The 115,343-nt window shown below is 61.7% G+C and carries 93 protein-coding genes and 3 pseudogenes (1 of these 96 running past the window's edge); 51 read left to right on the forward strand and 45 right to left on the reverse strand.

Annotation, left to right across the window (positions count from 1 at the left end):
* Positions 1–308: pseudogene (locus ACVWVP_RS26695) on the reverse strand (ribonucleotide-diphosphate reductase subunit beta); the annotation flags it as partial.
* A gap of 323 nt (positions 309–631) precedes the next feature.
* Between ACVWVP_RS26695 and fae the strand changes: the two are divergent.
* From fae to ACVWVP_RS26715, 4 genes are all read left to right on the forward strand, one after another.
* Entirely contained in the window at positions 632–1,144 is a 513-nt protein-coding gene (fae, locus tag ACVWVP_RS26700; protein ID WP_016974617.1) for a formaldehyde-activating enzyme, read from the forward strand.
* 10 nt (positions 1,145–1,154) lie between these two features.
* Positions 1,155–2,189 carry an aldo/keto reductase gene (locus tag ACVWVP_RS26705; protein WP_259171221.1) on the forward strand — a complete coding sequence of 345 codons (1,035 nt, stop codon included), beginning with the start codon at positions 1,155–1,157 and terminating at the stop codon, positions 2,187–2,189.
* Positions 2,186–3,619 (forward strand): NAD-dependent succinate-semialdehyde dehydrogenase, encoded by a 1,434-nt coding sequence (locus ACVWVP_RS26710; RefSeq protein WP_178923413.1) that lies wholly within the window; start codon positions 2,186–2,188, stop codon positions 3,617–3,619. Before ACVWVP_RS26705 ends, ACVWVP_RS26710 begins: the two co-directional genes overlap by 4 nt.
* 180 nt (positions 3,620–3,799) lie before the next feature.
* A complete protein-coding gene (locus ACVWVP_RS26715; protein WP_178923415.1) occupies positions 3,800–5,176 on the forward strand; it encodes an MFS transporter in 1,377 nt (458 codons plus the stop codon).
* Here ACVWVP_RS26715 and ACVWVP_RS26720 read toward each other — a convergent pair.
* The 8 genes from ACVWVP_RS26720 to ACVWVP_RS26755 all read right to left on the reverse strand — a co-directional run bounded on the left by ACVWVP_RS26720 (position 5,123) and on the right by ACVWVP_RS26755 (position 14,964).
* The gene (locus tag ACVWVP_RS26720; protein ID WP_178923417.1) at positions 5,123–5,998 is read right to left on the reverse strand and encodes a LysR substrate-binding domain-containing protein; all 876 of its coding nucleotides are present in this window, start codon (positions 5,996–5,998) and stop codon (positions 5,123–5,125) included. The two genes, ACVWVP_RS26715 and ACVWVP_RS26720, sit on opposite strands and share 54 nt — an antisense overlap.
* 133 nt (positions 5,999–6,131) lie before the next feature.
* The gene (locus ACVWVP_RS26725; protein ID WP_178923419.1) at positions 6,132–7,301 is read right to left on the reverse strand and encodes a hypothetical protein; all 1,170 of its coding nucleotides are present in this window, start codon (positions 7,299–7,301) and stop codon (positions 6,132–6,134) included.
* Positions 7,302–7,385: 84 nt separating this feature from the next.
* Complete coding sequence (locus ACVWVP_RS26730; protein ID WP_178923421.1) at positions 7,386–9,026, reverse strand: dipeptide ABC transporter ATP-binding protein; 1,641 nt, start codon at positions 9,024–9,026, stop codon at positions 7,386–7,388.
* A 2-nt stretch (positions 9,027–9,028) separates the two neighbouring features.
* Positions 9,029–9,865, reverse strand: coding sequence for an ABC transporter permease (locus ACVWVP_RS26735; RefSeq protein ID WP_176997501.1), 837 nt, complete (start codon positions 9,863–9,865; stop codon positions 9,029–9,031).
* Complete coding sequence (locus tag ACVWVP_RS26740) at positions 9,862–10,815, reverse strand: ABC transporter permease (RefSeq protein ID WP_177005457.1); 954 nt, start codon at positions 10,813–10,815, stop codon at positions 9,862–9,864. Before ACVWVP_RS26740 ends, ACVWVP_RS26735 begins: the two co-directional genes overlap by 4 nt.
* A gap of 58 nt (positions 10,816–10,873) precedes the next feature.
* The gene (locus ACVWVP_RS26745; protein ID WP_457408958.1) at positions 10,874–12,508 is read right to left on the reverse strand and encodes an ABC transporter substrate-binding protein; all 1,635 of its coding nucleotides are present in this window, start codon (positions 12,506–12,508) and stop codon (positions 10,874–10,876) included.
* A gap of 293 nt (positions 12,509–12,801) precedes the next feature.
* Positions 12,802–14,028 carry a M24 family metallopeptidase gene (locus ACVWVP_RS26750; RefSeq protein ID WP_178923425.1) on the reverse strand — a complete coding sequence of 409 codons (1,227 nt, stop codon included), beginning with the start codon at positions 14,026–14,028 and terminating at the stop codon, positions 12,802–12,804.
* 54 nt (positions 14,029–14,082) lie between these two features.
* Complete coding sequence (locus ACVWVP_RS26755; protein WP_176997497.1) at positions 14,083–14,964, reverse strand: HalD/BesD family halogenase; 882 nt, start codon at positions 14,962–14,964, stop codon at positions 14,083–14,085.
* A 105-nt stretch (positions 14,965–15,069) separates the two neighbouring features.
* Here ACVWVP_RS26755 and ACVWVP_RS26760 point away from each other — a divergent pair, with 105 nt between their 5' ends.
* Positions 15,070–15,984 carry a LysR family transcriptional regulator gene (locus tag ACVWVP_RS26760; protein ID WP_178923427.1) on the forward strand — a complete coding sequence of 305 codons (915 nt, stop codon included), beginning with the start codon at positions 15,070–15,072 and terminating at the stop codon, positions 15,982–15,984.
* Here ACVWVP_RS26760 and ACVWVP_RS26765 read toward each other — a convergent pair.
* The gene (locus tag ACVWVP_RS26765) at positions 15,922–17,154 is read right to left on the reverse strand and encodes an MFS transporter (RefSeq protein WP_457408961.1); all 1,233 of its coding nucleotides are present in this window, start codon (positions 17,152–17,154) and stop codon (positions 15,922–15,924) included. The two genes, ACVWVP_RS26760 and ACVWVP_RS26765, sit on opposite strands and share 63 nt — an antisense overlap.
* Positions 17,155–17,452: 298 nt before the next feature.
* Between ACVWVP_RS26765 and ACVWVP_RS26770 the strand changes: the two genes are divergently transcribed.
* Positions 17,453–18,385, forward strand: a complete 933-nt coding sequence (locus ACVWVP_RS26770; protein WP_457408963.1) for a LysR substrate-binding domain-containing protein — start codon at positions 17,453–17,455, stop codon at positions 18,383–18,385.
* A 227-nt stretch (positions 18,386–18,612) separates the two neighbouring features.
* On the opposite strand, the gene ACVWVP_RS26775 is transcribed toward ACVWVP_RS26770, so the two are convergent.
* Both ACVWVP_RS26775 and ACVWVP_RS26780 read right to left on the reverse strand, forming a co-directional pair.
* On the reverse strand, positions 18,613–19,917 hold the full coding sequence (locus ACVWVP_RS26775; protein WP_457408965.1) for an ATP-binding protein: 1,305 nt from the start codon (positions 19,915–19,917) through the stop codon (positions 18,613–18,615).
* Positions 19,914–20,654 (reverse strand): response regulator, encoded by a 741-nt coding sequence (locus ACVWVP_RS26780; protein WP_176997492.1) that lies wholly within the window; start codon positions 20,652–20,654, stop codon positions 19,914–19,916. Before ACVWVP_RS26780 ends, ACVWVP_RS26775 begins: the two co-directional genes overlap by 4 nt.
* 263 nt (positions 20,655–20,917) lie before the next feature.
* Between ACVWVP_RS26780 and ACVWVP_RS26785 the strand changes: the two are divergent.
* Together ACVWVP_RS26785 and ACVWVP_RS26790 are read left to right on the forward strand one after the other, a co-directional pair.
* Positions 20,918–21,418 (forward strand): annotated as a pseudogene (locus ACVWVP_RS26785) (thioredoxin family protein); the annotation flags it as partial.
* Positions 21,419–21,611: 193 nt separating this feature from the next.
* The gene (locus tag ACVWVP_RS26790; protein ID WP_178923515.1) at positions 21,612–22,691 is read left to right on the forward strand and encodes a sigma-54 interaction domain-containing protein; all 1,080 of its coding nucleotides are present in this window, start codon (positions 21,612–21,614) and stop codon (positions 22,689–22,691) included.
* On the opposite strand, the gene ACVWVP_RS26795 is transcribed toward ACVWVP_RS26790, so the two are convergent.
* Positions 22,669–24,081, reverse strand: a complete 1,413-nt coding sequence (locus ACVWVP_RS26795; RefSeq protein WP_457408967.1) for an aminotransferase-like domain-containing protein — start codon at positions 24,079–24,081, stop codon at positions 22,669–22,671. The genes ACVWVP_RS26790 and ACVWVP_RS26795 overlap by 23 nt on opposite strands.
* Before the next feature lie 123 nt (positions 24,082–24,204).
* On the opposite strand from ACVWVP_RS26795, the gene ACVWVP_RS26800 reads away from it, so the two are divergent.
* The 3 genes from ACVWVP_RS26800 (at position 24,205) to ACVWVP_RS26810 (ending at position 27,251) form a co-directional block, all read left to right on the forward strand.
* Entirely contained in the window at positions 24,205–24,837 is a 633-nt protein-coding gene (locus ACVWVP_RS26800) for a LysE family translocator (RefSeq protein WP_457408969.1), read from the forward strand.
* Positions 24,838–24,915: 78 nt separating this feature from the next.
* Entirely contained in the window at positions 24,916–25,974 is a 1,059-nt protein-coding gene (locus ACVWVP_RS26805) for a diguanylate cyclase (protein ID WP_457408971.1), read from the forward strand.
* A gap of 47 nt (positions 25,975–26,021) precedes the next feature.
* Positions 26,022–27,251, forward strand: coding sequence for a M20/M25/M40 family metallo-hydrolase (locus tag ACVWVP_RS26810; RefSeq protein WP_457408974.1), 1,230 nt, complete (start codon positions 26,022–26,024; stop codon positions 27,249–27,251).
* A 167-nt stretch (positions 27,252–27,418) separates the two neighbouring features.
* On the opposite strand, the gene ACVWVP_RS26815 is transcribed toward ACVWVP_RS26810, so the two are convergent.
* Together ACVWVP_RS26815 and ACVWVP_RS26820 are read right to left on the reverse strand one after the other, a co-directional pair.
* Positions 27,419–27,628, reverse strand: coding sequence for a hypothetical protein (locus ACVWVP_RS26815; protein WP_457408976.1), 210 nt, complete (start codon positions 27,626–27,628; stop codon positions 27,419–27,421).
* 250 nt (positions 27,629–27,878) lie between these two features.
* Positions 27,879–28,280 (reverse strand): hypothetical protein, encoded by a 402-nt coding sequence (locus ACVWVP_RS26820; protein ID WP_457408978.1) that lies wholly within the window; start codon positions 28,278–28,280, stop codon positions 27,879–27,881.
* A gap of 6 nt (positions 28,281–28,286) precedes the next feature.
* Here ACVWVP_RS26820 and ACVWVP_RS26825 point away from each other — a divergent pair.
* Positions 28,287–28,781, forward strand: a pseudogene (locus ACVWVP_RS26825) (M20/M25/M40 family metallo-hydrolase); the annotation flags it as partial.
* A 93-nt stretch (positions 28,782–28,874) separates the two neighbouring features.
* On the opposite strand, the gene ACVWVP_RS26830 reads toward ACVWVP_RS26825, so the two are convergent.
* From ACVWVP_RS26830 to ACVWVP_RS26845, 4 genes are all read right to left on the reverse strand, one after another.
* Entirely contained in the window at positions 28,875–29,525 is a 651-nt protein-coding gene (locus ACVWVP_RS26830; RefSeq protein WP_457408980.1) for a hypothetical protein, read from the reverse strand.
* Positions 29,526–29,527: 2 nt separating this feature from the next.
* Positions 29,528–34,171 (reverse strand): RHS repeat-associated core domain-containing protein, encoded by a 4,644-nt coding sequence (locus ACVWVP_RS26835; protein ID WP_457409078.1) that lies wholly within the window; start codon positions 34,169–34,171, stop codon positions 29,528–29,530.
* A gap of 134 nt (positions 34,172–34,305) precedes the next feature.
* On the reverse strand, positions 34,306–37,389 hold the full coding sequence (locus ACVWVP_RS26840; protein WP_457408983.1) for an efflux RND transporter permease subunit: 3,084 nt from the start codon (positions 37,387–37,389) through the stop codon (positions 34,306–34,308).
* 2 nt (positions 37,390–37,391) lie between these two features.
* Positions 37,392–38,498 carry an efflux RND transporter periplasmic adaptor subunit gene (locus ACVWVP_RS26845; protein ID WP_259171235.1) on the reverse strand — a complete coding sequence of 369 codons (1,107 nt, stop codon included), beginning with the start codon at positions 38,496–38,498 and terminating at the stop codon, positions 37,392–37,394.
* Between the two features lie 101 nt (positions 38,499–38,599).
* Here ACVWVP_RS26845 and ACVWVP_RS26850 point away from each other — a divergent pair, with 101 nt between their 5' ends.
* The 7 genes from ACVWVP_RS26850 to ACVWVP_RS26880 all read left to right on the forward strand — a co-directional run bounded on the left by ACVWVP_RS26850 (position 38,600) and on the right by ACVWVP_RS26880 (position 48,153).
* Entirely contained in the window at positions 38,600–39,805 is a 1,206-nt protein-coding gene (locus ACVWVP_RS26850; RefSeq protein ID WP_457408985.1) for a multidrug effflux MFS transporter, read from the forward strand.
* A gap of 76 nt (positions 39,806–39,881) precedes the next feature.
* Positions 39,882–40,748 carry a pirin family protein gene (locus ACVWVP_RS26855; protein ID WP_457408987.1) on the forward strand — a complete coding sequence of 289 codons (867 nt, stop codon included), beginning with the start codon at positions 39,882–39,884 and terminating at the stop codon, positions 40,746–40,748.
* 166 nt (positions 40,749–40,914) lie between these two features.
* Positions 40,915–42,360, forward strand: coding sequence for a mechanosensitive ion channel domain-containing protein (locus ACVWVP_RS26860; protein ID WP_457408990.1), 1,446 nt, complete (start codon positions 40,915–40,917; stop codon positions 42,358–42,360).
* Positions 42,361–42,482: 122 nt separating this feature from the next.
* Positions 42,483–43,907 carry an aldehyde dehydrogenase gene (gene aldA, locus ACVWVP_RS26865; protein ID WP_178922987.1) on the forward strand — a complete coding sequence of 475 codons (1,425 nt, stop codon included), beginning with the start codon at positions 42,483–42,485 and terminating at the stop codon, positions 43,905–43,907.
* 76 nt (positions 43,908–43,983) lie between these two features.
* Positions 43,984–45,294 (forward strand): MFS transporter, encoded by a 1,311-nt coding sequence (locus ACVWVP_RS26870; RefSeq protein ID WP_178922989.1) that lies wholly within the window; start codon positions 43,984–43,986, stop codon positions 45,292–45,294.
* Position 45,295: 1 nt separating this feature from the next.
* Positions 45,296–46,513 (forward strand): mandelate racemase/muconate lactonizing enzyme family protein, encoded by a 1,218-nt coding sequence (locus ACVWVP_RS26875; protein ID WP_017135452.1) that lies wholly within the window; start codon positions 45,296–45,298, stop codon positions 46,511–46,513.
* 26 nt (positions 46,514–46,539) lie between these two features.
* Entirely contained in the window at positions 46,540–48,153 is a 1,614-nt protein-coding gene (locus ACVWVP_RS26880; protein WP_176999091.1) for a GMC family oxidoreductase, read from the forward strand.
* A gap of 135 nt (positions 48,154–48,288) precedes the next feature.
* Here the strand turns inward: ACVWVP_RS26880 and ACVWVP_RS26885 are convergent, their stop codons facing one another.
* Positions 48,289–49,683 carry a sodium:solute symporter family protein gene (locus ACVWVP_RS26885; protein ID WP_259171240.1) on the reverse strand — a complete coding sequence of 465 codons (1,395 nt, stop codon included), beginning with the start codon at positions 49,681–49,683 and terminating at the stop codon, positions 48,289–48,291.
* Positions 49,684–49,938: 255 nt separating this feature from the next.
* Complete coding sequence (locus ACVWVP_RS26890) at positions 49,939–51,042, reverse strand: DSD1 family PLP-dependent enzyme (protein WP_457408992.1); 1,104 nt, start codon at positions 51,040–51,042, stop codon at positions 49,939–49,941.
* A 70-nt stretch (positions 51,043–51,112) separates the two neighbouring features.
* Here ACVWVP_RS26890 and ACVWVP_RS26895 point away from each other — a divergent pair, with 70 nt between their 5' ends.
* Positions 51,113–51,739 (forward strand): helix-turn-helix transcriptional regulator, encoded by a 627-nt coding sequence (locus ACVWVP_RS26895; RefSeq protein ID WP_178922998.1) that lies wholly within the window; start codon positions 51,113–51,115, stop codon positions 51,737–51,739.
* Here the strand turns inward: ACVWVP_RS26895 and ACVWVP_RS26900 are convergent.
* From ACVWVP_RS26900 to ACVWVP_RS26960, 13 genes are all read right to left on the reverse strand, one after another.
* A complete protein-coding gene (locus ACVWVP_RS26900) occupies positions 51,727–52,107 on the reverse strand; it encodes a RidA family protein (RefSeq protein ID WP_176999095.1) in 381 nt (126 codons plus the stop codon). The two genes, ACVWVP_RS26895 and ACVWVP_RS26900, sit on opposite strands and share 13 nt — an antisense overlap.
* A gap of 7 nt (positions 52,108–52,114) precedes the next feature.
* Positions 52,115–53,368: a dicarboxylate/amino acid:cation symporter gene (locus ACVWVP_RS26905; RefSeq protein ID WP_457408995.1), complete on the reverse strand. Its 1,254-nt coding sequence runs from the start codon at positions 53,366–53,368 to the stop codon at positions 52,115–52,117.
* Between the two features lie 136 nt (positions 53,369–53,504).
* Positions 53,505–54,464 carry a threo-3-hydroxy-L-aspartate ammonia-lyase gene (locus tag ACVWVP_RS26910; RefSeq protein ID WP_457408998.1) on the reverse strand — a complete coding sequence of 320 codons (960 nt, stop codon included), beginning with the start codon at positions 54,462–54,464 and terminating at the stop codon, positions 53,505–53,507.
* Between the two features lie 113 nt (positions 54,465–54,577).
* A complete protein-coding gene (locus ACVWVP_RS26915) occupies positions 54,578–55,366 on the reverse strand; it encodes an ABC transporter ATP-binding protein (protein WP_457408999.1) in 789 nt (262 codons plus the stop codon).
* An 11-nt stretch (positions 55,367–55,377) separates the two neighbouring features.
* Entirely contained in the window at positions 55,378–56,139 is a 762-nt protein-coding gene (locus ACVWVP_RS26920; RefSeq protein WP_457409002.1) for an ABC transporter permease, read from the reverse strand.
* A 9-nt stretch (positions 56,140–56,148) separates the two neighbouring features.
* Positions 56,149–56,901 carry an ABC transporter permease gene (locus ACVWVP_RS26925; RefSeq protein WP_176999100.1) on the reverse strand — a complete coding sequence of 251 codons (753 nt, stop codon included), beginning with the start codon at positions 56,899–56,901 and terminating at the stop codon, positions 56,149–56,151.
* 259 nt (positions 56,902–57,160) lie between these two features.
* Entirely contained in the window at positions 57,161–59,626 is a 2,466-nt protein-coding gene (locus tag ACVWVP_RS26930; RefSeq protein WP_457409004.1) for a TonB-dependent receptor plug domain-containing protein, read from the reverse strand.
* Between the two features lie 212 nt (positions 59,627–59,838).
* Positions 59,839–62,079, reverse strand: coding sequence for a TonB-dependent receptor (locus tag ACVWVP_RS26935; RefSeq protein WP_178923008.1), 2,241 nt, complete (start codon positions 62,077–62,079; stop codon positions 59,839–59,841).
* Between the two features lie 371 nt (positions 62,080–62,450).
* Positions 62,451–63,509 carry an ABC transporter substrate-binding protein gene (locus tag ACVWVP_RS26940; RefSeq protein ID WP_176999103.1) on the reverse strand — a complete coding sequence of 353 codons (1,059 nt, stop codon included), beginning with the start codon at positions 63,507–63,509 and terminating at the stop codon, positions 62,451–62,453.
* A 108-nt stretch (positions 63,510–63,617) separates the two neighbouring features.
* Complete coding sequence (locus tag ACVWVP_RS26945; RefSeq protein WP_178923010.1) at positions 63,618–64,667, reverse strand: ABC transporter substrate-binding protein; 1,050 nt, start codon at positions 64,665–64,667, stop codon at positions 63,618–63,620.
* Between the two features lie 20 nt (positions 64,668–64,687).
* Entirely contained in the window at positions 64,688–65,839 is a 1,152-nt protein-coding gene (locus tag ACVWVP_RS26950; protein WP_457409007.1) for an LLM class flavin-dependent oxidoreductase, read from the reverse strand.
* A gap of 1,177 nt (positions 65,840–67,016) precedes the next feature.
* Positions 67,017–67,802 carry a sulfite exporter TauE/SafE family protein gene (locus ACVWVP_RS26955; protein WP_178926001.1) on the reverse strand — a complete coding sequence of 262 codons (786 nt, stop codon included), beginning with the start codon at positions 67,800–67,802 and terminating at the stop codon, positions 67,017–67,019.
* 82 nt (positions 67,803–67,884) lie between these two features.
* Positions 67,885–68,664 carry a methyltransferase domain-containing protein gene (locus tag ACVWVP_RS26960; protein ID WP_457409009.1) on the reverse strand — a complete coding sequence of 260 codons (780 nt, stop codon included), beginning with the start codon at positions 68,662–68,664 and terminating at the stop codon, positions 67,885–67,887.
* Between the two features lie 137 nt (positions 68,665–68,801).
* Between ACVWVP_RS26960 and ACVWVP_RS26965 the strand changes: the two genes are divergently transcribed.
* The 3 genes from ACVWVP_RS26965 (at position 68,802) to ACVWVP_RS26975 (ending at position 70,618) form a co-directional block, all read left to right on the forward strand.
* Positions 68,802–69,323 (forward strand): DUF3455 domain-containing protein, encoded by a 522-nt coding sequence (locus tag ACVWVP_RS26965; RefSeq protein ID WP_178925999.1) that lies wholly within the window; start codon positions 68,802–68,804, stop codon positions 69,321–69,323.
* A gap of 108 nt (positions 69,324–69,431) precedes the next feature.
* Complete coding sequence (locus tag ACVWVP_RS26970; RefSeq protein ID WP_457409011.1) at positions 69,432–69,953, forward strand: sigma-70 family RNA polymerase sigma factor; 522 nt, start codon at positions 69,432–69,434, stop codon at positions 69,951–69,953.
* Complete coding sequence (locus ACVWVP_RS26975; RefSeq protein WP_178925997.1) at positions 69,950–70,618, forward strand: anti-sigma factor; 669 nt, start codon at positions 69,950–69,952, stop codon at positions 70,616–70,618. Before ACVWVP_RS26970 ends, ACVWVP_RS26975 begins: the two co-directional genes overlap by 4 nt.
* On the opposite strand, the gene ACVWVP_RS26980 is transcribed toward ACVWVP_RS26975, so the two are convergent.
* Positions 70,619–71,920, reverse strand: coding sequence for an ATP-binding protein (locus ACVWVP_RS26980; protein WP_178925996.1), 1,302 nt, complete (start codon positions 71,918–71,920; stop codon positions 70,619–70,621).
* A 3-nt stretch (positions 71,921–71,923) separates the two neighbouring features.
* Positions 71,924–72,625 (reverse strand): response regulator transcription factor, encoded by a 702-nt coding sequence (locus tag ACVWVP_RS26985; RefSeq protein ID WP_176997738.1) that lies wholly within the window; start codon positions 72,623–72,625, stop codon positions 71,924–71,926.
* Positions 72,626–72,944: 319 nt separating this feature from the next.
* Between ACVWVP_RS26985 and ACVWVP_RS26990 the strand changes: the two genes are divergently transcribed.
* The 10 genes from ACVWVP_RS26990 to ACVWVP_RS27035 all read left to right on the forward strand — a co-directional run bounded on the left by ACVWVP_RS26990 (position 72,945) and on the right by ACVWVP_RS27035 (position 84,769).
* Positions 72,945–74,099, forward strand: a complete 1,155-nt coding sequence (locus tag ACVWVP_RS26990; RefSeq protein WP_457409013.1) for an efflux RND transporter periplasmic adaptor subunit — start codon at positions 72,945–72,947, stop codon at positions 74,097–74,099.
* A gap of 6 nt (positions 74,100–74,105) precedes the next feature.
* Positions 74,106–77,198 carry a multidrug efflux RND transporter permease subunit gene (locus ACVWVP_RS26995; RefSeq protein ID WP_457409015.1) on the forward strand — a complete coding sequence of 1,031 codons (3,093 nt, stop codon included), beginning with the start codon at positions 74,106–74,108 and terminating at the stop codon, positions 77,196–77,198.
* 85 nt (positions 77,199–77,283) lie between these two features.
* Positions 77,284–77,925, forward strand: coding sequence for a DUF1345 domain-containing protein (locus tag ACVWVP_RS27000; RefSeq protein ID WP_178919631.1), 642 nt, complete (start codon positions 77,284–77,286; stop codon positions 77,923–77,925).
* A gap of 72 nt (positions 77,926–77,997) precedes the next feature.
* Entirely contained in the window at positions 77,998–78,837 is an 840-nt protein-coding gene (locus ACVWVP_RS27005; protein ID WP_178919630.1) for an AraC family transcriptional regulator, read from the forward strand.
* Between the two features lie 54 nt (positions 78,838–78,891).
* On the forward strand, positions 78,892–79,491 hold the full coding sequence (locus tag ACVWVP_RS27010) for a LysE family translocator (protein WP_178919629.1): 600 nt from the start codon (positions 78,892–78,894) through the stop codon (positions 79,489–79,491).
* A 108-nt stretch (positions 79,492–79,599) separates the two neighbouring features.
* Positions 79,600–80,613: a LacI family DNA-binding transcriptional regulator gene (locus ACVWVP_RS27015; RefSeq protein WP_310522037.1), complete on the forward strand. Its 1,014-nt coding sequence runs from the start codon at positions 79,600–79,602 to the stop codon at positions 80,611–80,613.
* Positions 80,614–80,740: 127 nt separating this feature from the next.
* Complete coding sequence (locus ACVWVP_RS27020) at positions 80,741–81,523, forward strand: sugar phosphate isomerase/epimerase family protein (protein WP_178919627.1); 783 nt, start codon at positions 80,741–80,743, stop codon at positions 81,521–81,523.
* Positions 81,516–82,457 carry a sugar kinase gene (locus ACVWVP_RS27025; RefSeq protein WP_457409019.1) on the forward strand — a complete coding sequence of 314 codons (942 nt, stop codon included), beginning with the start codon at positions 81,516–81,518 and terminating at the stop codon, positions 82,455–82,457. Before ACVWVP_RS27020 ends, ACVWVP_RS27025 begins: the two co-directional genes overlap by 8 nt.
* Before the next feature lie 45 nt (positions 82,458–82,502).
* Positions 82,503–83,795 (forward strand): MFS transporter, encoded by a 1,293-nt coding sequence (locus ACVWVP_RS27030; protein ID WP_457409021.1) that lies wholly within the window; start codon positions 82,503–82,505, stop codon positions 83,793–83,795.
* On the forward strand, positions 83,792–84,769 hold the full coding sequence (locus ACVWVP_RS27035; RefSeq protein WP_457409023.1) for a 2-hydroxyacid dehydrogenase: 978 nt from the start codon (positions 83,792–83,794) through the stop codon (positions 84,767–84,769). Before ACVWVP_RS27030 ends, ACVWVP_RS27035 begins: the two co-directional genes overlap by 4 nt.
* Positions 84,770–84,893: 124 nt before the next feature.
* Here ACVWVP_RS27035 and ACVWVP_RS27040 read toward each other — a convergent pair whose 3' ends face one another.
* On the reverse strand, positions 84,894–86,519 hold the full coding sequence (locus tag ACVWVP_RS27040) for a methyl-accepting chemotaxis protein (RefSeq protein WP_178919623.1): 1,626 nt from the start codon (positions 86,517–86,519) through the stop codon (positions 84,894–84,896).
* Positions 86,520–86,754: 235 nt separating this feature from the next.
* On the opposite strand from ACVWVP_RS27040, the gene ACVWVP_RS27045 reads away from it, so the two are divergent.
* From ACVWVP_RS27045 to ACVWVP_RS27055, 3 genes are read left to right on the forward strand one after another with little or no spacing between them, the layout of a single operon-like run.
* On the forward strand, positions 86,755–88,182 hold the full coding sequence (locus ACVWVP_RS27045) for a nucleobase:cation symporter-2 family protein (protein ID WP_457409025.1): 1,428 nt from the start codon (positions 86,755–86,757) through the stop codon (positions 88,180–88,182).
* A 12-nt stretch (positions 88,183–88,194) separates the two neighbouring features.
* Entirely contained in the window at positions 88,195–88,656 is a 462-nt protein-coding gene (locus ACVWVP_RS27050; RefSeq protein ID WP_178919621.1) for an LEA type 2 family protein, read from the forward strand.
* A 5-nt stretch (positions 88,657–88,661) separates the two neighbouring features.
* Positions 88,662–89,213, forward strand: coding sequence for a GNAT family N-acetyltransferase (locus ACVWVP_RS27055; RefSeq protein WP_457409027.1), 552 nt, complete (start codon positions 88,662–88,664; stop codon positions 89,211–89,213).
* 114 nt (positions 89,214–89,327) lie between these two features.
* Here ACVWVP_RS27055 and ACVWVP_RS27060 read toward each other — a convergent pair whose 3' ends face one another.
* Complete coding sequence (locus ACVWVP_RS27060) at positions 89,328–90,254, reverse strand: carbon-nitrogen hydrolase family protein (protein ID WP_457409029.1); 927 nt, start codon at positions 90,252–90,254, stop codon at positions 89,328–89,330.
* A gap of 83 nt (positions 90,255–90,337) precedes the next feature.
* Between ACVWVP_RS27060 and ACVWVP_RS27065 the strand changes: the two genes are divergently transcribed.
* Positions 90,338–91,231 (forward strand): LysR family transcriptional regulator, encoded by an 894-nt coding sequence (locus ACVWVP_RS27065; RefSeq protein WP_259175794.1) that lies wholly within the window; start codon positions 90,338–90,340, stop codon positions 91,229–91,231.
* On the opposite strand, the gene ACVWVP_RS27070 is transcribed toward ACVWVP_RS27065, so the two are convergent.
* Positions 91,224–91,478, reverse strand: a complete 255-nt coding sequence (locus tag ACVWVP_RS27070; RefSeq protein ID WP_060757089.1) for a hypothetical protein — start codon at positions 91,476–91,478, stop codon at positions 91,224–91,226. The two genes, ACVWVP_RS27065 and ACVWVP_RS27070, sit on opposite strands and share 8 nt — an antisense overlap.
* 164 nt (positions 91,479–91,642) lie before the next feature.
* Between ACVWVP_RS27070 and ACVWVP_RS27075 the strand changes: the two genes are divergently transcribed.
* Complete coding sequence (locus ACVWVP_RS27075; protein WP_016979401.1) at positions 91,643–91,963, forward strand: DUF883 family protein; 321 nt, start codon at positions 91,643–91,645, stop codon at positions 91,961–91,963.
* Positions 91,964–91,999: 36 nt separating this feature from the next.
* On the opposite strand, the gene ACVWVP_RS27080 is transcribed toward ACVWVP_RS27075, so the two are convergent.
* Positions 92,000–93,037 (reverse strand): Ldh family oxidoreductase, encoded by a 1,038-nt coding sequence (locus ACVWVP_RS27080; RefSeq protein ID WP_178919617.1) that lies wholly within the window; start codon positions 93,035–93,037, stop codon positions 92,000–92,002.
* Between the two features lie 175 nt (positions 93,038–93,212).
* Between ACVWVP_RS27080 and ACVWVP_RS27085 the strand changes: the two genes are divergently transcribed.
* On the forward strand, positions 93,213–98,348 hold the full coding sequence (locus ACVWVP_RS27085) for a dermonecrotic toxin domain-containing protein (protein WP_457409032.1): 5,136 nt from the start codon (positions 93,213–93,215) through the stop codon (positions 98,346–98,348).
* 19 nt (positions 98,349–98,367) lie between these two features.
* Here the strand turns inward: ACVWVP_RS27085 and ACVWVP_RS27090 are convergent, their stop codons facing one another.
* Complete coding sequence (locus ACVWVP_RS27090; RefSeq protein WP_178919615.1) at positions 98,368–98,637, reverse strand: PepSY domain-containing protein; 270 nt, start codon at positions 98,635–98,637, stop codon at positions 98,368–98,370.
* A 142-nt stretch (positions 98,638–98,779) separates the two neighbouring features.
* On the opposite strand from ACVWVP_RS27090, the gene ACVWVP_RS27095 reads away from it, so the two are divergent.
* The 7 genes from ACVWVP_RS27095 (at position 98,780) to ACVWVP_RS27125 (ending at position 104,811) form a co-directional block, all read left to right on the forward strand.
* Positions 98,780–99,775 (forward strand): FecR family protein, encoded by a 996-nt coding sequence (locus ACVWVP_RS27095; RefSeq protein WP_178919614.1) that lies wholly within the window; start codon positions 98,780–98,782, stop codon positions 99,773–99,775.
* Between the two features lie 328 nt (positions 99,776–100,103).
* The gene (locus ACVWVP_RS27100) at positions 100,104–100,559 is read left to right on the forward strand and encodes a hypothetical protein (RefSeq protein ID WP_457409034.1); all 456 of its coding nucleotides are present in this window, start codon (positions 100,104–100,106) and stop codon (positions 100,557–100,559) included.
* Positions 100,559–101,119, forward strand: a complete 561-nt coding sequence (locus ACVWVP_RS27105; protein WP_178919612.1) for an adhesin — start codon at positions 100,559–100,561, stop codon at positions 101,117–101,119. The genes ACVWVP_RS27100 and ACVWVP_RS27105 overlap by 1 nt, the downstream gene beginning before the upstream one ends.
* Positions 101,120–101,186: 67 nt before the next feature.
* Positions 101,187–101,930, forward strand: coding sequence for a hypothetical protein (locus ACVWVP_RS27110; RefSeq protein WP_178919611.1), 744 nt, complete (start codon positions 101,187–101,189; stop codon positions 101,928–101,930).
* Between the two features lie 61 nt (positions 101,931–101,991).
* Entirely contained in the window at positions 101,992–102,672 is a 681-nt protein-coding gene (locus ACVWVP_RS27115; RefSeq protein ID WP_178919610.1) for a C39 family peptidase, read from the forward strand.
* Positions 102,673–102,713: 41 nt separating this feature from the next.
* Positions 102,714–103,457: a hypothetical protein gene (locus ACVWVP_RS27120; RefSeq protein WP_178919609.1), complete on the forward strand. Its 744-nt coding sequence runs from the start codon at positions 102,714–102,716 to the stop codon at positions 103,455–103,457.
* Positions 103,458–103,506: 49 nt separating this feature from the next.
* Positions 103,507–104,811 carry a hypothetical protein gene (locus ACVWVP_RS27125; protein ID WP_457409037.1) on the forward strand — a complete coding sequence of 435 codons (1,305 nt, stop codon included), beginning with the start codon at positions 103,507–103,509 and terminating at the stop codon, positions 104,809–104,811.
* 129 nt (positions 104,812–104,940) lie between these two features.
* On the opposite strand, the gene ACVWVP_RS27130 is transcribed toward ACVWVP_RS27125, so the two are convergent.
* Positions 104,941–106,266 carry a sigma-54 dependent transcriptional regulator gene (locus ACVWVP_RS27130; RefSeq protein WP_178919607.1) on the reverse strand — a complete coding sequence of 442 codons (1,326 nt, stop codon included), beginning with the start codon at positions 106,264–106,266 and terminating at the stop codon, positions 104,941–104,943.
* A 344-nt stretch (positions 106,267–106,610) separates the two neighbouring features.
* Between ACVWVP_RS27130 and ACVWVP_RS27135 the strand changes: the two genes are divergently transcribed.
* Positions 106,611–106,871, forward strand: coding sequence for a hypothetical protein (locus ACVWVP_RS27135; protein ID WP_178919606.1), 261 nt, complete (start codon positions 106,611–106,613; stop codon positions 106,869–106,871).
* Between the two features lie 65 nt (positions 106,872–106,936).
* Here the strand turns inward: ACVWVP_RS27135 and ACVWVP_RS27140 are convergent, their stop codons facing one another.
* Genes ACVWVP_RS27140 through gnd form a run of 3 tightly spaced genes read right to left on the reverse strand, consistent with a single transcriptional unit; the run spans position 106,937 to position 110,261 of the window.
* A complete protein-coding gene (locus ACVWVP_RS27140) occupies positions 106,937–107,761 on the reverse strand; it encodes an HAD family hydrolase (protein WP_457409040.1) in 825 nt (274 codons plus the stop codon).
* A complete protein-coding gene (gene zwf / locus ACVWVP_RS27145) occupies positions 107,758–109,281 on the reverse strand; it encodes a glucose-6-phosphate dehydrogenase (protein ID WP_457409043.1) in 1,524 nt (507 codons plus the stop codon). The genes ACVWVP_RS27140 and zwf overlap by 4 nt, the downstream gene beginning before the upstream one ends.
* Complete coding sequence (gene gnd / locus ACVWVP_RS27150) at positions 109,278–110,261, reverse strand: phosphogluconate dehydrogenase (NAD(+)-dependent, decarboxylating) (RefSeq protein ID WP_176997769.1); 984 nt, start codon at positions 110,259–110,261, stop codon at positions 109,278–109,280. Before gnd ends, zwf begins: the two co-directional genes overlap by 4 nt.
* Before the next feature lie 271 nt (positions 110,262–110,532).
* Here gnd and ACVWVP_RS27155 point away from each other — a divergent pair, with 271 nt between their 5' ends.
* The 4 genes from ACVWVP_RS27155 to ACVWVP_RS27170 form a co-directional block, all read left to right on the forward strand.
* Positions 110,533–110,709 carry a DUF6026 family protein gene (locus ACVWVP_RS27155; protein ID WP_457409046.1) on the forward strand — a complete coding sequence of 59 codons (177 nt, stop codon included), beginning with the start codon at positions 110,533–110,535 and terminating at the stop codon, positions 110,707–110,709.
* Positions 110,710–110,871: 162 nt separating this feature from the next.
* Complete coding sequence (locus tag ACVWVP_RS27160) at positions 110,872–112,614, forward strand: phosphoethanolamine transferase CptA (protein WP_457409049.1); 1,743 nt, start codon at positions 110,872–110,874, stop codon at positions 112,612–112,614.
* Positions 112,615–112,742: 128 nt separating this feature from the next.
* Positions 112,743–114,980 (forward strand): TonB-dependent siderophore receptor, encoded by a 2,238-nt coding sequence (locus ACVWVP_RS27165; RefSeq protein WP_457409051.1) that lies wholly within the window; start codon positions 112,743–112,745, stop codon positions 114,978–114,980.
* Between the two features lie 151 nt (positions 114,981–115,131).
* On the forward strand, positions 115,132–115,343 hold the 5' portion of the coding sequence (locus ACVWVP_RS27170) for a hypothetical protein (protein WP_178919601.1). The gene runs 10 nt beyond the window's last position; the window shows 212 of its 222 coding nt (coding positions 1–212); the start codon lies at positions 115,132–115,134; its stop codon lies off the right edge, out of view.

Below are 115,343 nucleotides of genomic sequence, written 5' to 3' on the forward strand. Positions count from 1 at the left end.
TACTTGAAGGGTACGAGTTGGTTGAGGTCGGCGCGGCAGTTGATCATGCGCTTTTCGTCAACGGCGACGCGGGCGGAGGCGCCTTCGAGTTCGGCGAGGCCTTCGGCGACGTCGAGGCTGTCGAGGGCGGCCTTGGCGCGCTTGATGGCGGCGGAGTCGCTGGCGGTGACGGCGCGGGCTTCGATGGCGGCGGCGGCGCCGGCACCGTCGAGGCGGTCCATGTTGGCTTCGGTGGCGTGGCCGGCGTTGGCGCCCTTGATCACCGCTGCACCGGTGTCTTCGTTGTCGACTTCATCCCAACTCAGCATCGAAATACTCCTTCCTGGTCTGTTCTGACGGTGTGTGAACCCGTCCATAAATGTGCGATTTGCAGGCTTCAAGGCATTGAAATACTGCCAATAGTGTGGTCGGTAAATACCGATGCTGCACACTATGTAGTGGTCTGTTTTGTTTGTGGGCACACTATATGGGGTGTAACAACGATGGTCAACGCACAAGACGGCATCGATCGTCGCAGGGGGCATGAGTAAAAGTCACAGCCCCATGACTTTTAATGGTTACGGCCGTTTTGACCCCCGGTGCTAAAAATTCGCCAACAAGCTCCCCATAACAACAACGAGCGTTTGCGAAAATGAAAGCACTTGATCTGTACATCGGCGAAGGCTTCGAAGGCCCAGGCGTCAATGCTGCCCATATCAACATCCTCATCGGCCCGCGCAACGGCCCGGCCGGCCAGGCGTTTGCCAACAGCCTCGCGTCGCCCAGCCAAGGCCACTGCCCGTTCATGGTGATCGCCCAGCCAAACATCCCGGTCAAGCCCATGACCCTCTACGTCAACAAGGCCGAAATCAGCAGCGACTTGCACGGCAACGCCACCTGGGGCGCGTCCCAGGCCGGTATCGCCAAGGCCGTGCTGGAAGCCTTGCTCGACGGCACCTTGCCGCCCGAAGCCGAAGACGAGTGGGCCATTGTCACGGCCAACTGGGTCAACCCGGGCTGCGACGACCTGGACGCCGTCTACCTGAACAACTACAACGCCTGCCGCACCGCGATCCGCGCCGCCCTGACCGGCACGCCGTACACCGCGCAACTGGCGGACGTGGTCAATCACATCAGCAACCCGTTCTACACGCCTAAGGCCTGAGGAGAATCCCATGCAATACACTCGACTGGGCAACTCCGGCCTGCAAGTCTCGCGCCTGTGCCTGGGCACCATGAACATGGGCACCCCAGACTGGAAACCGTGGATCTTCGACGAAAAGCAAAGTGAGCCCATCGTCGCCCACGCCCTGGCCAACGGCGTCAACTTCATCGACCTGGCCGACTTCTACTCCGCCGGTGTCGGCGAAGAAGTCGTCGGGCGCATCCTCAAGCGCGTGGCGCGCCGCGACGACATCGTGGTCACCACCAAAGTCGGCTACGGCACCCGCAGCGGCATCAACGCCAGCGGCCATTCGCGCAAGCACATCATGGACAGCATCGACCTGTCCCTGAGCCGCCTGGGCATGGATTATGTCGACGTGTTCATGCTGCATTACTTCGACGTGAACACCCCCGTCGAAGAAACCCTGTGTGCCCTCAACGACATCGTGCGTTCCGGCAAGGCCCGCTACATCGGCGTGTCGACCATGCTCACCGGCCAATTGGCCAAGATCCTCATGGCCTGCGAGCGCAACGGTTGGGTCAAGCCGATCAACATGCAGCTGCAACTGAACTGCGCCTACCGCGAAGAAGAGCGCGAGATGATCCCGTTCTGCCGCGACCAGGGCCTGGGCGTCTCGGTGTTCAGCCCGCTGGCCCGGGGCTTGCTCACCGGTGAAGTGCAGTCCACCCGCAACCAGACCGACTTCTTCACCCAGCAGATGTACGCCGACCAGGCGTCGTTCGACATCGCTCACTCGGTGCAACGCGTGGCCCGTGCCCGCGGCGTGTCCAACGCCCAGATCGCCCAGGCCTGGGTTGCCAACCACCCGGGTGTCGACGTGATGCTGGTGGGCGCCGACACCACCGAGCAATTCGACAGCGCGCTGGCGGCCCTGGACACCCAACTGGACGCCGAAGAACTCCACGAGCTGGAACGCAACTACACCCCGTGCGATGTGATCAACGACTACACCGCCGGCAAGCGCATCCTGCGTGAGGCCCGTCCGGGCCTGGACCGTTTCAACTTGATCGAGGCCGTGGCATGAATCCGCTGATCCGTACGGGTAACTACATCGATGGCCAATGGTCCAGCGGTGGCCCGACTTACCCGGTGCTCAACCCGGCCAATGGCGCGCTGATCGTTGATGTGCAGCGCGCCGCCGCCGAGGAAACCGACTTGGCCATCGACGCTGCCAACCGCGCGTTGCCGGCCTGGCGCACGCTCACCGCCAAGGAGCGCAGCCAGCGCCTCAAGCGTTGGAGCGAGCTGATGCTGGCCAACCAGAAAGACCTGGCGCAGCTGCTCAGCCTGGAACAGGGCAAACCCTTGGCCGAAGCCATGGGCGAAGTGGTCTACGCCGCCAGCTTCCTGGAGTGGTTTGGCGAAGAAGCCAAGCGTGCCTACGGTGACGTGATCCCGAGCCACAAGGCCGACGCGCGTATCATCGTGGTCAAGGAAGCCATCGGCGTGGTCGCGGCAATCACCCCGTGGAACTTCCCCCTGGCCATGGTCACCCGCAAGGTCGGGCCGGCGCTCGCTGCCGGTTGCACCATGATCCTCAAACCGTCGGAAGAAACCCCGCTGTCGGCATTTGCCTTGGCGGTACTGGCCGAACAGGCGGGCATTCCGGCCGGTGTGTTCAACATCGTCTCCGGTGATGCCGTGGCCATCGGCGGCGCGCTGCAGGCGTCCAGCGTGGTGCGCAAGCTGTCGTTCACCGGCTCCACCCGCACTGGCAAGCTGCTGATGCGCCAGGCGGCGGATACCCTGAAAAAAGTCTCACTGGAACTGGGCGGCAATGCCCCGTTCATCGTGTTCGACGACGCCGATCTGGAGGCCGCCGTCAAAGGCGCCATGGCCTCCAAGTTCCGCAACACCGGGCAGACCTGTGTGTGCGTGAACCGCTTCTTTATCCAGGACGGCGTGTACGACGCGTTCACCCGCAAACTGGCCGAAGCGGTCAGCGCCATGCGTGTCGGCAGCGCCCTGGACGGTGAAACCGAGCAAGGCCCGCTGATCAACGCCGCGGCGTTGGCCAAGGTCGAAGCCCATGTCGGCGACGCATTGGAGAAGGGCGCCACGCTGCTGTGCGGTGGCCGTCGCCATGCGCTCGGCGGTACGTTCTTCGAACCGACCATCCTCACTGAAGCCAGCGGCGACATGCTGATCGCCCAGGAAGAAACCTTTGGCCCGGTGGCGGCGTGCTTCCGCTTCAAGGATGAAGCCGAGGTGCTGGCCCGTGCCAACGACACGCCGTTTGGCTTGTCCGCCTACTTCTACAGCCGCGACATCGGCCGTGTGTGGCGCATGGCCGAAGGCCTGGAAGCCGGCATGGTCGGCATCAACGAAGGGATCATCTCCACCGAAGTCGCACCGTTTGGCGGCATCAAGGAGTCGGGCCTGGGCCGTGAGGGTTCCAAGTACGGCCTGGAGGATTACCTGGAGATCAAATACCTGCTGATGGGCGGCCTCTAAGCCTCCCGCGTCCAAACAACACTAAACCCCTGTGGGAGCTGGCTTGCCTGCGATAGCGGTCAGTCAGCCACCACCTCCATAACTGATGTACCGCTATCGCGGGCAAGCCCGCTCCCACATTTGGAGTGGGGGCTTGTCTGTTGTTACTCCGTCAAGAAAAACAATATGGAGAACACCCCCATGACTGCTCAACCCGTCAAAATCGACGACCTGCCCATCGGCCGTTTTCACCTGAAAATCGCCGGCCTCACGTTTGGCGCGCATTTCACCGACGGCTATATCCTCGGCCTGATCGGCATCGCCTTCACCCTGCTCAGCCCACAGATGCAACTGGACGCGTTCTGGCAAGGCTTGATCGGCGCTTCGGCCCTGATCGGCCTGTTCCTGGGCAGCCTGTTTTTCGGCTGGATCTCGGACACCCTCGGCCGGCAGAAAATCTTCCTGGTCAGCTTTGTGCTGATTACCGTGGCCTCGGTGATGCAGTTCTACGTCGAAACCGCCATGGGCCTGTTGCTGTGCCGCATCCTGATCGGCATTGGCCTGGGCGGTGACTTCAGTGTCGGCCACGCGATGCTCGCCGAGTTCTCGCCGAAGAAACATCGCGGCGTATTGCTCGGTTCGTTCAGTGTGATCTGGACCTTCGGCTACGTGGCGGCCACCTTTGTCGGCACTGCAATGCTCAGCCTGGGCGACGATGCCTGGCGATGGATGTTGGCGTCTTCGGCGATCCCGGCCGGCTTGATCCTGATTGCGCGAATCGGCACCCCGGAATCCCCGCGCTGGCTGGTCAACCGTGGGCGCATTGCCGAAGCCCGTGCCATCGTCAAGAAACACTTGGGCGAACACGTGGTGCTGGATGAAGAGCCCGCCGCCCAAACCCGCTCCGGCTACGGCGTGCTGTTCAGCCGTGAATACCGCAAGCGCACGGCGTTCAACTGCCTGTTCTTTGTGTGCATCGTGATGCCGTACTTCGCGATCTACACGTTCCTGCCGTCGATCCTGCAGAAGATGGGCTTGTCCCAGGGCTTTGGCACCGAGTTGCTGCTCAACCTGCTGCTGATTGTCGGCGCGTTGATCGGTATCTGGTGCACGGTGAAATTCTCGCGCCGGGGCTTTTTGATCAACTCGTTCATCATCCTCGCGGCGGCGTTGTTCCTGCTGGCGGTATTGCCGGGGAGTCTGGCGTGGCTGATGGTGCTGACCTTCGGCGTGTTCACGTTGGTGCTGTCTGCGGTGAGCAACCTGGTGGGCGTGTTCCCGGCCGAAAGTTTCCCCACTGAAGTGCGCGCCAGCGGCATCGGCCTGGCCACGGCGGTCAGCCGCTTGGGTTCGGCAATCAGCACGTTCCTGTTGCCCGTCAGCGTGGCCGGAATCGGCTTGAGCCCGACCATGGGCATTCTCGCGGCGATCCTGGTGTTTGGCGCGATCATCTCCTGGGCCTGGGCGCCGGAGACCAAGTCCCTGACCCTGAACCAGGCGTGCAAGGCCGAGGCACCGCCGTTGTCAGGGGTTGCTGACCTGGCCCAGCCACTGCGTAAACAGGCGAACCTTGGATAAACCCTGTTTGTCCGTCGCCACATCCAGCCAATAGCCATACGGGCCGATCACTTCTACGGGGGTGATCGGCACCAGGCTGCCGTTGGCCAACTCGCGTTCGATCATCTGCCGGTCGATCACCGCCAGCCCACCGCCTGCCAGGGCGGTGTGGATCACTTGGTCCAGGGTGCTGAATTCCAGGCCTTGCTCTGCATCGATGTCGTCTCGGCCCATGGCCGCCAGCCAGTTCTCCCACACCTTCAAACGCTTGCCGTCGTGCAGGATATGCAGCAGCGCAAAGCGCCGCAGGTCGGGTGGTTGGTCGCCGGTGAACAGTTCCGGGCTGGCCACGGCGATGTGGCGTTCCATCACCAGCAACTCACTGCTGCACTGGGCGTTCGCTTCCAGGCCAAAGCGGATCTGGCAGTCGATCTCGGCCAGGCTGGCGTGGCTGTTCTGGTGGGTGACGCTGAGGTTGATGTCGGGGTAACGCTCACAAAACCTGCGCAAGTGCGCCGACAGCCAGCGTGTGGCCCAGGTTGGCGGTGCCACGATGCGCAGGCGCTGGCGCAGGTTGGGCACACGCACGGCTTGCAGGGCGCGTTCGATATGGTCGAAGGCGTCGCTCAGGTGCGGGGAAAGGGCGAAGCCGGCTTCGGTCAGGGACAGGCCCTGGGGCGTGCGGATGAAGAGGGCGACGCCAAGGTAGTCTTCCAGTTGCTTGATCTGGCGGCTGACCGCGCCCTGGGTGACATTGAGGCCCACGGCCGCCTGGCTGAAGCTGCGGTGGCGGGCGACTTCTTCGAAGACGCGGAGCATGTTGAGGGAGGGCAGGTGGCGCATGGTTCGGGTTCCACACAGTGTTTTTATTGTGTTTGTGCGAACGCCATCGCCGGCAAGCCGGCTCCTACAGTTGAAATGCGGTTCCCTGTAGGAGCCGGCTTGCCGGCGATAGCGATCTCAGCAATGCCGCTTATTAGAAGTAATACCCGATGTTCATGTACAGCTGATTCTCCCACTGGTTGCTACCCCCAGCCCCCAGGCTTTGGGTATAGCTGCTGCCACCAATGTACGGATCGTTCTTGCCGATCAACCACTCCGTGGCAATCCACAATTTGCTGAACGAAAACGACGTACCCAGGATCACCCGCTGCGAGGTCTTGAACTCATTGTCGGATTTGTCGAAGGCACTGTAGTTGGCGTACAGCTTCACGCCGCTGATCTGATCGAACAGGTACTTGCCGCCCACGTCGTAGCTCAAGTCCGCCACGTACAGGTTGCCACGGCTGGCGACGTTGAAGGTGCCGTCATACCCGCCCAGCGTCACCACTGCGTCGGTGCCTTCGTTGCGCGGCGACATCTGCTGGCGCGCCGCCTGCAATTGCAGGCCCCACGGGCCGTTCTTGCCCAGGTAGTGGATGGCCACGGCGTTGCGGCGGCCGTCGTTGCCGGTGTCCTTGTTCTCCAGGGTCGAGGTCAGGCCAGACACACCGACTTCGGATTTCCAGTTACCCAGGTCCATGGCCTTGGCCACCCGCACCACCACGGTGTTGCGCTCCTGGTTGTTGCTGCCGTCGGCCACGTAGCTATCAGCCTCGGAGATCACGCTGGAGTAGGTCACGCCCTTGCTGGTGCCCTTGCCTTGCCACGCCGGGCGCAGGTAGTAACCGGCCTGGATGTTCCAGTCGCCACTTTGCTGGATGTACTTGGTACCGATCTGCTGCACGTCTTCCAGGCCGATCACGTTGCCCAGGGTTTCGTAGAAGGTGCTGCCAAAATACGGCTGCAGGCCGAACGGCACGGTGTTGAGGCCCACTTGCACCTGCTGGTCGGGGTTGAACTTGTAGCCGACCCAGGCGAACTTGGCGAACTGGATGTCGCCGTAGTTCTTGGTGTACTGGTACGGGTAGGAGCGCCCGTAGAAGCGGTATTGCGCCTCGCCGATCCAGGTGTCGGAGTTGTACTTGGCGCTGAGAAACGCGGTGTCCAGGCCGAACTTCTGGATGTCGCGGTCCGGGTCGTAGTCCCAGCGTGCGCGGATGGCGCCGCCGATGTCGAGGTTGTCGGTGACCTGGATCGCCATGGCCGGTGCCGCGAGGGCGCCGAGCACGGGGATCAGGGCGAAGTAGCCTAAGGTTGGTCGCATGGTTTGGCTCTCGTTATTGGTTTTTTTGGGCAACAGCAGCCCGTTGCCGCAGCGAACGCTGCGACGCAGGGAAAGGGATGGAACTCAGTGCGCGGCGGGGCGGATCAGCCTCAGCGGCGGCCCGGCAGCCGGTAGTTGCGACGCCCCGGGCGCGGCCGCCAGCAGCGCCTGGGTGTAGCTGTTCTGGGGCCTGAGCAGCACTTGCTCGGCAGTGCCGTATTCAACGACTTCGCCCTGGCGCATCACCGCGATGTGGTCGCTGATCTGCGCCGCCACGCGTAGGTCGTGGGTGATGAACAGGATGCTCAGGTTCAACTGCTTCTGCAGGTCGGCCAGCAGCTCCAGCACCTGCTTTTGCACCGACACGTCCAGCGCCGACACGCTTTCATCGGCGATCAGCACTTCCGGGCGCATCGCCAGGGCGCGGGCAATGCCGATGCGCTGGCGCTGGCCACCGGAGAACTGGCGAGGCTTGCGTTGCAGGGCGTCACGCTTGAGGCCGACCTGTTCCAGCAGGTCGCCGGCCTCGGCCCACGCATCCTTGGCCGACAAGCCGCGCAACTGGGCGGCACGGGCGATGATGTCGCCGACGCGATGGCGCGGGTTCAACGAACCGTAGGGGTCCTGGAAGATCATCTGGATGCGCCGACGGTTGGCCGCCAACGCCGAGCCGTGCAGCGCCAGGAAGTCGGTGTCACCCACCCACACATGGCCGCTGTCGCTGTCCACCAGGCGGATCGCGGCCTTGACCAGGGTGCTCTTGCCCGAGCCCGACTCGCCGACAATCGCCAGCGTCTTGCCCCGTGGCAGGTTCAGCGACACATTGCGCAGCGCCGCCACCGAGCTGCCGCCGACGTTGTAGGTCTTGGTCAGGTGTTCGATGCGCAAGGCCATTTCGCCGTCATCACCCGGCACATGCAGTTCCGGGTGCAGCGCCGGCACTGCCGCGATCAGTTTGCGCGTGTAGGCATGGGCCGGGGCATTCAGCACTTGGTCACGCTCGCCGATTTCCACCAGACGGCCGCCTTCCATCACCGCAATGCGGTCGGCAATCTGCGCCACCACGCCGAAGTCGTGGGTGATGAACAAGATGCCGTGCTGCCCGCGCCCGCGCAGGTCACGCACCAGCTTCAAGACTTGGGCTTGCGTGGTCACGTCGAGGGCCGTGGTGGGTTCATCGGCGATCAGCAGGTCCGGGTTCATCGCCAGCGCCATGGCAATCACCACGCGCTGGCATTGGCCACCGGACAGCTGGTGCGGGAAGCTGTTGGCGATGCGTGGCGGGTCCGGCAGTTGGGTCGATTCGAGCAGCGCAAGCATTCGCTCACGGCGCTCGGCCGCTGGCATCTGCGGCGCATGGATGTCGAAGATCTCCTCGACTTGCTTGCCAATGCGAATCGCCGGGTTCAATGCCGCCATCGGCTCCTGGAAAATCATCGCAATGCGGTTGCCGCGCAGGGCGCGCAGGCGCGGTTCGTCGAGGGTGCAGATGTCGTCACCGAGAAAATCGATCACGCCGCCGGCATGCTTCAGGCCCTTGGCGTAATCGCCCATGATCGCCGCCGACAGCACGGATTTTCCCGAGCCCGACTCGCCGATCACACACAGGATTTCACCCTTGCGCACGTCCAGGCTGATGCCGTGCACGGCGTGGCTGCGGTCGGCGCCCTTGGGCAGCTCGACGCTGAGGTTATCGACCCGCAAAACGGTGTGCTGGTTACTCATGCTCAACTCCTTGCGCCTTGCTGCGCGTGTTCATCCAGCCCGTCGGCGAGCAAGCTCAGGCCGAGCATCAGGGTGGAGATGGCGATGCAGGGGAAGATCACCAGGTGCGGGAAGGTAATGGCCATGGCGCGGCCGTCGTTGATCATGCCGCCCCAGTCCGGGGTGGGCGGCGGCAGGCCGAGGCCGAGGAAACCCAGGGCGCCGATCATGATCGCGGTGTAGCCGATGCGCAGGCAGAAATCGACGATCAACGGGCCGCCACAATTGGGCAGAATCTCCACCAGCATGATGCGCAACGAGCCTTCGCCCTGGGTGATGGCGCTGAGCACGTAGTCGCGTGAGCGAATGTCGATGGTCAGCGCGCGCATGATGCGAAAGATCGCCGGCGCACTGGTGAACGTCACCGCAATCAGGATGTTCAGCGCCGAGGCGCCGAGGGCAATGATGATCACGATGTACAGCACCAGCACCGGGAACGACAGCACGGTGTCGGCCACGTAGGACAGCGCCGCATCCACCCAGCCATTGAAGTAGCCGGCGCACAGGCCCATGGCAATGCCCACGGCAAACGCAGTAAGCGTGGCCAGGATCGACCAGAACAGCACGGTGCGCGTGCCCCAGATCAGGCGCGAAAGAATGTCGCGGCCGATCATGTCGGTGCCCAGCAAAAAGCTCGCACCGTCGTCACCAGCGGTCATCGGAGTGAGCAGCGGCGTGAAGCTTTCCAGCGGGTCATGGGGCGCCAGCCACGGCGCGCAGAGCGCCACCAGCACCCAGCCGCCCACCAGCAACAGGCCAAGCAGGGCCAGGGGGTGTTTGAAGGATTTGAGCAGGTTCATTGGCTGCCTCCGCCGAGACTGCGCAGGGTGATGCGCGGGTTGAGCCAGGTGTAGGCCAGGTCCGAGAAGATCTTGCTGATGCCCACCACCACGCCGCTGATCATCGCGCAGGCTTCGATCAGGTAGACGTCATGGTTGAGGGACGCGGTGTAGAGCATCGAGCCGAAGCCCTTGTAGGCGAAAAACACCTCCACCACGATCACGTTCGACAGCAGCCACGGGATGTACAGCATGATCACCGTGACCGGCGCGATCAGCACATTGCGCAGGGCATGGCGCAGCACGATGCGGGTGGTCGAGGCGCCCTTGAGGCGTGCCGTACGGATGTACGGCGCCTGCATCACCTCGACCATCGACGCCCGGGTGATGCGCGCCAGGTAACCGATGCCGAACAGGCACAGCACCATCAGCGGCAGCACCAGTTCCACGGCGCTGAAACCGTCGCTCATGCTGCTCACACCCGGCAGCCAGTTGAGCCAGAACACAAAGATCGCCGAGACGAACACCGCACTGGCAAAGTCCGGAATCGAGGTGGTGACGATCGACAGGAACGACACCAGCCGGTCGACAGGCGAGCCTTGGCGCACGCCGGCCAGGATGCCCAGGGTCAACGCCACGGGCACCATCACCAGCAAGGCCAGCCCGGCCAGGGTCAGGGTTTGCCACAGGTTGGGCAGCAGCAGCTTGAGCACCGGTTCGCGAAAGTACACCGAGGTGCCCCAGTCGCCGGTGACGAAGTCCTTGAGCCACACCAGGTAGCGCCACACGAACGGCTGGTTGTAGCCGTGTTCCAGCAGCCAGGCGGCACGCTGGTCGGCGGCGGAGTAGGGGCCGAGGACATTGATTGCGACGTCCTCGATATTGAGTTCCAGGGCCAGGAACACAATCAGCGATACCGACAGCAGGGTCGCCAGCAGCATCAGCAATTTGCGCAGTAGAAAATGAGCCATCAGGTACATGCTCCGACGGATGATGGGAAACCTGCCCGCAGGTGCGGGCAGCGCCGACTCAAACGCTCAGCCAGACATTACCCATGGGGTAGAAGTCGGAAGGGTGTACCTGGAAGCCCTGCACCTTCTTGCTCACGGCGGTGAATTTGTCACCCCAGAACGGCTGCACGATCACGCAGGCGTCTTGCAGGATCTGCTCCACGCTTTGCATGGCCACGGCCCGCTGCTTGGGGTCGATGATGCCCATGGCCTTGTCCAGGGCGGCGTCGAAGGCCGGGTCGCTGTAGTGGCTTTCGTTCCACGCGCCGCCACCGCGATAGGCCAGTTCCAGGGACATCACCCCCAGCGGGCGATGGGCCCAGTAGGTCAGGCTGAACGCGGCCTTGTCCCAGATCGGCCAGTACTGCGCCGCCGGCACCACCTTGAGGTTGATGCGGATGCCGGCTTCCAGGCAGTTCTGTTGCAGGATCTGCGCGCAGTCCTGCTCATAGCGACCCTGGGTGTTGCCGACGATCAGGTCGATGTCCAGGCCATTGGGGAAGCCGGCTTCGGCCAGCAGTTTTTTCGCCGCAGCCACGTCGCGCTCGCGCTTGGGCAGGGGGAAATATTCGGGGTGGGACGGTGCCACGTGGTGGTCTTCACCCAGGGTGCCCATGCCGCGATACGCCACCTTGAGCATCTGTGCGTTATCAGCGCACAGCACCACGGCCTTGCGGATACGCAGGTCGGTGAAGGGCTTCTGGTCGCAGGCCATGCGCATGACCACGGTCTGCGCCGATTTGCAGCTGAGCAGTTGCGCGCCGGGCAACCGCTTGGCCAGGTCCAGCTCGGCCACGGTGACGCGGTACAGCACGTCGACTTGGCCGGCTTGCAGGGCGGCCAGGTGGGTGGACACGTCGGTGCCCATGTCGATGTAGCGCAGCTCGTCGAGGTTGGCGGGCTTGCCCCAGTAGTCGGTGCGCTTGGCGAAGGTCGCCTGCTTGTTCACCGCGAACGACACCAGCTTGAACGGCCCGGTGGCCAGCGGGTTTTTCGCCCAGTCGTCACCGGCTTTGAAGCTGCGGTGCACCAGGGCGCAGGTGAACGCATTGAGCATTTCCGGGATGGCCAGGATCGGCCGCTTGAGTTGCAGGCGGAACTGGTAGTCGCTGACTTTTTCGAAGGCCTTGATGTCCTGGAACGCCGTGCGGTTGACCGACTTGGAGTCGGCCGCGATCCAGCGCTCGATGTTGTGCTGCACGTCGTCGACGTTGAAGCTGTCGCCGTTGCTCCACTTCACGTCCTGGCGCAGGTTGAAGGTCCAGGTGGTGAGGTCGTCGGACGGGCTCCAGCTTTCGGCCAGGTACGGGTGGGTGATGTTGTCGGCGTCGACCCAGGTCAGGTATTCGAGGGAGTTGCGCAACAGGTTCGAGGCTTCGATCCAGGTGATCAGCATCGGGTCCTGGATTTCCTGGATGGCACAGGCAAAGCGCAGGCTGCCGCCTTGGCGGGCCGGCGTGCCGTCGGCGGCGCGGGCATCGTTGCCCAACAGGGCCGAGCCGATAAAGGTGGACGCACTGGCCACGGTAACGCCCAGCAGGGCGGCGGTGCGCAGGAACTGGCGGCGATTGATCTCGCCGCTTTGCACTTGGGCACACAGGTCATTTACGGCTGGATGCGGCAGGCTGCCGTCCAGGGTCGTCAAGTCTTTCATAAGCCTCTCCGGTACTTGCGAATATGCGTTTTTGTTGAACCGCAAGGGTCAGTGGCAGGCGCCGATCAGGCGCAGCACGGACCGCTGTGAAGCCGGCAGGAGAACAAGGCGCAACGTAGTCAGGAGGCGGGCAATGAGGTAGGACATAGGGCAGCTCTCATGTTGTTTTTATTAGAGATGCCCGCAGTTTTGTCATTTGCGCAAAGATCGACAAACGACAAATTCTGCGCAGTAACCTTCTATAAATGCATGTTACTGGTCCTTCCCAGGGCCGCCTGTGGGGCTAGACGGGTTCAGCGCGGCAACAGGCGCGGATCGAACGGGTAATCGGAGAGCAACTCGATGCCGTGTTCATGGATGTAGATCTGCTCTTCGAGCTTTACGCCTTCGCCGCCGTCGTCATGGCCGATGTAGCTTTCCACGCAGATGGTCATGCCGGCTTCAAACACGCCGTCGTAGCCCAGCGCGTCGATGTCCTCACGGTGCACCACGTAGGGGTATTCACCGGTCATGCCAACGCCGTGTACCAGGGCGAAATAGCGGTTGTTCTTGTAATGATCGGGGATCTTCCAGGCCATCTCGGCGTATTCCTTGAAACTGCGCCCGGCCTTGAGCATTTCGACGTTGGTCTGCACCTGCTCGTAGGCGAGCTTGTACAGCTCCTGCTGCTTGGCCGTGGCGGCCTGGTCGCCACACAGGAAGGTGCGCGAGAAGTCCGCGTAGTAGCCAAAACGCCCGACCACGTCGGTGTCGAGGGCCACCAGGTCACCGGCTTCGATGGGGCGCGTGCTGCACTCCTGGAACCACGGGTTGGTGCGCGGGCCGGAGGAGAGCAGGCGGGTTTCCACGTAGTCGCCATCGGTGGCGATCACGTGCTGGTGCAGGTGTGACCACAACTGGTTCTCGGTGATGCCGGGGGTCAGCTTGCTTTCCATCAGGCGCACCCCGGCCTCGGTGGCGCGCAGGCTGGCGCGGATCATCTTCAGTTCGTTGGGCACCTTGATGCAGCGGGCGCGCTCCAGCGGTTCCTGGGCATCGAACACTTGGTAGCCGAGGCGTTGCAGTTCAAAGGCGGCGGCCGAGGTGGCGCTTTCGATGGCGATGCGTTTACCGCCACCGCACTTGCGCACCAGTTCGTCGATTTCGGCGGCCCAATCGGCGGTAACGTTGCCCAGGAAGCTTTCGCAGAAGTAATAGGAAATCGCCTTGGCTGGGCGCACTTCGTCCACGGTGTTGAGGGTTTCGGCCAGGTGCAGGCAGCCGCCGAATTCGAAGATCACCACCGGGCCTTCTGCCGGGATAAAGGCGTAGCGGGCGGGGTTGCGCGCCGAGTACACCTGCATGTTGCGCGAGCCGGTGGCGTAGCGCATGTGGGTGGGGTCGAACAGCACGCAGGCGGCGTAGTCGCGTTTTTTCAATTCGTTGCGCACCCGTTGCAGGCGGTCCAGCTGGATCTGCTGGATCTCGTCATAGGTGGGTTCACAGTCGGCGGGGTTGCGGTTCGGGCCGGACAGACTCATGGGGTGTTCCTCGCAGGGCAGATTACGGTTTTTAGTTTTTTGGGGATAGGCGAATCAGTCGAGCAACTGGTCGCTGCGCACCAGGTTGCGTTCGGCTTGCAGGTGGGCTTCGGACAGGCGTCCGTAAAGCTGCTTGGTGCGCTGGGCGCGGCCGATGATCCCGGGCTTTTCCGAGTAGGCGAAGATCGCCGTGTTGCGCTCGGTGGCGCCTTGCACGCGGGTAACGCGGTGCACCGAGAAGCGCCCCTTGAAGATCTGCAGGTCGCCGGGGTTCAGCTCCAGCTCCTGCACCCGCGAGCGGTCTTCACCGCGTACCACCTGGCCGACGGCGCCGAGGTTTTCCTGGCTGCGCGAGCGGATCATCGGCGCGTATTCGAACAGGCCGCCGGCCTCGGGCTTCTGGGTCATCATGCTGACGATGAATTCGTTGGTGTCGAAGTGCCAAGGCTGTTCGGTGCCTTCGGGCATCACGTTGATCACCAGCCCGGCGAAAGGGTCGGCGTATTCGAAAATCTCCGGTTCGTCGAGGCAGGCGCCGATAAAGCGCTTCATCATCGGCGACACGTACAGGCGGTGGATGATCGCGTCGGGGGCGATCATGTCGCGGGTCACAAAGCCGCTGGTGCGCTCCATGAATGTGCGGCGCGGGTCATCCTGGGGCAGGGAAGTGTCGTCTTCGGTGAAGTAGGCGTTGACTTTGCGCACCGAGAAGAAGGTTTTGTCCGACAGCGCCAGGCCTTCCAGACGCGCCTGTTCCAGCGCTTCGGGGCGCAGGAAGTTCTTCAGCAGGCAGCAGCCGTCTTCGGCCAATTCGGCGCGGGCATGTTCGATCAATGCCTGTAATTGAACATGGCCCGAATCATGTATGGGATACAGCTCGGTATTAATGATGTCGCTGATATCACCGGTTTCGGCATCGGCAAGTTTAAGACTCATACACGGCTCCTGAATGAGGTGGTTGTGTTGAGTTGATAGTTGCGTAAATGAGTTTTAAGGGGAAATTACAAGTTGTGATCGAATCCATCGGCAGGGGCGATAGTTATGTCAGGCGAATTGGATGGCAGTTTACTTAAAGTGTTTGTGGCAATTATCGAATGCCAGGGTTTTTCGGCCGCGGCCGAGCGTTTGCACAAGACCCAGTCGACGGTCAGCCAGAGCCTGCAGCGCCTGGAAGAGATCGTCGGCACGCCGCTGATCCGCCGCACCAGCCGCTCCATCGGGCTGACCCCGGGCGGGGAAACCTTCCTGATCTACGCGCGGCAGATCCTCAAGCTGCACGGCGAGGCGGTCAGCGCGGCGCAATTGCCCAATGAACAGGTGTGCATCCACCTGGGCATGCCGGAGGACTACGCCGACTATTGCCTGGGCGGCATGCTCAAGGACTTCCAGGCACAGTTCGCCCAAGTGCGCCCGGACATCTGCTGTGAAATGTCCACGGCGCTGGTCAGCCGCCTGAATCGCGGTGAGCTGGACCTGGTGCTGGGGGTGGAGCACGCCGGCCTGCAACCCGGTGAATACCTGTGCGATGAGCCGTTGGTGTGGGTGGCGGCGCCGAGCTGGAGCTGCGTGGGGCGCCAGTCGGTGCCGCTGGCGGTGTACGCCGAGGGCTGTGCGTTTCGGGCGAATGCCGTGCAGGCGCTGGCCAGGGCCGGGCGCTCATGGCAGGTGGTTTACACCAGCCAGAGCCCGCGCGGCATTGCGATTGCCATCGAGCAAGGCTTGTCGGTCGGGGTGATGGCGCGGCGGCTGGTGCCGACGGGCTGGCAGATCCTGGATGAGCGCCAGGGCTTCCCGCCGATTGCGCCGGCGCGCCTGATGTACTGGCGCCCGGCCGGATGCCAGGTGCCGGAGGTCGAGGCGTTGGTGGAGATCCTGCAGCGCCAGTTGGGGCGCTCAGGGTATGGGGGCCGGCAGCGTCACGGCGAACTGTCGATGGGCCATGCGCTTGAGCATTAGCAGGCAGGCCAGCACCCAGCCGGCGATCCAGGCGTGCACCACGGCAAACTCGCCGCTGGCTTGCAGCAGCCAGCCGCACAAACCATTGGCCGTGGCGCTGGCCAGGCCATAGCTGACCATGCTCAGGCTCACCACTTGCAGGCTTTGCACCGGGTTGAGGCGAGCGCTGAGGTAGGCCGCCATCAAGCCCCAGGACGGGAAGTAGAACAGCGCGAACAGCCCGGCCGCGAGCCAGCTCAGCAGCAGGCTGGGGTGCCATAACAGGCCCAGCATGGCCAGGCCGAAGGCGCCGATGCTCAGCGCCAACACGCGCAGTGCGCCCCAGCGATCGGCCAACGCGCCGAGCAACAAGCCGCCTGCGGCGCCGCCGAGGCCGATCAGCGTCCACATCGAACCCGTCACCGCCGTGCTGGCGTGCAGGCGGTCGCTGACAAACGCCGACAGGAAATTCAGAAACGGCCCACTGATGGCGCCGATAAACCCGCTGAGCAATACGATCTGCATGGCCACGGGGTATTCCAGGCATAGGCGCAGCCACTGTTTCAGCACCTGGTTGAAGGCCGGCGCTTCAACGGTGCGGGGTGCCTGCTCGGTATGCGGGGCCAATGCCCACAGAGTCAGCAGCGTGACCAACAGCGTCAGGCCGGCACAGATCAACCAGAACTGGCGCAACGACAGGCCCTGCAACAGCGCGATCAACACGCCGTTCAAGCAGATCGCGAAGGCGGCCCCCGAAGAGGCCAGCCCCAGCACACGGCTGCGGTGCGTGGCCGGGATGACCTCGCGCGCCAGTGCCGCAATAGCGTTCCAGTTCGACACCGCGCACGCCGACACCAGTGCCAGGCACGCCGCGAACGGCACCACCCAGGGCGTGGCGACGGCCAACGCCAGCAGCGCGGGGCTTATCAGCATAGTCAGGCGCACCATGTTGCGCGGGCTGACCCAGGCCGCCGCAATGCCGCTGGCGATGGAGGCGCCCATGTAGAACAGCTGCAACAACGCGGCTATCAACGCGGCCTGGCTGTAGCTGAGTTCAAATACCTGGCGGATCTGCGGCAATAACGCCGAATAAAGAAAAATACTGAAACCGTGGGTGGTGGCGTTGCAGGCGGTAAATATCAGTGCCAGCAGACCAATACTTCGCCGCGGTGAAACAAGTGTGTTCGACATGGCGAGGGCCCGATTTAATAAACGGCGAATAATGCTGAGTTAGTTGTAAGGCAGACTAACTTTTGTGGCGCGTCGGCGACCAATGCTTAATTGTCTTAGTGTGCATGCGTAATACGCGTGCTATTTATGCGTGAGCGACGAAATACGCTGGAAAACGACATAGAGGGCGTTCGCCGGTTTTTTCATCGTCGGCAGAGGGTGCTACCGCTGGCCCAATACAAAAAGGTATGTTGTGTGCGAATTTTCCCGCGTTGTCGTGGGATTTTGTTTCCTTGTCAGCCGCTGTCGAGTGCCCTCCATGAAACGCAAAATGCCCGGTCTCAATGCTCTCAAAGCCTTCGAAGTGGCCGGCAGTACCGGCAGCTTCACCCGGGCTGCCGAGCTGTTGAACGTGACCCAGAGCGCGGTCAGTCGCCAGGTACGGCAGTTGGAAGAACAGTTGGGCGAGCACCTGCTGGAGCGCCGTCATCACCACTTGGAGCTGACCAGCGCCGGGCGCGTATTGTTGCGGGCGCTGCACCAGTCGTTCGACAAGATCGAGCTGACGGTGCGCAGCATCCAGCAGAAAACCCACTCCAACCGCCTGCATGTGAATGCACCGCCGACCTTCACCAGCCGCTGGCTGATGCCGCGTCTGGGGCGGTTGTGCGAGGCCCATCCTGAGCTGGAGCTGAGCATCACCACCTGTTTGCAGGACAGCCTGGCGCAGACCAGCACCCTGGATTGCGCCATTCGTTTCGGCAATGGCGAATGGGATGGCCTGGACAGTTCGCTGCTGGTGCAAGAGCGGCATATCGCGGTGTGCGCGCCGTCGTTGTACGCCCGTGAATGCAGCGATGGGGTGGACTTGAATCGCATGACCTTGCTGCACGTGTTGGCCAGCGAGGATCAGCGATACCTCACCTGGAAACACTGGCTCGACGCGGCGCGCATTCATGGCGTGGACACCCAGGGTGGCTATGAGTTCGACCTGCTGGACCTGGCCATTCGGGCGGCTACCGATGGGTTGGGTATCACCATTGCCGACTGGCACATGGTGGCGGCGGAGTTGGCGTCGGGGCAGTTGACCCAGGTGATGAACGTGCACGTGGAAGGGCATCAGTCTTACTGGCTGGTGACGCGGCCCGAGCAAACGGACCTGCCGCAACTGCAGGTGTTCAGCCAGTGGTTGCAGGAAGAAATCTGGTTGGCGCAGCGCCAGTTGCAACCGTCCACCGCCGCAAGCGCCTGACCGCCCACAGAACCCTGTAGGACCCGGCTTGCCGGCGATCCAGGCGCCTTGGTTTTTCAGGTACACCGCGTTGATGCCATCGCAGGCAAGCCAGCTCCCACATTCGGCCGCATTTCAACAGATGGACCCGGTCATCTGTGGGAGCTGCCGAGCCTTGGCGAGGCTGCGAAGGCGGTGGTTCAGGCGACATCACTATTAGCTGTGCCGCCGTTTTCGCAGGCAGCCGCCTACAGATTGATCTTGATCTGCGCACACAGCCCGCCGCCCGGGCGGTTGCTCAAGGTCAGCGAGCCGCCAATCGCCACGGCCAGTTGCTGGGCAATCGCCAGCCCCAGCCCGGTACCGCCGGTGCCGCGGTTGCGTGAGCTCTCTACCCGGTAGAACGGCTGCATCACTTGCTGCAGCTCGTCCTCGGCAATGCCGGGGCCGTTGTCGAGCACCTTGATCGACAACTCGCCACTTGCCGTCGAACCCACTTCCAGTTGTGCAGAACCGGCGAACTTCAAGGCGTTGTCCACCAGGTTCACCAGCACTCGGCGCAGGGCGTGGGGGCGAGTGTCGAGCACCACTGCGCTCTTGCCGGTGAGACTGACCTGCTTGTTCATGTCCTGGTAGTCGAACACCAGGCTGTCGAGGAAGGCGTCAAGGTTGATGCGGTGACTGGCTTCGGTGGCACCGTGCACGCTGCGTGCATAGGCCACGCCTTCGCGCACCAGGTGCTCCATTTCCCCCAGGTCGCTCCACAGTTTGTCGCGGTCGACCGAGTCTTCCATGAACTCGGCGCGCAGCTTCATGCGGGTGATCGGGGTTTGCAGGTCATGGGAAATCGCCGCAAGGATCTGCATGCGCTCCTTGAGGTATTCGGCAATGCGCTTTTGCATTTCGTTGAACGCCGCCGCTGCGTGGGCCACTTCGGTGGGGCCTTTTTCGTCCAGGGGCGTGGGGTGGGCGTTGGGGTCGAGGGTTTCCACGGCACGCGCCAGGCGCGTCAGGGGGCGGATCGCCAGGCGCACGGCAATCCAGGTGCAGCCCAGCAACAACGCCAGTTGCAGGATGAGCACCACCGGCAACCAGTAGGCCACGGGCTGGGCGGCGGGGCGCACGTCGAGGGTGATCGGGTTGCCATCGGCCAGGGTCAGGTGCGCCTGGAAGTGCTTCTGGTTGCCGGGGATGTCACGAAAGGTCAGGGCATAGTGCTCGCCCAGCGCATCGCTGATCGAGGTGGCCGCCATGGGGACATCATCGCTGCGCATCGGCTCGCCGGGTTCACCGGCGTTGAGCAGGTAACGGTAGTTCTGACGGTCCAGGCGCGGTAGCCAGCTGGCGCGTTCATTGGCGGGCAGGCGGTCGAGGATCGCCACCGAGGTGGCCACGTCATTTTCCAGGTTGCCCAACATCACCGTGCGCGCGCTGATGTAGCGTTCGTAGAACTGCGCGCTGAACGACAACCCGTGGGCGCACAGCAGGCTGATCAGGAAGATCAGCGACAACTGCGACGCCAGGGTACGTGGCCAGCCCCACTTGAACTTCATTGGTCGGCCCCGAGGATTTCCACGGGCAGGGAGAACACATAACCTTCGCTGCGCACGGTCTTGATGTAGGCCGGTTCCCGCGCATCATCCAACAGGCGCTGGCGCAGGCGGCTCACCAGCAGGTCGATTGAGCGGTCGAACAGGTCGGCGTCGCGGCCCTGGGTGAGGTTGAGCAACTGGTCGCGGTTGAGCACGCGTTGCGGGTGGTCGAGGAACACACGCAGCAGGCGGTATTCGGCACCGCTCAGGGCCACCAGGGTGTCGTCTTCGTCGAGGAGGTGGCGGGCGGTGGTGTCCAGGCGCCAACGGCCAAAACGGATCAGCCGCCCGGTTTCGCTGACCACCAGGTTGGGCGGCAGCATCCGCGTGCGGCGCAACACGGCGTTGATGCGTGCCAGCAATTCGCGCGCGGCAAAGGGCTTGACCAGGTAATCGTCGGCGCCCATTTCCAGGCCGATGATGCGGTCGGTTTCGTCGTTGCGTGCAGTCAGCATCAGCACCGGCGTGGCCTTGTGCTTGCCCACCCGCAGCTCGCGACACAGCTGCAAGCCATCATCGCCGGGCATCATGATGTCGAGCACGATCAGGTCCACGGGGGTGGTGTCGAGGAAACTGCGCATCTGCCGGCCATCGGCGACCACGGTGGTGCGCATACCGTTTTTCTTCAGGTAATTACCCACCAGTTCGCGGATCTCCCGGTCGTCATCGACGATCAGGATGTGATCGACATGATCCATGCTGCCTTCCTCAATAAGTAGTCAATGGTGCGCAGTCTAGCCACTGCCTGTGGCCTTGCCTTGTGCCCTTTGTATTGCAGTGTATCTGGCGTCGGGGAGATACACGACGAGGCAAAAAAGCCGATACAGAGCAGGGTGTTCGACACATCCCCGATACCTCGGGCCGTTCAAATGGACGCCATCGAAGACCTGCCGAGGATGTTGTGATGTGCCAAACCCTGTATCGGCTGCTGGCCAGTTTCGCCCTGGCGGCAACCCTGTTCTACCTGTTGCCCAAGCCTGTGGATGCCGACCCCTTCAACCGGTCCGGCGAGCAGATGCCGTCCCTGGACGGCGCCGTGGCCTGGTTCAACTCGCCGCCGCTGACAGCCGAAGGCCTCAAGGGCAAGGTGGTGCTGGTGGACTTCTGGACCTATGACTGCATCAACTGCCAGCGCAGCCTGCCCTATGTGAACCAATGGGCTAGAAAATACGCCAAGGACGGGCTGGTGGTGATTGGCGTGCACACACCGGAACTGGCCCAGGAAAAAATCCTGGCCAACGTGCGCCGGCAGGTCAAGGCATTGGGCATCGAGTACCCGGTGGCCGTGGACACGCATTTCAGGATCTGGCACGCGTTCGACAATCAGGCGTGGCCGGCCCATTACTTCTTCGACGCGACCGGCAAAGTGCGCTACAGCCATTGGGGGGAAGGGCGGTACGAGGCGCAGGAGCAGGTGATCCAGGCCCTGCTCAAGGAAGCCAACGCCACCGCGCCGTTATAGGCGCTGGCTTGCCAGCGATGGCGCCCTAGAGAACACCCTTGCCCTCAAGGCTGATCGCCGGCAAGCCGGCTCCTACAAAGAGCGGCGGCAACCGTGTCGGTTATGTGCTAATGAATTTTAAGTATTTCTGGTTATATCTGGGGATGAGTACAGTTGCGCTTCATTCTCCATCCTCGCCGCCGGGAAATTGTTCATGAACCGTCCCCACGGGCAGCCCACGCCGATCCTGACTTTGCCCCAGGGCGAAAAAGACCCGTTGTCGATCCGCGCCAAGGCCCTGGTCTTTTCCGACCCACGCTCGTTGCAATTGCTCGACTACCTCAAGCGCGTCGGCCCGAGCGAAGCGCCGGTATTGATCAATGGCGAGACCGGCACCGGCAAGGAGCTGGTGGCGCGCTACATCCACAGCGCCAGCGGGCGCACCGGGGCGTTTGTGCCGGTGAACTGCGGCGCCATCAGCGAAACCCTCGCCGAGAGCGAATTCTTCGGGCATGAGGCCGGGGCGTTTTCCGGTGCGGTCGGCCGGCGCGGTGGCTGGTTCGAAGAGGCGGATGGCGGCACGCTGTTCCTCGATGAGATCGGCGACCTGCCGTTGCCCTTGCAGGTGAAGTTGCTGCGGGTGCTGCAGGAGCAGGAAGTGGTGCGGGTGGGCTCGCGCAAGCCGATCAAGATCGATATCCGCCTGGTGACCGCCACCAACATCGACCTGGAACAGGCCGTGGAAGCGGGTAATTTCCGCCTGGACCTGTTCTACCGCATCAATGTGGCCCAGGTGCAGGTGTTGCCCTTGCGTGAGCGGCCGCTGGATATCCTGCCGCTGGTGGAACACTTCCGTCGGCTGTACAGCGCCAAGCTGAAGATTGCCGAACCGATGTTGTCCGAATCCGCCACCCAGGCCCTGCTGGATTACCCGTGGCCGGGCAATATTCGTGAGCTGGAAAACGTGGTGCACCTGGCGCTGTTGGTGGCCGGCGACAAGCCGATCATGCCCAATCATCTCAAGTTTTCCGCCGGGCTCAGCGCGATGCACGCCAGCGTCAACAACGGCGCGCCGCGCATTCCCCAGGAGGTGATTCGCGAGCAACTGCTGCGCTTGTTCGAAGTACCAGGGGACACGCTGCTGCACGACATCGAAGACCTGATCGTGCGCGAGGCGTTTGGGTTCTGTGGCTTCAACCAACTGCGCACGGCAGACTTGCTGGGGATTACCCGCAATGCCATGCGCACCTTGCTGGTCAACCACGGCATGCTCAAAGGGCGCGCGAAGCCTTGAGCAACAGGGCTTCAAACACCTTTTGCATCGACGGCTCATCGCTGTGGGCCACGTTGAAGCGCATCGAATCGCGATGGGCCGGGTCGTAACCGAACAACACCCCCGGCGCCAGCACCAGGCCTTGCTTCAAGGCGTCCTGGGCCAATTGCTCGCCGTTCACCCCTTGGGGCAGGCGCGCCCAGATGAACATCCCGCCTTCATACGCCATCGGCAGCTCGCACCCACAGCGCTTGAGCCATTGCTCGACGCGTCCACCGGCCTCCAGTAACCGCTGGACCATGCGCTTGCGGTGCTTGGCGTAGCTGCCTTCGCTGAGCATGCGGTACACGATCTGCTCGAACAGCTCCGACGTAATGCCGCCGCTCATCAGCTTCATGTTGGTCAGGTTGGCCGCCAGTTGCGGTGCGGCCACCACGTAGCTCACCCGCGCGTTGGCGCTGAGGACCTTGGAGAAACCTGACAGGTAGGTGACCTGGTCCAGACCGGCGAGGGCGGCCAGACGCGGGGGAGGGTTGGGGTGCAGGTCGCCGTAGAGGTCATCCTCGACGATATGGCACTGATACTGCCGGGTCAGCTGCAGCAGGCGAAACGCCTGGCTGGGGCTGAAGGAGTGGCCGGTGGGGTTGTGCAGCACGCCGGTGGTCAGGTACAGCCTGGGGCGATGTTCGGCCAATAGTTGTTCGAGGGCAGCGAAGTCGAAGCCGTCGGGGCGACGCTCGATGGTCACCACCTTGACCCCATGCAGGGCCAGGTTGGCGTGGAAGTTGAAATAGCACGGCGCGTCCAGCAGCACCGTGTCGCTGGGGCGGGCGAGCAGGCGCATCAGCATGTCCAGCCCCTGCACGGTGTTGGGGGTGGTGATGATCTGTTCCACCGGCACCGACAAGCCTTCAGCGTGCAGCTTCTGTTGCAAGGCCTGGCGCAACGGCAGCAGCCCGGCCGGCGTGCCCAGCCCGGCAACGCGCAACGACGGCGCGCGCACCACGCTGCGCATGGCCTGGCGGATGGCCTCGCTGTCGAGCCAGTCTTCCGGCAGGTGGCCGCCCCCGGGTCGCCGTTCGGCGCCGACGGTGGCCAGGGGGCGACGCAACACGCTGAGCAAATCCTGGGGCAGCAGGTCGACCCAGTTCGCGCTGCTCGGGCGCACGGTGTCCATCGCCACAAAGTAGCCACGGCCCTGGCTGGACGTGAGCAGGGTGCGCCCGCGCAACCGGTCCAGCGCCTCGTTGAGGGTGAACTTGCTCACGCCCAGAACCTGAGTCAGTTCACGCACCGACGGCAACTTGCTGCCCGGGGCCCATTCGCCGCTTTCGATGGCCTGGCTGAACGCCTCGACGATCTGCTGCACTTTCGGTGTGCCCGGCGCAAAGGTGATGGCGGATACCAACATAAACCTTCCTTGTGTTTGCCGGTGATTTTACCGGTAAAGTTCGGCTGGATTAGGCCTGACTTTACCTGCCTTGTGCAATGCCGATTGCCTAGACTGCGCGCTCTCTCCCTCAGGTCCATGGTCATGACAAGCGCGTTAACCCTGTCCTCGTTTCTCTACTTCCTACTGTTCTGCGCGACCATGACCTTCAGCCCCGGTCCCATGACCCTGATGTTGTTGAGCCTGGGCCTGCGCGACGGCTTGCGCAGTTCGATCCCGGCGCAGATCGGGGCAAGTGTGTCGTACCTCATCTCGATCCTGATCTTTGCCGTGGGCTTTTCCGAGCTGATCCGGGGTTACCCGGTGATTACCCAGGTCATCCAGGTGGTGGGCGTGGCGTACATCCTGCACCTGGCGTACAAACAGTGGACCAGCGGCGGCATCGCGATCGACCGGATTGGCCATGTGGAGGCCGCGCGCAGCCGGTTCGGCAAAGGGCTGCTGACCGGTTTTTCCAACCCCAAGACCCTCATCATGTTCAGCGCAGTGTTCCCTCAGTTCGCGGGGAGTGGCGGGCACAGCTCCATGCTCGACATTGCGATCCTCGGGCTGACGTTCCTGGTGCTGCAGTTCATCAGTGGCTGCCTGTATTGCTATTTCGGCCAGCGCATCCAGCACGTGCTGGAAAACCCTCAACGGCAGAAAATGCTGCAATGGGCGACGGCCGTGCTGCTGGTGGGGGTGGCGCTGATGCTGGCCCGTGGTTTCACCCATTGATCGGGCTTATGAGCGGTAGTGGCGATTTGACGCTCCGCTGATAGACTCCAGGCATTCATCAAGGATCACACCCTCACCATGACGGCTGCCGGAGGAAATGGACTTCCGCTCGCTTCACGGTTGTACAAGTCGCGCACACTGGGGCTGACGCTCGGTTTTGTGTGCGTGGCGTTTGGCATGTACCCGTTGCATCCGCCGGCCTGGGTCTGGGTGTGGATGGTGATCAACGCCTTTGTCTGGCCACACTTGGCGTTCCGCATGTCGCTGCGGGCTGCCCATGCGTTGCGCAGCGAGCGACGCAATTTATTGTTCGATTCGTTTTGCGGCGGGTTCTGGGTGGGGGCGATGCACTTCAACCCGCTGCCAAGCGTGACGACCCTGTCGATGATGACCATGAACAACGTCGCCATCGGCGGCCCGCGCTTCATGCTCGCCGGTTGGGTGGCGCAGGCGTTGGGGGTGGGCACGTCGCTGCTGCTCTTCACCCCGGCATTCATTGCCGTCACCACCTCCGCGCAGCTGTATGCCTGCTTGCCGATCCTGATGCTGTATCCCCTGGCGCTGGGCTGGATCTGCTACCGCCAGGCCGTGACCCTGGCGCGGCACAAACGCGAACTGCTGGCCCTGAGCCGCACCGACAGCCTGTCGGGCCTGCTCAACCATGGCGCGTGGAAAGACCACCTGGAAATCGAATTCCAACGCTGCCGTCGCGGCCCGGCGGGCGCTGCGATTGCCTTGATCGACATCGACCACTTCAAGGTCATCAATGACACCTACGGCCACGTGACCGGCGACATCGTGCTGCGCCAGCTCAGTAAGGTACTGCGCCAGAACTTGCGCGCCACCGACCTGGCCGGGCGGTACGGCGGTGACGAATTTTGTGTGATCCTGCCGGATATGCCGCTCAACCGCGCCACCGAAGTGATGGACGCCCTGCGTGATCGCTTCAACGCGTTGGCCTACGCCCAAGACCCGACGTTGCGCGTGAGTTTGAGCATCGGCCTGGCGCCCTACCAAGCGACTCACGCCGACTCCACCAGTTGGCTCAACGATGCCGACCAGGCGTTGTACGAAGCCAAGAGCAGCGGGCGCAACCGGGTCAGTTCGGTACAGGGGAGTTGGTTACGCTCGGTTTAGTGGGGTAGGGTGTTGCGGCACCTCATCACAAAAACAAGGATCGGTTCATGCTTTTCACCTTCTCCCGTACCCTGCTGGCCGCCACCCTGGCGTTGTCCTTTGCCGTGCCAGCCTACAGCGCCGAACCCCACAAACAGATCCAGGCACAGGCCGAGCAATACAAGCCCGACGCCCTGAAACTGCTGGAGCGTTTGGTGAATATCGATTCCGGTTCTGGCTACGAGCCAGGTCTGACCCAAGTGCGTGATATTGCCGTCGACGAGTTGAAACAACTGGGGTTCTCCATTGAGCTGGTGCCGGACAAAGCCGCCAACAACAGCCATGTGATCGCCACCCTCAAAGGCACCGGCAAAGCCAAGATCCTGCTCATGGCCCACATGGACACTGTGTTCAAGGAAGGCTCGGCCGCCGAGCGCTCCTTCCACATCAAGGACGGTCGCGCCTACGGCCCCGGCGTGATGGATGACAAGGGCGGCATCGTCGCCGGCATCTACGCGCTCAAAGTGCTCAAGGACCAGGGCTTCAAGGACTACGCCCAAATCACCTTCCTGCTCGACGCCAGCGAAGAAACCGGCTCTGACACCGCCTCCGACCTCATCCGCAAAACCGCCAAGGGCCACGACGTGACCCTCAACCTCGAACCCGGCCGCCCCGCCGATGGTTTGGTGGTGTGGCGCAAAGGCAGTGCGACGGCGGTGGTCGAAGTCAAAGGCAAGGCCGCTCACGCCGGCGTCGCGCCAGAGCTGGGCCGTAACGCCGCGATGGAAGCTGCCCACCAGATCTTGCAGCTGGGCAAGCTGGGGGATGAAGAGAAGAAAACCACCATCAACTTTACCGTGCTCAAGGCGGGCGACCGCGTCAACGTGATCCCAGACCAGGCCATCGCCAAGGCCGACGTGCGCGCGGCGCTGCCGGAAGAATTTGACCGTATCGAGAAAGACTTGGCGCGGGTATCGGCCAACAAGTTGATCCCCGAGACCGAAGTGAAGACCTCGTTGCAGCGCGGCCTGCCGCCGATGCCACAGACGCCGGAGTCGGACAAGCTCGTTGCGATCGCCCAGGGGATCTATGGCGAGTTGGGCAAGAAACTCACGGTTGAAGGCAGCGGCGGTGCGGCGGACGCGAGCCTGTCGGCCGGGGTCGGGACGCCGACGTTGGACGGGTTCGGGATTGTGGGCGGCAACATCCATACGCCGGAGGAATACGCAGAAGTGGAAAGCGTAGCGCCACGTATCTACCTGCTGAGCCGGATGATCATGGAGCTGAGCAAACGCTAGTCCTTGTAGTGAGCAGGCTTGCCCTGCGCTGGGCTGCGAAGCAGCCCTAATCTATCCAGGCGAATCTGCCTGAAGAAATGCGGCGTCTGGGTTGGGGCCGCTTCGCAGCCCGGCGCGAGCAAGCTCGCTCACTACAGGGGTGTGAATTACGTTTGCCGGTGTAGGTGTTACCACGTTGATGAGTCTTCGAGACTGGCTTTTTGGAGGTCATCTTTCCAGACCTCATTGGCGAGTCGATAAATGTCGCTGAAGAAGCCTCGCGGGTCGATGATTTCTGTTTCATTCCAAGCCATAATTTTATATTCGTCGTGATCGTTTTTAAATTCTTTCGAAAAGTCAAAGTTCAGATTGTCGAGTGCGTTTTTCAGAGCAGACATCAACACGAAGCGATGTCTGTATGACAGGTACATAAGGTCTTTTAAAACAAAATAAATGATAATTTTGTCTCTGTCTTTTTGGGTGTTAGGGTCGTATTTCCATAGTTTTTTCCAACTGTTTCCTCAAGGTCGTATATCGATAGTGCCCCTAGTATGTGCGAAATGCTGGGAGTATATGGAGCTTTCATGAAGGGGCATTTCAGCATTGGATACTCATATGAGAGGGTAGCAAGTGATCGAGTCAGGACGCTTATGTAAGACTTGAAAGTTTTAATTTTTTATTTGATTGCCCTTGATTGATTTTTATTGCCTTGCTGCTGTAGCGCTTGAGGCTTTCAAGCAGTACTTTCATGAATTGTCTTTTGTCCGTTATTTCATCTTCAAAGTATGTGTCGAACAGATAAAAGACAGTCTCAAAGTCATCGCCTTTTGAAAGGTATAGTTCAATGGTATCTATAAACCATATCTGTTCATCCTCTCTGTATGAGAGGAATTCAGGCTTTGTCAATATATTAAAAAGCTCTGCAAGCTCAGTTTCACTGTTGACGTTTTTTGAAGCTATGATCTCTTCTCGTTCTAAATTTTTGGTGTTTTCCGTGCAATATGTGAACAAAAGGCCTTGGAGTATTTCGAGATTCGGTTTGTTTTTCATCTATCGATCCTGCAGTTGGGCAAGCTGGGGGATGAAGAGACGAAAACCACCATCAACTTCACCGTGCTCAAGGCGGGTGACCGGGTTAACGTGATCCCTGATCAAACCACTGCCAAGACTGACGTGCGTGCGGCGTTGCCGGAAGAATTTGACCGTATCGAGAAAGACCTGGTGCGGGTATCGGCCAACAAGTTGATCCCGGAAACCGAAGTGAAGACCTCGTTGCAGCGCGGCCTGCCGCCGATGCCACAGACGCCGGAGTCGGACAAGCTCGTTGCGATTGCCCAGGGGATCTATGGCGAGTTGGGCAAGAAACTCACGGTTTAAGGCAGCGACGGTGCGGCGGACGCGAGCCTGTCGGCCGGGGTCGGGACGCCGACGTTGGACCGGTTCGGGATTGTGGGCGGCAACATCCATACGCCTGAGGAATACGCGGAAGTGGAAAGCGTAGCGCCACGTATCTACCTGCTGAGCCGGATGATTATGGAGTTGAGTAAGTAATGATTTGAATTGGGGCTCATCCATTTAATTTTGATGAGCCTATTCAGTATTCTATTTGCATGCAGGATGGACTTTGGCCTTAGATTGGCGTGATTATGATTTTTGCGTGTTATTTATGTAGTGATGGATATCTGAAGTGTTTATTTCATTAAAGTAGTTTTTTGCTTGCTCTAGGATTATTTTGTTTTCAGACGTGGTCTGGTAGATAAGCTGAGCTGCGGCGTGCGTTTCTGTATCGTAAAACCTGCATAATAATATGCTGGCTTGAGATTCTAAGAATATACTGATATTTTGGGGCGTAATGCGGCTTTCAAGTACGGCCATGTTTGACCAGAGTTCTTCTATTGAGGTCTCTGTTTTTTGAATAACTAGAATAGTGTCATGTGAACCTTCCAATGCTAAATTCTCTATTTCCGATGGATTGCTTGGCATGACCTTGATTGTGGAATAAATATTATTGTTTTCATTTTTTTTACATAGGTCTCCGTTTTTTAGTGTTTTGGCTATGTCTTTTTTAAATATGTACTCTTCTGTTAATGAGTTGAATTCGGAGTTTGTTGATGAGTACCACTGTCTTTTAATGGGCCAGTCTTTTGATAGCGTACCCATCAAAGTGCACCACGCCCCCCAGACGCTGGTAAAGTCGTGATCTACTAGGGTTGTAGTAGTGAATTTTGCGTCGGACATTGGATGTGGGCTTTCCCATGGCCTTATTCCAAATTCATTTATATATACTGTTCTCATTTTTATCTCTCGAAATAAGTGTGGGAGTCATCGCCGATTTTCAAGGGGGTTTTTATTTGGTTCACTGTGTTTTTTGTGTTGAAGTGGGGGCCGTGATTTCCTTGCTTATGTCCCAGTGAATGTTCATAAATTGTAGTGAGGTGATTTTTTTTCAAGCTGAACACATACACTCGGCCCAAAATATAATGATCTTGATCATAAATGGACGTCCGATAAGCCTTTATCGGCTGAGTGCTATGCGGTATGCCTCCAATTTCTTTTTCTCTTCTAAAAGCTTCTTTTCTTGATAACTTGGAATCAGAGCCTTTGGGTGGCTCTACGTCTCCTTCATTTATTTTAGTGCTTTTCGACGGGTCTTCGAAACGATGCTTCGGCTTACAGCCATCTCCTCCAGGACATGTGCTTAAACCTAGCGGATCCACCCACCCCGTAGGATTGGGCACGTACCGGTACGCATTGATCCCACCCGCCAGCTTCACCGGGTCCGGCGTCAGGTAACGACCAATATCCGGATTGTAGTAGCGATGCCGGTTGTAGTGCAGCCCGCTTTCCTGATCGAAGTACTGGCCCTGGAAGCGCAGTGGGTTATCGATTTTTCCGACGTCAAGGCGGCTGATTTCTCCGTAGGCGCGGTAGTGGGCGGACCAGACGATTTCGCCGTTGGGGGCGGTCAGTTCCTGCGGTGTGCCGAGGTGATCGAGTTGGTAGTGGAAGGGCTTGGTTTGTTTGGGGCCGAAGCCTTCCAGCAAAGCCAGCGGCCTGAAGCTACCGGGTTCGTAGAGGTAGCTGCGGTGCCGATCCTTGTGATGCTCGGCAATCAGCTTGTCGCCTTGCCAGAAAAACTCCGTGGTTATGTCATCAACGGTTTTGCTGATCCGCCGCCCAAACGGATCGTATCGGTAACTGGCGGTCTGCCCATTGGGTTGGGTGATACCGATCAGCCGATGCTGACAGTCATAACGGTACTCGGTGACCAGTGCGTGCCCACGCCCACGCCGCTCACGGATCAGGTTGCCGAACGCGTCATAGTCGTAATGCCGATCCCCCTGAATCATCAGCCGATTACCAGCCACGATGTCCGGGCCGGGGCGGTTTTGCATGAGCAGGTTGCCGGCCGGGTCGTGGGCGAAGCGTTCTTGCAGGTCTTGGGAATGGTCGGCGCGGGTGAGGCGGTTCAGCGGGTCGTAGGTGTAGTCGTGCTGGCCTTTGCGGGTATCGAGCAGGCGGGTGAGGTTGCCGGATTTGTCGTAGGTGTAGTGGCGTGCGTAGAGGTGGTGTTCCTGCTGGGTGACGGTGTGGGCGTGCAGGCGTTGTTGGTCGTCGTAGTGGTAGTGGCTGAGCAGTTGGCCTTGTTGGCGTTGGTGTTCCTGGCCGGCTTTGAACAGGTGGGAGGTGAGGACTTCACCATTGAGTTCGACCGTGGCGAGGTGACCGCCCTTGGCATGATTAAAAACAAGACGGTTGTTGTCGGGCAGGCGCAGGTTTTGCAACTGGCCACAGGCGTCGTAGCCATAGCGCAAAGTGCCCCAGCCTTGGTGTTCGGCGGTGAGGCGGTTTTGGCTGTCGTACTCGTAGGCCAGCGCCCAGTGACCGTCTTCGACGCCGAGGAGGTTGCCTTGGCGGTCGTAGGTGTAGTCGACGGTTTTGCCGTCGGGGAGGGTTTTTCTTACGAGGCGGCCAGCAGGATCGCGCTGGTATTTAGTAACCAGCTGACTGCCGTCGTCACCGTGTTCGGTCTTTTCCTGCAGGTTGCCATTGAGGTCGTAGACGTAGGCCGTGCGCTGACCGTCAAACCCTATCTCCTGCTGGATCAGGCCGTTTAGGTAGTAATCGAGTTTGTAGGTCTCGCCAACCTCGTTTTCGATTTCAGTCAGCAACAACCGCGCATTGTCGTAGCGATACTTGACCTGGGTGCCGTCGGAATTGATACGACGGCTGATCAGATGCAGCCCATCGGCATACTCGTAACGAGTAACGCGGCCTAACTCATCCCGCTCAGACGTGATTTTTCCATAAGGGTTGTAGCTGTATTCCCTACAAGCGCCCCCCGGCAACACCACCCGAACCAGTCGCCCCACGCTGTCCCACTGATACTGGGTCAGCGCGCCATGTTCGTCCTCCCGCGCCACCTGACGCCCGAGATCGTCATAGCGATACCGCTTAATCCCGCCATTCGGCAACTGCTCCTCAAGCAACTGCCCACGCTCATTCCACACCAGCCGCTGACAACTGTTATCCGGAAACCAAACCCCCGTCAGCTGCCCATATTTGTTGTAGCTGTAGTCCGTACTGTGGCCGTTGGGATCAATCCTGCGGGTGATATCGCCCCTGTCATTACGTTCATATTTCCAGACTGCCTGACCGCGCCTTACAACCCGAACGAATCCGTTGTCATGCTCGTAGGACGTCGGCTCATCGTCCCCCGGAAACAACGCCACCAAACGCCCAGCGTCGTCGTACTGATAGGCCGTGATCGCGCCCAGTGGGTCCTGCTCAACCGTCAGCCGGCCTTTTTCGTCGTAGGATTTGAAGTGTTCAGCGCCGTCCGGATCAACACGCTGCACCAGCCGCGCACGCCCGTCATGCACATACACTTCCTGGCTGCCATCGGCGTTAAACACCGTGACTTGCCCGTTGTCATCCCAGGCATAGCGCGTGTCCATCTGCGAAAAGCTCGCCCAGTGCCGGACACAGCGCGCCGCCTTGCCAGATCGTTCCCACTCCCAGAAGAAACTCGCCCCACCGGCCAACTGGCGTTCAAGAATGACGTGCTGATCGTCGTAGCGATAAACCTCGCTTTCACCTGCGGCGTTGGTCGCACTGATAAGCCGGCCAAGGTCGTCATAGGCGTAGGAAACAACGGTGTACTCGGTAACCCAGACAAACTCACCCGGCCCTTCGGCCCGATGAATCTGATAGTCCACACCAACAATGCGGCCCGACGAATAGCGCAAGAACAACGACCGCCCGACGCCGTTATCCAACCGCTCAATGCGCCCCCTGAAATCCCGGGAGATACGCAGCCAGTTGTCATACGCATCGCTGATCGCTGTCAGAAAACCATTAACGAAATGGTAGAAGCGCGAGCCTTGCGCCAGCACTAATTCATCCGGCAACACCCCCAGATAAATCGCTGCTTCGGCCAAGCTGTTGGTGATCGCAGGGCGGGCGGAGGAGGGCAGCGGAAACTCAGTCGAGCGGTTCTCATGATCGGTCCACACCACCGAATCACCGGAAACCTCCAGCCGGTGCGCCAGCGCATGACTCCAACCAAACCCCAACCCGCAATCCACTTCCACGGCGCTGGTGCGATAAAGCCGCGTCCACTCGAACGGCAATATCCCATCGAGCGTGCCATCGGTTAGGGTGAGCAATTCCTCACCGGTGACCATCGACACCGGACAACCGTTAGTGCACGTAGTCGCTGAACAGGTCGCCGCATCACCGTTCTGGTTTTTCCCGGACACCGGCACGTCATCGACCTGTTCCTGCCTGACCAGCACCGTACGCTGTGCAGCCTTTTCCCGAACTACCGGCACCGGGTTTGAAACCAGGTGATTCCCAGCCTTCAACGGCACAGCCGGGATCATCTTGATCGGCGTTGCAGGCCCCCCAAGCAATAAGGGTCTAACCACCTCGACATGTGCGTCCAAACGGGGCCCTACAAGCTGCTCCGCCAACATCTCCAGCCATTTACGCACTCGGCCGGACTTGATATGCCCCAGCACCTGAACCCCGAGGCGCACCGTTACACCCATGCCTGCCATTGCCCGAATCAGCAACAGGCTGATCAGGATCTCGCCGGTGATTTCGCCCATCACCTCGTTCATTTCCTGCGGTGGCAACATCCGAATCCAGCTGGATATCGCCGACACATAAATGAACAACAGCGGCTCGTCATTGAGCACCAGCAAACCCTTGGCAATGGATTCGCTGCCCAGCTTCAGCAGTTCATCTAGTTCGGCTTGCGACAGGTAGTGCAGCAGCTTTTCACTGTTGGGCTTTATATCGGCCAGCAAGTCGAACAGCTGGGTGAGGTTGTCCCAAAGGCTGTACAACGCCTTGCCCATGCCACTCAGAAACGCTGTCTCCAGCATCCGGCGTCGGTCAAGCGGGGTGGCGTCGGTATAGTCTTTCCACTGGGTTTCGAAGGTGCTTTTCCAGGCTTCACGCAAACGCGTTTCCAACCCTTCGATCACAGTCTGGTAAGACGCATACAGCGCCTTGACGTGGTCCTTGGAAACGTTGGGATAAAAGGTGACCTGGTAACGTTGATCGCGGGTGCAATCCTTGACTTCAAGAATGCCGCTGGGGCCGATGGTGCGATGAAGGGGAGGGCCGATTGGGCTGCCATCCGGGGCGATGGCTTGGAGCATCACGGGTGTGTTGCCGATTGGCACGAACTGGGTGCTTTCAAACAGGTGCACCAGCGTCAGCGAACCCTGTGCGTCGCACATGCCGACGGTGGGACTTGGTGCTTTAGAGGAGATCGGCGCGACCAGCGCTACTTCATCGCCGACCTTGAAGACCTGTTCGACTTCCAGCGCTGAAAAGCTCCAAAAGCTTTCCGCCCAGTCATCAAACGTGTTCAGGCATTCCCGGAAATCGCGAAAGACGGCTTCGACATCGACCGTCTTCACGTCCATTGGGGTCAGGGCGAGCCTGCCAATGGCCGGGTTCAAGAAACAGCTCCAACAACAAGAAAATCCATCTGCAATCCTTCGCACTGTGTGATCAGGCGAAGGACTTTGCAGTGGTTTTCAGGCGTTTTCTGTAGAGCTTATCCGGCGGTCACGTGCGAGGTTTCAACAGCATTCGTACGCTTTCGGCCCAGCACCAAACTGCACAGCGCCGGCAGGAACAACAGCGTCAACACCGTGCCCACCAGCACCCCGCCGATCAGCACATACGCCAGCGACGACCAGAACACCGACAGCGTCAGCGGAATGAACGCCAGCGCCGCCGCCAGCGCGGTCAATATCACTGGCCTTGCACGGCGCACCGTGGCTTCGATGATCGCCTCGCGAATGGCCATGCCGTGTTCCTCGTTCTGGCGGATCTGGTCGGTGAAGATCAGCGTGTTGCGCATCAAAATACCGCCAATGCCGATCAACCCCAGGATGGCGTTGAAGCCGAACGGCTGGTTGAACAGCAACAAGGTCGGCACCGCACCGATCAGCCCCAGCGGGGCGGTGGCGAAGACCATGAACATCACGCCGAACGAGCGCACCTGGAACATGATCACCGTGAGGGTCAGCAGGATCATGATCGGGAACAGCGCCGCCAGGGCGACGTTGGCCTTGGCGCTTTCTTCCACGGGGCCGCCGATGTCGATCTGGTAACCAGCCGGCAGCTTGGCGATCAGCGGTTGCAGGTCTTTGTAGGCGGCCATTTCCACGTCGGGCGGTTGCACGCCATCGATGATGTCGGCGCGTACTTCCACCGTGGTCGCTCGGTTGCGACGCTTGAGGATGGGCTCCTCCATCACCGCCTGGAAGTGCCCGACCTGGGCCAGCGGTACCGAGGTGCCGGCGCTGTTGGTGAGGGTCATGTTGTTGAGGTTGCCCAGGTTCTCCCGCTGGCTGCCCTGAGCACGGGCCACCACCGAGACGGTGCGGTTACCCTCGCGCACTTCGGTGATCGGGTTGCCACTGAGCAATGCATTGAGCTGCGACTTGACCTCGTTGGGCGTGAAACCCAACAGGCGCAGGCGGTCCTGATCCAGCACCAGGCGATAACCGCTGGTGCGCTCGCCCCAATCGAGGAAGACGTCCTTGGTCAGCTTGTTGGCCGCAACGACTTTGCGCACCTCTTCAGACAGGCCGCGCAGTACATCCACGTTCGGCCCGGAGACGCGGAACACCACCGGGAACGGCACTGGCGGGCCGAACAGCAGTTGGGTCACGCGCACCCGTGCCGATGGAAATTCACCCGCCGCGATGCGTTCACGCATGCGCAGCTTCAAGGCGTCGCGGGCATGGGAGTCCGGGGTCTGCACAATCAGCTTGGCAAAGGCCGGGTCGGGCAACTCGGGGTTCAGCGACAGGAAAAAGCGTGGCGCGCCGCCGCCCACATAAGTGTCCACCAAGCTGGTTTGCGGTTCTTCCAGCAGGGCTTTTTCCAGTTGCGCCGCCACCGCCTCGGTGCTTTTGAACGCACTGCCAGGCGGCATGTACACCTCCAGGATCAGCTCGGAGCGGTCGGAGTTGGGGAAAAACTGCTTCTTCACCACGCCCATGCCCAGCCCGCACAGCACAAACGCGGCCACCACCAATCCAGTGACCAGCCAACGGCCGCGCACGCAGGCCTCCACCAGGCGGCGCAGCTTCTGGTAGTAGCGACCGGCATAGATCGCGTCGTGGCCACCGGGCACGGGTTTGATCTGTGGCAGCAATTTCACGCCGAGGTAGGGCGTGAACACCACCGCCACCAGCCAGGACGAAATCAACGCAAAGCCGACGATCCAGAAGATATTGCCGGCATATTCCCCGGCGCCCGAGCGGGCAAAGCCCACGGGCAGGAAACCGATGATCGTGACCAGCGTGCCGGTGAGCATCGGCGCCGCGGTGGAACTCCAGGCAAAGGTCGCGGCATGAATCCGGTCGAAGCCTTCTTCGAGTTTCACCACCATCATTTCGATGGCGATGATCGCGTCGTCCACCAGCAAACCCAGGGAAATGATCAGCGCGCCCAGGGTAATACGGTCGAACTCGCGCCCGGTGAGCAGCATGATCACGAACACCACCGACAAGGTCAGCGGCACCGCTGCGGCCACCACCAAGCCCACACGAAACCCCAAAGCCAGCAGGCTGATAACCATTACCACGGCCAGGGCGACGAAGAACTTGAGCATGAATTCATTCACCGCCAGGCTGATGTTCTTCGCCTGGTCGGACACCTTGGCGAAGTTCACGCCCAGGGGCAGGTCGGCCTGGATTTTGGCTTCCTGGGCCTTGAGGCTCTTGTCCAGTTCGAGGCCGTTCCAGTGCTTCTCCATGATCACCCCGAGCATCAGCGCCGGGTCGCCCTGATGGCGAATCCGATAGCTGGGTGGATCCTCATAACCTCGGCTCACGCTGGCCACATCGGCGATGCGTAGCAGCCGGCCGTTGACTTCCAGCGGCACGTTTTCAATCAGCGCCAGGCTGTCAAAGGCGCCGTCGATGCGGATGTAGGCGCGGGCGCCGGCGGTTTCCACGAAGCCTGAAGGGGCCACGGCATTCTGGGCGGCGAGGGCGGCGAAGATCTGGTCGGGCTTGATGCCCAGGGTTGCCAAACGCTCATAAGAGAACTCGACAAAGATGCGCTGCGCCTGCTCGCCGAGGATATTGACCTTCTTCACCCCCGGCAGGTTGAGGAACCCCTGGCGCAGGTCCTCGGCCATCTGCACCTGTTGCCGATGGGGCAGGTGCTCGGCTTCCAGGGCGTACAGGGCAAAGTACACATCGGAATATTCATCGTTGAAGAACGGCCCGATCACGCCCTTGGGCAGTTTCGAGGCTTCATCGCTGAGCTTCTTGCGGGTCTGATAGAACAGGTCTTGGATTTCGCTGGGCCGCGTGGACTCCTTGTAGGTCATGCGCATCGAGACAAAGCCCGGTTGGGCGATGGTCTCGACGCGGTCGTAGTAGTCCAGTTCCTGCAGGCGTTTTTCCAGGCGATCGGCCACTTGCTCCTGCATCTCCTGGGCGGTTGCCCCGGGCCAGGCGGCGGTGATGGTCATCACCTTGACGGTAAACGAGGGGTCTTCGGCGCGCCCCAGTTTGCCGAACGAGAAGATCCCGGCCGCGAGGATCGCGATGATCAGGAACAGCGTGACCGCGCGGTGCTTGACCGCCAGTTCCGAGAGGTTGATGCCGCGCATGCTCAGTGGTCCTGTTTACGGTTGAGGGCCAATTGCTGGGCCGGCAGCAGGCGCACGCTGTCGCCGTTGTGCAGCAGGTGCGCGCCGAGGGCGACGATGGTCTGGCCGGGGGCCACGCCGCTGTCGAGCAGGGCGTCTTCCTGGCCGAGGCTGGCGACTTTCACCGGGGCAAACGTGACCTTGTCGTCCACGCCGATCAGCCACACGCCGGTGCCTTGTCCCGCATCCTGCAATGCGCCGATGGGCACGCGGGTTTGCTGGGCCTGACCGTTGCCTTGCAGGCGTACGGTGATGGTGGAACCGAGGGCGAAGCGGTCGACGGCGCCGTGCAGTACGTAACGGGCGCGGTAGGTGCGGGTGGTGGGGTCGGCACTCGCAGACAGCTCGCGCAAGGTGGCGGTCACGGCCTGGTCCGGGGCGCCGAAGGGGAAGGCCAGGGCTTTCTGCGAAGCCTGGTCGCGGCTGTTTTCCGGCAGGTTGACGATGGCTTCACGGGCGCCGTCATGGGCCAGGCGCGCGACGATCTGCCCCTCGGCGACCACTTGGCCACGGTCGACCCGCACGTCGGTGATGATGCCGTCGCCGTCGGCCTTGAGGACGGAATAGGTGCGGCGGTTTTCGATTTGGCTGGCGTCGGATTGCGCGGCGGCCAGTTCGGCTTCGGCCACCCGCAGGTTGGTCGCCGACTGGTCGAAGATCTGCCGCGACACGGCGCCGGTGCTGGCCAGGCGCTGGTAGCGGTTTTCATCGTCGCGGCGTTGGCGCAACTGCGCCTGGGCGGCGCTGACGCGGTTCTTGGCCGAACGCAGGGCCAGTTCGAAGTCGCCGATATCGAGCACCAGCAGGGTGTCGCCACGGGACACGTGCTGGCCCGGGTCTACCTTGCGTTCGATGACCTTGCCGCTGACCCGGAAGCCCAAATCGCTTTCCGTGCGCGCCGCCACCACGCCGGTGTAGGCGCTTTGCTGGGTGCCGGCGGCTTCGACATTGGCCGCCAATACCGGGCGGGGCAGGGGCACTTCGGCGGCGGTGTCGGCCTTGCTGTTGCAGCCGCTGAGGGTGATCAACAGGGCCAGGGGCGTGAGAAGACGCAGGGGGAGAAGGTTCATGACGGGCTCCGGGGGTAACCATTGGGCAAAAAATTATGGACATAATTTTTTACGCATATTATGGTCGAAATATAAATTAATCCAGCCCCCGGATATTCCCCATGGCAAACGCCCCGGCACCGTCACGCCGCTTGTTGTTTCTACTGGTTGCCCTTACCGCCTTGGGTGAGGTTTCCACCCAATTGATCATTCCCGGCCTTGGCGCCATCGAGCACGCACTGGCGGCGCCAGCGGGTTCGGCGCTGTTGGCGTTGTCGGCCTTCGTCGCGGCATTCGGCCTTGGCCAATTACTGTTCGGGCCGCTGTCGGACCGTATCGGCCGCCGCCCGGTATTGATCGGTGGCCTGGTGCTGTATGTGTTGGCGACGCTGTCGATGCTGTTGGTCAACGATATTGGTCAGTTCATCGCCGCCCGTGTGCTGCAGGGCTTGGGCGCCTGCGCCGCATTGGTACTGGCGCGCACCGTGGTGCGGGATGTGTGGAAAGCCGAGGCGGGGCCTGTACTGGCCCTGACCATGATCGGCATGCTCTATGCCATTGTGGTCGCGCCGATGGTCGGTGGCCTGTTGATCAAGCTGTTCGGTTGGCACGCGCCGATCATCCTCGCACTGGTGATTGGCAGCGTGGTGTTACTGCTGGCCCTGCTGTTCTTTCGCGAGAGCAACCACTTCCTCGATCCCAAAGCCGGCCACTGGCGCACGCTGGGCGGGCAATACCTGGACCTGCTCAAGGGCCGCCAATACCGCGCATTCGCCGTGGCCCTGGCGTGCACCTATGGCGCCATGTTTGCGGTGATTGCCGGTTCTTCAGCCGTGTTCATCAATCTGCTGGGCTTCAGCAGTCTGGAGTACGGCATCAATTTCGGCCTGATCGTGTCGATGCTCATCGTTGGCTCCACCTATACCCGGCGCAACATCATGCGCCTGGGCCCGCAGCGGATTGTGGCGATCGGTGTGACGATGGTGGCTGTCGGCGGCGTGTCCGCCGTGGCCATTTATAAGCTGTTCGGCTTGTCGGTACTGGGCCTGGATGTGCCGATCGCGCTGGTCACCCTTGGCGGTGGCCTGGTGTTACCGGGCTCGGTCACCGGTGCCGTCATGCCCAACGCGCACCGCGCGGGTCTGGCCGCAGGCTTGATGGGGTTTGCACAGATGTTCGGTGCTACCTGCAGCGGCGTATTGCTAAGCCAACTGCGCGATGGCAGTGCCGCGCCGATGATCATCATCCAGGCCTGTTTTGCGGTGACGGCCTTTATCGCGTTTCACTTGCTGCGTCAGCGCCAAGCCAAGGGATTGTCCTATACATAGAACGATCAAGGCCGCTTTTGCGGGCTAGTGCTCACCGGCCAACCGACTTAAGGTGTACTCACTTTGGAGGTACACCATGAAAAAATTGATCGGCATCTATACCAGCCCTCGCGCCCATTGGGTCGGTGACGGCTTCCCGGTGCGCACGCTGTTTTCCTACGACTCGATGGGCAAGCACATCAGCCCATTCCTGCTCCTGGATCACGCCGGCCCGGCCGATTTCACACCCACCGAACAGCGTCGCGGCGTGGGCCAACACCCGCATCGCGGTTTTGAGACCGTGACCATCGTGTATGACGGCGAGGTCGAACACCGCGATTCCACCGGCGCAGGCGGCAAAATCGGCCCTGGCGACGTGCAATGGATGACGGCGGCCAAGGGCATCCTCCACGAAGAGTTCCATTCCGAGGACTTCGCCCGTCGCGGCGGCGCACTGGAGATGGTGCAACTGTGGGTCAACCTGCCCGCCAAGGACAAAATGGCCGACGCCGGTTACCAGACGATTGTCGACGGCGACATTCCCGTGTTGCCCCTGGCCGATGACGCCGGGCACCTGCGCCTGATTGCCGGTGAATTTGCCGGTGCCCAGGGCCCGGCGCGCACCTTTACGCCTATCGACGTGTGGGACTTGCGCCTCAACGCCGGCAAACCGGTCACTCTGGACCTGCACGCCGGCCGCAACACCGCGCTGGTGATCCTGCGCGGCACGGTGCTGGTCAACGGTGAAGAAGTCGCACGCCAAGGCCAATTGGCGCTGTTCGAGCGTGATGGCCGCCAGCTCACCCTGGAAGCCAACGATGACGCCAAGGTGCTGCTGCTCAGCGGCGAGCCGATCGACGAGCCCATTGTCGGCCACGGCCCGTTCGTGATGAACACCGAGCAGGAGATCCACCAGGCGTTCGAGGACTTCCACTCGGGCAAATTCGGCCAGATGCACGCCTGACCGCTCACCGCAAAACCCTGTAGGAGCCGGCTTGCCGGCGATAGCATCAGCGCGGTGTAACTCATATACCGAGGCGTCTGCATCGCAGGCAAGCCAGCTCCCACATTTTGTTTCCAGCGTTTTCATTTCATGCGATCTTCTCGGCATGTCCCCTGGAGCCGCCTGGATGCCCTCATTTATCGCTGAACACCCGATGCTGTGCGCCCTGGCGCTGATCTTTATCGACATCGCCGTGTGGCGCCTCATCTCCGTCAACCTCGCCAGCTGGAAACTCGCCGCACGCCTGGCGATCTTCGCCGTGTACAGCGCCGTACTGTTCAACGACGGCATGAACCCCATGCAAATGGCGCCCTATGCCGACAACACCGCCTTGCACCTGGCCGCCACGGCCTTGCAGATCGGCTGGTGGCTGTTCGCGGCGCGTACCCTTACGGTGTTGCTCGGCACGCTGATGATGCAGCGGGTCGGCCACACCGGGCGGCTGTTGCAGGACCTGGTGGGCGCGGTGATCTTCCTGATCGCGATCATCGCCGCCATGGCCTACGTGCTCGACCTGCCGGTCAAGGGCGTGCTCGCCACCTCCGGTGCGGTGGCGATCATCGTCGGCCTGGCCTTGCAAAGCACTCTCAGCGACGTGTTTTCCGGGATCGTCCTCAACACCACAAAGCCCTATCAGATCGATGACTGGATCTCCATCGACGGCACCGAAGGCCGGGTCACCGACATCGACTGGCGCGCCACGCGCCTGCAAACCTCCCAGGGCAGCCTGGCGGTGATCCCCAACTCCCTGGCGGCCAAGGCCAAAATCATCAACTTCTCGCGCCCGGCCGATATGTTCGGCCTGGCGGTCAGCCTGCAAGTCAGCCCCCACGCGCGCCCGCAAACCGTGATCGAGGCGCTGGAGCGCGCGATGCAGGGTTGCCGGCCGTTGCTGGCCAAACCGGCACCCAGCGTGGCGTTCAAGACCTCTGCCAGTGGCGGCGTCGAGTACGAAATCAGTGGTTTTGTGCCGACCATGACCCTCAAGCGCGAAGTGCGCAATCAGCTGTACGATCTGGCGTTCCGACACTTGCAAGCGGCGGGGATGGGGCTGTTGTCGGCCACCGAAAGCAGCGCCCCACCGGCCATGTCCGCCGCGCGAGCGCTGCTGGAACGTTCGTCGATCTTCTCCACCTTGCGCCAGGAAGAAAAAGACACCTTCAGCCAGAACATGACCCTGCACACCTACCGCGCGGGCGAGATGATCCTGCCGGCCGGGGAGGTCAGCGATCACTTGTTCATCGTCGAGTCCGGCGTGGTCTCGGTGATGCTGATCAAGGGCGGCCATAAGTTTGAGGCCGGGCGCATGGGGCCGGGGGAGGTGATTGGCGAGGCGGGGATCTTGTCGGACCAGGCTGCGCTGGCGGATTTTTCGGCGAAGACCTTTTGCACCCTGTACCGCATCGAGAAGGAATACTTGAAGCCGTGCCTGGATGCGCGCCACGACATCAGCGAGGCGATGAAGGCGTTGCTCGATTTCCGCGTGCACGCCGCGCAGGCCCTGACCCAGGAGGCGCCGGTGGTGCCGGTGAAGAAGGGCTTCCTGCAGTGGCTGCGCCAACGCGGCTTGTGAGGGCCCAAACCGACTAACCTGCATTTTTCGCACGTTACCCTACGCAATAAATCGTTTGTCCAACGGCTGGCCGATGACAAAACTGCATGTCACTCGGATAACAACAACGTTGGGCGAACCACATGCAACTCGAGCGCAATTTTTTCAACGGTCAATTTGTCGAACCTGCCAGCGACGCGCTGATCGCCGTCTACAACCCGGCCACCGAAACCCTGGTGGGCCACGTCAGCGCGGCCACCGCCGATGAGGCGATTGCCGCCGTCGACGCCGCCGCGATCGCCCAGAAAACCTGGGGCAAGCTCACCAGTATCGAACGCGCCGAACACCTGCGGGCCTTTGCCGATGCCCTCGACGCCTGCGCCGAAGCCATTGGCACGGCCTTGGCCAGCGAGTCGGGCAAGAGCGTCAGCGACGCCAGCAACGAAGCGCGCTACGCCGCCCAGATCACCCGTTACCACGCCGAATGGGCGCGCCGTATCGAAGGCGAGATCATTCCCAGCGATACCCCGGACGAAAACCTGTTCCTGCAACGCGAGCCGATTGGCGTCGTGGCCTGCCTGATCCCGTTCAACTACCCGGTCTACACCCTGCTGCGCAAGATCGCCCCGGCGCTGATCGCGGGCAACACCGTGGTGGTGCGTCCGAGCAACAACACGCCGCTGTCGGCGTTCGAGATCGCCCGTGCGGTGGTCAAGGCCGGCATTCCGGCGGGTGTGATCAACATTCTGACCATGGACCACGGCACCGCTGCCAGCGTCTGCACGCACAAGGCCGTCGGCCTGATTACCCTCACCGGTAGCGTGAATGCCGGGCGCATCGTGCTCGATTACTGCAAGGCCAACATCGCCAAGCCGTCCCTGGAACTGGGCGGCAAGACCCCGGCGATCATCGAAGCCGACGCCGACCTGGAAAAGGCCGCCAGCGCCATTGTCGCCTCCAAGACCACCCACTGCGGCCAGCTGTGCACGGCGGTGGAGCGTGTCTACGTGCATGAGGCTGTCTACGACCGGTTCCTGGCCTTGCTCAAAACAAAGATCAGCGCGGTGAAGTTCGGTGATCGCGCAACCGACGCCAGCCTGATGGGCCCGCTGGTCAACGCCAGTTCGCAAAAGAATATCCACGCCATGGTCGAGCGCGCCGTCGCCGCCGGTGCTGTACTGGAAACAGGCGGTGTGCTGCCCGAGGGCCCGGGCCATTTCTACCCGCCGACCTTGCTCAGTGGTTGCCGCCAGGACATGGAAATCATCCAGGAAGAAATCTTCGGCCCGGTGTTGCCGGTGCTCAAGTACCGCGACATCGATGAAGCGCTGGCCATGGCCAACGACCATCAGTTCGGCCTGTCGTCGGTGCTCTACACCGAGAACTACCGCACGGCGATGAAAGTGGCGAATGCCATTGAAGCCGGCGAGTTGTACGTCAATCGCACCCCGGCTGACCCTTACCAAGGGTTCCACGCCGGCTGGAAACGCTCGGGGCTGGGCGGCGATGACGGTAAGCACGGGATGCTTGAATTCACCCAGACCCGCTTGGTGGTCATGAAGTACTGATCCACGAACACCTGCTGCACCTTCAATAAAAACAATTATCAGGGCACCCGCGCATCGGGTGCCTGAGGTCCACACGATGTCCAAGCCTGCACCCGTTGCCCAGGTTTCCGTTGCCGTGTCCGCGGCAAACAGCGACAAAGCCAGTCGCTACTTCCAATTGCTGTTGCTGGTGCTGGCCGCAGGGGCGATCTACCCGATCCTCTACCTGCGCCAGGTCTACCAGACCACCATGCTGGAGGTGTTCCACATCAACCACAGCGAGCTGGGCTACCTGTACTCCATGCTGGGCACGATCTTCCTGCTCAGCTACCTGCCCAGCGGCTGGCTGGCCGACCGTTTGCCACCGCGTTTCCTGATCTTCTTCTCCCTGGTCGCCACCGGCGCATTGGGCCTGTGGTACGCCAGCGTGCCGTCGATGACCGGCTTGATGATCATCTTCGGCTGCTGGGGCCTGACCACCGGCCTGACGTTCTGGGCTTCGGTGCTCAAGCGCGTGAAGATGATTGCCCACCACACCGAACAGGGCCGTTTCTTCGGCATCCTCGACGGCGGCCGTGGGTTGGTGGAAGCCTTGCTCGCCACCGTCGCCCTGGGCTTGTTCGCCTACGCCACCGAGACCCGTAGCGAGTCGGCCGCCGAAGGCTTCAAGCACGTCGTGTACATGTACTCGTTCATCTGTATCGCCATCGGCTGCGGCCTGGTGCTGCTCAAGGACCCCAAGTCCCTGGCTGAAACCGCAGCGGTGGAGAAGGGCAAGTTCAACCTGATCGCCGACCTGACCACCCTGGTGAAGATCCCCGAGCTGTGGCTGGTGACTGCCATCGTGTTCTGCGGTTACCACATGTTCTGGGCCACCTACAGCTTCTCCGACTACCTGCAAGGCAGCGGCATGACCGCCGTGATGGCCGGCACCATCACCACCATCAAGCTGTGGATGCGCCCCATCGGCGGCATTGGTGGCGGCTGGCTGGGGGACAAGTTCTCGAACATCTCGGTGCTGATCGTCGCCCTGGCGCTGGTGACCCTGGCGATGGTCGGGCTGATCGTGTTCCCGGCGTTCAACAGCCTGGGCCTGCTGATCGGCACGGTGATCTTCATCGGCCTGATGACCTACGCGATCCGTGGCCTGTACTGGGCGATCCTCGACAGCTGTGACATCCCGCTGCGCATCACCGGGCTGGCCATCGGCATCGTCTCGGTGGTGGGTTACCTGCCGGACACCTTTATCCCGCTGATCAACGGCTACCTGACCGACACCTACCCAGGCAAGGCCGGCTACAACCTGTATTTCGGCTACATCGCCTTCATCGGCGTGCTTGGCACCCTCGCGGCCTTGACCCTGCGCGCCCGAATCAACCGTAAAAAATTCAACCAGACAGGTGCCTGAGATGAAAATCGTCGCCCTTGAAACCCATATCGTTGCCGTTCCACCGCCGCACATCGGCGGCATGTACTGGCTGTTCGTCAAGCTCAAGACCGACTGCGGCATCGAAGGCGTCGGCGAGATCTACGCTGCCACCTTCGGCCCCAAGGCCATGCTGCCGATCATCGAGGACGTGTTCGAGCGCTACCTGCTCAACCATGACCCGCACCACATCGAACGCTTCTTCCGCCAGGCCTACTCCAGCGGTTTCACCCAGCGCCCGGACCTGACCATGATGGGTGTGGTCAGCGGCCTGGAAATGGCCTGCTGGGACATCATCGGCAAGGCGGCGAACAAACCGGTCTACGAACTGCTTGGCGGCAAGGTCAACGAGCGCCTGCGCTCCTACACCTACCTGTACCCGGTCAACAGCAAGGGCGAGTACGACTACGACGACCCGGACCTGGCGGCCGAGTGCGCCATCGAGAACATGAACAAGGGCTTCACCGCCGTGAAGTTCGACCCGGCCGGCCCGTACACCGCGTACTCCGGTCACCAGATCTCGCTGGAAGTGCTGGAGCGTTGCGAAACCTTCTGCCGCAAGATCCGCGAAGCAGTGGGCGACAAGTGCGACCTGCTGTTCGGCACCCACGGGCAGATGGTGCCGTCGTCGGCGATCCGCCTGGCCAAGCGCCTGGAAAAATACGACCCGCTGTGGTTTGAAGAGCCGGTGCCGCCAGGCCAGGAGGACGCCATGGCCCAGGTCGCGGCGAAGACCAGCATCCCGATTGCCACGGGCGAGCGCCTGACCACCAAGTACGAATTCTTCAAGCTGCTGCAAGCCGGTGGCGCGTCGATCCTGCAGATGAACGTGGCGCGCTGCGGCGGGCTGCTGGAAGCCAAGAAGATCGCGAGCATGGCCGAGGCCTACTACGCGCAGATCGCCCCGCACCTGTACAACGGGCCGATTGGCGCGGCTGCCAGCTTCCAGTTGGCCACCTGCACGCCGAACTTCCTGATCCAGGAAAGCATCATGACCTGGGGCGGTTTCCATGCCGAAGTCCTCACCAAGCCGCTGCAATGGGAGGACGGCTACATCATCCCGTCCACCGAGCCGGGCCTGGGGGTGGAGCTGAACATGGACGTGGTGCGCAAACACACGCCGTACACCGGTGAGCGCCTGCACCTGCAAATGGCGCCGACACCGGCTGACGTGAAAGACACTTCGCCCGCCAAGGGCTAAAAAAAACGACTACGCGGTAACCGTGAATGACATATGACTACATCATCGCCGGGGCTGGCGCCGCAGGCTGCGTCCTGGCCAACCGGTTGTCCGCCTCGGGCGAACACTCCGTGTTGCTGCTGGAAGCGGGCGGCAAGGACAGCTCCTGGTGGTTCAAGATCCCGGTCGGTTTCGCCAAGATGTATTACAACCCGACCTTCAACTGGATGTACTACAGCCAGCCGCAAAAGCAGTTGGCCGACCGTGCCATCTACGCCCCACGGGGCAAGGTGCAGGGCGGTTCGGGCTCGATCAACGCGATGATCTACGTGCGTGGCCAGGCCCATGACTTTAATGATTGGGCGGCCAACGGCAACGACGGCTGGGGCTTCAAAGACGTACTGCCGTACTTTCGCAAGCTGGAGAACCACCCCCTGGGCGACACCGAGTACCACGGCAGCAGCGGCCCGATCAGCATCACGCCGATGAAGGGCCAGACTCACCCGATCTGCGACGTGTTCCTCAAGGGCTGCGAGCAACTGGGCTATGCCCACAGCGACGACTTCAACGGCCCGAACTTCGAAGGCGCAGGTCTCTATGACGTCAACACCCGCAACGGCGAGCGCAGTTCCAGCAGCTTTGCGCACCTGCACCCGGCGCTGGGGCGCTCCAACCTGACGGTGGAGTTGCATGCCCTGGTCGACCGCGTGCTGTTCGACGACCAGCAGCGCGCCACCGGCATTGCCGTGACCCAGCACGGCGTGAGCCGCACCTTCACTGCGCGCAAGGAAGTGATTCTCTGCGCCGGCGCGGTGGACACGCCGAAGATCCTGCAACTGTCCGGCGTGGCCGATCAGCAGCTGCTGGCCGAGCACAATATCCCGCTGGTCAAGCACCTGCCGGCCGTGGGTGAAAACCTGCAGGACCACCTGTGCGCCAGCTATTACTACAAGGCCAATATTCCGACCTTGAACGATGAACTCAGCTCGTTGTTCGGCCAGTTCAAGTTGGGCCTCAAATACCTGTTCACCCGCAAGGGCGCACTGGCGATGAGCGTCAACCAGGCCGGTGGTTTCTTTCGCGGCAACGAAGAGCAGAAAGACCCGAACCTGCAGCTGTATTTCAACCCGTTGTCGTACCAGATCCCGAAAAACAACAAGGCCAGCCTCAAGCCCGAGCCGTATTCCGGCTTCCTGCTGTGCTTCAACCCATGCCGGCCGACCAGCCGGGGCACCATCCGCATCGCCTCGAAAAACCCGCGTGATGCGGCGCTGATCGACCCCAACTACCTGAGCACCCAGAAGGACATCGATGAGGTGATCCAGGGCAGCCGGTTGATGCGCAAGATCATGCAGGCGCCGGCACTCAAGGGCATCACCGTGGCCGAAGTCTTGCCGGGCGCGGCGGTGCAGACCGATGAAGAAATGCTGCAATACTTCCGCGAGAACAGCGGCTCGATCTACCACCTGTGCGGCTCCTGCGCCATGGGCTCAGACCCGCAGGTGTCGGTGGTGGACAAGCGCTTGAAGGTGCATGGGCTGGAAGGGCTGCGCATTGTCGATGCGTCGATCTTCCCCAACGTGACCTCGGGCAACACCCACGCGGCGGTGTTGATGGTGGCAGAGAAGGGCGCCGACCTGATCCTGCAAGACGCCGGCTAACCCTGTCGCCATCGACTGTAGTGAGCGAGCTTGCTCGCGCCGGAGTGTGCAGCGCTCCCGCTTTTGTGGGGCCGCTTCGCAGCCCAGCGCGAGCAAGCTCGGTCACTACAGGATGGTGGTCTCAGCCTCTACCGGTCAGGTGGCTTGTGTGGCCAGCGGGGTTGGGCGCTGCATCACATGGCTCAAACTCATGATGATCAACGGCGTCAGCAACGCCACGTAGGCGTTATCAACGCCCCACGGGTTCCCCGCCAGAAACCATCCCACCGTTGCCACCAATGACGCAATGATGCTCAAAAACGCCCCCGTCGCTGTGCCAAACCGTGGTGCATAGAACACCAGCAACACCAGCACCGCCAGGGACGCGCGCAGGGCTTTGCCGAGGAAGGCGATCATCAGCACCTTGTCCGAGGTCAGCGCCAGGGCAATGGGCAGCAAACCCACCGCAATCGTCGCCAGGCGCACGAAACGCAGGTTCTTCACGTCGCTTTTTTCCGGGTTGAACCACGGCTCGTAGAAGTCGCGCAGCAGCAACGTCGCCGAGCCCATGCTCACCGCCGAAATGGTGCCAAACAGCGAGCCGGCCAGGCCCGCGACCACCAGACCTGCGGTGAGCTGGTCCATGCTCGCGATCAGGCTGGGAAAGGCTTGCAGCGAATCCACCTGGGGAAACAGCACCGCGCTGCACATGCCAATCAACGCCGCGCCGATACCAAACGGCACCATTAGCACCGCCACGTAGAAACACGCGCGCTGGGCCTTGCCCGCATGGCTCACGGTATTGACCGCCTGGATCACGTACTGGGTGGAGAAAATCGAACCGATGCCAGCGATCATCCACGCGATGATCTGGCCCCAGCCTACGGTGGTCCATTCGAACATGCTGGCCGGCAAGTGCGCCTGCAACTGGCCAATGCCGCCGACCTGCTTGAGGCCGAACCACAGCGCCAGGCCAACCCCCAGGTATTTGAGTGCCGCGTGCACGAAGTTGGTGTAGATCACCGAACGCATGCCGCCGATGCTCACGTACACCACCGAGACCACGCCGACGATGACGATGGCCAGGGTGCGGTCCACTTGCATCACGCTCGCCAACACCGCGCCGCCGCTGGCGTAGATCGACACGGCGACGATCTCCAGGGCAAAAATGGTGATGATGGACGTGGCAAAGCGCGTGCGCTGGCCGTAGTTGCGCGAGAGCACGCCGGAGATGGTGTTGTCGCCCAACTCCTTGTACTTGCGCGCCAGCAGCCAGGCGAACAGCACAAAGCCCAGGGCCAGGGCAAACAGGTTCCACGCGGCCGACAAGCCGACCTTGAAACCGGTTTGCGCGGTACCAATGCTCACCGCCGTGCCGATGAACTCCGAGAGCATCAGGAAGCCAATCAAAAAGGCCGGAAAATGCCCGCCACCGGTGGTGTAGTTGGTGGCACTGCGCGAGTGCCGACGCACGCCGTAGCTGATCAGCGCGAGGCTGAACATGTACAGGCCAGTGATGGACAGGACGATCCAGGAGGAATGGGAGGGCATGGTTATACTCTTTAGGTATTTTTATAGTTGGCGCTAGTTTCACCCCTCTGTTTTGTTGGCGTCTAATATCAAGTGAGTATCAAGTGATACCCACCAGGTATCTAGAAAGCCCCGTAGAAGCCGGCGCATCACCTCCTCCTGTGGGAGCTGGCTTGCCTGCGATGGGGCCTTTGAGCCATGCACTTGCCTCGTGGACGCCATCGCCGCGGTGCGACGATTCGACAAGCCGGGCTCCTACAATGTTCTGTGCATGGGTTACCAGCCGCGTAAGCGTTCCCACACCTCTACGTCACCACTCTCTAACACCGCATGGTAACTGCCGAACTGCGCCCCAGTGGCACACGCATGGTTAGGCAAAATCCGCAGGCGTGTCCCCAATGGAAACTGTGCCACCACCTCCACCTCGTGCCCCTGGAACCGCGCCACACCGTGTTCCTGATTGGCACTGCTCAACAGCAGTCCATCGATCAGTTCACCGGCCTCATCGCACACTTGCCCATAACCAAAGTCGCGCTTCTGCGTTTGCGTGCCACGGTCCCGGCTCATCGCCATCCAGCCGGCGTCGGTGATGATCCAGCCTTTTTCCGGCTGATGGCCAATCACAGTGGTCAGCACGCTCAGGGCCAGTTCATCCGTGCGGCACACGCCGATGTTGTGCATCACCAGGTCGAAAAACGCATACACACCGGCACGCAGTTCGGTGACGCCTTCCAGGCTCACGGCTGACAGCGCGGTTGGCGTGGAGCCCACGCTCACCTGTTCACAACGCATCCCGGCTGCACGAATACGTTCGGCCGCCTCGACGCAGCGGGCGCGTTCCAGTTCGGCGATGGCTTGCAAGGCGTCGGGCGTGTCCAGGCCGTAGCTTTCGCCGGCATGGGTCAGCACGCCCACCAGGCTGTCGCCAAGCACCCGGGCGATCTCCAGCAAGGCGGGATCCTGCGGCTTGACCCCGGAACGATGACCGTCGCAATCGATCTCGATCATTACCGCAAAGGTTTCGCCCTGTTCCCGGCCGAAATCGACAATCGCCTGGGCCCCGGCGAGGCTGTCGGTGATCAGCGTCAACCCACAGCCCAGGCGCCGCAACGCCAGCGCTTGAGGCAATTTGTGCGGTGCCATGCCTACGGCGTACAGGATGTCGTGGATGCCCTGGGCAAAAAAGTACTCGGCTTCCTTGAGGGTCGACACCGTGATGCCACGGGCGCCCGCCGCGATTTGTGCCGCCACCACCTGGGCGCACTTATGGGTTTTGACATGCGGACGCAGTTGCACGCCCAGGCTGTCGGCTCTTTGCTGCATGCGCTCGAGATTGCGCTGCATTTTCACGGTATCAATCAGTGCGGCAGGGGTGTCCATGGTTGAAGCTCCACGATAGGGGGCAGGGTCGAAATTGACGCCCTGTCCAGGACTGGATATGTTGTCTTGCATGAAAAAGACCTCGCTTGAAGAAACCACCCTGATCAGCCAGCTCGAACAGATCGCCGAAGGCTTGAGCCAAACCTTCAGCCCGTTCTGCGAAGTGGTGCTGCACGATTTGCGCGACCCGCAGCACGCGATTCTGGCCATCCACAACAACCTCTCGGGCCGTGCGCCGGGCGACCCGGCCACCGAACTGGGCCTGGCGCGCATCGCCGACCCCGAGTACCCGCAAATCATTGCCAACTACCAGAACCAGTTCAGCGATGGCCGCCAGGTGAAAAGCACCTCCATTGGCATCAAGGACGCCAGCGGCCAATACGTGGCGGCCCTGTGCATGAACGTCGACCTGTCGTTGTTCCGTGGTTTGCAGAGCCTGCTCGAACAGTTCGGCTCGGTGAGCGGCGACAAGCCCGGTGAATCCCTTGACCCGTCCGGGGCCGACGCCATCCGTGCGCGCATCGACCAGTTCGCCGCACGCCTGGCCACCACCCCGCGCGCCCTCAAGGCCGCAGACCGGCGCCTGCTCATGCAGGAGCTCAAGGACTCCGGTTGCATGGACGTGCGCCGGGCCATGGAGACCGTGGCCTCGCACCTGGGCGTGTCGCGCGCGGCGGTCTACACCTACGCCAAGTAGCGCGCCACCGCTTCAATCTCCACCAGGTACCCATGATGCAGCTCCGGCACCGGCACCACCGCCCGTGCCGGCCGATGCTCGCCCAGCGCGGCGGCGTACACGCGATCGAATTCCGGCCAGTGCCGAACCCCGGCCACATACACCGTGACCTTCACCAGGTCCTGGGGCGTGCCGCCGGCGGCCTGCAAAATCGCCAGCAGGTTGTCCAGGGCCAGTTGCGCCTGCTCGGCAAACGGCGCCGACAGGTTATGGCGCCCGTCGGGGCTCACCGGCAATTGCCCGGAGATGTACAGCGTGCCGTTGTGGCTGGCGGCCTGGGAATAATGGCCGGCAGGCGGCGATGCGTTCGGGGTGTGATGCAGAGTCATAGTGGTCTCAAGCACGGGAGGGAAGGGGAGCCGGTTGAGGCTGTTCGTCGGGTGTAGTGCTGCCGATCACTGCCGTGGCCACGCCACAGCCGAACACGTTGGTGGCGGTGCGGCCCATGTCCAGGATCGGGTCCACTGCCAGGATCAGCAGCAAACCGGCTTCCGGCAGGCCCACCATCGGCAAGCCGGCCGCGAGCACCACCAGCGAGCCACGGGCCACGCCGGCCGTGCCTTTGCTGATCACCAGCAAGGTCAGCAGCACCATCACCTGGTGGCCGAAACTCATGTCGATGCCGTAGGCCTGGGCGATGAACATCACGATAAAGGCCTGGTACATCATCGAACCGTCGAGGTTGAACGAGTAACCCAGGGGCAATACAAAACTGGTCACGCGTTTGGGCGAGCCGAAGCTGTCGAGGGCGTCGATGGTCTTGGGGTAGGCCGCCTCGCTGCTGGCCGTGGAGAACGCCAACAACACCGGGCTTCGCAGGAGATGCAGCAGGTGCTTGAAACGTGCGCCCAGGGCGATGTAGCCAGCGCCGCCGATCACCAGCCAGAGCAGCGCCAGGCCAAGGTAGAACTGCGCGATCAACTTGCCGAAGCTCACCAGCATGCCCAGCCCGTACAGACTGATGGTGGCGGCGATGGCGGCAAACACCGCGAGCGGCGCCACCCACATCACGTACTCGGTGATGCGGAACATCACCTGGGTCAGCTCTTCGAGCACGTTCAGGATGCTCGACTTGCCCTGGCCTTTGACAAACGCCAGGCCCGCCCCGAAGAACAGCGAAAACACCACGATTTGCAGCACCTCGTTATTGCCCATGGCCTCGACAATGCTGCGCGGGAACACATGGGACAAAAAGCCCGAGAGGTTGAAGCTGGCGGTGTTCAAACCACTGGCGCCGCTGGTGGGCGTATTCAGGCCAAGCCCTACGCCGGGCTGGAACAGGTTGGCCAGCAACAGCCCGATCAGCAGCGACACCACCGAGGCCAGCAAGAACCAGCTCATCGCCTTGAGGCCCACACGGCCAATGGCGCCGCTGTCGGCCATGCTCGCGACCCCGCTGATCAGCGTGGCCAGCACCAGCGGCGCGATCACCATCTTGATCAGGCGCAGGAACACATCGGTCACCAGGTTGAAGTAACCGGCAAGGGTCTTGGCGGTGTCGGCATCCAGTTGCGCATGCAACACAGCACCCACCAGTACACCCAGGAGTATCGCAATCACGATGGCCCGGGCCAGGTAACGGTTTTTCATAAGCACCTCTTGTTGTTGAGGCCCGGGGCACGCCCGGGCGTTTTTTATCGGCGGCAGTTTTCAGCAGGCAAAGCGGGGCCGTCAGCGCCTCGGCGGGCGCTTTTCGGCCATTAATCCGGTGTGTGCGGGGCGCGGGTCAGCCTTGGAGCAGGCTCGCGTATTTCTCGACGTCGACGTTGCCACCGGTGACGATGATGCCCACGCGCTGGCCCCTGAACCGGCCATTGGCATTGCGCAAGGCCGCCAGGCCCAGGCAACCGGTGGGCTCCACCACCATCTTCATGCGCTGCATGAAGAAGCGCATGCCCTCCACCAGTTGCGCGTCGGACACGGTGAGGATGTCGTTCACCTGGTCACGGATGATCGGAAACGTATGCTCCCCCAGGTGCTGGGTCTGGGCGCCGTCGGCAATCGTGGCCGGGGTATCGATGTGCACGATGCTGCCCGTCTGGAACGAGCGCTGGCCGTCATTGCCGGCCTCGGGTTCGACGCCGTACAGCAGGCAATCCGGCGCCAGGGCGCGGGTCGACAGCGCGGTGCCCGAAAGCATGCCGCCGCCGCCCAGGCCAACGAACAGTGCGTCCAGGGGCCCGGTGAATTCCAGCAGCTCCTTGGCGGCGGTGCCTTGGCCGGCGAGCACGTCGGGGTGGTCGTAGGACGGGATCAGGGTCATGCCGTGCTCTAGCGCCAGGGTCCGGCCGATCTGCTCGCGGTCTTCAGTGACGCGGTCGTAGAACACCACGCTGGCACCGTATTCACGGGTGGCCGCGACCTTCGCTGCCGGCGCGTCAGTGGGCATGACGATGGTCGCCGGCATCTGCAGCAGGCGCGCGGCCAAGGCGATGCCCTGGGCGTGGTTGCCGGAAGAGAACGCCACCACCCCGGCCTTGCGCTGCTGCTCGTCAAAGCGCGACAGGGCGTTGAACGCGCCGCGAAACTTGAACGAGCCGGTGCGTTGCAGGTTCTCGCACTTGATGAACACCTGGGCGCCGGTCTCGGCATCGAGGGTGCGCGAGGTGAAGACCGGCGTGCGATGGGCAAAGCCTTCCAGGCGCTGGGCGGCGGCGACGACGTCGTGGTAGGTGGACAGTTGCATGGGACGGACCTCTGGAAAAGTACCCGGGCACGGAAGCCCTGTTGTCTATGTCTGGATAAAATATCCATATCAAGACAAATTGTAAAGTTCCGTCTGTCACATGCGCTTTGGCATCAGTGGCCCACGAGTTCCTCCAGCAACTGCTCCTTGTAGGCTTGCAGTACCGGCGAGGTTCGGTCTCGTGGGTGGGGCAGGTCGACGCGGATTTCATGCTTGATCCGCCCAGGGTGGGCGTCCATCACAATCACCCGGTCACCCAGGTACAGCGCTTCTTCGATATCGTGGGTCACCATGATCACCGTGCAACGCTGTTGCACCCAGATACGTTGCAGCTCCCGTTGCAGGTGCACGCGGGTCAACGCATCCAGGGCGCCCAGGGGTTCGTCCAGCAGCAACACCTTGGGCTTGTTGATCAGCGCCCGCGCGATTGCCGCACGTTGTGCCATGCCACCGGAGAGTTGATGGGGGTAGGCGTTCTCGAAGCCGCTGAGGTTCACCAAGGCAATATGCTCGGTCACCAAACGGCTTTTTTCGGCCTGGGGCAGCGTGTGGTTTTTCAGGGCCAGGGCGATGTTCTGGCTGACGGTCATCCACGGGAACAGGCGGTGGTCCTGGAACACGATGCCGCGCTCCAGGCCTGTGGAAGCGATGCGCTTGCCGTCCAGCAGGATGTCGCCTTGGTACTCGGCTTCCAGCCCGACGATCAGGCGCAGCAGGGTGGATTTACCGCAGCCGCTGGCGCCGACAATGCTGATGAATTCCCCCGGGCGCACGTCGAGGTGGATGTCCTGCAGCACCGGCAGGTCGCGGCCTTCGATGCGATAGGCCTTGTTCAGGCCGCGAATCTGCAGGGCGCCGGTCTGCACGTGCTGGTGGAGGGTGTGATGGGCAATGGCATTCATATCGGGACCTTTCAACGGAGGTTGCGCCAGCGCAACAGGTGGCGGCTCAGCAGGGTGAACAACAGCGTCATCAAGTAGCCGAGCAAACCGATGCACAGCACACTCAGCACGATCACTTCCATGCGTGAGCCGGCTTCGGCGTTCATCATCAAATTGCCCAGGCCGGCGCCGGAGGACAGGAACAGCTCACTGCCGATCGCCGTGACCCAGGCAAACGCCAGGGCGTGCAACACGCCGGTGGCGATGCTCGGCAACGCGGCGGGCAGCAACACTTGGGTGAACTGTTGCAGCGGCGTCAGCACCAGCACCTGGCCGACTTCACGGTAGCGGCGTTCCACATGGCTGAAGCCTTGATAGGTGTTGAGCACCATCGGGTAAAACGCCGCGAGGCTGACGATCAGCACCTTGGAGAACTCGCCGTTGCCGAACCACATGGCAATCAGCGGGATCCAGCCGAGCATCGGCACCTGGCGAATCGAATGGAACAGCGGGCCGATCAAGCGGTTGGCCACGCCTGACAGCGCCATCAGCACCCCCAGCGTCACGCCGAACAGGATGCCCAGCACCAGGCCGGTGCTGGTGCGCGCCAGGCTGGCCAGCAGGTTGACCAGCAACTCGCCGTTGACGAGCATTTCCCACAGCGCGGCGCCGATCGCCGACAGCGGCACAAACGCATACGCGCCTGCCGCGTCCTGGCGCGAGGCGTATTCCCAGGCCAGGATCAACAGCAGTGGCAGCAACAGGCCGCGTGATTTTCTCAACAAGGGCAGCATGAGGAACTCCTAGCGGGTCTGCCAACGGAACAGGCGTTGTTCGAGGCGACGAAAGCCGTAGTCGAGGCCGAAGCCGATCACTCCGGTGACCACCACGCCAACCATCACCACATCGATGCGCAGCATCTGCCGGGCCATTTCGATCATCTGTCCCAGGCCGCTGTCGGCCGCCAGCAATTCGGTGGCCACCAGCACCACCCAGGCGCGGGTCAGGCTGATGCGAAAACCGGTGATGATCGGCGGCGCGGCGGCGGGCAGGGCCACCAGGCGCACAAACGTCGGCCAGCGCAGGCGGTACACATCGGCCACTTCAAAATAACTGCGCGGGATGCCACGCACGCCTTCGCCGGCCGCCAGGGCCACGGGGAAAAACGCGGTCTTGGCGACGATGATGATCTTGAAGGTTTCGTCGATACCGAACAGCAGCACGAACATTGGGATCAAGGCGATGCTGGGGATCTGGCGCAGGGTGTGGAACAGTGGGCCGCAATACGCCTCGACGTTCTTGGACAGCGCCATCAGCACGCCAAAGGCCAGGCCGCACAGCGAGCCGATGCCAAACCCCAGGCCCAGGCGTGACAGGCTGTTGCCCAAGTGATCGAGCAGTTCGCCGCTGGCGAGCAGTTCTTCAAAGGTTTGCAGCACCTGGGCCGGTGGCACCAGCAGGTTGCGCGGGAAAATGCCGAGATGGGCTACCAGCGCCCAGGTGGCGAGCAGGGCGAGGGGTGAGATAAGCCAGGAGAGCAGTCGAAGGAGGCGCATGGCGGGTCTTAATTGGACTAAGTACCCGCTGGCTATCGCAAGACATGTGCCATGTATGAATCCCGAACACCCTGAAGATCTCCTGTAGGCGCTGGCTTGCCAGCGATAGCGATGTTCCGGTCGACATCATGGTTGGCTGTGCCGCCGCCATCGCGGGCAAGCCAGCTCCTACAGTGGATATTTGTTCCTTCAGGGAGAGCGGGTTGATGCCTGGGCAGCAGAAGGGTGCTGCTGGAGCAGCACCCATTCAGCAGTCGCCTCAGAAGTCGTAGCTCACACTGGTGTAGTAGAACGCCCCCTGGGCACCTTCGGGGCTGGTGATCGAGTACTTCGGCACGCCGTACAACTGCGCACCGTCGGCCTTGTCCGGGTGGGTGTCGAACAGGTTGATCGCGCCCACCGAGACCTTGATGCCCTTGTGGAAGGTGTACGACAGGTCCACGTCGGTCACCCATTGTGGGCTGAAGGTCTGGTCCAGGTTGGGGTTGGTGGCGTTGAGGCTTTTCCATTCGCCATACCGACGCTGCGCCACGGTGAGGCCCCAGTTCTCATACAGCCAGTTGGCGCTCAGGGTCAGCTTGGAGTCCGGCGTGCCGTCTTCGATCAGGCCCTGGGTGTTGCGCCCGACAATCTGCGAACCCTTGATATTGCCCACGTCACGCAAGCCGGTGATGGTGGTATTGGTCTTGGCAAAGCCGCTGCTCAGGTTCAGGCGTCCCCATTGCTGCAGGTCCCACTGGTAGTTGCCGGTCAGCTCGATGCCGTCGGTGCGGGTGTCGGCCACGTTGGTGTAGAACGCCGCGCTCTGGATGTTGGCGTAGGGCGTGCCGGCAAAGATCGGCGTCACCACGCTGGCTGGCAATTGGTCGGAGAGGGTGATGCGGTTGTCGATGTTGATGCGGTAGGCGTCCACCGTCACCGAGGCGTTTTCCAGGGGGCGCCACACCAGGCCGAGGGAGTAGTTGGTCGACTCTTCCGGCTTGAGCGCCTTGCCGCCCAGGGCCTGGGCTTCGGGGCTGTTGGCGCGCAGCGTACGTTGCTGCACCTCCACGTAGTTGCCGCTGCCCGGCGGCTGCTCCACCACCTGCACACTGAACGACGACATGCCGCTCTGCACCAGCGAGGGCGCACGGTAGCCGGTGCTGGCCGTGGCTCGTGCGGCAATCTGCGGGGTGAAGTCATAACGCAGCGACAGCTTGCCGTTGGTGGTGTCGCCGAAGTCCGAATAGTGCTCAGTGCGCACCGCCACGCCGGCCTGGAATTTCTCGGTGATCTGGCCTTCGACGTCGATGTAGGCGCCGAGCACCTTGCGCTCCAGGGACGCTGCGTCCACCTGGGTGATACCCGAGTAATAGCCGGGAATGCGCCGCCCGGTGATCGGGTCGACCGTATTGAACAACGGCCCGTTCTGCCAGCCGGCCGCCTCGCCGGCACTGAGTTGGTAGTTCTCTTTGCGCCAGGCCAGGCCGGCCGACAGGGTCAGCGGCTTGAACAGCAAGTCGGTGGGGAAGTCCCGCACCCAGTCCAGGGTCAGGTTGGTCTGGTCGTTCTCGCGCTTGCCGGTGTAGATGTTCGACGGGCTGTTCACGCCATAGCTGGGGTTGATCGCGTTGCGGTCATCGGAGGTGAGCGTGTTGTTGCCATGGTTCAGCGCCAGGTCGAACTTGCCCAATTGATCATTCTCAAAACGCAGGCCACCGGTCACGGCATAGTCTTCCAGGCCGTAGCGGGTCACCGGCAAGCGACCGTCCGGGTAACGTTGCAACGCGGTGCTGCCGTAGTTGTTGCGCAAGGTGGTGGGCGGGTCGAAGAAGCCTTCGGCGTCAGTGTTCTTGTGGGCGTAGGTGGCGAAGCCGTAGGCGGTGAAACCCTCGCCGAGGCCGATCTCGCTGTTGGCCACGACGTTGTACTGGTCCGAGACATTGCCCGAGCCCCAGCGCCAGGTGCGGTAGCGGTTGTTCTGCTCGCGCGGCGTGTTGACGCTGGTGTCGCCGGGATAAAAGATCCGGTTGTCGGGGTTGGTGTCGCTGGCCGGGTCCTGGCTGCCGGCGTCGAAACTCAGGGTGAGGAAGCCGTCGTTGGGCAGTGCAAAACCTTTCCAGCCACTGAGCTTGCGTTGGATACCGTCGCCTTTGTCATAGCCACCGAAGCGGTAGCCGAGGTTGCCGCCGTCGTCGTTTTCCTTGAGCACAATGTTGATCACCCCAGCGATGGCGTCGGAGCCGTATTGCGCGGCGGCGCCGTCGCGCAGGATTTCCACGCGCTGGATCGCGCTCAGCGGGATCAAGCTCAAGTCGACGGCGGCCGCACCGCGCCCGTTCACCAGGCTCTGGCGGGTGATGTTGGCGCTGCTGTGACGGCGCTTGCCGTTGACCAGCACCAGCACTTGGTCCGAGGCCAGGCCGCGCAGCGACGCGCCTTGGGCGATGGAACCGGCGAACGCGCCCTGGGGCGATTGCGGGAAGTTGAACGACGGCGACAGGGCGGTGAGCGCACCGGACAAATCGGTGGCGCCGGTCTGCTGCAATTGCTCGCCGGACAGCACGTCGATGGGCGCTGCGCTCTGCAGGGCGGTCAGGTCACTGCGGCGGGTGCCGAGCACCACGACGGTGTCCAGGTGATCATTTTTTGCGGTGGGCTGGGTGGTGTCTGCCGCATAGACAGGCACGGCAAGGCTGCCCATGACCAGCGCAATGGCGCCGGCCAACGGAGTGCGTTGGAACATAAAAGTGGTCCTTTCAACAGTTGAACGTTGGCGTCTGCGCGCCGGGCTCTATTGCCGTGCCGATGAGATCAAAGGTGGGAGCTGGCTTGCCTGCGATAGCGGTGGGTCAGACGATGACCTTGTCGGCTATGCAATCGCCTTCGCAGGCAAGCCAGCTCCCACAGTTGATCGGTGTCGTTTGGGAGAGCCGGTTTTGGCAGTGAGTCAGGGGGTTAGAAGCGGCTGGTCACGCTCAGGCCCACGGTGCGGGGGTCGCCATAGGTGATCACGTATTGGCCAAGGCCACCGTTGGGCCGGCCATGGACTTGGTAGCGGCGGTCGGTGAGGTTGTTGACGAAACCGGTGACGCTGAGTTTTTCGTCGGCGCTGTACCAGGTCAGCCGGCTGTTGGCCAAGGTGTAGTGGGGCTGGCTCAGGTCTTTGTCGGCGCTGCTCTGGCGGTCGGCGAGGAAGTATTCCTTGTCGCGGAAACTCACGTCGGCACCGGCCACCAACTTGCCGCCGATGGCCAGCGGGAAGGTGTAGTCGCCGCCCAGGGACACCACGTTACGCGGCGAGCGCACGAAGCTGTTGCCGCTGTAGTCGCCGGTGACCGCACCGGTGTTGGGGTTGGTGTTCTTGAAGTCGGTGTATTCGGTGTCCAGGAACGAGATCGCCGCGCGCAGGTGCAGGTAGTCGGTCGGTTGGCCTTCCAGCTCCAGCTCGGCGCCCTTGACCTTGCCCTTGGCGCCGTTGGTGAGCGCGGTGGTCAGCACGCCGTTGTTGACCGTCAGCAGGTTCACCTGAATATCCGAGTAGTCGTAGTAGAAGATATTCGCGTTGGCCGTGAGGCGGTGGTTGAACCACTCCGACTTCACACCGAACTCATAGGCGTCGAGTTGTTCCGGGTCCACCGTGGTCAGCTGCGACAAGCTGGTGGACAGCCCGGTGTTGAAGCCCCCGGAACGGAAACCGTGGGCATAACGGAAGAACACCCGCACGTTGTCGTTGATGCGGTATTCCGGGGTGAGGTCGTAGGTCCAGGCTTCCCAGGTCTTGTCTTCCTGGCGGTTGCCGTTGGTGCCGACACCGGCCAGCGGGATCAACGGGCCGTTGGCCGTGGCGCGGGTCAACTGGGTGAGGTTGAGGTCGATGTCTTTCTTTTCCTGGGTCCAGCGCAGGCCACCGGTGACGCTGAAGTTGTCGGTGAAGTCGTAGGTCAGGTTGCCGAACAGCGCGTAGCTGTCGGTCTTGTGGTCGTAGCTCAGGTCACGAAAGTCCGTGGCGCCGCCGATCTGGTTAGAGCCGGTGCCATTGGGTGTCGGCCCCGGCACGATGAAACGCCCGGCCTGGCTGTCGAGGTCCTCATGGAAATAGTGCGCGCCGGCCAGCCAGCGCAGGGTCTCCTGCTGGGGCGAGGCCAGGCGGATTTCCTGGGAATACTGGGTGTATTTGTTGTCGGCGGTGGAGGTACCGTTGACCTCGTACGGCGTGTAGTCGGCGTCACTGCTGGACTGGCCGCGAATGTAGTCGTACGCCGTGATCGACGTGAGCGTGTAGTCGCCCAGGTGCCAGTTGAGGGTCAGCGAGGTGCCGTCGTGGTTGAGCTTGGAGTCGTCATCCACGTTCAGCGCGATATTTCGCCCGGCCGGGCGCTGGTAGCCCACGTTGTAGTAGCGGCCCAGGGTCAGCGCACCGTTGGCGCCGTCGCCCTTGAACTCACGGCTGTGGATCTTCCACAGGGCGTCGAGGTCGTCGTTGAGCTGGGCGAAAAACTGCAGGCGCACGGCCTTTTTATTCACGTCGCCGTAGGTGTGGTCGTCCACCAGGTTTTTCTGGAAGCCGTCGCGTTCTTCCGAATACAGGGAGATCCGCGCGGCGAGTTTCTCGTCCACCAACGTGCCGCCCAGGGCGCCGCTCAAGATGCGTTCGTTCTTGCTGCCAAAACCGATGGTGCCGAAGCCGTCGGTATCGAAGGTGGGCTTTTTCGAGATGATATTCACCGCGCCCGCCGTGGTGTTCTTGCCGTACAGCGTGCCTTGCGGGCCGCGCAGGATCTCGATGCGCTCCAGGTCCCACAGCGGCCCGCCCCCGGCAATCGGCGCGTTGAGGTAGACATCGTCGGCATAGATACCCACCGGGTACACCGTGGCCGCGCCGGTGTCGCCGGTGCCCAACCCACGGATGTACCAGCGCGGGCGGCCATCGCCGTCCGGGTTCTTCGCCGAGGCGTTGGGAATGAAGGTGGTGATGTCGCCCATGTTGCGCACGCCGTCGGCCACAATGTTGGTGCCCTGTACCGCCGACACCGCCACTGGCACCTCTTGAAGGGTTTGCTCGCGGTGTTGTGCAGTGACGGTCACGGTCTTGAGTGCCGGTTCGGTTTGAGTGGTGTCATCTTCAGCGGCGTGAGCGCTGCCTGCAACGAGTAACGCGAGCCATAAGCCCTTGGTGATTGGATTGATGGTATGCATGAAAGTCTCCCCCGGAAAATGTGTCCTTGAAGGGGGTAGAGCAGAGATCGTGCCAAGAGGATTTCAGGATGGATACAGATGCATAACCTACTGTTATTTAACGGATAAATAATTATAGATGACACCTTTTAACGAAGAAATTCGGCACGTGTGTAGGCCGTGAAAACAGCCTGTCGAGGATTCAGCAGAAGTTGCTTGGAGGGTGCTGCTGGAGCAGCAAGAGAAGTGTTGCCAGATCAACACATTTCTTCTTGGTTCACACCTACCTTGTAGGAGCCCGGCTTGTCGAATCGTCGCACCGCGGCGATGGCGATTTCAATGACGCCATCGCCGGCAAGCCGGCTCCTACAGGGTCTGTGTGGCGGGCGGGGTTATACGGCAACGCGGGAGGTAGAACCAATGACCTTTTCCAGCACACTGAAATCAATCCAGTCACGCACATCGAAGCGCCTTGGAATGAAATGCCAGCGAAACAGAAAGTCCGTGAAATCCTGCAACGCTTCAATCGACCGCGAGTCCAGGGTGGTACGCAACCGCCGATGCGCATCCTCGCCATACGCCGCCGTCACCCAGTACTCACTGGTGTTCAATTCCTTGGCCAGAAAGCGCCGGGTCTCATCCGGATTCGCCCAGGCCCATTGCTCGGTGCGCAACACGGTGTCGACGATTTTCACGCTGGCATCGAAGTGCTCCTGCAGCAGGTTGATGTCCACCGTCAGGGTGCGCGGCGTGCCGTTGTTGCTGCGGATCAGCGGATCGGGGTGGGAGCCGGTGTCGACCACCACGTGCAGGCCGAACTCGTTGGCCAGGTGCACGGCATGGGCGCCCTTGAGGAAAATCGCGTCGATATCGCCGCGCAGCAGGCCGATCAGCTCGTTGTTGCGCCGGCTGAAACGGCTGACGCCCAGGCTGACTTCGGGGCCGTACACGTAGGAGGTCTGGTTGTCGCTGTAGGTGCCGCCGTAGGGGTAGTCCACCAGCTCCACATCACTGACGTTCAAGCCTTCCAGCTTCAAGGCGTTTTCCAGGCCGCGCAGGGCCTGGGCGCGGGTGAAGTCGATCTGCACGTTGGCCCATTTGGGCAGGCCGAAGCGGCGGTTTTTCAAGTCGCGCACGCTCTTCACACCGCTTTCGGCGGTGGTCAGGATCAACTGCACTTCGTCGCTCCACGACAGCCCCAGCACGCGGGTCTCGACGCCACTGGCATAGGCCCAGATCGCCGGGATGTTGCCGCCATGGCGCACCGAGTTCTGCAGGTGATGGTCGTAGTGGGCTTCGCGCACTTCCCGTTCGGTGGATTCGCGCAACGATTGGATGTTGGTGCCGTAGGGCAGGAAGGCTTCGGCCAGCCGCCCGGATTGCACGGCAATGCCAAGCCCGGTGGGCACCGGGCTGTGGGTGTACCAGAGGGTATCGAGTGGTTTGCTCATAACGGTCTTCGTTCAACTCCATGAATTTTCAACGCTGCCCGACCTGTAGGAGCCCGGCTTGTCGAATCGCCGCGGTGCGACGATTCGGCAAGCCGGGCTCCTACAGGGTTAGCTGGCGAGTGCGGTGTTGCCGTCTTGCAGCGCATGCAGCGGCCGTGCATCGATCCATTCGCGCACGTCGAAGGTGTTGGGAATAAAGCGCCAACGGTGCAGGAAGTTCGTGAAGTCCTGCAGGGCGGCAATGGCTTGTTCGTCCAGTTCGGTACGCAGGCGCAGGTGCGCATCCTCGCCGTAGGCGGCGGTCACCCAGTACTCGCTGCTGTTGGTTTCCCGCGCCAGGTAGCGGCGGGTGTCTTCGGGGTGGGTGTGGGCCCATTGCTCGGCACGCAGCACCGAGTCGAGGATGCCGGTGGCCACGTCGTAATGCTGCTCCAGCAGGTTCAGGTCCACCGCCAGGGTGCGCGGGGTGCCGTTGTTGCTGCGGATCAGCGGGTCGGGGTGGGATCCGGTGTCGATCACCGTGTGCAGGCCGAAATCATGGGCATGCTGGGCCGCGCTGGCGCCCTTGAGAAAGATCGCATCGACCTCGCCGCGCAACAGGCCGATCAGTTCCAGGTTGCGTTCGCTCACCTGTGTATTGACCGGCGTGCCAGCCACATTGCGCACCGCGCTGTCGCTGAACGTGCCGCCGTAGCGGAAGTTGACCAGCTTCACATCGCCGACCTTCAAACCTTCCAGCGACAGTGCGTTTTCCAGGCCGCGCAAGGCCTGGGCACGGGTGAAGTCGATCTGCGCGCCGGCCCAGTCCGGCAGGCCGAAGGTGCGGCCCTTGAGGTCCTTGACGGTCTTGATGCCGCTGTCCTGGCGGGTCAGGATCAGTTGCACCTCATCGGCCCAGGACAAGCCGATCACACGGGTTTCGCGGCCTTGGGCACGGGCCCAGATCGCCGGGATATTGCCGCCGTGGCGTACCGAGTTTTGCAGGGTGTGGTCGAAGTGCGACTCGCGTACGGTCTTGTCGTTGGACTCGCGCAGGGACTGCACCTCGGTGCCTAGGGCGCCGACGGTGTCTTGCAGCCAGCCTTTCTGCACGGCAATGCCCAGGCCAGTGGGCACGGGGCAACGGGTGTACCAGAGGGTGTCGAGGGGTTGCGTCATCACAGGTTCTCCCGCAGCGCTCAGGCGCTGGCTTTCAAGGGTTGCAGGGCCGGGCGTTGGTGCACCAGCGGCAAGACTTCCTGGCCAATGCGCAGGGCTTCTTCCAGGTGCGGGTTGCCGGCGAGGATAAACGTCGAGAAGCCGGCGTCGCGGTATTCCACCAGGCGCTCGGCGATGTTTTCGTGGCTGCCCACCAGGCCGACCGTGGGGCCCGGCTTGGCCTTGGCAAAACCGGCCCACAGGTTGGGGCCGATGATCAGGTCGTCAAAACGGTCGACGTTTTGGTGGTAGGCGGTTTGTCGCGCGGCACCCACCGAGTCCGAACCGCTGGTAAACCCTTTGGATACGGCGCTGGGCTTGCCTTCGAGCTTGTCGAACTGGCGGCGCAGGTCTTTCCAGGCCAGCTCTTCGGTCTCGCGGGCGAACAGGTCGACCCGCAGGCCAAACCGCACGCTGCGGCCCTGTTTGTCGGCCAGTTCACGCACGCGATCGATATGTGGCTTGAGCTTGTCGATGGGCTCGGCCCAGTTCAGGTACACGTCGGCGTGCTTGGCGGCCACGCCGAGGGCGGCGTCCGAAAAGCCGGAGAAATACACCCCGGGCTTGCGCTCGTTTTGCAGGCCGTGGGGCAGGGCGCCGTTTTCGAGCTGGTAGATATCGCCGTCGTAGGAGAATTTTTCGTGGGTCCACAGCCCCTGGATGATGTCGAGGAATTCGCCGGTGCGTTTGTAGCGCAGGTCGTGTTCCAGGAAGTCGCCATTGGCGCGCTGGCTGGCGGGGTTGCCGCCGGTGATGATGTTCCAGTCCAGGCGGCCACGGCTGAGGTTCTGCAGGATCGCGGCCTGCTGGGCGGCGTAGGCGGGCAGGGTCCAGGTGGCCTGGAAGGCGATCAGGAACTTGATGCGCCGGGTTTCCCGGGCCAGCGCGGCGGCGGCGATCCAGGGCTCGGGGCCGGTGGGCAGCAGAGCACCTTCGAACCCGGCGAGTTCGGCGGCCTTGGCGACTTGGGCGATGTAGTCGATGTAGGTGAAGTCGTCGGGCTCGCCGTTGGGCAGGCGGCCAGGGGCGATGTGGCCGGGGCGGTAGTGGGGGTTGCCGCGGTTGTGTTTGTCGGTGGTGAGTTGCGGGCCGTCGGTGCCCAGTGGCAGGCGCCAGAAAAATTCAGTGCTCATGGGTGCTCCTGATTCGGTCGTGCGAGGTGCGAGGGACCTGATGGAGGGGATGTGTGCAACGGGCATGCCATGGGGGCTGGGCGCCGTGGGGGCTTGGGTTGGCGGGGGGGTTGGGGTGGAGGGGTGCTGCTGGAGCAGCAGTGGGGCAGCAGTGGGTGTTGGGGGTGAAGCAGTGGCTTGTTTTTTGGGGGGGAGTACATATCCGTTTTTTGGGGGATGGCTGCTTATGGTTCCGCCCTTACGGCGGGTCACTTTGGAAAAGCCCCAAAGTAACCAAAGGGCTCTTGCCCCAACACTCGGCACCTCGCTTAGGCTCGGTGTGCCCGTAATCCGACAGTGATTTGGGGGGCCGCCGCCACGCGCCATCCATGGCGCGGGGCGGCTAAACCGGCATCCCTGCCGGTTTACCCCCCAAATCCCTGTCGAATTCCGGCCAGCGTGTTTGACGGGGCGCCTCAGATCAAAAGCAAGATCAAAAGCAAGAGCACAGCGGCCTGACAGCCGGCTTGAGTGGTGTAGAGCAAAGGCAACGGCAAACGCGGTTGTGTAGGAGCCGGCTTGCCGGCGATGGTCTTCAACGATGATGCGAAACTTCAGGCAGAACGCCTATACCCTCACTGTGGGAGCTGGCCTGCGATAACGGCGGCACAGCCAATAGAGATGTTGCCTGACAAGCCGCCTTCGCAGCCTCGCTAAAGCTCGACAGCTCCCACAGAGAACTTGTGCATCGACGCAGATCCACTGTGGGAGCTGGCTTGCCTGCGATGGCATCAACCGGGTATGCCTGTTTCACCGAGGTGCCTGCATCGCCGGCAAGCCAGCTCCTACACGTATCTGCTTTTGATCCAACCACTCAGGTCGGCTACTAGGCCGCCGTGCTCTTGCTTTTGATCTTGATCTTGATCTTGATCTTAGGCGCCCCGTCAAACACGCTGGCCGAACGCAGGCTTGAATCCGTGGGTAACCCGGCAGGACGCCGGGTTAGCCGTCCTGGGCCATGGATGGCCCATGACGGCGGCCCACGGATTCAAGCCGGAGTGAGGGAACACCGAGCCTAGGCGAGGTGCCGAGTGTTGGGGTAAAAGCGTTTTGCTTACTTTTGCGCTTTTCAAAAGTGAGCCGCTGTAAGAGCGGAACCATAAGCAGCCGTTACCCAAATAACGGATATACCCAAAGATCAAAACGCCAACTTATACCCAATGGTCATCAACATAACCGCCAAACAAGGCCGCAACACCCCATCCGGCACCTTCCCAGTCATGTGACTACCGATGTAGATCCCCGGCAACGACCCCATCAGCAAAAACCCCAGCAAATGCCAATCCATATTCCCCATGCTCGCATGCCCCAAACCCGCAACCAGGGTCAGCGGCACAGCATGGGCAATCTCAGTCCCCACCAACCGCCGTGTAGCCAGAAACGGATAAAGGATAAACAGCGCCACAGTCCCCAGCGCCCCAGCGCCGATGGACGTCAACGCCACCATGGTCCCCAAAATCGCCCCCGTCACCACGGTGAGCGCATTCAGGTTACGCGGGCTCATGTGATAGCTGTCACCCGCATGCCGCTGGGCAAAAGCCAACAAACTTTTCTTGAACAGAATGGCCAAGGCCGTCAGCAACAGCACAACACCCAACGCCTGCTTGATCACCGCATTCATGGCGCTAGGGTCAGTGTGCAAGCTGGCGAGGAACCACAACGTCAGCAGCACCGCTGGCACGCTGCCCAGGGTCAGCCAGCCGGTGATGGTCCAGTCGATATTCTTGTTCTTGCTGTGCACCAGCACACCACCGGACTTGGTGATAGCCGCGTACAACAGGTCGGTGCCCACGGCAGTGGCCGGGTTGATCCCGAACCACAGCAGGATCGGCGTCATCAACGAGCCCCCGCCTACACCCGTCATGCCGACAATAAAACCAACGATCAGGCCAGCCACCACGAAACCAACATTACCCACATCCATTACAACTACCTGCGGCCTTATAAATTTCTGGCCGCAGGATAGCGATTTTTCTTATAACGACTTATATCAATGTGATCTGACTTTATGCCTTTTTTGCCAGTCGCTGACAGACGTAGGCCTGGGTCTGGTAGGGAAAGGCCACGGTGTCACGCCCCTGCAACGCCGGGTGGGTCTCGATCAACGCCTGCAACTGCGCAGTGACCGTGGCCTTTTCGGCAGCCGGCAAGGCCGCGATGAAGCTCACCGACAGGAAGCGATCCATGATCACTTCCTGCGGGCTGCCCACATGGTGATAGGGAAAGCAGGTCATCTGCGGTACGGAAAAATACTGGCCGGTGAGGGCTTCCCGCCAGCGGCCGGTGTGAAAACGCGGGGTGTCGCCTTCATACGGGGTGATGATCTCGGTGATCGCCGCCACCCAATCCACCGATTCATCGCGCACATTCCACACCAGGCCCAAGTGCCCGTCGGGCTTGAGCACGCGGTGGATTTCCGTCAGTGCCGCCTCGGTGGAGAACCAGTGGAAGGCCTGGGCGCAGACCACTGCATCGGCACTGGCTGATTCCAGGGGGATGGACTCGGCGGTGCCGTTGAGCAGGCGCACCTCCGGTAAGAGTTTACGCAGCTGTTCGCCCATGGCCGCCACCGGTTCGACGGCAATCAGCGTCGGCGCCAGGCTGCTGAGCAAGCGGGTGAATTTGCCGGTCCCGGCGCCCAGGTCGATCACCGTGGCCTGTGCATCGATGTGCAGCGCGTCGGTCAGCCAGCCGGTGAGTTGTCGCGGATAGTCGGGCCGACCTTGGGCGTAGGTGACAGCCTGGGTCGAGAAACCCTGTTGAGCAGACGTGTGGACACCAGTCATTGCCAATCTCTCCTCGGGTATAGCGGGGGCACAGTGTGCGCCCTCGACCGTTTATTTTCTAATCGGTGCATCCAATCGTGCCTTCCCTGGGTAGTCCCTGCAGCAACCCTGCTGTTCTACCCAATGGAGAGTCATCCATGAACGCTAAAGCCCTGCTCTGCCTGACTGCCCTGCTCGCTGCTGCGCCATCCGCATTCGCCCAGACCGGCCTGCCCGACAGCATCAAGGTGCCGGATGGCCACAAAGTGGCCCTGGAGACCACAGGTGTGGGCGAAATCACCTATGAGTGCCGCGACAAGGCCAACGCCGCTGGCCAGGTCGAATGGACATTTGTAGGGCCCAAGGCAGTGCTCAATGACCGCAGTGGCAAACAGGTGGGCACCTATTTCGGCCCGCCAGCCACCTGGCAGGCCCAGGACGGTTCGAAGGTGACCGGCACACAATTGGCGGTAGCGCCGTCGGGTGCGGGCAACCTGCCCTATCAACTGGTCAAGGCCAACCCCGCCGAAGGCAAGGGCGCGATGAGTGGCGTGAGTTATATCCAGCGGGTTGCGCTCAAGGGCGGTGTGGCGCCGAGCAGTGCTTGCACCGTGGCCGACAAGGGCAAGCAGGAAGTGGTGAAGTACCAGGCTGACTACATCTTCTGGGCGGCCAACTGAGCAAACTCGGCTACGCTGCGTTTACCTGGGCACCGTGTTCCAACAGGGGAATTTCGGTGCTTGGGCGGTTGCGGCGCGGGGCGAGCCCGCTCACTACAGGATTGGGGGATGTGTGTGTTTGATTACGAAGCCTGTTTGTTGGCCTGCGCCCAGGGTGATCAACGTGCGTTGCGTCGCTTGTACGAACAGGAAAGCAGCCACCTGCTCGGTGTGGCCATACGCATCACCCGGGACAAGTCGCTGGCCGAAGACATCGTGCATGACGCGTTCCTCAAGGTCTGGCGCGGCGCTGGCAGTTTTGACCCCAGTCGCGGCTCGGCCCGTGGCTGGGTGTTCAGCGTGACCCGGCACTTGGCGCTCAATGTCGTGCGCAACCATTACCGCGAAGTCCCCTTGGGCGATGAACACGAGCAAGTCGCTGTAAACGACACCTTTGAATTTGCGGCACGTTCGGGGCAGATCCACACTTGCCTGGAACAGCTCGACCCCAGCCGTCGCCGTTGCATCCTGCATGCCTATGTCGACGGTTTTTCCCACAGCGAAATCGCCCGGAAACTCGACACCCCGCTGGGGACGGTCAAAGCCTGGATCAAACGTAGCCTCGCCGCGCTGCGGGAGTGCATGGCATGAGTAACCCACTGGACGAACTGGCCAGCGAATACGTGCTGGGCACCCTGCCCGCCGAACAGCGTGCCGAGGTGGAACAGCGCCTGCCCCATGATGCTGAGCTGCGCGCGGCGGTCGATGCCTGGGAGCAGCGCTTGCTGCCGCTGACCGCCCTCGCGGAACCGGTGCCGCCCTCGGCGCACCTGTGGCGGCGCATCGAAAGCCATCTCTCGACGGCACGCACACCGTGGTGGGATCTGTTGGCGGTGTGGCGCAGTTTGGCCGGTGCCGGCTTGGTCACCACACTGGTCCTGGCGGCGTTGTTGCTGACCCGCCCGCCCACTGCCGAACCGACCTTTGTCGTGGTGCTGGTGGCCCCGCAAAACCAGGCACCGGGCTGGGTGATCCAGGCCAGTAACAATCAACGGATTCAATTGATCCCGCTGGGCACGATGCACGTGCCGGCCGACAAGGCCTTGCAGTTCTGGACCAAGGGCGATGGCTGGCAGGGGCCGGTCTCGCTGGGGTTGGTCAAGCCAGGGCAGACGTTGTCGGTCCCTCTGGACACGCTGCCGCCGCTCAGCCCAAACCAACTGTTCGAGCTGACCCTGGAAGACCCGCACGGCTCGCCCACAGGCAAACCGACGGGGCCGATCCAGGCCATCGGCCGTGCGGTGAAGGTGCTGTGATCAGCTGACGGTGGGCAACCACACGCGAAACCGCGCCCCGCCCAGGGGTGATGCCAGGGCTGTCAAAGTGCCGCCCTGGGCCTCGAGGGCGCGGCGGCTGATCGCCAAGCCCAGACCGAAGCCACCGGTGGCGCGGTCGCGGCTGCGGTCCAGGCGGTAGAACGGCTCGAAGATACGCTCACGCTGGTCCACCGGTATGCCGATGCCATCGTCGTCCACCCAGATCTCACACCCCTTGGCGCACACCTTGACGCCGACCTGGATACGCTTGTCGCAGTAACGCGTGGCATTGCGCAGCAGGTTCTGCAAGGCGCGCGCAGTGAGGCGCGGGTCGAGGCTGAAGCGCTCCACCGCACAGTCCAGTGCCACATCAATAACGATCTCGGGGTTTTCTAACTCGTCGTCGACACTGCCCAACACGCTGTCAATGAATTCATCGAGCACCACTTCGACCCGTTCCGGCAATTGCGCCGGGTTTTGCAGGCGGCTGTAGGACAGCAGCTCCAGCACCAGCTCATCCAGTTCGCGAATATGCGCCACCAGGCTTTGCAGGCGCTCGCGACCGGCGGGCGGCAAGTCTTCGGACAGTGCCAGGGCCAGGCCGAAATCCAGGCGGGTCAGCGGCGTGCGCAATTCGTGGGAGACCGCGTTGAGCAGGTCGCGCTGCTGGTTGAGCAGGTGTTCGATGTCGTCGGCCATGGTGTCGAACACCGACGCCAGGCTGCCAATGTTGGAGCTGGGCGGAATCTGCGTGCGCTCGCTGAGGTTGCCTTTGCCCAGTTGCGCCGCCGTGCTTTTGAGGCGCTCCAGGTCACGCCAGTGCGGGCGCAGCCACACCAGCAGGCAGGCGAGCAAGGCGGCGACGATCAATACGTTGATCACCCAGTACAGCAGGTTCATGTCCATCGGGTCGGGCGGGATCGTCAGCTTGACCACGAACTGCGCATTGATCGGCGAGCTGACCTCTTCCATCCAGCCCCACTCCCCCAGCCGGATCACTGGCTTACCTTGTTCCAGCAACTGCTCTTCGGCGGGGGTGTAGCTGGCGTCCTGGCGCAGCAGCAGTTGCACTTTCAGCGGGGCAAAATCACGGCCCAGTTGTTCGGTCACCTGGGACCAGCGCTCCACCGGCGCTCGCAGGTACTGCTTGACGATCAGCTTTTGCTGGCCGCGGGACTGCTCGATGTTGTAGTTCATGTAGCGGTGTTCGAACACCTGGATCACCCCCTTGGGGATCAGGTAGATCGCCGCGCTGTAGGTGACGATGGTGATCAGGTAGAGGCGTAGCAGCACACGAAACATGGATCAGCATTCCCACTCGGAGCGGCTGAACAGGTAGCCCTTGCCCCACACCGTCTTGATCTTGCGCGCTTCGCCGGCATGGTCGTCGAACTTGCGGCGCAACTTGGAAATGGCCACGTCCACCGAGCGGTCGGTGCCGTTGAACTCAATACCACGCAGGCGTTGCAGGATCTGGTCGCGGCTGAGCACTTCGCCCGCGTGCCGGGCCAGTACCACCAGCAGGTTGTATTCACCGCTGGACAGTTCCACCGCCTGTTCGCGCCAGGTCACGGTGCGCTCCGACAGGTCGATGCACAGGTTGCCCATGATGATCTGGTCGTTGGCCGCCAGGGGCTCGGACAGGCTGCTGCGGCGCAACAGCGTGCGCACACGGGCCAGCAGCACCCGGGGCTCGCAAGGTTTGGTGACGTAGTCGTCGGCGCCCATTTCCAGGCCCAGCACCTGGTCGTGGCTGTCGTCGCGCGCGGTGAGCATCAGGATCGGCAGGCCCGCCGAATCGGCGCGCAGCAGGCGGCACACTTGCAGGCCGTCGAGGCCGGGCAGCATCAGATCGAGGATCACCAGGTCCGGTGGGTTCAGGCGTGCACGTTCGCGTACGTGGTCGCCACGGCTGAGCACACTGACGTGGTAGCCATTGCGTTCCAGGTAGCTGGCAATCAGCTCGGAGAGTGCGGCGTCGTCTTCTACCAGGAGGATGTTGGGCATGGTGTTTCCAGATAATACGGTTCGTAGGCTGAGCAAAGACCCTTGTGGCAGCGGGCTTGTGTGGGAGCTGGCTTGCCTGCGATGCAGGCAACTCGGTCTTTCAGTGAGGCCGAGGCGATGCTATCGCAGGCAAGCCAGCTCCTACACAGAAGCCCTGCTCCCACATTTGATCTTTGTTGTTTGCAGGATTGTGCAAGGATATACGCCCTTTACCGCCTATGGGCCGCACCTTACATTTCTTCACACACGCCCTACACAGCTTCACAGCACCACGGCGCAGGTGTCTTTAGGATGCGCCAGTCAATATTGGGATATGAGCATGTCGAAGAATCTGTTTGCGCCGTTTTGCCTGCTGGCCCTGACGCTGGCCTTGAGTGCCTGTGACAAGTCCAGCGCGCAAGCGCCGGAAATGCCCCTGGCCAAGGTCCGCATCGAAACCCTGCAGGCCAAGCCCCTCTCTATCACCAGCGAACTGAGCGGGCGCATTGCTGCGCCGCGTATCGCCGAGGTGCGTGCACGGGTGGCCGGTGTGGTGATGCAGCGGGTGTTCAAGGAAGGCCACGACGTGAAACAGGGCGACGTGCTGTTTCGCATCGACCCGGCCCCGTTCAAGGCTGACCTCGACAGCGCCCAGGCCAATTTGAGCAAGGCCGAAGCCAATGCCTTCCAGGCGCGCCTGCAAGAGCAACGCTACAGCCAGCTGGTAGAAGGCAACGCCATCAGCGGCCAGGACTACGACAACGCCCGCGCCGCCGTGCGTCAGACCAACGCCGAAGTCGCCGCCAACAAGGCCGCCGTGGAGCGCGCCAAACTGAACCTGGGCTACGCCACCGTGACCGCGCCGATTTCCGGGCGCATCGGTCGCGCACTGGTCACTGAAGGCGCACTGGTCGGCCAGAACGAAGCCACGCCACTGGCGATCATCCAGCAACTGGACCCGATCCACGCCGACCTCACCCAGTCCACCCGCGAACTCAACGACCTGCGCCGCGCCTTCCGTGCCGGCAGCCTGAAGCAGGTCGGCCAGGACCAGGCCAAGGCCACGCTGATCCAGGACGACGGCAGCCTGTACCCGTTGCCGGGCAAGCTGCTGTTCGCCGAGATCAGCGTCGACCCGGGCACCGGGCAGATCATCCTGCGCAGCGAATTCCCCAACCCGGACCTCGACCTGCTGCCTGGCAGTTTTGTACGGGTGCGCCTGGAACAAGCCGTGGACAAGCAAGGCATCAGCGTGCCGCAACGCGCCATCACCCGTGACAGCGCGGGCATCCCCATGGTGTTGCTGCTGGACGCCGAGCAGACCGTGAGCCAGCAGCCGGTGGAACTGGGCGCGGTGATCGAGGACCGCTGGATCGTCAGCAGCGGCCTCAAGCCCGGCGACCGCATTGTCGTCGAAGGCCTGCAACACGCACGCCCCGGTGAAAAAGTCGAAGTGGATGACAGCCCTGCCTCGGGCCATCTGGTAAAGGAATAACCCGCCATGCCGCAGTTCTTTATTGACCGCCCGATCTTCGCCTGGGTGGTGGCCCTGTTTATCCTGCTGGCCGGCGCGCTGGCCATCCCGCAGTTGCCGGTGGCCCAGTACCCCAACGTTGCGCCGCCGAAAGTCGAAATCTACGCGGTGTACCCGGGCGCGTCGGCCCAGACCCTGGACGAAAGCGTGGTCAGCCTGATCGAGCAAGAGCTCAATGGCGCCGATCACCTGCTGTATTTCGAATCCCAGAGCAGCCTCGGTTCGGCGACCATCACCGCCACCTTCCAGCCGGGCACCGACCCGGAAATGGCCCAGGTGGATGTGCAAAACCGCCTCAAGGCGGTGGAGCCACGCCTGCCCCAGGCGGTAACCCAACAGGGTTTGCAGGTGGAGAAAGTCTCCGCCGGCTTCTTGTTGCTGGTGACCCTGACCTCCAACGACGGCAAGCTCGATGACGTCGCGCTCAGCGATTACCTGGCGCGCAACGTGATGAACGAGCTCAAGCGCCTCGATGGCGTGGGCAAGGCGCAGCTGTATGGCGCCGAGCGCGCCATGCGCATCTGGATCGACCCGCAGAAGCTGGTGGGTTTCAACCTGACACCGGCCGATGTGAATGCCGCGATCAGCGCGCAGAACGCCCAGGTCTCGGCCGGCAGCATCGGCGACCTGCCGGGCACCAAGACCCAGGAAATCACCGCGGCGATCCTGGTCAAGGGCCAGCTGTCCACCCCGGCCGAGTTTGCCGACATCGTGCTCAAGGCCAACCCGGACGGCTCCACCGTGCGCATCGGCGATGTGGCGCGGGTGGAAGTCGGCAGCCAGGAATACCAGTTTTCCACGCGCCTGAACGGCAAGCCGTCCACCGCCGTCAGCGTACAGCTGGCCCCGGGTGCCAACGCGCTGAACACCGCCACCCTGGTGCGGGCGAAGATGGACGAGCTGTCGCGCTACTTCCCGGCCAATGTGGAATACAAGATCCCGTATGACACCTCGCCGTTCGTCAAGGTCTCGATCACCAAGGTGGTCTATACCTTGCTCGAAGCCATGGCGCTGGTGTTCGCGGTGATGTTCCTGTTCCTGCAGAACGTGCGCTATACGCTGATCCCGACGCTGGTGGTGCCGGTGGCGTTGATGGGCACGTTCGCCACCATGTTGCTGCTGGGTTTTTCGATCAACGTGCTGACCATGTTCGGCATGGTCTTGGCCATCGGCATCCTGGTAGACGACGCCATTGTGGTGGTGGAAAACGTGGAGCGCATCATGGCCACCGAAGGCCTGTCGCCCCGGGACGCCACGCGCAAAGCCATGGGCCAGATCACCGGCGCCATCGTCGGTATCACCCTGGTGCTGGTGGCGGTGTTCCTGCCGATGGCATTCATGCCGGGATCGGTGGGAGTGATCTACCAGCAGTTCTCGCTGTCGATGGCCACCTCGATCCTGTTTTCGGCCTTCCTCGCCCTGACCTTGACCCCGGCGCTGTGTGCCACGTTGCTCAAGCCGATTCCCCAGGGCGAGCACCATGCCAAGGGTGGTTTCTTCGGCTGGTTCAACACGCGCTTTGAACAGCTCACCCACCGTTACGAAGGCTGGGTGGCCTACGCCCTCAAGCGCAGCGGCCGCTACCTGCTGATTTACCTGGTGCTGCTGGTGGGCCTGGGGCTAATGTTCACGCGCCTGCCCTCCTCGTTCCTGCCGGTGGAAGACCAGGGCTACACCATCACCGATATCCAACTGCCCCCCGGCGCCAGCAAGAACCGTACGGTGCAAGTGGCCGAACAGATCGAGGCGCACAACGCCGAGGAGCCTGGGGTGGGCGACACCACCATGATCATGGGCTTCAGCTTCTCCGGTTCCGGGCAGAACGCCGCGCTGGCGTTTACCACCCTCAAGGATTGGTCCCAGCGCAGCAGCGACGACTCGGCCTCGGCGATTGCCGACCGGGCCAACGCCGCGTTCAGCGAACTTAAAGATGCCATCGCCTACGCGATCCTGCCGCCCCCGGTGGATGGCCTGGGCACGTCCAGCGGCTTTGAGTTCCGCCTGCAGGACCGTGGCGGTGTGGGTCACGCGGCATTGATGGCCGCCCGCACGCAGTTGCTCGCGGCGGCCGAGAAGAGCCCGATCCTGGCCAACGTGCGCGAAAGCGCCCAGGCCGAGGCCCCGCAGGTGCAACTGGAAGTGGACCGCAAGCAGGCGAATGCGCTGGGCGTGTCGTTCGCTGATGTGGGCAACGTGCTGTCCTCGGCGATCGGCTCGGCCTACATCAACGACTTCCCCAACCAGGGCCGCATGCAGCGGGTGGTGGTGCAGGCCGAAGGTGACCAGCGCAGCCAGGTGGCGGATTTGATGAAGATCCACGTGCGCAACAACGCCGGGAAGATGGTGCCGCTGTCGGCGTTTGTCGAAGCCAAGTGGACCCAGGGGCCTACCCAGTTGACACGCTACAACGGCTACCCGGCCATCGCGATTTCCGGCGAAGCGGCGCCAGGGCACAGTACTGGCCAGGCGATGGAAGAAATTCAGCGCCTGGTCAGCCAACTGCCGGCCGGCCTGGGCCAGGAATGGACCGGGTTGTCGCTGCAGGAACGCTTGTCCGGTTCCCAGGCGCCGTTGCTGCTGGGGCTGTCGCTGTTGATCGTGTTCCTGTGTTTGGCGGCGCTGTATGAAAGCTGGTCGATCCCGACCTCGGTGCTGCTGGTGGTGCCACTGGGCGTGCTCGGTGCAGTGCTGGCGGTGACGTTGCGCGGCATGCCCAACGATGTGTTCTTCAAGGTGGGCCTGATCACCATCATCGGCCTGTCGGCAAAAAACGCGATCCTGATCATCGAGTTTGCCAAGGACCTTTACGAACAAGGCGAAGACTTGATCGACGCCACCTTGAAAGCGGCGCGGCTGCGCCTGCGGCCGATCATCATGACGTCCCTGGCGTTCATCCTCGGCGTGGTGCCGCTGGCGATAGCCACCGGGGCCAGCTCGGCGAGCCAACAGGCCATTGGCACAGGCGTGATCGGCGGGATGATCACGGCGACGCTGGCGGTGGTGTTTGTGCCGGTGTTCTTCGTGGTGGTGATGAAACTGGTCAAGAAGAACACCCGATAACCCGACAAGCCAGCTCCCACAGAGGTTATGGGTTGTGTTCGGGATCAGGTACAGTCTGCTCACACCTCGCCAGCTGTGAGCCGCCATGCCCTTCCTCGCCCGCACCCACCCTCGCCTTTCCGCCGCCGCCGTGCTCGGCATCGCCGTAGGCCTGCTGGCACCGGCCGACACGGTGATCAGCAAGATCCTCATCGGCTGGAACACCGGCGTGTGGACCTACCTGGTGCTGATGCTGTGGCTGACCATCCGCGCCAAGGCGCCGGACGTGAAGCGCATCGCCGAAATCGAAGATGAAAACGCCGGCCTGGTGCTGTTCGTGGTGTGCATCGCGGCCATTGCCAGCCTGGCAACCATCACCTTTGAACTGGTCGGCAGCAAAGACCTGCCCACGACCGCACGCCTGCTGCACTACGGCTTTACCGGCTTGACGGTGATTGGTTCATGGCTGTTGATCGGGGTGATTTTCAGCGTGCATTACGCGCGGCTTTATTACACCTGGGACGGCAAGGAACCGGCGCTGCGTTTTGCCGAGGGCCTGACAACCCCCAATTACTGGGACTTCCTGTACTTCTCGTTCACCATCGGCGTGGCGGTGCAAACGTCGGATGTGGGTGTCGCCACGCGAAGCCTGCGCAAGGTGGTGCTGGGGCAATCGCTGATCGGTTTTCTGTTCAACACCGCGATCCTGGGGTTTTCGATCAACATCGCAGCCGGGCTGTTCGGTTGAGGCTGCACAAACCTTCTAGACGTCCGCCCACCACCGGGCGCTAATGTCAGACCTTATTCGTCTCGGTGAGTCATGGCCGCGCACAATTGGATCGACCTGTCTCAGGACGCCGACACCGGCATCGAGACCCTGCGCGCGCATTTCGAGGGCCACGCCTACGATCCCCACTGGCATGACAGCTACCTGATTGGCGTGACCGAGCAAGGCGTGCAGCAATTCAACTGCCGCCGCACCCGGCACAACAGCACGCCGGGCCAGGTGTTTCTGGTCGAGCCCGGCGAGTTGCATGACGGCGACGCGCCCACTGCAGACGGCTTTACCTACCACATGCTCTACCTCGACCCGCAATGGTTGTCGCGGGAAGTGAGTGCGGTGTTCGAAGAGGCACCGGTCAACAGCCAACTGAGTGTTGTCAGCACGTTGATCAATGATACCCGCCTGGCACACGCCACCAGCCACGCCTTCCAGACTCTGCACAGCAGTGAACTGCGCATCGTGCGCCAGCGCGCCACCGACCAATTGCTGGAACAGCTCACCGGGCAACTCCATTGGCGCACCCGCTACCGCGACGACCCACGCCTGCCGTTGGTGGCGCACAAGGCCCGGGAATATTTGCATGCACACCTGCACCAGGACGTGGGCATGGATGAGTTGGCGCTGGCCTGTGGCGTCGACCGTTTCCGCCTGACCCGTGCGTTCAAGAGCGCGTTTGGCCTGCCGCCCCATGCTTATCTGGTGCAATTGCGCCTGGCCCGCGCCCGGCATTGGCTGGCCAAGGGTGAGCCGCCCGCCGACGTGGCGATTGCCCTGGGGTTTGCCGACCAGAGCCACCTGGGCCGCTGGTTCGTGCGCGCCTATGGCCTCACGCCTGCCGCTTACCGCAAACGTTGCTCAAATCTTCCAGACAGGTAAGGCGCGGGCTTGTGAAGATCGACTCCATCGATGGGTTTACCGGAGTCACCTGCCATGCTGTCCACGTTGTTGCCTTTCATGCTGTTTGCCTTTGTCGCCTCGATCACCCCCGGCCCCACCAACATCCTGGTGCTGAGCAACAGCGCGCGGTATGGCTTGAAGGCCGCAGTACCGATCATCTTCGGCGCCTGCGCGGGCGCGGCAGGTCTGGTCTTGCTGGTAGGAACCGGGGTCGGCCAGTCCTTGGTGCAACTGCCCCGGGTGCAGACTGCGCTGCAAGGGTTCGGCGTGGCGTGGCTGAGTTACCTCGCCTGGCAGATCTACCGTGCGCCGCCCCAAGCCGTCGAAGTGGCTGCCACTGAAAAGCCCCTTGGCCTGATCGGCGCCGCCGGCCTGCAGGTGATCAACCCGAAAACCTGGATGATGGCCGTTGCAGTGGTCAGCGTGTTTGCTGGCCACGGGGCTGAGCGCCAAGGCCAGGTGGTGCTGCTGTCCCTGGTGTTTTTCCTCGTTTCCATGCCGTGCCTGGGCACGTGGGCGCTGCTGGGCGTGGGTTCTGCGCGGGTGTTTCGGTCGGCCCGGGCGATGCAGCGCTTCAACCGAGGCATGGCGGTTTTATTGCTGGTGGCCACGTGGCTGAGCGTGGTGGTGTGAAGCACCGGCTGTCAGGCTTTGTCCTACAACAACTTGACGACTTTCCTCATTTGATGGTTTCCTGAAACCGGTTTCAGTCATTCCAATAAAAACAGAAGGTCGATGGCCGTGAACACTTTTTCTGCCGCCCAGCGCAGCCGCGTCACCATGCTCGATGTTGCCGAACGCGCCGGTGTGTCCAAGGCCAGCGTGTCGCGCTTCATCGGTGACGACCGCGCCCTGCTCTCCGATGCCATTGCCCTGCGCATCGAACAAGCCATCGAACAACTCGGCTACCGCCCCAACCAGATGGCCCGTGGCCTCAAACGCGGGCGTACGCGCCTGATCGGCATGCTGGTGGCCGATATCCGCAACCCCTATTCCATTGCCGTGATGCACGGCGTCGAAACCGCCTGTCGCCAACACGGCTACAGCCTGGTGGTGTGCAACACCGACCGTGATGACGAGCAGGAACGCCAGCACCTGGCAGCACTGCGTTCGTACAACATCGAAGGCTTGATCGTGAACACCCTCGGTCATCACCTCGACCAATTGCTCGAACTGCAGCGGGAAATGCCCCTGGTGCTGGTGGACCGCAAGGTCGACCCCCTGCACAGCGACCTGGTGGGGCTGGACAACCCGGCCGCCGTGCGCATGGCCGTCGAGCACCTGCAGCAACAAGGTTATCGCGACGTGTTGATGGTCAGCGAAACCACCGATGGCACCAGCTCACGGCTCGAGCGCCAGGCCAGCTTCAAGGCCGAAATTGCCAAGCGCCCAGGCCTGACCGGCGCCGTATTGGAACTCGATGAGACGCTGGAAAACCACCTGCACACCTTTCTCGCCAAACCCGGCGCCAAGGCGCTGTTCTGTGGCAACGGCGTTGCTGCGCTGGCCTGCACCCGCGCCTTGAAAAACCTCGGGTGCGACCTGTTCAACGAGGTCGGCCTGATCGCCCTGGATGACCTGGACTGGTACCCGCTGGTCGGCAGCGGCATCACCGCCCTCGCCCAACCGACCCAGGCCATTGGCGCCACGGCGTTCGACTGCCTGCTCAAGCGCTTGCGCGGCGACACCGAGCCGACGCGCACCTTGGATTTCCTGCCTGAACTCATCGTCCGAGGCTCCACCACCCCCTTGTAGGAGCCGGCTTGCCGGCGATTGGGCCGTGAGCCTTGCGGTGAAAGCAAGGACGCCATCGCCGGCAAGCTGGCTCCTACGCGGTTTGAATTGTGTGAAAAAATGAAACCGGTTTCAGAGGTCAACAACAATGCATAAATACCCCGTTTCCATCAGCCTCTCCAGCTACGGCGCCGACCTCGTGCGCCAGCAGGGCCAATTGAGTTTTGTCGAGTTGCTCGCGGCCGCAGGCGCCCGGCGCATCGAGTGGCGTGAAGAATTATTGACCCATGAGCAGCCCGCCGAATTGGCCCAGGCAGCGGCGCAACATCATTTGGAATCCGTCTTTTCTTCTCCGCTGGAACTCTGGGTCGCCGGCCGCGCCCGGCCGAACGCGGAATTGGACGCCACCCTGGATCGCGCCCACGCCTTCGGCTCGCGCTGGCTCAAGGTGTCCCTGGGCTACTTCACCGACACCAACGACCTCGAAAGCCTGCACGCCCTGCTCGACCGTCACCCGGTCAAGCTGCTGGTGGAAAACGACCAGACCCTGCACGGCGGGCGCATCGAACCTTTGCAACGTTTTTTCAGCGACGTCGAACGCCTGGGCCTGCCGGTGAAGATGACCTTCGACATCGGCAACTGGCAGTGGCAGGACCAATCGGCCCTCACCGCCGCCCGCCTGCTGGGCCGGCATGTGGATTACCTGCATTGCAAGGCCGTGGCCCGTCGCCCTGACGGCAAGCTGGTGGCCCTGCCGCCTGGCGCCACCGACCTGCATCTGTGGGAACAACTGCTCAAGCACATGACTCAAGGTATTACCCGGGCGGTGGAATTCCCGTTGCAAGGCGATGATTTGATCACTGTCACCGCGCAACAGGTCGCCGCCCTCACCCTGCTAGGCCAACCCCGTGCGGAGAACGCCCATGTCTGAGATCGATATCCTGTCGTTTGGTGAAACCATGGCGATGTTTGTCGCCGAGCAGACTGGGGAGCTCTCCCAGGTGGCGCAGTTTCACAAGCGCGTTGCCGGGGCTGACAGCAACGTTGCCATCGGCCTGTCGCGCCTGGGTTTCAATGTCGCCTGGCTGAGCCGGGTGGGCGACGATTCCCTGGGTCGCTTCGTGGTCGACACGCTGCGCAGGGAAGGCCTGGATTGCCGGCACGTCGCGGTGGACCCGCAACACCCCACCGGTTTTCAGCTCAAGTCCCGCGAAGACGCCGGGGCCGACCCGCAGGTGGAGTACTTTCGCAAAGGTTCGGCAGCCAGCCACTTGTCCATCGCCGACATCTGCCCGGCGCTGCTGCAAGCTCGGCACCTGCACGCCACCGGCATCCCGCCCGCCTTGTCCGAGGCGACCCGTGAACTGTCCCGCGAGCTGATGACGCAGATGCGCAAGGCCGGCCGCAGCGTGTCGTTCGACCCGAACCTGCGGCCGTCGCTGTGGGCCAACCCGCAGATGATGATCCGCGAGATCAACGCCCTCGCCGCCCTGGCCGACTGGGTACTGCCGGGCCTGGGCGAAGGCCGTTTGCTCACCGGCTTCGACGACCCGGCCGACATCGCTGCCTTCTACCTCGACCAGGGCGCCGAAGCCGTGGCCATCAAGCTGGGGCCGGATGGCGCCTACTACCGCACGCAGATGGACCAGGGTTTTGTCGCCGCCGTGCCGGTGGAAAAAGTCGTGGACACGGTGGGTGCGGGCGATGGTTTTGCCGTCGGCATGATCAGCGCACTCCTGGAAAACCTCAGCTTCCCCGAGGCCATCCAACGCGGCAACTGGATCGGCAGCCGTGCTGTGCAGAGCCGTGGCGACATGGAAGGCTTGCCCACCCGTTCAGAGCTGCCCGTTCGATCCGTTGCATAACCCACTCCCTGTTGCCACAACTACAACAAGCTCAGGAGCCACACCATGGATACGCTGAAACTCGCCACCCGCCGCTGGTGGTACATCATGCCCATCGTTTTTATCACCTACAGCCTGGCCTACCTGGACCGCGCCAACTATGGCTTCGCCGCCGCCTCCGGGATGGCCGAAGACCTGATGATCACCCCCGGCATGTCGTCGTTGCTGGGGGCGCTGTTCTTCCTTGGCTACTTTTTCTTCCAGGTGCCGGGGGCGATCTACGCGCAGAAACGCAGCGTGAAGAAACTCATCTTCGTCAGCCTGATCCTCTGGGGCGGCCTGGCCACGCTGACCGGCGTGGTGTCCAACGCCTACATGCTCATCGCCATCCGCTTCATGCTCGGCGTGGTCGAAGCCGCGGTGATGCCGGCCATGCTGGTGTACCTGTGCCATTGGTTTACGCGTGCCGAACGCTCGCGGGCCAACACCTTCCTGATCCTCGGCAACCCGGTGACCATGCTGTGGATGTCGGTGGTGTCGGGCTATCTGGTGCAGCATTTCAGCTGGCGCTGGATGTTCATCATCGAAGGCCTGCCGGCGGTGATCTGGGCGTTCATCTGGTGGAAGCTGGCCGACGAGCGTCCCAAGGATGCCAAGTGGCTCAGCGACACTGAAAAGCGCGACCTGGACAGTGCCCTGGCCGCCGAGCAGGTCGGCATCAAGGCCGTGAAGAATTACGCCGAAGCGTTCCGCTCGCCCAAGGTGATCATCCTGGCGTTGCAGTTCTTTTGCTGGAGCATCGGCGTGTACGGCTTTGTGCTGTGGCTGCCGTCGATCCTCAAGGCCGGCTTGCAGATGGATATGGTCGAGGCCGGCTGGCTCTCGGCGTTGCCTTACCTGGCGGCCGTGATGGGCATGCTCGCGGTGTCGTGGAGCTCGGACAAACTGCAAAAGCGCAAACGCTTCGTGTGGCCGCCGTTGCTGATCGCCTCGGTCGCGTTCTACGCCTCCTACGTGCTGGGGGCCGAGCATTTCTGGTGGTCCTACACCCTGCTGGTGATCGCCGGGGCCTGCATGTATGCGCCCTACGGGCCGTTTTTCGCAATCGTCCCGGAGATCCTGCCAGCCAACGTGGCCGGCGGCGCCATGGCGCTGATCAACAGCATGGGCGCCCTGGGCTCCTTTGGCGGCTCCTACCTGGTGGGCTACCTCAATAGCAGCACCGGCTCGCCCGGCGCCTCGTATCTGCTGATGAGCGGCGCGTTGCTGCTGTCGGTGGTACTGACGATTTTTCTCAAGCCCGGCGCCAGTGATCGCACGCCGGCGCCCCACCTGGAATTGAAGGTAAAGACCGCATGAAAAAGTCCGTCGTGTTGTACAAGAAACTCTCCGCACCGCTGATGGCCCGCCTGCACGAACAGGCCGATGTCACCCTGATCGACGCCCTCGACGACACCGGCCTGGCCAAGCTGCGCGACGCCCTGCCCGGCGCCCATGGCCTGCTCGGCGCCAGCCTGCGCCTGGATGCGAACTTGCTGGACCTGGCGCCGCAGCTGGAAGCCGTGGCGAGCGTCTCGGTAGGGGTCGATAACTACGACATCGACTACCTGACCGCGCGCGGCATCCTGCTCAGCAATACCCCGGACGTGCTCACCGAAACCACTGCCGACACCGGCTTCGCGCTGATCCTGGCCACCGCCCGTCGCGTGGTGGAGCTGGCCGACATGGTGCGCGCCGGCCAATGGAACAAGAACATCGGCCCTGCGCATTTCGGCACCGATGTACACGGCAAGACCCTGGGCATCATCGGCATGGGGCGTATCGGCGAAGCCCTGGCCCAGCGCGGGCATTTTGGCTTTGGCATGCCGGTGATCTACCACAGTCATTCGCCCAAGCCCGCAGTGGAGGCGCGTTTTGGCGCGCAGTACCGCAGCTTGAATGAGTTGCTGCAACAGGCCGACTTTGTCTGCCTGACGCTGCCGTTGACCGCCGAAACAGAGAAGCTGATCGGCGCCGAAGAGTTTGCGCTGATGGGCCCGGAGACGGTCTTCATCAACATCTCGCGGGGCAAGGTGGTGGATGAAGCGGCGCTGGTGGAGGCCTTGCAACAGCGTACGATTCGGGCGGCGGGCTTGGATGTGTTCGAGCGTGAGCCGTTGAGTCACGACTCGCCGTTGTTGCGCTTGAACAACGTGGTGGCCACGCCGCACATCGGCTCGGCCACGCATGAGACGCGGGAGGCGATGGCCAAGTGTGCGGTGGATAATCTGTTGCAGGCGCTGGCCGGTCAGCGTCCAAAGGACCTGGTCAATGCAGCCGCCTGGAAACAGTGAACCCATGTGGGAGCGGGCTTGCTCGCGAATACGGCGTGTCAGGCAATACATCCTTGACTGATACACCGCTTTCGCGAGCAAGCCCGCTCCCACATTTTTTGATCCCATTTCAAATCAGGTCATGTTAGATCACGAAGCGCGCCACCATCGCGTTCAGGTCCACCGCCAGGCGTGACAGCTCGTGGCTGGCCGCGCTGGTCTGGTTGGCGCCCGCTGCCGACTGGGTGGCGAGGTCGCGGATGTTGACCAGGTTGCGGTCCACTTCGCGCGACACCTGGGCCTGCTCTTCCGAGGCGCTGGCGATCACCAGGTTGCGTTCGTTGATCAGGCTGATGGACTGGGTGATCTGCTCCAGGGCCACACCGGCAGCGCGGGCCATTTCCAAGGTGTTCTGGGTGCGCTGGTTGCTCTGCTGCATCGATTGCACGGCTTCACCGGTGCCGTTCTGGATGCCGGCGACCATCTTCTCGATCTCTTGGGTCGACTGCGCCGTACGATGGGCCAGGGCGCGCACTTCATCGGCGACCACCGCAAAACCACGCCCCGCTTCACCGGCACGGGCCGCTTCGATGGCGGCGTTGAGCGCCAGCAGGTTGGTCTGCTCGGCAATTGCGCGGATCACGTCCAGCACCTTGCCAATGTCACGGCCTTGGGAGGCAAGGCCTTCGATCAGCACGGCGGTGTTCTGCACGTCCTGGGTCATGGTCTGGATCGCGCCGACGGTTTCCACCACGCGGTCACGACCTTCACGCGCTGCGAGGTTGGACTGGCCGGAGGCTTCGGAGGTGGACACGGCATTGCGCGCCACCTCTTCCACCGCGGCGGTCATCTCGTTGACCGCCGTCGCCGCCTGGTCAATTTCATTGTTCTGTTGCTGCAGGCCTTTGGAGGCTTCTTCAGTGACGGCGCTCAACTCTTCCGCTGCCGAGGCCAGCTGGGTGGCGGAGCCGGCGATGTGCTGGATGGTCTGGCGCAGGTTGGCTTGCATCGACGCCAGGGCGCTGAGCAGGCGGGCCGGTTCGTCTTTGCCGTCGTCTTCAATGGCCTTGCTCAGGTTGCCACCGGCAATCGTCTCGGCCACTTCCACTGCTTTGCGCAGCGGCGTGACGATGCTGCGGGTCAGCAACCAGGCCAGCAACACCGTCAGCAGCGCAGCAGCCACCGACACGGCAATCACCCCGGCGATGGCACCCTCGTAGCTTTGCCCCGCTTCAGCGTCGGCCTCCTTGGCATCGGCCGCGTTGATGGCGATCAACTTGTTCAACTGCTCGCCCATCAGGTCGGTGCCGTCCTTGATACGCGTGTTGATCAGCGTGCGCATCTCGTCGACTTTGCCCTGCTTGGACAAGGCCAGCATCTCGGCCTGGGCGGTGAAGTAGTTGTTCAGCGTGGTGACGAACGTCTTGTACAGCGCCGCTTCCTCGGTACCGGCCGGCAATGCTGCATAGCCGGCCTGGGCTGTTTTGACCTTGTCGGCCAACACGCCCATGCGGGTTTCGGCTTCCTGCAGGCCGGCCGGCTCACGGTTGACCAGCACACGGAACGACAGGATGCGCAGGCGCAAGACGTTTTCAGTGATGTTGCCAAGGTAGGTCACGCTGGGCAGTTGGGTGGCGCTCATATCCACCGATGACTGGCGGATCTGCGTCATGCGGTTGACCGCAAACACCCCCAGTAAAATCACTAGCAACGCAATGAACGCAAAACCGAGGAACGCGCGAGGGGCGATATTCAGATGACGGAGGGACATAGGGGGTGCTCTCAGAAGTAGTGTTTGCGAGCGTCCCTGCCGCGAAACGATCAGTCGGTGTCAACGCGCCGCTCTGACCTTTGGTCACCACTGTTATCGTTGGTATGTGGGCCTATACGAGGTATCGGCAGGGCTCGCGGTTTCCCGCAGGGCCTTCATAAATATTTTTTTACACTTCTGACGACCGGCAGTTTCTGGCATTCTTCGCCTCCATTTTCTGACCCGAGCCCGCATTTTGTCTGACGCTCAAGCCCCCCGCCCCCGCTATAAATCCGACCTGATCTACGGTCTGGAAGACCGTCCGCACTTCACTGCGGCGATCTTTGCCGCGCTGCAGCACGTGCTGGCGAGTTTCGTCGGCATCATCACCCCGACCCTGATCGTGGGCGGCGTGCTGGGCCTGGAAAGTGAAGTGCCGTACCTGGTGAGCATGGCGTTGTTCGTGTCGGGGCTGGGCACCTTTGTGCAAGCGCGCACGTTCGGCCCGGTGGGCTCGGGGCTGTTGTGCCTGCAAGGCACCAGCTTTTCGTTTATCAGCGTGATCCTCAGCGCGGGGTTCATGGTCAAGGCCCGGGGTGGCGGCACCGACGAGATCCTGTCGACCATCTTCGGCATCTGCTTTTTTGCCGCCTTTATCGAAGTGGTGCTCAGCCAGTTCATCGGCAAGCTGCGCAAACTGATCACCCCGGTGGTGACCGGTACCATCATCACCTTGATGGGCCTGTCGCTGATCAAGGTCGCGGTCACCGACATGGCCGGTGGCTTCGGCGCCAGCGACCTGGGCGCCGCTGGCAATATGGGCCTGGCCGCGCTGGTGCTGCTGACCATTGTGGTGCTCAACCGCTTCAGCAACCCGTTCCTGCGCCTGGGTTCGATCGTGATCGGCCTGACCTTGGGTTTTGTGGTGGCCTGGTGGATGGGCCGCGTCGACATGGCCGCCCTGCCCCATGTGCCACTGATCAGCGTGCCGGTGCCGTTCAAATACGGGTTCTCGTTCGACTGGGTAGCATTTATCCCGGTGGCGGTGATCTTCCTGATTTCCCCGCTGGAAGCAGCCGGTGACCTGACCGCCAACTCGATGATTTCCCAACAGCCGGTCAAAGGCCCGCTGTACATCAAGCGCATCAAGTCGGGCCTGCTGGCCGACGGCCTCAACTCGGCGATGGCCGCCACCTTCAACAGCCTGCCGATGGTGACCTTCGCCCAGAACAATGGGGTGATCCAGTTGACCGGCGTGGCCAGCCGCTACGTGGCGTACTTCATCGCCGGCCTGCTGGTGCTGCTGGGCCTGTTCCCGATGATTGGTGCGGTACTTCAGTTGATGCCCAAGCCGGTACTGGGCGGCGCTACCTTGATCATGTTCGGCACCGTGGCCGTGGCCGGTATCAAGATCCTCGCCGAGGCCGGGCTGCATCGACGCAATGTGCTGATCGTGGCAATCTCCCTCGGCATGGGCCTGGGTGTCGCCGCCGTGCCGGAAGTGTTGCGCGACCTGCCCAAGGCGTTGCACAACATCTTCGAATCGCCGATCACCGTGGGTGCGTTCTGTGCAATCCTGCTGAACATTTTCCTGCCGGAAGAGTTCATAGAACTGGAAGAAGATGAATTTGATCCGGAGTCCTCTACCCTCAAGGTGATGCAAGACCCGGACGTCACGAAATAGGGAGCACTGTTAATGCGCAAGCTCATGGTTCTATCGTTGTTGCTGCTGACCTTGAGCGCCTGCGCCCTGTTCCCCAACCGCGACCCGGTGAATATCACCGTGGTGGGCATTGAACCTCTGCAAAGCCAGGACCTGGAAGTGCGTTTCGCCGTGAAGCTGCGGGTGCAAAACCCCAATGAAACGGCGATCGACTACAACGGCGTGGCCCTGGACCTGGACGTCAATGGCCGGCCGCTGGCCTCGGGAGTGAGTGACCAAAGCGGTTCCATCCCACGTTTCTCTGAGACGGTTCTGATGGTGCCAGTGAGCGTTTCCGCATTCTCCGTGCTGCGCCAGACCCTTGGCCTGAGCCAGACCCAAAGCCTGAACAACCTGCCCTACGTGCTGCGCGGCAAACTGGCGGGTGGGCTGTTTGGCACCCAACGTTTTGTCGACCGTGGCACGCTTGACCTGCCCAACACGGCCACGTGGTGATCGCCATGCAACCGACGCTCTATACCGAACGCCTGATCCTGCGCCCGCTGACCCTGGACGATGCCGACGCTATCCAGCAGATATTTCCCCACTGGGAAGTGGTGCGTTACCTCAACAACGAGGTGCCCTGGCCTTACCCGGCCGATGGTGCACGCAGCTTCCTGGAGAACGTGGCCTTGCCCGGCATGGCACGTGGCGAGCAATGGCACTGGGCGATGTACCTGAGGGACTCACCTGACACGTTGGTCGGCAACATCAGCCTGTTCGATACCGAAGACGACAACCGTGGCTTCTGGCTCGGCCAGCCATGGCACGGTCAAGGGCTGATGACCGAAGCTTGCACGGTGATCACCGACTACTGGTTCAACGTGCTGGAACGCCCGGTATTGCGCGCCCCCAAGGCCGCGCCCAACCAGGGATCGCGGCGGATCTCCGAGCGTGGCGGCATGCGCCTGGTCAAGACGGTAGAGGGCCACTTTGTCGAAGGCACCTTCCCACGGGAAATCTGGGAAATTACCCGCGAGGAATGGCTGAAATCCAAATCCTCCAGTCAATGAATATCCACTGTGGGAGCTGGCTTGCCTGCGATAGCGACCTATCAGCCAAGGATATGCAAGCTGACACACCGCTATCGCAGGCAAGCCAGCTCCCACAGTTTTCCCACCATAGTGTCAGTCGGTGATGAAACGCACGCCCGGTTTGGCGCGCTCATCCACGCTCAACTCGAACACATCCGGCCGGGCATAGTGCCCCACCACGTCGTAGTCATACCGCGCCCGCACCAGATCATCAGTGTCGATCCGTGCCGTCAACAGCCCCGCTTCCCCGACCAACGGCCCGGCCAGGATGTCGCCCATGGGCCCGACGATCACGCTGCCTCCGGCGATCAACGGGCGGTCCGACGGCCAGTTGGCCACCTCCACCCCCAACGCATCCGGCGAGGCCTGCACCTGGCATGCGCTCACCACAAAGCAGCGGCCTTCATGGGCCACATGGCGCATGCTCACTTGCCACATCTCACGTTCATCCACAGTGGGTGCGCACCAGACGTCCACGCCCTTGGCGTACATGGCCGTGCGCAGCAGCGGCATCATGTTTTCCCAGCACACAGCGCCGCCGATTCGCCCCACTGCCGCGTCGATCACTGGCAGGGTCGAGCCGTCGCCCTTGCCCCAGATCAAGCGTTCGGTGCCGGTAGGCATCAATTTGCGGTGCTTGGCCACCAACCCGCCCGTGGGTTCGAAATACAGCACCGTGCAATACAGGGTGTTGCCACTGCGTTCGATCACGCCCAGTACCAGGCTCGCGCCTGTGCGCGCCGACAGACCGGCCAGGGCGTCGGTCTCGGCGCCGGGCACATCGATGGCATTGGCAAAGTAGCGGGCAAAGGCTTCGCGGCCTTCCGGCAGGCGGTAGCCCAGCTGGGTGCCAAAGGCCTCACCTTTGGGATAGCCGCCCAGCAGCGCTTCGGGCATCACCACCAGTTGCGCGCCGCTGCGGATGATTGCGTCCTCGTAGCCGAGGATTTGCGCCAGGGTCTCGCCCTTGCCGCCCGGCAAGGATCCGATTTGCAGGGCTGCCACAGTCGATACAGGCATTACGCTCACTCCAGAGTCAGGGGGGTTGCCCATTCTCCGGCCAGCCATGATCATGAATAAAGCCCACCTCAGTGCTGAATGATATGAATCAAACAAATATCGCCCAAGTTGACCTGAACCTGCTGAAAACCTTTGAAGCCCTGCATGACGAGTCCAGCGCCAGCCGCGCCGCCGTGCGCCTGGGGGTGACGCAGTCGGCCATCAGTGCAGGATTGCGGCGTTTGCGCGAGGTGTATGGCGACCCGTTGTTCGTGCGCACCGGGCGCGGCCTGGCGCCGACCTTGCGCGCCAACCAGTTGAAACCGGTGATAGGCGAGGCGCTGGAGCGTTGCCGGCAAAGCCTGGCCATGGTCAACCCGGATAACCAGCAGTATCAGGGCCGCTCCGTGGTGCTGGGGTTGTCGGATGATTTCGAGATTGCCTACGGGCGGCGTCTGATGGAAGAAATCGCCCGGCGCGCGCCGAAGCTGCGGGTGATCTTCCGTCAGACCCACAGCCAGATCGTCGCCGGCGCCCTGCTCGACCGCACCCTGGACCTGGCGATCACGGCGGGCGGCTTTGCCCACGGTCGACTCAGTCGGCAAGTGTTGGGAGAAGGCGATTACCGCTGCCTGGTGGATTCAGCCCAAACCAGCATCAGCCTGGACGAGTTCGTCGCCCGTGAACACGTGCTGGTGTCATCCGGTGGGTTTATCGGGATTACCGATGAAGGCTTGGCGGCACAGGGGTTGAGTCGCCAGGTGTGCGCCTCCACCAGCCACTTCGCGGCGTTGCCGTTTCTGCTCAAGGGCAGCCAGGCGGTGGCGACCATTCCCGGGCATGCGGCGCAGGCCATCGCGGACATGACCAGTCTGCACGTACTACCCTGCCCCTTGGCGTTGCCGCGCTACCCGGTGGAGTTGGGCTGGCGGACTCAGGCGCAGCTGGACCCGATGCTGCTGAAGGTGCGTGAAGCGATTGTGGCGAGCTTTATTTAGCCGCCGCCATCAACTTGTTGACCTCACTGCGCACCATGTTGGAGAACTCCGGCGGCGACATGCCGTCCAGTTCGGCACGGACCCACTCGGCCCACTTGCCCTTGCGTTTGGCGCGCTCGCCGAACAACCGTGCCGCTTCGCCCTTGGCCTTGCCCAGGTTGGTCTGCCACAGTTCGTAGAGGCGAGACTTTTCATCTTCCAGCTCGGCGCGTTCGGCGAGAGTCTTGTTGGCCAGATTGAAGCTCATGTTGAATTCCCTGCTGCACAAATAGACGACATCTTACACTGTAGGTCGAAATTTCCTGATTCGGATTTTTGCCCGGGACCCGGCGGGCGCAAAAAAACTGCAACTTTTGCCGCTGCCCGGCACTCCATTGTTCACTGTCACATTCACTCGCAAGGAGTCACACAATGGCCCGCAAAACCGCTGCCCAAGCCGTCGAAGACCAAATCAAGGACCAAGCCTTCAGCGAACTGACCGCGCTGATCGAAGAATCGGACAAGCTGCTCAAAAGCAGCGCATCCCTGGTGGGCGAAGAAGGTGAAACCCTGCGCGAGCAGGTCGCCATCAAGCTCAAGCAAGCCCTGGACTCGGTGTCCAATGTGCGCGAGCGCAGCAAGCCGGTGGTGGATGCTACCGAAACCTACATCGGTGGCCACCCGTGGCAGACCGTGGCGATTTCCGCAGGTTTCGGCCTGGTGGTCGGCCTGCTGCTGGGCCGCCGTAACTGATACATGAAGGCTGCGCCGGATGCGGCGCAGCCTGTTTTATTGCTCGGCCAGCACTCGCAACCGCGCCAATTCCTCTGCGTCAACCTCGATACCCTGCTGGTCCGACCGCGCCCGTGTGCGATGACGTCGGTCCCCTGGCAAGCGCCGCAACCCCGCCGCATGCATCTGCCGCACCAGTTCCTGGCTGCGCTCGGCGAAGCTTTGCCCGGCCGTCTTGCTCGGATCGATCAGGATCAACAGTTGGCCGGTCCACGGCGTGCGCGCGCCCGGGTGGTCGGCCCAATTGAATTCGAAAGAGAAATTGCCGCCTGTCAGGGCTGCGGCCAATAACTCGACCATCATCGACAGCGCCGACCCCTTGTGCCCGCCAAACGGCAACAAAGCCCCCCCTTCCAGCACCGCCTTCGGGTCCTGAGTGGGTTGGCCCAGGCTGTCTACGCCCATGCCCGGTGGCAAACGCTCGCCTTTACGCGCAGCGATCTGCACGTCGCCGTGGGCGATGGCGCTGGTGGCCAGGTCGAACACAATAGGCAGGCCATCGGCACGCGGTGCAGCAAAAGCAATGGGGTTGGTGCCAAACAGCGGACGGTCAGCCCCATGGGGCACCACGCAGGTCATGCTGTTGACCACGCTCAGCGCCACCAGGCCCTGCTCGGCGAACGGCTCGACATCTGGCCATAACGCGGCGAAGTGGTGGGAGTTATGGATAGCCAGCAAGGCGATTCCGGCACTGCGGGCCTTTTCCACCAGCAACGCACGCGCGGCCTCCAGGGCGGGCTGGGCAAAACCGTTACCGGCATCCACCCGTACAAAGCCTGAAGCCACGTCGGTGACCACCGGCACGGCCTTGCCATTCACCCAGCCGCTGGCCAGGGTGCTGAGGTAACCGGGGATACGAAAAATACCGTGACTGTGGGCGCCATCACGTTCGGCGCTGGCGCAATTGTGCGCGAGGATGGCGGCCACTTCAGGCGAAGTGCCGTGGCGGACAAAGATGGCGTGGAGCAAGGCCACCAGCTTGGCGAAACCGATGGTGGCGCTGGAACTGTCAACAACCGTGGGCTGGGCAGACATCTGAAGCTCCGATTTTATGATTGGAGGGGGCATACAGCGTGAAATCCAGACCTGTGATTAAACAACGCCGCCTGCCGCTGCTGTCAATGCTGTTTACGGCAAATATGTAGCCCCATTCGCCAACACGACCGCCCTAGCCTGCTGGCCCGTCCCCATTACCCACGGAGAAAGGTCGATGGCACAGCTCACCCCCCCGTATTTTTTCGATGAATTCCTGCGCCCTATCCATCGCAAACACCCTTCAGAACGGGAGCGCGCGCTGGGGTTGACCTTGAAGGATCTCGACTGGCTGATGGCGGTCTACACCGCCACCCATGCCGGGCGCCAGGCCCGTGAGGCCCCCATGACCGTCGAAACGCTGGTGATCGAGAGGCCAGGACAGCCTGCGACAGCGCTGGCCGGCGCCTTCATGATGAGCCCGACACCTGATGGGAAGAAGGCCTTGCTGTATAGCCCCTATGGGGGAATCGAAGTATTCGACAACCGTGCCGTGGCGCTCGCAACCCTCAGGGAACGCCTCAGAAATGAAACTCAACATATTGATTTAATTAGCTTTCTATCCATAGAGGAGCGCCAAGCCTTTTCTTTCAGCGGCTTGTTCGCCGTGACCACCACAACGATTGAAGGCATCGTATTCGTGGATCAAGAACAGGCGATTGAGGCAAGCCAAAGGCAAAACGTACGGCGTGCCCTGGATGAATTACGCACCACGCCCACCCTGGCCTCAATGCTCAGCACACTGCTGAACATCATGGCGCGCCCTTATTTTCCCCACCTCGATCAACAATACACGTTGGTAAACACGTTTCTGGTTTCAGCGGAGGCTAACGGCGCTGATCGATGGATTGCCTCGGCGACCCTCAGTGAAACCCTGCTGCAGTACTACCTGAAACCGGAGTGGCCGGCCAACTGTACCCGCACGTTCACCCACCCCAGGCACGATAAAAGCGCCCTGCCTGAGAGGCGACTCAAACAGGATTTCGAACGCTGGGAGCGCGTTGTGGAACAGACGGCTGGCGTGCTGTCTTCGCTGTTAAGCAGCCTGTTGCAGACCTGGTGGAATGAAACCCGTGGCAGCAATCCATCGCGCCTGGATCTGTTTGCCCAACTGATGAGTGACAAATTTCGCGCCGACCTGCTGTTCAAGCATCAGAGCGGGATTCTTTCTTCCGAGGAGGCGCACCGACTGCGCGCGATTTTCCTCCCCGACAAGGCGTCACGCAGCGACTGGCATGCGACGTTGAATATCGAAAAAATCAGCATCCACGCACCTTATCAACATTATGTGGAACTGGCCGCGACGTTGTTGATCAGTGACCAGCATGCCTACCTCTACACCCAATCCCGCGGGCTGCAAACCTTGAAGGATGTTGAGGATCTCAAGGAAACCTTGCTGAGCATGCTCAAGGCCGCCGGCCATCAGGACGAGTTGCTGAACTTCCTGTCCCTGGACGAACGCAGCCTGTACCTGGCAATGGAGGGGGTGCAAGTCAGTGGGTTGCCCGTGAGTGACAATGTATTTACCGGGATGGTCAAGGACATCGCCCGCAAGCAATTGAGCAACATGGAACATGCACTCGGGCTGTTTCGCGCAAGCGATGGCGAAGCAGACCTGGCTGCCCTGCTCGATTGCGCCCTGGACGTGCGCCCCATGCTCGACAGTCGGCTGCTGGCCCTGGAAGCCGAAGGACGCTGGAGCCTGCACCCGGCCAGCAGCGGCAATGGTCGCCCGTCGACGGTACAGGCAGAGCGCGCCAAACAGCATCTGGTCACGCTGCGTGCGACGGAAGCGGTCCTGGCGACACAGCGGCAGAGGCACCCCACGTTGCGCAGCCTGGCCACCCATGCCCTGAAGGCGGAATTGAACCTGCGTTTGCTGGACCTGGACCCCGCAGATGTGTTTGCCAATACCTACGCCACCCAGGCTCGACAACGCGAGGATCGTGAGCCGGTATCCTCACGGAACATGGTCGATCACCTTGTAGAACGTTTAGCAAACAGTGCGGCCCCTATCGACGACTCGCCACGCACCGGCCTGTACAGCGCTCGCCGCGCCGGGACCGCCACCCGTTGGAACAACCTGGACAGCCGAGGTTTCAATCAGGTGATCGAGCGGGCCATGCTCCCTTTTGTTCAGCACGACATTCACACATTGCCCCGCGCGTTCCTGGAAAGTCATCGCGCCGAGATGGGCGCGGCCCTGATGCAGGGGTTGCGCAGCGAGGCCCAATTACGACTGCTCAACAAGACGTTGAGCCCTGATCATTACGCCATGCTTGATACGGTCCTGCGGCCCGACAGCATGACCCGCGAGAAGCGCCATGGGCTTCAAGGCTTCCTGCCGGATGCCTGCGGCTTGACACTGACCCTTGGCGATGACGAAACCCCACGGGCCCTGGCCAACTGTTTCGTGCTGACGCAGCGTGGCGGCCTCGACCCTGACCTGTCAGGTGAAGTCGTACTCTGGACCCCGCAGCAAGGTCATGAGCCCTTTGCCTCACTGAAAACTCTGCGCCAAGCCCTTCAACAGCGCTTCGCACTGCCCGACCGACGCCTGCTGCAGAACCTGCCCATCAGCCTTCGTACACCCCATCAAGTCTATCGCCTCGGCCCCCTGCAGCGCATTGATGAGCACCTGTTGAACAACCGCCAGCAGAGCTACCTGGACTTCCACCTGGATGCTCTCGACTACTGGCTCGCCATGCCCCTTGGGCCCACACAACTGCAAGACCGTCTGGACGATGAAATGCAACGGCTGGCGCCGTCGAATCTGCCGCGCGCCCGTGCAATCGCAGAAGCGATCGTTCACCAGCAGGCGCTGCCGGTGTGGCTGGGCATGGCATCTGCCGAAGAGCAATGGCTCCACGCCGAACTGCTTGAGCAGTACCGGCTCAGTGCACCGGACAATCAGGATTACCTGCACGGTTTACCCCCCCTGCGCGAGCACGTCGCCAGTGCCTTGACGAACCTGCTTAAAGCCCGTTATCCGGACGCCGCGCTGGACCCTGAAGCGATCTTGATACCCGCACGCGTCGCGCTCGACGGACGCACTCAAACCCTGACCGATTTTGCCTTGCGCCACCTCCCCGACCTGCAGGCCGACACCCTGACGCCCCGCGCGCTGGGCCTCACACCGCTGCCGACGACCCTGGACGGCACGGCGGTGGTGCAGTTGGTGCGCCAACTCGACATTGCCAAAACCTATCGCGAACTGCTCACCACTCACCTCAGCGCTGACACCGACGATGCCCGCCAGCGACGTGACCTGTTTTGTCGGCAGTTGCCGTGGCAACTCTTGCGCCATGCCCATGAGGAAAAACTCGAAGAACGCCTCAGCCCCTCGGCCTGGAGCTTTATCCAGCAAATCTTTGATATGCCGGATGCTGTGGCGCGGGATAAGGTCAGCGGCACCACAGCAATGATTCGCCCTCTGCAACTGATCGCCACGGCCGGGGCGGGACCGGTGACAGTGCCTTGTGTCTACATCATCGGCCCACAAACGCCAGCGACGGGCCCGCTTGTGCTGTATGCGCCGTATGCGCCACTGCGCGTGCTCACCGAATACGCCAACGAAGACACGCTGCTCAATGACATCAATCGCGACGGCCCCCTTCAGGATTGGATCATCCTGCAACTGGGCGACCCCGACCAAGCGATATGGCGCAACCTGCTCAAACAGCCCACCAGCCAGGACAAAAGGGACGCCAGCCTGGCGTCGAACCCCATCAGGCAGAATATTTTGCTGCGGCTATTCAATGACAACGTCATACAACTGCTCAAGATGCTCGCCTGCCAATTCGCCCGCGACGGCAAGGATCAATGGGACGGGATCACCAGCCTGCTGCGCAAGGGTATTCCCATGACGTTGCAGTTCATTGCCGGCAAGCTTGCCTTCCCACTGGTGGTCTGGCGCAGCTACACACTGTTCAAAACCTCCGCCGAGGCGCTGCAATCACAGCATTTCGCAGAGGGCCTGCGCACATTTATCCAGGGCGTGGCGACACTGGCATCCCTTCGCGAACAGCTTGATGGGTTGATGACGGCCCTGCCGTCGTCATCGCCCGCCAATCTGCCGGAGGACTCACCGGCGCCCGCCATGACCCTCGCCAGCCTGGCTATCACCGACTCGACACGCACGCGAATGCGGCATTTTGAAGACGTCTGCGTATCCCTGGCAGCTCTGCAGGAGAGCCCTGTAAGCCACCTGTTTACCGACCCGACGCGCAACCGTACTTACGCACCGGTAGCCGGCCGGGTTTACCCGGTCCGGAGGGTGGGTGAGCGTTGGCGAGTCAGCCTTGCCCATGAACTGGGACCCTACGTCGAACGCAATTCGCAGGGCGAATGGGTACTTGACCTGTCCGAGCGGGAGCCACGCTTCGGCCCTGCGCTGTCCCGCATCAGAAGCCGTGTCATTACCCGAAGAACCGAGCGCGACTCGATCAATATCGAAGCCGTAGGCATGCCAGCCATCCGGGCGATGTCTCCCGTAAAGGCAGCCTGCATTGATGGGGCACTCAATGTCGCGGTTTTCTATACGTTCAGATGTGCGCGCAACCTGGCGCTGTTTGCACGGCAACGTGATCCCAACTCCCCATGCGGTCGCTTCTTGACCGAGATGTTCGGCGTACTCAACGTTACCCCGGACCAGTTGATCAAAATTCGAAGACGTGTCGCAGAAATCTGCGATGGGCTGACCCAGCAAGATGTGATCAGCCCAAACTCCTCACGATTCGTCACCGGCTCCGCCCGCTGGTCGCCCACCCAAACCTACGCTTTTGTCATTCCTGAAGGCGCGGATCGAAAGATCTATTTGCTGGAGCACTTTTTCAATACACGAATGAGCACCTATCTACCGCACCTCACGGTGCCGTTCGACCTTGACGACCATGCGCGTGCGGCGACCTTGATTCACGAAATGAGTCATCTGGTCTCCGGGACTGAAGACATCGCCTACCTGGATTCGATGCGCCCTTTTCTCGACATCATCAACCGTGGTACCGCTGACGGCTTGCGCCAGCACACAGCCTTGTCCAACCTGCAAAGCACCGCGCTGTCTGTCTTGACACCCGCGACCATGCTATTCAAGAGCTGGGACGACCTGGCAGAGCGTTGGGAGGACTTCGGCAGCGCCGGGTCGACCAAACTGCGCAATAAAGTGCTGCACCTGACCGGTACGAAAACGCTGGAAGATGCCCGGCAAACGTTCATGAGTGATCCGGACCGGCGGATGGATATCATTTTGGCCAACGCAGATTCGGTGACGTACCTGATCACACACTTGGGCCGCAGATTAGAGCCGGGGGCCTGAACAGGCCCCCGAGGGGGGATCAGTCTTTCTGGTCACGCAGGATATTGCCCGACGCGCCATCAATGCGTGCTTCATACACGGTGCCATCTGATTTGCGTCCCTTGACCTCCCAATAACCGTTGTCGTCGGCCTCGGCGGCGTATACCTCGACATAACCACCCTTGGTCTTGGCGACTTCAATCGCCTTTTCGATGGTGATCCAGCCTGCGCCCGGCTTGTCAGCCATGGCAGAGCCGGCGCCAAGCAGCGCGGTAGTTGCACACAGGGCGACTAAGGTTTTCTTGAGCATTTTCGTTCTCCATTGTGGAAATGTCCTGAAATCGTTAGGTGCCCCCAAACGAGAATAAGTTCCAATTGATGTGCAATAGCCATGATGGCTGTTCTCGTCGTACACCCGGGGAGGTTAGAATGTGCGAAATCAGGATGAGTTAATGAGCGAAAAATCCCTCTCAGAAGCCGAATACGACGCTATCACCGATGCCGCCGCGCATTGGTGCATGCGCCTGCATGCCGGTGATTGCACCGCCATCGAACGTCAGGCTTTTGAGCAATGGCACGATGCTCATCCGTTGCACGCCTTCGAATACGCGGCCATGCTGGAAATCTGGGATGTTGCCGACCACCTGCCCCGCACTGAGCCCACGCCCACCGTGGTGCCGTTCAAGCCTCGCCGTCGTTGGCGCACCTATGCAGTGGCGGCGGCAGTCTGCCTTGCTGCACTGCCCCTCGCTGCGTTTACCGGCTGGGAGGCGGGCTGGCTGCCCAGCTCATATGAGCATTTCGAAGCAGCTAATGGCCTGCGCAAGGTCACCTTGGGCGATGGCAGCCAGGTGGAATTGAACCTCGGCACGGAGTTGGTCTACAGCAATTACAAGGACCAACGCCGAGTCACGCTGAAAAAGGGCGAGGCATTTTTCAAAGTTGCCCATGACAGCACCCACCCGTTCATCGTGCGGGCCGGCGAAGGCCAGGTACGGGTGACAGGCACACAGTTCAACGTCTGGAAATATGAAGACCAGGTGCGGGTGATGCTGCTCGAAGGCTCGGTGCAGATCGCAAGCGACACCGTGCACGGCAGCGTGCCGCTGACCCCCGGCATGCAAGCCAGCTACCAGCATGGCGATGCCACCCCTCGCGTAAACGCGTTCAACCCCAATGACAGCGCGCTGGCGTGGCGCCAAGGCAAGTTGGTGCTCGACAATTTGGCGCTGGCCGACGCATTACCGTTGATCAACCGCTACTTGAACAAGCCCGTGATGCTTGCGGATGCCAGCACCGGCGCGATCCGTATCGGCGGCATCTACAACATCAATGAGGTCAACAACCTCGTCCCTTCCTTGCCCAAGGTCTTGCCGGTCTACCTGACCCAGAACCTGGACGGCAACCCCGTACTCAATTCGATCCCGCGTAAAGCCCCGAAAGGCTGAGCCCAGCCTGCACGCACGGGCTTGCTTGTGCCGGCAGTGTCCATTTTTGAAACACCCTCCTCCCCTGAACGGTCCGCCCTGAGCGCGTTCATCGTTTTGTCATGCACAGTGTTGCGTTGCTGATACAGCAAGGTGAACCGTTTGCGCCGTGGGCACGTGCATGTGGATTTGCGGTGGGTTGTCTCAGCGTTGATACAACACTGCTATCACTTTGCCCTTCGATAATCGCAACCCATTGAATATCCATAATAAATAAAAAGCGGCACGCCTTCTGCTCTATCCCTTACAGCGCTGTTTAGGGTCAGCGCCGAGAATAAGGAATGCCGCCGTGAACACACTCACTCAAGGTTTGATGAACGTGCTGCTGATCAGCTGTGTACTCAGTGCCAGCATCAGTCTGCCGACCTTGGCGGGTGACGGCGTCATCGTGACCGGGCGCGACGTGCAGGGACACATGTACGGTCGGGCGTCCTTTGGTCCCGACCCCTACCCCCAGACCGCCAACGTCAATCCGAGCAAGGACGTCCTGGGCGCCCTGTCAGGCGAACTCAGTGACCGCGATTTCGGCGCCGTGAGCAGCGGCTTGAGCATCACCCGCGCCCTCCAGCCCGCCGGCAACTTCTCCACCTTGAGTGCCACGCAAAACGGCATGTCCACCTTGGGCGCTGGCGCAGCTGCCAGCCGTTCGGGAGGCAGCGGTAGCATGGGCGGGCAGATCAGCGATTCGATCCAGCGTGGCCTGGCGCCCCTCAACAACATCGGCAGCATGATGGGGGGCAAGTAATGAACCGTTCCCTGCGCATCCTGCTCCCCCTGGCCCTGCTGGGCAGCGCCTCGGCCATGGCCGACAACACCGCCGTGATCAACAACAGCGGTCAGGATTACCGCGGCAACCTGATGGTCAACCAGGCGGCCGGCAACCAGCAGCAAACCGCCAACAACCGCGCCGTCGCGCTGGGTGGCCAAGCCACTACCAGCAATATCCAGAACATGAACGGCACGGTCGACCCCTCGCTGAATGCAAAGGCGGCGATCGAAGGCAGCTCCTTTACCAATGGCAACGGCATGTTGGGCATCAACCAATCAGCCGGTGCCAATAGCCAATTAGTCAATGCGGTGCGGATCAGCGTCAACCCTGGCCCGCAAAGCATCGACGACAGCGTCCTGTTGCAACAGAACACGACGACGCTGGCAACCGACTCAGGGCTCACCCCCACCACTGGCAGCCGCCAGGTCGTGACAAGCGACCAGGCCTTCACCGGCAGCCGAGGAGTGATTCAGGTGAACCAGAGTGCTGGGGTGGGGAACCGAATGGCTAACACCCTGGGCATCACTATCAAGTAACCGCTTGGTAGCACGAGTTAGACCGTACCAACACTTAACCAACTAATTAGAAGCAAGGAGAAACACCATGAAACCTCAAATGGCTCTGAAACCAATGGTTTTCGCTCTCGCCGCACTCATGGCTGCTGCTGCCCAAGCAGGTGGCTGGCACCCTGCGCCTCAACCAACCGGCGTGGTTGCCTCAGTGGTTACAGATGTTCAAAACAGCATCGGCAACAAGTACGACGACACCAAAACCGAAAACAACGCCTCTGCCGATGGCTCGGTCACCTACAACAGCGGTAACACCGGCGTCAACGTTCAGGCTGGCAGTGGTAACCAGGCTGACAACTCTGGCGCAATCTCCAGCGCCAAAGGCGACTTCGCTACCGTATTCGCCGTGGTCGACGTGAACCAGAACAGCGGCCTGAACAACTTCGTCAGCAAAGGCATCCAAAACAATGCCTCGCTGGATAACTCCGCTAACCACAACTCCGGCAACCTGGGCTACAACGGCCAGGCCGGTCAAGGCAACCAAGGCAAAAACAACCTGGCGATCACCACCGCAGATGGCAAAAACATCGCAGCGGCCGCCAACACCGAGCAAAACTCGCTCGCCAACAACTACCTCAACACTGCGGCCACCAGCCACGGCTATGGCCATGGCAGCAAGCCTCAATATGTGTCGAACAACGCCAGCGCCGACAACTCGATCAACAACAACGCCGGCAACATCGGTGTGAACCTGCAATCCGGTTCGGGCAACCAAGCCAGCAACAGCCTGTCTGTAGGCCAAGGCTGCAGCGTCTGCTCCAGCGGCGTGCGCTTCTGATCCAACGGGGCCTTGGCAACAAGGCCCTTTTTTATTCCAGTGTCCAACAGGTCCGACGATCATGCGCCTCGCGACTCTCACCCTCTTGATGCTGCTCACCGGCCCGACCTGGGCAGGGACCATGGCGATCTCCGCCATGCCTGGCGGTGCAGTCATCTTCAAGAAAGTCGAGAGTATCCGTGAACGCAAATTCGCCAACCTGGTGGAACAGAAAACCGACTTCAGTTGCGGTGCTGCGGCACTCGCCACCATCCTGCGTCAGGGCTATTGGCTGGACGTAGACGAAGACCACGTCATCAAAGGCATGCTGGTCAACGCAGACCAGAACCTGGTACGCACCCAGGGGTTTTCCATGCTGGACATGAAGCGCTACCTCGAAAGCATCGGCATGCGTGCGCGGGGCTACAAGATCGGGCCAGAGACACTGGTGACCGTGAAGATCCCTGTTGTGGTGCTGCTGGAGATTCGTGGCTACAAGCACTTCGTGGTGTTACAGCGCGCGGACAAGGACTGGGTCTATATCGGCGACCCGGTGCTGGGCCACAAACGCTATTCACACGACGACTTCCTCAAGGGTTGGAATGGCATCGTCTTCGCTGTGCTGGGTGAAGGCTACGACAAGGCCAACGCCTTGCTCGACCCACCCGTGCCGCTGACCGCCAAGAACCAGTTGAATGAGTTCAGGCCTGTCGGCGATGCCGAGCTGATGGATTTCGGTTTCATCCAGAGCGACTTCTTCTAACAAGAAGCGCAATAAGGGGCAGGACGCTCCAGGAGCAGAAGATGAACACTTCCCGTTGGCTGACGGTCTTGTGTCTGGCAGCCTCAATGCCCGCTTATGCTTCATCGGCGTTCAAGCCGATCGAACTCAAGGATTCGGAAATGGCCGAACTGCGCGGCCGCTACGTGATGCCGGGGCGAATCATCAGCTTCGGTATTGTCATGAGCAGCACCTGGACCAACGCCGTGGGTGACACGATTACGGGCAAGGCCAGCATGCAAGTCGACGCTTCCACCATTACCCCACAATTCTACGTACAGACCACGGGGTCGACCGGTACGGGCACCAACCCGAATACCGGCACTGGCAATGTCAGCGGCGGCGCCGGACTGGGCACAGGTTCGGGCGTGACCCAAAGCGTACGTGCCGCCGGCGACGGCAACGCCGCCTACAACAATGTCGGGATCAACGTCACCGAAAACGGCTTCGCGCCCTCCAACATCGTGCAGTCCGGCCAGGTGCTGGTTGCCGGCGGCACCGTCACCGGTGACAGCGCAGCAGGCCGCGTGAGTGTATCGGCCAACAATGGCGGCTTGCAGATGGCGATCCAGGGCAACCATAACCAAGGCAACAGCCTCCAGCAGATTGGCGGCGGCCAAGTCTTGCAGGGCACCGTGTTGACGGGGGATAGAAACTTCGTCACCAACATGACCCAGCTCAACGTTGTGATGAACAACGGCCTGAATAACCCGGCACTCAATTGCAATCTGGATCAACTCAAAGGCCTACGCACTCTCGGTTATTGAACTACGCTGACCCTCGTCACTTACGCATTAGAAAAGGACGGCTTATTTCATGCATCGATCGTTATCGCTACGTGCGGTGGTCTGTTTAAGTACGCTCTTGCCAGCATCCATATTGTATGCCGCGCCAGACGCCGACATCGAGACCCTCAAGCAGGAACTTCTGGAACTCAAGCAGCGGTACGAAGTGCAACAGAAAGCCCTAGCGGTATTGGAACAACGCGTGCGCCAGGTCGAGGATCAACCGGCGACACCTGCGCCCAAGCGCCTGGCCAAATCCCCGGCCGACTTCCAGAAGGCCAGCGGGGCCACCGTTGCCGGTACTGGCGCGGCGGCCGCATCCGGTGGGGCGGGAGGCGGTGGCAGTTCCTATGGCCAGTCCCTCAAGGACGATTCAGCCCCAGCACAAAGCGTGAGCAACCTCTATAACGAAGCCAGCGGTTTCTTCGGCAATGGCAAGTTCAGCTTTGAAACCGGCGTCACCTACGCACGCTACGACGCGCGCCAGCTGACACTCAACGGCTTCCTGGCGTTGGACTCGATATTCCTGGGCAATATCAACCTGGATCGGATCAAGGCGGATAACTGGACACTCGATCTGACCGGTCGCTACAACGTCGATAACCGTTGGCAATTCGACGTGAACGTGCCGGTGGTGTACCGCGAATCGACCTATCAGTCCGGCGGCGCGGGCAACAATGCAAACGCCACGTCGGAAGAGTCGGTGAGTCGCGACCCCACCCTCGGCGACGTCAACTTCGGCGTGGCTTACAAGTTCCTGGATGAGACGCCCACCCTGCCCGACGCCGTGGTGTCGTTGCGCGTAAAAGCGCCTACGGGCAAAGAACCGTTTGGCATCAAGCTGGTGCGGTCTACCGCCAACGACAACCTGTATGTGCCGGAAAACCTGCCTACGGGCAACGGTGTCTGGTCGATCACGCCGGGGATCTCGCTGGTCAAGACCTTCGACCCGGCCGTGCTGTTTGGCTCGTTCTCCTACACCCACAACTTCGAAGAGTCGTTTGATGACATCAGCAGTGACGTCAATCAGAAAGTGGGGGGCAAAGTCAGCCTGGGCGACAGTTTTCAACTGGGCGTCGGCGTGGCCTTTGCGTTGAACGAGAAAATGAGTATGTCGTTCTCGGTCTCCGACCTGGTACAACGCAAGAGCAAGCTCAAGCCCAACGGCGGGGACTGGCAGTCGGTGGTGTCCAGCGATGCCAACGCGGGTTACTTCAACGTGGGGATGACAATTGCGGCATCGGAAAACCTGACGATCGTGCCCAACCTGGCCATCGGTATGACGGATGATGCACCGGACTTCACGTTCAGCCTGAAATTCCCCTATTACTTCTAGTGGTGTGTTTTAGGGCCTCATCGCCGGCAAGCCGGCGATGGCGGTCTCAAGATTGAAATGGCCAGCAAGCAAAAAAGGAAAAGCCCCGCAACGATAAGGGTCGTTGCGGGGCTTTTCGGTTTACCCGCCCTAGCGGATCTGGTGTTTGTGCAGCAACCGGTAGAACGTCGGCCGGGAAACCCCCAGCACACGGGCCGCGACACTCAGGTTGTCGCTGTGCCGGTTGAGCACATCGCACAGTGCCTGACGCTCGGCACGGTGCTTGTAATCCTCCAGTGTAGCCATCGGTGGCGCAATTGCCTGTTCACCCTGCAATCCCAGATCAACGGCTTCGATCTGTCGCCCTTCAGCCAGCACCAGGCCGCGGCGTACGCGGTTGGCCAATTCGCGCACATTGCCCGGCCACGGGTGTTGCCCCATGGCCACCAGGGCATCCTCACTGAAACTGCGGGGGCGGCGCCCGGTTTCCTGGCTGTAGAAACGTGAGAAGTGGTTGGCCAGCATGGCCACATCGCCATGGCGTTCGCGCAACGGCGCGGTGATCACTTGCAGCACATTGAGTCGGTAGTACAAGTCTTCGCGGAAAGTGCCCTTGGCCACGGCGGCTTCCAGGTCGACGTGGGTGGCCGCCAGCACTCGCACGTCCACGGGGATGGGCTGGCTGCCGCCGACGCGCTCGATCTGTTTTTCCTGCAGGAAGCGCAGCAGGTTGGCTTGCAATTCCATCGGCAAATCACCGATTTCATCAAGGAACAGCGTGCCGCCGTGGGCCGCTTCGATACGCCCGACCTTGCGCTGGTGGGCGCCGGTAAACGCCCCTTTTTCGTGGCCGAACAGTTCGGACTGGATCAGGTGTTCTGGGATGGCACCGCAGTTGATCGCGACAAACGGCTTGGCATGGCGTTGGGACTGGCGGTGCAGGGTCTTGGCCACCAGTTCCTTGCCGGTGCCGCTGTCGCCGCGAATCAACACGGGCGATTCCGTGGGTGCCAGTTTGGCGAGCAACTTGCGCAGGTCGCGAATCGGCCGGCTGTCACCGAGCAGTTCATGCTCAGGCTCGTCCACCGGAGCAAACCCCTTGCCCCGCAGGCGCGCCATGCCAAACGCGCGGCCCAGGGTGACCTGCACCCGGGCCACGTCGAACGGCAAGGTGTGGAAGTCGAAAAACCATTCGCAGACAAAATCGCCGACATTCTGCAGACGCAGCACGTCCTGGCTGAGCACCGCGATCCACTCGGTGCCACTGCGCCCGATCAATTCCTTGACGGCTTCCGGGCGCTCCAGGTGCGAGGGCTGCAGGCGCAACAAACCGACATCACAGGAACGGTCACCGACGGTGGCCAGCGTGCAGCTGTCCACTTCCCACCCGGCAGTGCGCAGGCCTGGCAATAGCTCATGGCAGTCGTCACACGGGTCGACCACAAGCAGGCGACGCTGCACAGGTGTAACAACCATGACTATTCCTTGGCGCCAAAATTGTTAAAGTTATTTAGAAACAACGGTTTGTGACGCCTGCCGCTAACACTAGCAAGGTATTGACGCGTTCCTTGTACCGTTTCGCTATAAGTATTGGCAAAAAGCCACTTGCCGACACGTTCACACAAAAAAGTTGCGCGCCGGCGAAACTTTCATTCAGCTTTCAAAACAGGCGCTTACATGACATCAATCACGGAAAGTTGAAATTTCTTGCACTAAGATGTGACCCGTACCCCGCCTTCGTGCATCAGTACAAGTAACCCGCCGCACGGTCAGCCCAACCGCCGGCACTCACTTGAATGGGCAATGAGAGAGAACCCCACATGAACGCCCCGCTCCGCATCAACGAAGCTCTTTTGATCGCAGACCGTGCCTTCCAGCCCTTCCAGTGCGTGGCCTGGCACGATGGCCATGGCGCCCTCAGCCTGAGCGTCATCGACCGCACCAATAACCGTATCGGCAGCAAACAACTGTCTTCGAGCACCTATACCGACCCGGCCCAACTGGAAGACTTGTTGTTGCAGGCACGCGCCGAGCTCGACAAAGATGGCTACCAGTTGCAGTCCTGGGCCATGCCAAAGTAAGACAATGCTGTAACTTGCGCCCAGGGTTTAAAGGGGCGCAAGTTCAGTGTTAGTGCGAAAGCGTTTTAGTGTGCTGACAGAATAAAACGCTCGATGGCCTCTGCCGCGCCATCCTCGACATTGCTGCCGGTCACGACAGTGGCTTGGCGCTTGACGGTTTCTTCGGCCTGGCCCATGGCAATCGACAACCCGGCCACATGAAACATCGCCGGGTCGTTTCCGCCATCACCTATGGCCATGGTTTGCTCAAGCGGCACGCCAAGGTGCGCCGCCAGCGTCTTCAGCGCCTCTCCTTTGTTGGCCAGCATGGCGGTCACGTCCAGGTACACCGGCTGTGAACGCGATACGTGGGCCAGGCCGTGCACCTTGGGCTGCAGTTGCGCTTCGAGTTCGACCAGCAATTGCGTGTTGTTGCTGGCCGCGACGATCTTGTCGACGCGATCCAGGTATGGCTCGAAACTCTCGACCACGCGCGGTCCGTACCCCAGGCCATCCGCTTCCCGCTTGACCATCGGGCCAGGTGGGTCACGGCGCAGCCATTCGCCATCGGCAAACAGCCAGACCTCTACATCAGCCTGCAGCGTGAACAACGCCAGGGTCACCAGCGCCGCCTCTGCCGGCAGGTAATGGGCAACGAGCACGCTGCCATCGGGATTGATCAGCGTGCCGCCATTGAAACCCGCCACTGGCACATCGATACCGAACGCCTCGACCATCTGCAACATGGCGCGCGGCGGTCGCCCGCTGGCCAGGCTGAAGAACACCCCGGCGTCGCGCAGGGCGCGCACTGTGTCGAGGGTGCGCTGGCTGGGCGTGTGATCGGGATGCAGCAAGGTGCCGTCCATGTCACTCAATACAAACCGGATGGGATGGATCGCTGCGTCACTCATCCGAGGCTGTGCCAGGTACGGCCATCGCGAGCCAACAACGCATCGGCGGCGGCCGGGCCATCTTCACCCGCCTTGTAGGCCTGGATGCCATCGTCTTCCTTCCACGCATCGAGGAACGGCTGCACCGCACGCCAACCGTTTTCAATGTTGTCGGCGCGTTGGAACAAGGTCTGGTCGCCGGTCATGCAGTCGTAGATCAGGGTTTCATACCCGGTCGACGGTTGCATCTCGAAGAAGTCCTTGTAGTCAAAACCCAGCTCGATATTGGCCATTTCCAGGGTCGGTCCAGGCCTTTTGGCCAGCAGGTCGAACCACATGCCTTCATTGGGCTGGATCTTGATTTTCAAGTAGGTGGGCTTGAGCTCATCCACATCGGTATCGCGAAACTGTGCGTAAGGCGCAGGCTTGAAGCAAATCACGATTTCGGTGTCGCGCACGCTCATGCGCTTGCCGGTGCGCAGGTAGAACGGCACGCCGACCCAACGCCAGTTGTCGATCATCACCTTGAGCGCCACAAACGTCTCAGTGCTGCTGTCCGGCGCCACGTTGGCTTCTTCGCGGTAACCCGGCAGTTGCTTGCCACCGATTTCACCAGCGGTGTACTGGCCGCGCACCGAGTTCGCGCGAGCGTCCTCCAGCGACCATGGCCGGATTGCACCGACCACCTTGGCCTTTTCACCGCGCACCGCGTCGGCACCAAAGGCCGCAGGCGGCTCCATGGCCACCATGGCGAGCAGCTGGAACAGGTGGTTGGGCACCATGTCCCGCAGGGTGCCGGTCTTCTCGAAGAAGTTGGCCCGGGTTTCCACGCCGACGGTTTCGGCGGCAGTGATCTGCACGTGATCGATGTAATGGTTGTTCCAGAACGCCTCGAACAACACGTTGGAGAAACGGCTGATCAGGATGTTCTGTACCGTTTCCTTGCCCAGGTAATGGTCGATGCGATAGATCTGCTTCTCGCTCATCACCTTGAGCAGGCATGCATTGAGCGCCTCTGCGGTGGCCAGGTCGGAACCGAAAGGTTTCTCGATGACGACACGGCGAAACCCTTCCTCGGTTTCCGCCAGCAGGCCGGCGCTGCCCAGGCGCTGCACCACTTCACTGAAGAAGCGCGGTGCAGTGGCCAGGTAGAACACGGCGTTGCCGGTGCCACTATCGGCGATTTTTCGAGCGATGTCGGCATAGGTGCTGTCGTCGAGGAAGTCACCCTCGACGTAGCTGATGCCTTTGGCCAACTGCGCCCACAGTTCCGGGTCCAGGGCGTTCTCGGCATTGCCACGCACCTTGCTCGCGGCCTCGGTGCGAATGAAATCCTCGAGCTTCTTGGCGAAGTCCGCATCGCTGATGGCGTTGTGGTCAACGCCGACAATGCGCAGGCCGTCGCCCAGCAGCCCGTCACGGCTGAGGTTGTACAGCGCCGGCATGAGCAGGCGCTTGACCAGGTCACCATGGGCACCAAACAGAAACAGGGTGGTGGGTGGAGCGGGTTCGGCCTCTGGTTTCTTGCCGTTGGCGGTCATTTTTTGGAAGTCTCCACATGGCCGCCAAAGCCGAAGCGCATGGCAGAAAGCATTTTGTCACCGTAGGTGCTCTGCTGGCGCGAACGGAAACGCGCAAACAGCGAGGTGGACAGCACCGGTACCGGCACCGCCTGCTCCATGGCGGCTTCGATGGTCCAGCGGCCTTCACCGCTGTCAGCCACGGAACCGGAGTAGCCGTCGAGTTTCGGATCGGTGGCCAGGGCGTCGGCCGTCAGGTCCAGCAGCCAGGACGAGACCACGCTACCACGACGCCACACTTCGGCGATGTCCGCCACATTGAGGTCAAAGCGCTGGTCTTCCGGCAGGTTGTCCGAGTTTTTGGTCTTGAGGATGTCGAAGCCTTCGGCGAACGCCTGCATCATCCCGTACTCGATGCCGTTGTGGATCATCTTGACGAAGTGCCCGGAACCCGCTGGGCCTGCATGGATGTAGCCTTGCTCGGCACGCGGGTCGGCACTGGCGGAACGGTCCTTGGTGCGCGGGATGTTACCCAGGCCTGGCGCCAGGCTCTTGAAGATCGGGTCGAGGCGCTGCACGGTCTCGGTGTCGCCACCGATCATCATGCAGTAGCCGCGTTCCAGGCCCCAGACGCCACCGGAGGTGCCCACGTCGACATAGTGCAGGCCCTTTTGCGCCAGGGCCTTGCCACGACGCACGTCATCCTTATAGTTGGTGTTGCCGCCGTCGATGATCACGTCACCGTCTTCCAGCAGCTCGCTCAGTTCATTGATGGTGTCTTCGGTGGGTGCGCCAGCAGGCAGCATGACCCAGACGGCGCGAGGCTTCTGAAGCCCGGCGACCAGGGCTTTCAGGTCGGAAACGCCAGTGGCGCCCTCTTCGCTCAGCCCTTTCACAAAGGCTTCGTTACGGTCGTATACAACGGTGGTATGCCCATTGAGCATCAGGCGCCGCGCAATGTTACCGCCCATGCGGCCTAGTCCGATAATCCCCAGTTGCATGTGCTGATGCTCCTAACTACTCAATAAATGTGTGACATAGTTTATAGCGCAATGAGGCTAATGAGGGTTAGTCCAGAGCGGATCCGTGGAGTTTCATGACAAAAATTTGCCATCGTTTCACCATCACGGCATGAAAAGTCACACGACCACCAAAAATAAAAAAGTTCCATTGCTACAAAAAAGAATTCAGAATTGCTTCCGACTGCTGCCGAGAACCTCGACTCAAGCGTTCTGGCACACCGCGACACACCGGCTATTTGCGAGGTAAGCAATGACCACTGCACAGATGACCCGTCCGCCACAGACCCTCTACGTCACTATCCGTCGCGATGAGTTGCGCCAGTTGAAAGACGAACGCGATCAACTGCAGCAGGAAGTCATGCGCCTGCGCTCACACTTGCAAGCCCAGCCCGCACAGCCCTCCGGCACCCAGCCCGCGCTCTGCTGAGCCGCGCCGTGAGCGGCTCGTAAGATAATGACTACATAAATCTCACGAACTTTTCACACCCCCCTCCCGATACTCCCGCCCGAAGGGCCACCCCATGCAAGGGTGGCCTCTGTTGCGTGCACCCTTGCGCGTCAGCTGAGAATTTTTGGGTTGGAGCGCTGGATGGCGATGTTCAAACGCAGCACCACGTCTGCGAAAGGTTTTGATTGGGCGGGCCTTGGCTGGCTGTTCCTGTTCTTCTGGTACTTCTCGGGCATTACCCAACTGCTTATCCAACTGACCGGCACTTCCGGCTTCAGTGGGTTCCGCCAAGCATTTTTCATGAGCGCGCTGTGGTTGGCGCCGATGTTGTTGTTCCCACGCCGCACCCGTTTGCTTGCCGCCTTGATCGGCGTGGTGCTGTGGGCCTGCTCCATGGCCAGCCTGGGTTACTTCTTCATCTACCAGCAGGAATTTTCGCAAAGCGTCATCTTCATCATGTTCGAGTCGAACATCTCTGAAGCCGGCGAATACGCAACCCAATACTTCGCCTGGTGGATCGTCCTGGCGTTCATCGCCCATACCGCCGTGGCGGTGTTCCTGTGGAGCCGCGTGCGCCCGGTGTACCTGCCCCGCGGCCAATCGATGCTGGCGGCGACAGCAATCGTGCTGGCTGTGGTGGGTTACCCGCTGGTCAAGCAGATCGCCACCAGTGACAACATGGAGCAGGCCATCGACCGTTTCGAAACCCGCATCGAACCTGCCGTGCCTTGGCAGATGATCGTCGCGTATCGCCGCTACACCGAGCAGTTGGACAACATGCAAGGCATGCTGACCAGCGCCAGCCAGATCCCGCCCCTGAAGAACCTCAAGGACACCATGGCAGGCCAACCGTCGACCCTGGTGCTGGTGATCGGCGAATCCACCAACCGCCAGCGCATGAGCCTCTACGGCTACCCGCGCAACACCACGCCAGAACTGGACAAGTTGCGCGACCAACTGGCGGTGTTCGACAACGTCATCACCCCGCGCCCCTACACCATCGAAGCGTTGCAACAGGTGCTGACCTTCGCCGACGAAGAAAACCCGGACCTGTACCTCAAGACGCCGTCGATCGTCAGCGTGATGAAACAGGCCGGCTACAAGACCTTCTGGATCACCAACCAGCAGACGATGACCAAGCGCAATACCATGCTTACGACCTTTTCCGAACAGGCCGACGAGCAGGTGTACCTGAACAACAACCGCAACCAGAACGCCCGCCAGTACGATGGCGATGTACTCGAACCCTTCTCCAAGGCCCTGGCCGATACGGCCGAGCGCAAGTTCATCGTGGTGCACCTGCTGGGTACGCACATGAGCTACCAATACCGTTACCCGCCGACGTTCGACAAGTTCACCGACCGCCAGGGCGTGCCGGCCGGCATCAGCGACGACCAGTTGCCGGTGTACAACAGCTACGACAATGCGGTGCTGTACAACGATTTCGTGGTGTCGAGCCTGATCAAGGATTACGCCAAGACCGACCCCAACGGCTTCCTGCTGTACCTGTCCGACCACGGCGAAGACGTCTACGACTCGGCCGGCCACAGCACGCTGGGGCGTAACGAAGGCAAACCCACGGCGCCGATGTACACCATTCCGTTCATGGCCTACGCCTCGCCGAAATGGCGTGAAACCCATGACTGGAGCTTTGCCAGCGACTTGCAGCGCCCTTACAGCAGCTCGCAATTGATCCACACCTGGGCCGACCTGGCCGGGCTGAGTTTCGATGAGTGGGACCGCAGCAAGAGCCTGGTCAACGACAGCTTCAAGCCGCGACCGCTGATGATCGGCAACCCTTACGAGCGCCAGCAGAAAGGCCTGATCGATTTCAGTCTGATCAAGCCGAAGAAGGCCGATGCGTCAGAAGTCGTCCTCAAGTAACCGCGGCGCTTGGCAGCAGAAAGATAACAATCATTCTCGTTTAAACCTAAAGTTCCACGCCTCCTTTCGTCTTTGAGCCAAGGCTTTCCTTTCTGGAAGGCCGCAAAGACGACAAGGAGTCTGCCGCGATGTTCGCGCCTTTTACCCGTTCCATGACGTTCTCCCTGAGCCTGGCCGGCGCCCTGCTGAGCCCGGACCTGCTGGCCGAAACCGACCCCGAGCACACCCCGACCAAAGCGCTGGAGCTGGGCAGCACGAGCATCACCGCCGAAGGCCTGGGTGCCATCACCGAACACACCGGGGCCTACACCACAGGCTCCATGAACACCGCCACGCGCCTGAACCTGCCCCTCAAGGAAACCCCGCAATCGGTCTCGGTGATCACCCGTCAGCAGATGGACGATTTCAACCTCAATACCCTCACCGACGTCCTGCGCCAGACCACCGGGGTGACCGTCCAGCATCTGGATTCGGACCGCGCCGGCTACTCTTCCCGGGGCTATTCGATCAGCAACTACCAGGTCGACGGCATGCTCAGCACCTTTGGGCGCATGAAGTCCGATGCCGACACCATCATCTACGACCGCATCGAGGTGGTACGCGGCGCCACGGGCTTGACCACCGGCGCAGGCGACCCCTCGGCCACGGTCAACATGATCCGCAAGCGCCCCACCGCCCAGTGGCAGGCCAAGACCGGCGTGAGTGGCGCCAGCCATGACAACTATTACAGCTATGTGGATGTGGGCGGCCCCCTGGCCTTCGACGGGCGGCTGCGCGGGCGCACGGTGCTGGCATACCGGGACAGCCAGTCGTTTCGCGACAACTATGCGCTGCAACGGGAAGTCGGCTACGGCATTCTCGAAGGCGACCTGACAGACGACACCGTGGTGGCTGCCGGCTTCGACTACCAGAACAAACATGTGCAGGGCACCTCTTGGGGCACCCTGCCCTACTGGAACAGCGACGGCAGCAAGGCGCGGCTGTCGCGCTCGGCCAACATGGCGGCTGACTGGAGTTCCTGGCCGCTCAAGGACAAGACGACCTTTGCGTCCATCGACCACAGGTTGTCGCCGGACTGGCGCTTGAAAGCCGCCTACACCCACCGGCAAAGCGACTCAGACGGCAAGGTCTACTACGGCGGTGCCGGGTTCCCCAACCCGGACGGCAGCGGGATGACCGCCTGGGCCAGCCAGATGGTGGGCACCTCGAAAATGGACGTGGCGGACTTCAGCCTCACCGGCACCTACGCCTTGTTCGGGCGCGAGCATGAACTGATGGTGGGCTACGGCGAGTCCGAACAACGCGACAGCGCCCCGTACCAGCGCAACGGCCTGCCCGCCAGCTACCTCACCATCGAAGACTGGAAGCACATGGGCGGCATCGGCAAGTTCGCCGACCGTACCACCGGCCTCAAGGGTGCGCACAGCAGCAAGACCCAGAAAGCCGGCTACCTTGCCACCCGCCTGAGCCTGACCGAGCGCCTGCACGCCGTGCTCGGCAGTCGTTATGGCAGTTGGGAGTTCGAAAGTGTCGAACCCGCCTACAACAGCAGCAACCAGTTGACCGGTTCGACCAAGACCCGCCAGACCCACAATGACATGCTCACGCCCTACGCGGGCCTGCTCTACGACATCACACCCGAATACACGGTGTACGCCAGCTACACCGACATCTTCAACCCGCAGGACGAGCGCGATGCCAACCGCAAATACCTGGAGCCGGTGGTGGGCAGCAACTACGAGGTCGGTCTCAAGGGCAGTCTGCTCAACGAACGCGTGAACCTGGCCACTGCGTTCTTCTGGAGCACCCAGGACAACGTTGCCGAACTCGATAGCACGGTGCAACCAGACCCGGACACCGGGGAACAGTTCTACAAATCCGGCGGCAAAGGCAACAAGGTGCAAGGGTTTGAAGTGGAGGTGTCAGGGGAAGTCATGCAGGACTGGAACCTCACGGCGGGCTATACCTACACCCACTCACGCAACGGCGACAACCAGCGCGCCAACACCAGCCAGCCATTGAACCTGCTGAAGGTCTCCACCGCTTACCGCCTGCCGGGAGAGTGGCGTGACCTGACCGTGGGCGGCGCCGTGAATTGGCAGAGCGACTTCTATGACCTTGCCGGGCGCCCGACGGGTGGTCGCGACGCCGACGGTAACCTGCTCACCGAACCCACCCGGATCACTCAGCAGGCGTACACCGTGGTCAACCTGATGTCACGCTACAGGTTCGACGACCATTTATCGGCCTCGCTCAATATTAATAATCTATTTGATAAAAAATATTACGAGCGCGTCGGTTTTTATAACGGCGTGTATTGGGGAGACCCGCGTACTGTCACGCTGGCGCTCGACTGGAGGCTGTAAAAGCATTCAACCAAGGCTTCCAAACTTAACAAAAACGTTAAGGTTGGAAGCCATTCTATTAAGCCTGACTTAATCCTCCCTCCACATAATCGGCCCCACGAGTCTGATCCGAGTGAACAGACACCGATCACACTATATGGGAATACCGATGATGAAACTTTCGACTTTGATGCTTGCCGGACTGATGACCCTGACCTCCGTTGCTGCCTTTGCAGAAGGCGGTTCAGAGCGTTCTAAGGAGTTCTACAACAACTTCACCTTCGTTCAGCAGAAGCTTCACGGTACCACCGATCAAACAGCCATCGCCGATGGCAAGAGCATGAAAAAAGACAGCGCCGATCAATCCAGCGCCGAGCAACAACC

The organism is Pseudomonas sp. TE24901, from assembly GCF_054058375.1.

What these genes read in the sequence shown, in the direction of transcription:
- fae (WP_016974617.1), top strand. Translation starts at nt 632, where the DNA reads ATGAAAGCACTTGATCTGTACATCGGCGAAGGCTTCGAAGGCCCAGGC.
- ACVWVP_RS26705 (WP_259171221.1), top strand. Translation starts at nt 1,155, where the DNA reads ATGCAATACACTCGACTGGGCAACTCCGGCCTGCAAGTCTCGCGCCTG.
- ACVWVP_RS26710 (WP_178923413.1), top strand. Translation starts at nt 2,186, where the DNA reads ATGAATCCGCTGATCCGTACGGGTAACTACATCGATGGCCAATGGTCC.
- ACVWVP_RS26715 (WP_178923415.1), top strand. Translation starts at nt 3,800, where the DNA reads ATGACTGCTCAACCCGTCAAAATCGACGACCTGCCCATCGGCCGTTTT.
- ACVWVP_RS26720 (WP_178923417.1), bottom strand. Translation starts at nt 5,998, where the DNA reads ATGCGCCACCTGCCCTCCCTCAACATGCTCCGCGTCTTCGAAGAAGTC.
- ACVWVP_RS26725 (WP_178923419.1), bottom strand. Translation starts at nt 7,301, where the DNA reads ATGCGACCAACCTTAGGCTACTTCGCCCTGATCCCCGTGCTCGGCGCC.
- ACVWVP_RS26730 (WP_178923421.1), bottom strand. Translation starts at nt 9,026, where the DNA reads ATGAGTAACCAGCACACCGTTTTGCGGGTCGATAACCTCAGCGTCGAG.
- ACVWVP_RS26735 (WP_176997501.1), bottom strand. Translation starts at nt 9,865, where the DNA reads ATGAACCTGCTCAAATCCTTCAAACACCCCCTGGCCCTGCTTGGCCTG.
- ACVWVP_RS26740 (WP_177005457.1), bottom strand. Translation starts at nt 10,815, where the DNA reads ATGGCTCATTTTCTACTGCGCAAATTGCTGATGCTGCTGGCGACCCTG.
- ACVWVP_RS26745 (WP_457408958.1), bottom strand. Translation starts at nt 12,508, where the DNA reads ATGAAAGACTTGACGACCCTGGACGGCAGCCTGCCGCATCCAGCCGTA.
- ACVWVP_RS26750 (WP_178923425.1), bottom strand. Translation starts at nt 14,028, where the DNA reads ATGAGTCTGTCCGGCCCGAACCGCAACCCCGCCGACTGTGAACCCACC.
- ACVWVP_RS26755 (WP_176997497.1), bottom strand. Translation starts at nt 14,964, where the DNA reads ATGAGTCTTAAACTTGCCGATGCCGAAACCGGTGATATCAGCGACATC.
- ACVWVP_RS26760 (WP_178923427.1), top strand. Translation starts at nt 15,070, where the DNA reads ATGTCAGGCGAATTGGATGGCAGTTTACTTAAAGTGTTTGTGGCAATT.
- ACVWVP_RS26765 (WP_457408961.1), bottom strand. Translation starts at nt 17,154, where the DNA reads ATGTCGAACACACTTGTTTCACCGCGGCGAAGTATTGGTCTGCTGGCA.
- ACVWVP_RS26770 (WP_457408963.1), top strand. Translation starts at nt 17,453, where the DNA reads ATGAAACGCAAAATGCCCGGTCTCAATGCTCTCAAAGCCTTCGAAGTG.
- ACVWVP_RS26775 (WP_457408965.1), bottom strand. Translation starts at nt 19,917, where the DNA reads ATGAAGTTCAAGTGGGGCTGGCCACGTACCCTGGCGTCGCAGTTGTCG.
- ACVWVP_RS26780 (WP_176997492.1), bottom strand. Translation starts at nt 20,654, where the DNA reads ATGGATCATGTCGATCACATCCTGATCGTCGATGACGACCGGGAGATC.
- ACVWVP_RS26790 (WP_178923515.1), top strand. Translation starts at nt 21,612, where the DNA reads ATGAACCGTCCCCACGGGCAGCCCACGCCGATCCTGACTTTGCCCCAG.
- ACVWVP_RS26795 (WP_457408967.1), bottom strand. Translation starts at nt 24,081, where the DNA reads ATGTTGGTATCCGCCATCACCTTTGCGCCGGGCACACCGAAAGTGCAG.
- ACVWVP_RS26800 (WP_457408969.1), top strand. Translation starts at nt 24,205, where the DNA reads ATGACAAGCGCGTTAACCCTGTCCTCGTTTCTCTACTTCCTACTGTTC.
- ACVWVP_RS26805 (WP_457408971.1), top strand. Translation starts at nt 24,916, where the DNA reads ATGACGGCTGCCGGAGGAAATGGACTTCCGCTCGCTTCACGGTTGTAC.
- ACVWVP_RS26810 (WP_457408974.1), top strand. Translation starts at nt 26,022, where the DNA reads ATGCTTTTCACCTTCTCCCGTACCCTGCTGGCCGCCACCCTGGCGTTG.
- ACVWVP_RS26815 (WP_457408976.1), bottom strand. Translation starts at nt 27,628, where the DNA reads ATGTCTGCTCTGAAAAACGCACTCGACAATCTGAACTTTGACTTTTCG.
- ACVWVP_RS26820 (WP_457408978.1), bottom strand. Translation starts at nt 28,280, where the DNA reads ATGAAAAACAAACCGAATCTCGAAATACTCCAAGGCCTTTTGTTCACA.
- ACVWVP_RS26830 (WP_457408980.1), bottom strand. Translation starts at nt 29,525, where the DNA reads ATGAGAACAGTATATATAAATGAATTTGGAATAAGGCCATGGGAAAGC.
- ACVWVP_RS26835 (WP_457409078.1), bottom strand. Translation starts at nt 34,171, where the DNA reads ATGGACGTGAAGACGGTCGATGTCGAAGCCGTCTTTCGCGATTTCCGG.
- ACVWVP_RS26840 (WP_457408983.1), bottom strand. Translation starts at nt 37,389, where the DNA reads ATGCGCGGCATCAACCTCTCGGAACTGGCGGTCAAGCACCGCGCGGTC.
- ACVWVP_RS26845 (WP_259171235.1), bottom strand. Translation starts at nt 38,498, where the DNA reads ATGAACCTTCTCCCCCTGCGTCTTCTCACGCCCCTGGCCCTGTTGATC.
- ACVWVP_RS26850 (WP_457408985.1), top strand. Translation starts at nt 38,600, where the DNA reads ATGGCAAACGCCCCGGCACCGTCACGCCGCTTGTTGTTTCTACTGGTT.
- ACVWVP_RS26855 (WP_457408987.1), top strand. Translation starts at nt 39,882, where the DNA reads ATGAAAAAATTGATCGGCATCTATACCAGCCCTCGCGCCCATTGGGTC.
- ACVWVP_RS26860 (WP_457408990.1), top strand. Translation starts at nt 40,915, where the DNA reads ATGCCCTCATTTATCGCTGAACACCCGATGCTGTGCGCCCTGGCGCTG.
- aldA (WP_178922987.1), top strand. Translation starts at nt 42,483, where the DNA reads ATGCAACTCGAGCGCAATTTTTTCAACGGTCAATTTGTCGAACCTGCC.
- ACVWVP_RS26870 (WP_178922989.1), top strand. Translation starts at nt 43,984, where the DNA reads ATGTCCAAGCCTGCACCCGTTGCCCAGGTTTCCGTTGCCGTGTCCGCG.
- ACVWVP_RS26875 (WP_017135452.1), top strand. Translation starts at nt 45,296, where the DNA reads ATGAAAATCGTCGCCCTTGAAACCCATATCGTTGCCGTTCCACCGCCG.
- ACVWVP_RS26880 (WP_176999091.1), top strand. Translation starts at nt 46,540, where the DNA reads ATGACATATGACTACATCATCGCCGGGGCTGGCGCCGCAGGCTGCGTC.
- ACVWVP_RS26885 (WP_259171240.1), bottom strand. Translation starts at nt 49,683, where the DNA reads ATGCCCTCCCATTCCTCCTGGATCGTCCTGTCCATCACTGGCCTGTAC.
- ACVWVP_RS26890 (WP_457408992.1), bottom strand. Translation starts at nt 51,042, where the DNA reads ATGGACACCCCTGCCGCACTGATTGATACCGTGAAAATGCAGCGCAAT.
- ACVWVP_RS26895 (WP_178922998.1), top strand. Translation starts at nt 51,113, where the DNA reads ATGAAAAAGACCTCGCTTGAAGAAACCACCCTGATCAGCCAGCTCGAA.
- ACVWVP_RS26900 (WP_176999095.1), bottom strand. Translation starts at nt 52,107, where the DNA reads ATGACTCTGCATCACACCCCGAACGCATCGCCGCCTGCCGGCCATTAT.
- ACVWVP_RS26905 (WP_457408995.1), bottom strand. Translation starts at nt 53,368, where the DNA reads ATGAAAAACCGTTACCTGGCCCGGGCCATCGTGATTGCGATACTCCTG.
- ACVWVP_RS26910 (WP_457408998.1), bottom strand. Translation starts at nt 54,464, where the DNA reads ATGCAACTGTCCACCTACCACGACGTCGTCGCCGCCGCCCAGCGCCTG.
- ACVWVP_RS26915 (WP_457408999.1), bottom strand. Translation starts at nt 55,366, where the DNA reads ATGAATGCCATTGCCCATCACACCCTCCACCAGCACGTGCAGACCGGC.
- ACVWVP_RS26920 (WP_457409002.1), bottom strand. Translation starts at nt 56,139, where the DNA reads ATGCTGCCCTTGTTGAGAAAATCACGCGGCCTGTTGCTGCCACTGCTG.
- ACVWVP_RS26925 (WP_176999100.1), bottom strand. Translation starts at nt 56,901, where the DNA reads ATGCGCCTCCTTCGACTGCTCTCCTGGCTTATCTCACCCCTCGCCCTG.
- ACVWVP_RS26930 (WP_457409004.1), bottom strand. Translation starts at nt 59,626, where the DNA reads ATGTTCCAACGCACTCCGTTGGCCGGCGCCATTGCGCTGGTCATGGGC.
- ACVWVP_RS26935 (WP_178923008.1), bottom strand. Translation starts at nt 62,079, where the DNA reads ATGCATACCATCAATCCAATCACCAAGGGCTTATGGCTCGCGTTACTC.
- ACVWVP_RS26940 (WP_176999103.1), bottom strand. Translation starts at nt 63,509, where the DNA reads ATGAGCAAACCACTCGATACCCTCTGGTACACCCACAGCCCGGTGCCC.
- ACVWVP_RS26945 (WP_178923010.1), bottom strand. Translation starts at nt 64,667, where the DNA reads ATGACGCAACCCCTCGACACCCTCTGGTACACCCGTTGCCCCGTGCCC.
- ACVWVP_RS26950 (WP_457409007.1), bottom strand. Translation starts at nt 65,839, where the DNA reads ATGAGCACTGAATTTTTCTGGCGCCTGCCACTGGGCACCGACGGCCCG.
- ACVWVP_RS26955 (WP_178926001.1), bottom strand. Translation starts at nt 67,802, where the DNA reads ATGGATGTGGGTAATGTTGGTTTCGTGGTGGCTGGCCTGATCGTTGGT.
- ACVWVP_RS26960 (WP_457409009.1), bottom strand. Translation starts at nt 68,664, where the DNA reads ATGACTGGTGTCCACACGTCTGCTCAACAGGGTTTCTCGACCCAGGCT.
- ACVWVP_RS26965 (WP_178925999.1), top strand. Translation starts at nt 68,802, where the DNA reads ATGAACGCTAAAGCCCTGCTCTGCCTGACTGCCCTGCTCGCTGCTGCG.
- ACVWVP_RS26970 (WP_457409011.1), top strand. Translation starts at nt 69,432, where the DNA reads ATGTGTGTGTTTGATTACGAAGCCTGTTTGTTGGCCTGCGCCCAGGGT.
- ACVWVP_RS26975 (WP_178925997.1), top strand. Translation starts at nt 69,950, where the DNA reads ATGAGTAACCCACTGGACGAACTGGCCAGCGAATACGTGCTGGGCACC.
- ACVWVP_RS26980 (WP_178925996.1), bottom strand. Translation starts at nt 71,920, where the DNA reads ATGTTTCGTGTGCTGCTACGCCTCTACCTGATCACCATCGTCACCTAC.
- ACVWVP_RS26985 (WP_176997738.1), bottom strand. Translation starts at nt 72,625, where the DNA reads ATGCCCAACATCCTCCTGGTAGAAGACGACGCCGCACTCTCCGAGCTG.
- ACVWVP_RS26990 (WP_457409013.1), top strand. Translation starts at nt 72,945, where the DNA reads ATGTCGAAGAATCTGTTTGCGCCGTTTTGCCTGCTGGCCCTGACGCTG.
- ACVWVP_RS26995 (WP_457409015.1), top strand. Translation starts at nt 74,106, where the DNA reads ATGCCGCAGTTCTTTATTGACCGCCCGATCTTCGCCTGGGTGGTGGCC.
- ACVWVP_RS27000 (WP_178919631.1), top strand. Translation starts at nt 77,284, where the DNA reads ATGCCCTTCCTCGCCCGCACCCACCCTCGCCTTTCCGCCGCCGCCGTG.
- ACVWVP_RS27005 (WP_178919630.1), top strand. Translation starts at nt 77,998, where the DNA reads ATGGCCGCGCACAATTGGATCGACCTGTCTCAGGACGCCGACACCGGC.
- ACVWVP_RS27010 (WP_178919629.1), top strand. Translation starts at nt 78,892, where the DNA reads ATGCTGTCCACGTTGTTGCCTTTCATGCTGTTTGCCTTTGTCGCCTCG.
- ACVWVP_RS27020 (WP_178919627.1), top strand. Translation starts at nt 80,741, where the DNA reads ATGCATAAATACCCCGTTTCCATCAGCCTCTCCAGCTACGGCGCCGAC.
- ACVWVP_RS27025 (WP_457409019.1), top strand. Translation starts at nt 81,516, where the DNA reads ATGTCTGAGATCGATATCCTGTCGTTTGGTGAAACCATGGCGATGTTT.
- ACVWVP_RS27030 (WP_457409021.1), top strand. Translation starts at nt 82,503, where the DNA reads ATGGATACGCTGAAACTCGCCACCCGCCGCTGGTGGTACATCATGCCC.
- ACVWVP_RS27035 (WP_457409023.1), top strand. Translation starts at nt 83,792, where the DNA reads ATGAAAAAGTCCGTCGTGTTGTACAAGAAACTCTCCGCACCGCTGATG.
- ACVWVP_RS27040 (WP_178919623.1), bottom strand. Translation starts at nt 86,519, where the DNA reads ATGTCCCTCCGTCATCTGAATATCGCCCCTCGCGCGTTCCTCGGTTTT.
- ACVWVP_RS27050 (WP_178919621.1), top strand. Translation starts at nt 88,195, where the DNA reads ATGCGCAAGCTCATGGTTCTATCGTTGTTGCTGCTGACCTTGAGCGCC.
- ACVWVP_RS27055 (WP_457409027.1), top strand. Translation starts at nt 88,662, where the DNA reads ATGCAACCGACGCTCTATACCGAACGCCTGATCCTGCGCCCGCTGACC.
- ACVWVP_RS27060 (WP_457409029.1), bottom strand. Translation starts at nt 90,254, where the DNA reads ATGCCTGTATCGACTGTGGCAGCCCTGCAAATCGGATCCTTGCCGGGC.
- ACVWVP_RS27065 (WP_259175794.1), top strand. Translation starts at nt 90,338, where the DNA reads ATGAATCAAACAAATATCGCCCAAGTTGACCTGAACCTGCTGAAAACC.
- ACVWVP_RS27070 (WP_060757089.1), bottom strand. Translation starts at nt 91,478, where the DNA reads ATGAGCTTCAATCTGGCCAACAAGACTCTCGCCGAACGCGCCGAGCTG.
- ACVWVP_RS27075 (WP_016979401.1), top strand. Translation starts at nt 91,643, where the DNA reads ATGGCCCGCAAAACCGCTGCCCAAGCCGTCGAAGACCAAATCAAGGAC.
- ACVWVP_RS27080 (WP_178919617.1), bottom strand. Translation starts at nt 93,037, where the DNA reads ATGTCTGCCCAGCCCACGGTTGTTGACAGTTCCAGCGCCACCATCGGT.
- ACVWVP_RS27085 (WP_457409032.1), top strand. Translation starts at nt 93,213, where the DNA reads ATGGCACAGCTCACCCCCCCGTATTTTTTCGATGAATTCCTGCGCCCT.
- ACVWVP_RS27090 (WP_178919615.1), bottom strand. Translation starts at nt 98,637, where the DNA reads ATGCTCAAGAAAACCTTAGTCGCCCTGTGTGCAACTACCGCGCTGCTT.
- ACVWVP_RS27095 (WP_178919614.1), top strand. Translation starts at nt 98,780, where the DNA reads ATGAGCGAAAAATCCCTCTCAGAAGCCGAATACGACGCTATCACCGAT.
- ACVWVP_RS27105 (WP_178919612.1), top strand. Translation starts at nt 100,559, where the DNA reads ATGAACCGTTCCCTGCGCATCCTGCTCCCCCTGGCCCTGCTGGGCAGC.
- ACVWVP_RS27110 (WP_178919611.1), top strand. Translation starts at nt 101,187, where the DNA reads ATGAAACCTCAAATGGCTCTGAAACCAATGGTTTTCGCTCTCGCCGCA.
- ACVWVP_RS27115 (WP_178919610.1), top strand. Translation starts at nt 101,992, where the DNA reads ATGCGCCTCGCGACTCTCACCCTCTTGATGCTGCTCACCGGCCCGACC.
- ACVWVP_RS27120 (WP_178919609.1), top strand. Translation starts at nt 102,714, where the DNA reads ATGAACACTTCCCGTTGGCTGACGGTCTTGTGTCTGGCAGCCTCAATG.
- ACVWVP_RS27125 (WP_457409037.1), top strand. Translation starts at nt 103,507, where the DNA reads ATGCATCGATCGTTATCGCTACGTGCGGTGGTCTGTTTAAGTACGCTC.
- ACVWVP_RS27130 (WP_178919607.1), bottom strand. Translation starts at nt 106,266, where the DNA reads ATGGTTGTTACACCTGTGCAGCGTCGCCTGCTTGTGGTCGACCCGTGT.
- ACVWVP_RS27135 (WP_178919606.1), top strand. Translation starts at nt 106,611, where the DNA reads ATGAACGCCCCGCTCCGCATCAACGAAGCTCTTTTGATCGCAGACCGT.
- ACVWVP_RS27140 (WP_457409040.1), bottom strand. Translation starts at nt 107,761, where the DNA reads ATGAGTGACGCAGCGATCCATCCCATCCGGTTTGTATTGAGTGACATG.
- zwf (WP_457409043.1), bottom strand. Translation starts at nt 109,281, where the DNA reads ATGACCGCCAACGGCAAGAAACCAGAGGCCGAACCCGCTCCACCCACC.
- gnd (WP_176997769.1), bottom strand. Translation starts at nt 110,261, where the DNA reads ATGCAACTGGGGATTATCGGACTAGGCCGCATGGGCGGTAACATTGCG.
- ACVWVP_RS27155 (WP_457409046.1), top strand. Translation starts at nt 110,533, where the DNA reads ATGACCACTGCACAGATGACCCGTCCGCCACAGACCCTCTACGTCACT.
- ACVWVP_RS27160 (WP_457409049.1), top strand. Translation starts at nt 110,872, where the DNA reads ATGGCGATGTTCAAACGCAGCACCACGTCTGCGAAAGGTTTTGATTGG.
- ACVWVP_RS27165 (WP_457409051.1), top strand. Translation starts at nt 112,743, where the DNA reads ATGTTCGCGCCTTTTACCCGTTCCATGACGTTCTCCCTGAGCCTGGCC.